At 66.6% G+C, this 112,908-nt stretch carries 106 protein-coding genes (1 of these 106 cut by a window edge); 20 read left to right on the top strand and 86 right to left on the bottom strand.

The features are described 5' to 3' along the window. Window positions 1-24: 24 nt before the first annotated feature. The 3 genes from METFAM1_RS0119990 to METFAM1_RS0119980 form a co-directional block, all read right to left on the bottom strand. Window positions 25-1,044, bottom strand: coding sequence for an alpha/beta fold hydrolase (locus METFAM1_RS0119990; RefSeq protein WP_232419845.1), 1,020 nt, complete (start codon window positions 1,042-1,044; stop codon window positions 25-27). Window positions 1,045-1,132: 88 nt separating this feature from the next. Beyond that, window positions 1,133-1,390, bottom strand: a complete 258-nt coding sequence (locus METFAM1_RS0119985) for a MoaD/ThiS family protein (protein WP_019917360.1) — start codon at window positions 1,388-1,390, stop codon at window positions 1,133-1,135. Then, a complete protein-coding gene (locus METFAM1_RS0119980) occupies window positions 1,387-2,526 on the bottom strand; it encodes a WD40/YVTN/BNR-like repeat-containing protein (RefSeq protein WP_019917359.1) in 1,140 nt (379 codons plus the stop codon). The genes METFAM1_RS0119985 and METFAM1_RS0119980 overlap by 4 nt, the downstream gene beginning before the upstream one ends. A gap of 167 nt (window positions 2,527-2,693) precedes the next feature. Between METFAM1_RS0119980 and METFAM1_RS0119975 the strand changes: the two genes are divergently transcribed. Beyond that, window positions 2,694-4,346, top strand: a complete 1,653-nt coding sequence (locus METFAM1_RS0119975) for a phospholipase D-like domain-containing protein (protein WP_019917358.1) — start codon at window positions 2,694-2,696, stop codon at window positions 4,344-4,346. A 13-nt stretch (window positions 4,347-4,359) separates the two neighbouring features. On the opposite strand, the gene METFAM1_RS0119970 is transcribed toward METFAM1_RS0119975, so the two are convergent. Then, window positions 4,360-5,202, bottom strand: coding sequence for a class I SAM-dependent methyltransferase (locus METFAM1_RS0119970; protein WP_019917357.1), 843 nt, complete (start codon window positions 5,200-5,202; stop codon window positions 4,360-4,362). A gap of 75 nt (window positions 5,203-5,277) precedes the next feature. Here METFAM1_RS0119970 and METFAM1_RS0119965 point away from each other — a divergent pair, with 75 nt between their 5' ends. Beyond that, the gene (locus tag METFAM1_RS0119965; protein ID WP_019917356.1) at window positions 5,278-5,709 is read left to right on the top strand and encodes a helix-turn-helix domain-containing protein; all 432 of its coding nucleotides are present in this window, start codon (window positions 5,278-5,280) and stop codon (window positions 5,707-5,709) included. Between the two features lie 2 nt (window positions 5,710-5,711). Here the strand turns inward: METFAM1_RS0119965 and METFAM1_RS0119960 are convergent, their stop codons facing one another. The 3 genes from METFAM1_RS0119960 to asd (METFAM1_RS0119950) form a co-directional block, all read right to left on the bottom strand. Beyond that, complete coding sequence (locus METFAM1_RS0119960) at window positions 5,712-6,449, bottom strand: RES family NAD+ phosphorylase (protein WP_019917355.1); 738 nt, start codon at window positions 6,447-6,449, stop codon at window positions 5,712-5,714. Further along, window positions 6,446-6,841 (bottom strand): MbcA/ParS/Xre antitoxin family protein, encoded by a 396-nt coding sequence (locus METFAM1_RS0119955; protein ID WP_019917354.1) that lies wholly within the window; start codon window positions 6,839-6,841, stop codon window positions 6,446-6,448. The genes METFAM1_RS0119960 and METFAM1_RS0119955 overlap by 4 nt, the downstream gene beginning before the upstream one ends. 109 nt (window positions 6,842-6,950) lie before the next feature. Then, the gene (asd, locus tag METFAM1_RS0119950) at window positions 6,951-7,814 is read right to left on the bottom strand and encodes an archaetidylserine decarboxylase (RefSeq protein WP_024300878.1); all 864 of its coding nucleotides are present in this window, start codon (window positions 7,812-7,814) and stop codon (window positions 6,951-6,953) included. 321 nt (window positions 7,815-8,135) lie between these two features. Here asd (METFAM1_RS0119950) and METFAM1_RS0119945 point away from each other — a divergent pair, with 321 nt between their 5' ends. Together METFAM1_RS0119945 and METFAM1_RS0119940 are read left to right on the top strand one after the other, a co-directional pair. Further along, window positions 8,136-8,792 carry a PEP-CTERM sorting domain-containing protein gene (locus METFAM1_RS0119945; protein ID WP_232419843.1) on the top strand — a complete coding sequence of 219 codons (657 nt, stop codon included), beginning with the start codon at window positions 8,136-8,138 and terminating at the stop codon, window positions 8,790-8,792. A gap of 230 nt (window positions 8,793-9,022) precedes the next feature. Then, entirely contained in the window at window positions 9,023-11,560 is a 2,538-nt protein-coding gene (locus METFAM1_RS0119940) for an excinuclease ABC subunit UvrA (protein ID WP_019917351.1), read from the top strand. Between the two features lie 22 nt (window positions 11,561-11,582). Here METFAM1_RS0119940 and METFAM1_RS0119935 read toward each other — a convergent pair whose 3' ends face one another. The 5 genes from METFAM1_RS0119935 to METFAM1_RS0119915 all read right to left on the bottom strand — a co-directional run bounded on the left by METFAM1_RS0119935 (window position 11,583) and on the right by METFAM1_RS0119915 (window position 18,337). Next, window positions 11,583-11,771 (bottom strand): YjfB family protein, encoded by a 189-nt coding sequence (locus tag METFAM1_RS0119935; protein ID WP_019917350.1) that lies wholly within the window; start codon window positions 11,769-11,771, stop codon window positions 11,583-11,585. 92 nt (window positions 11,772-11,863) lie between these two features. Beyond that, complete coding sequence (locus METFAM1_RS0119930; protein ID WP_019917348.1) at window positions 11,864-13,150, bottom strand: sulfate adenylyltransferase subunit 1; 1,287 nt, start codon at window positions 13,148-13,150, stop codon at window positions 11,864-11,866. A 38-nt stretch (window positions 13,151-13,188) separates the two neighbouring features. Further along, window positions 13,189-14,139 carry a sulfate adenylyltransferase subunit CysD gene (gene cysD, locus METFAM1_RS0119925; RefSeq protein ID WP_019917347.1) on the bottom strand — a complete coding sequence of 317 codons (951 nt, stop codon included), beginning with the start codon at window positions 14,137-14,139 and terminating at the stop codon, window positions 13,189-13,191. 10 nt (window positions 14,140-14,149) lie between these two features. Then, window positions 14,150-16,750 carry a YbcC family protein gene (locus METFAM1_RS0119920; protein ID WP_019917346.1) on the bottom strand — a complete coding sequence of 867 codons (2,601 nt, stop codon included), beginning with the start codon at window positions 16,748-16,750 and terminating at the stop codon, window positions 14,150-14,152. A gap of 18 nt (window positions 16,751-16,768) precedes the next feature. Next, the gene (locus METFAM1_RS0119915; RefSeq protein ID WP_019917345.1) at window positions 16,769-18,337 is read right to left on the bottom strand and encodes an NADH-quinone oxidoreductase subunit L; all 1,569 of its coding nucleotides are present in this window, start codon (window positions 18,335-18,337) and stop codon (window positions 16,769-16,771) included. 97 nt (window positions 18,338-18,434) lie between these two features. Between METFAM1_RS0119915 and METFAM1_RS0119910 the strand changes: the two genes are divergently transcribed. The 3 genes from METFAM1_RS0119910 (at window position 18,435) to METFAM1_RS0119900 (ending at window position 20,593) form a co-directional block, all read left to right on the top strand. After that, window positions 18,435-19,349 carry a LysR family transcriptional regulator gene (locus METFAM1_RS0119910; protein WP_019917343.1) on the top strand — a complete coding sequence of 305 codons (915 nt, stop codon included), beginning with the start codon at window positions 18,435-18,437 and terminating at the stop codon, window positions 19,347-19,349. 139 nt (window positions 19,350-19,488) lie between these two features. Further along, window positions 19,489-19,905 carry a hypothetical protein gene (locus tag METFAM1_RS0119905; RefSeq protein ID WP_019917342.1) on the top strand — a complete coding sequence of 139 codons (417 nt, stop codon included), beginning with the start codon at window positions 19,489-19,491 and terminating at the stop codon, window positions 19,903-19,905. Between the two features lie 10 nt (window positions 19,906-19,915). After that, on the top strand, window positions 19,916-20,593 hold the full coding sequence (locus METFAM1_RS0119900; protein ID WP_019917341.1) for a glycine zipper family protein: 678 nt from the start codon (window positions 19,916-19,918) through the stop codon (window positions 20,591-20,593). 86 nt (window positions 20,594-20,679) lie between these two features. On the opposite strand, the gene METFAM1_RS0119895 is transcribed toward METFAM1_RS0119900, so the two are convergent. From METFAM1_RS0119895 to flgK, 24 genes are all read right to left on the bottom strand, one after another. Next, complete coding sequence (locus METFAM1_RS0119895) at window positions 20,680-21,273, bottom strand: discoidin domain-containing protein (RefSeq protein ID WP_019917340.1); 594 nt, start codon at window positions 21,271-21,273, stop codon at window positions 20,680-20,682. Between the two features lie 134 nt (window positions 21,274-21,407). Then, window positions 21,408-21,932 (bottom strand): 2-C-methyl-D-erythritol 2,4-cyclodiphosphate synthase, encoded by a 525-nt coding sequence (gene ispF / locus METFAM1_RS0119890; RefSeq protein ID WP_019917339.1) that lies wholly within the window; start codon window positions 21,930-21,932, stop codon window positions 21,408-21,410. Then, a complete protein-coding gene (gene ispD, locus METFAM1_RS0119885) occupies window positions 21,929-22,624 on the bottom strand; it encodes a 2-C-methyl-D-erythritol 4-phosphate cytidylyltransferase (protein ID WP_019917338.1) in 696 nt (231 codons plus the stop codon). Before ispD ends, ispF begins: the two co-directional genes overlap by 4 nt. A 7-nt stretch (window positions 22,625-22,631) precedes the next feature. Beyond that, window positions 22,632-23,843: an O-succinylhomoserine sulfhydrylase gene (locus METFAM1_RS0119880; RefSeq protein ID WP_019917337.1), complete on the bottom strand. Its 1,212-nt coding sequence runs from the start codon at window positions 23,841-23,843 to the stop codon at window positions 22,632-22,634. Window positions 23,844-24,100: 257 nt separating this feature from the next. Then, window positions 24,101-25,630, bottom strand: a complete 1,530-nt coding sequence (gene purF, locus METFAM1_RS0119875; protein WP_019917336.1) for an amidophosphoribosyltransferase — start codon at window positions 25,628-25,630, stop codon at window positions 24,101-24,103. Between the two features lie 5 nt (window positions 25,631-25,635). Further along, window positions 25,636-26,130, bottom strand: a complete 495-nt coding sequence (locus tag METFAM1_RS0119870; protein ID WP_019917335.1) for a CvpA family protein — start codon at window positions 26,128-26,130, stop codon at window positions 25,636-25,638. Continuing rightward, the gene (locus METFAM1_RS21360) at window positions 26,127-26,822 is read right to left on the bottom strand and encodes an SPOR domain-containing protein (protein ID WP_019917334.1); all 696 of its coding nucleotides are present in this window, start codon (window positions 26,820-26,822) and stop codon (window positions 26,127-26,129) included. The genes METFAM1_RS0119870 and METFAM1_RS21360 overlap by 4 nt, the downstream gene beginning before the upstream one ends. A 26-nt stretch (window positions 26,823-26,848) precedes the next feature. Further along, the gene (gene folC / locus METFAM1_RS0119860) at window positions 26,849-28,168 is read right to left on the bottom strand and encodes a bifunctional tetrahydrofolate synthase/dihydrofolate synthase (protein WP_019917333.1); all 1,320 of its coding nucleotides are present in this window, start codon (window positions 28,166-28,168) and stop codon (window positions 26,849-26,851) included. Window positions 28,169-28,223: 55 nt separating this feature from the next. Further along, the gene (gene accD, locus METFAM1_RS0119855; RefSeq protein WP_019917332.1) at window positions 28,224-29,093 is read right to left on the bottom strand and encodes an acetyl-CoA carboxylase, carboxyltransferase subunit beta; all 870 of its coding nucleotides are present in this window, start codon (window positions 29,091-29,093) and stop codon (window positions 28,224-28,226) included. Further along, a complete protein-coding gene (trpA, locus tag METFAM1_RS0119850; RefSeq protein ID WP_019917331.1) occupies window positions 29,090-29,902 on the bottom strand; it encodes a tryptophan synthase subunit alpha in 813 nt (270 codons plus the stop codon). The genes accD and trpA overlap by 4 nt, the downstream gene beginning before the upstream one ends. A gap of 64 nt (window positions 29,903-29,966) precedes the next feature. Then, on the bottom strand, window positions 29,967-31,199 hold the full coding sequence (trpB, locus tag METFAM1_RS0119845) for a tryptophan synthase subunit beta (protein WP_019917330.1): 1,233 nt from the start codon (window positions 31,197-31,199) through the stop codon (window positions 29,967-29,969). Continuing rightward, window positions 31,174-31,788, bottom strand: coding sequence for a phosphoribosylanthranilate isomerase (locus tag METFAM1_RS0119840; RefSeq protein ID WP_019917326.1), 615 nt, complete (start codon window positions 31,786-31,788; stop codon window positions 31,174-31,176). The genes trpB and METFAM1_RS0119840 overlap by 26 nt, the downstream gene beginning before the upstream one ends. Window positions 31,789-31,826: 38 nt before the next feature. Then, complete coding sequence (gene truA, locus METFAM1_RS0119835) at window positions 31,827-32,621, bottom strand: tRNA pseudouridine(38-40) synthase TruA (protein ID WP_019917325.1); 795 nt, start codon at window positions 32,619-32,621, stop codon at window positions 31,827-31,829. A gap of 4 nt (window positions 32,622-32,625) precedes the next feature. Next, on the bottom strand, window positions 32,626-33,258 hold the full coding sequence (locus METFAM1_RS0119830) for a hypothetical protein (protein WP_019917324.1): 633 nt from the start codon (window positions 33,256-33,258) through the stop codon (window positions 32,626-32,628). A 181-nt stretch (window positions 33,259-33,439) separates the two neighbouring features. Beyond that, the gene (locus METFAM1_RS0119825) at window positions 33,440-36,325 is read right to left on the bottom strand and encodes a motility hub landmark protein FimV (RefSeq protein WP_019917323.1); all 2,886 of its coding nucleotides are present in this window, start codon (window positions 36,323-36,325) and stop codon (window positions 33,440-33,442) included. Window positions 36,326-36,465: 140 nt separating this feature from the next. Continuing rightward, window positions 36,466-37,581 (bottom strand): aspartate-semialdehyde dehydrogenase, encoded by a 1,116-nt coding sequence (gene asd / locus METFAM1_RS0119820; protein WP_019917322.1) that lies wholly within the window; start codon window positions 37,579-37,581, stop codon window positions 36,466-36,468. A gap of 21 nt (window positions 37,582-37,602) precedes the next feature. Then, window positions 37,603-38,676: a 3-isopropylmalate dehydrogenase gene (leuB, locus tag METFAM1_RS0119815; protein ID WP_019917321.1), complete on the bottom strand. Its 1,074-nt coding sequence runs from the start codon at window positions 38,674-38,676 to the stop codon at window positions 37,603-37,605. A gap of 18 nt (window positions 38,677-38,694) precedes the next feature. Continuing rightward, window positions 38,695-39,333 (bottom strand): 3-isopropylmalate dehydratase small subunit, encoded by a 639-nt coding sequence (leuD, locus tag METFAM1_RS0119810; RefSeq protein ID WP_019917320.1) that lies wholly within the window; start codon window positions 39,331-39,333, stop codon window positions 38,695-38,697. 20 nt (window positions 39,334-39,353) lie between these two features. Beyond that, window positions 39,354-39,476, bottom strand: a complete 123-nt coding sequence (locus METFAM1_RS0119805; protein WP_019917319.1) for an entericidin A/B family lipoprotein — start codon at window positions 39,474-39,476, stop codon at window positions 39,354-39,356. A 29-nt stretch (window positions 39,477-39,505) separates the two neighbouring features. After that, window positions 39,506-40,912: a 3-isopropylmalate dehydratase large subunit gene (gene leuC, locus METFAM1_RS0119800; protein WP_019917318.1), complete on the bottom strand. Its 1,407-nt coding sequence runs from the start codon at window positions 40,910-40,912 to the stop codon at window positions 39,506-39,508. A 70-nt stretch (window positions 40,913-40,982) separates the two neighbouring features. Then, on the bottom strand, window positions 40,983-42,140 hold the full coding sequence (locus METFAM1_RS0119795) for an MFS transporter (RefSeq protein WP_019917317.1): 1,158 nt from the start codon (window positions 42,138-42,140) through the stop codon (window positions 40,983-40,985). A gap of 42 nt (window positions 42,141-42,182) precedes the next feature. After that, window positions 42,183-42,638, bottom strand: coding sequence for a hypothetical protein (locus METFAM1_RS0119790; protein ID WP_019917316.1), 456 nt, complete (start codon window positions 42,636-42,638; stop codon window positions 42,183-42,185). A 2-nt stretch (window positions 42,639-42,640) separates the two neighbouring features. Continuing rightward, the gene (gene flgL / locus METFAM1_RS0119785; protein WP_019917314.1) at window positions 42,641-43,933 is read right to left on the bottom strand and encodes a flagellar hook-associated protein FlgL; all 1,293 of its coding nucleotides are present in this window, start codon (window positions 43,931-43,933) and stop codon (window positions 42,641-42,643) included. A gap of 11 nt (window positions 43,934-43,944) precedes the next feature. Further along, window positions 43,945-45,888: a flagellar hook-associated protein FlgK gene (gene flgK / locus METFAM1_RS0119780; protein ID WP_019917312.1), complete on the bottom strand. Its 1,944-nt coding sequence runs from the start codon at window positions 45,886-45,888 to the stop codon at window positions 43,945-43,947. Between the two features lie 133 nt (window positions 45,889-46,021). Between flgK and METFAM1_RS0119775 the strand changes: the two genes are divergently transcribed. Continuing rightward, on the top strand, window positions 46,022-46,471 hold the full coding sequence (locus tag METFAM1_RS0119775) for a hypothetical protein (RefSeq protein ID WP_019917311.1): 450 nt from the start codon (window positions 46,022-46,024) through the stop codon (window positions 46,469-46,471). A gap of 34 nt (window positions 46,472-46,505) precedes the next feature. On the opposite strand, the gene flgJ is transcribed toward METFAM1_RS0119775, so the two are convergent. From flgJ to flgB, 9 genes are all read right to left on the bottom strand, one after another. Further along, the gene (gene flgJ, locus METFAM1_RS0119770) at window positions 46,506-47,474 is read right to left on the bottom strand and encodes a flagellar assembly peptidoglycan hydrolase FlgJ (RefSeq protein ID WP_019917310.1); all 969 of its coding nucleotides are present in this window, start codon (window positions 47,472-47,474) and stop codon (window positions 46,506-46,508) included. Beyond that, window positions 47,474-48,571 (bottom strand): flagellar basal body P-ring protein FlgI, encoded by a 1,098-nt coding sequence (locus tag METFAM1_RS0119765; protein WP_019917309.1) that lies wholly within the window; start codon window positions 48,569-48,571, stop codon window positions 47,474-47,476. Before METFAM1_RS0119765 ends, flgJ begins: the two co-directional genes overlap by 1 nt. Before the next feature lie 88 nt (window positions 48,572-48,659). Continuing rightward, complete coding sequence (locus tag METFAM1_RS0119760; protein WP_020165448.1) at window positions 48,660-49,358, bottom strand: flagellar basal body L-ring protein FlgH; 699 nt, start codon at window positions 49,356-49,358, stop codon at window positions 48,660-48,662. A 20-nt stretch (window positions 49,359-49,378) separates the two neighbouring features. After that, window positions 49,379-50,161, bottom strand: a complete 783-nt coding sequence (flgG, locus tag METFAM1_RS0119755; protein ID WP_024300873.1) for a flagellar basal-body rod protein FlgG — start codon at window positions 50,159-50,161, stop codon at window positions 49,379-49,381. Between the two features lie 18 nt (window positions 50,162-50,179). Beyond that, window positions 50,180-50,920, bottom strand: coding sequence for a flagellar basal-body rod protein FlgF (flgF, locus tag METFAM1_RS0119750; protein ID WP_019917305.1), 741 nt, complete (start codon window positions 50,918-50,920; stop codon window positions 50,180-50,182). A gap of 145 nt (window positions 50,921-51,065) precedes the next feature. Beyond that, window positions 51,066-52,283, bottom strand: coding sequence for a flagellar hook protein FlgE (gene flgE, locus METFAM1_RS0119745; protein WP_019917304.1), 1,218 nt, complete (start codon window positions 52,281-52,283; stop codon window positions 51,066-51,068). 14 nt (window positions 52,284-52,297) lie between these two features. Then, window positions 52,298-52,975: a flagellar hook assembly protein FlgD gene (locus METFAM1_RS0119740; protein WP_019917302.1), complete on the bottom strand. Its 678-nt coding sequence runs from the start codon at window positions 52,973-52,975 to the stop codon at window positions 52,298-52,300. Window positions 52,976-52,985: 10 nt separating this feature from the next. Next, a complete protein-coding gene (flgC, locus tag METFAM1_RS0119735) occupies window positions 52,986-53,387 on the bottom strand; it encodes a flagellar basal body rod protein FlgC (RefSeq protein WP_019917301.1) in 402 nt (133 codons plus the stop codon). 24 nt (window positions 53,388-53,411) lie between these two features. Beyond that, complete coding sequence (flgB, locus tag METFAM1_RS0119730; protein WP_019917300.1) at window positions 53,412-53,819, bottom strand: flagellar basal body rod protein FlgB; 408 nt, start codon at window positions 53,817-53,819, stop codon at window positions 53,412-53,414. A 310-nt stretch (window positions 53,820-54,129) separates the two neighbouring features. On the opposite strand from flgB, the gene flgA reads away from it, so the two are divergent. From flgA to METFAM1_RS0119710, 4 genes are all read left to right on the top strand, one after another. After that, window positions 54,130-54,810 carry a flagellar basal body P-ring formation chaperone FlgA gene (flgA, locus tag METFAM1_RS0119725; RefSeq protein ID WP_019917299.1) on the top strand — a complete coding sequence of 227 codons (681 nt, stop codon included), beginning with the start codon at window positions 54,130-54,132 and terminating at the stop codon, window positions 54,808-54,810. 142 nt (window positions 54,811-54,952) lie between these two features. Then, the gene (gene flgM, locus METFAM1_RS0119720) at window positions 54,953-55,267 is read left to right on the top strand and encodes a flagellar biosynthesis anti-sigma factor FlgM (RefSeq protein WP_019917298.1); all 315 of its coding nucleotides are present in this window, start codon (window positions 54,953-54,955) and stop codon (window positions 55,265-55,267) included. Continuing rightward, window positions 55,267-55,761, top strand: coding sequence for a flagellar protein FlgN (locus tag METFAM1_RS0119715; RefSeq protein WP_019917297.1), 495 nt, complete (start codon window positions 55,267-55,269; stop codon window positions 55,759-55,761). The genes flgM and METFAM1_RS0119715 overlap by 1 nt, the downstream gene beginning before the upstream one ends. 117 nt (window positions 55,762-55,878) lie before the next feature. Next, window positions 55,879-56,433, top strand: a complete 555-nt coding sequence (locus METFAM1_RS0119710) for a Spy/CpxP family protein refolding chaperone (RefSeq protein WP_019917296.1) — start codon at window positions 55,879-55,881, stop codon at window positions 56,431-56,433. On the opposite strand, the gene METFAM1_RS0119705 is transcribed toward METFAM1_RS0119710, so the two are convergent. From METFAM1_RS0119705 to flhA, 6 genes are read right to left on the bottom strand one after another with little or no spacing between them, the layout of a single operon-like run. Further along, window positions 56,434-57,270, bottom strand: a complete 837-nt coding sequence (locus METFAM1_RS0119705; RefSeq protein WP_019917295.1) for a flagellar motor protein MotB — start codon at window positions 57,268-57,270, stop codon at window positions 56,434-56,436. Continuing rightward, complete coding sequence (locus METFAM1_RS0119700) at window positions 57,267-58,025, bottom strand: flagellar motor protein (RefSeq protein ID WP_019917294.1); 759 nt, start codon at window positions 58,023-58,025, stop codon at window positions 57,267-57,269. The genes METFAM1_RS0119705 and METFAM1_RS0119700 overlap by 4 nt, the downstream gene beginning before the upstream one ends. 11 nt (window positions 58,026-58,036) lie before the next feature. Further along, window positions 58,037-58,753 carry an RNA polymerase sigma factor FliA gene (locus METFAM1_RS0119695; RefSeq protein ID WP_019917293.1) on the bottom strand — a complete coding sequence of 239 codons (717 nt, stop codon included), beginning with the start codon at window positions 58,751-58,753 and terminating at the stop codon, window positions 58,037-58,039. A gap of 32 nt (window positions 58,754-58,785) precedes the next feature. Next, window positions 58,786-59,673, bottom strand: coding sequence for a MinD/ParA family ATP-binding protein (locus METFAM1_RS0119690; RefSeq protein WP_024300871.1), 888 nt, complete (start codon window positions 59,671-59,673; stop codon window positions 58,786-58,788). Beyond that, window positions 59,666-61,195 (bottom strand): flagellar biosynthesis GTPase FlhF, encoded by a 1,530-nt coding sequence (gene flhF / locus METFAM1_RS0119685; RefSeq protein WP_019917291.1) that lies wholly within the window; start codon window positions 61,193-61,195, stop codon window positions 59,666-59,668. The genes METFAM1_RS0119690 and flhF overlap by 8 nt, the downstream gene beginning before the upstream one ends. Then, on the bottom strand, window positions 61,192-63,300 hold the full coding sequence (gene flhA, locus METFAM1_RS0119680) for a flagellar biosynthesis protein FlhA (RefSeq protein WP_024300870.1): 2,109 nt from the start codon (window positions 63,298-63,300) through the stop codon (window positions 61,192-61,194). Before flhA ends, flhF begins: the two co-directional genes overlap by 4 nt. Window positions 63,301-63,478: 178 nt before the next feature. Here flhA and METFAM1_RS0119675 point away from each other — a divergent pair, with 178 nt between their 5' ends. Beyond that, complete coding sequence (locus METFAM1_RS0119675) at window positions 63,479-64,261, top strand: outer membrane lipoprotein (RefSeq protein ID WP_024300869.1); 783 nt, start codon at window positions 63,479-63,481, stop codon at window positions 64,259-64,261. Between the two features lie 93 nt (window positions 64,262-64,354). Here METFAM1_RS0119675 and METFAM1_RS0119670 read toward each other — a convergent pair whose 3' ends face one another. The 28 genes from METFAM1_RS0119670 to METFAM1_RS0119535 all read right to left on the bottom strand — a co-directional run bounded on the left by METFAM1_RS0119670 (window position 64,355) and on the right by METFAM1_RS0119535 (window position 99,284). Beyond that, entirely contained in the window at window positions 64,355-65,992 is a 1,638-nt protein-coding gene (locus tag METFAM1_RS0119670; protein ID WP_019917287.1) for a methyl-accepting chemotaxis protein, read from the bottom strand. Window positions 65,993-66,115: 123 nt separating this feature from the next. After that, window positions 66,116-67,252, bottom strand: a complete 1,137-nt coding sequence (flhB, locus tag METFAM1_RS0119665; RefSeq protein WP_019917286.1) for a flagellar biosynthesis protein FlhB — start codon at window positions 67,250-67,252, stop codon at window positions 66,116-66,118. Window positions 67,253-67,459: 207 nt separating this feature from the next. Beyond that, the gene (locus METFAM1_RS0119660) at window positions 67,460-67,789 is read right to left on the bottom strand and encodes a DUF3135 domain-containing protein (RefSeq protein ID WP_019917285.1); all 330 of its coding nucleotides are present in this window, start codon (window positions 67,787-67,789) and stop codon (window positions 67,460-67,462) included. Window positions 67,790-67,847: 58 nt separating this feature from the next. Further along, entirely contained in the window at window positions 67,848-68,198 is a 351-nt protein-coding gene (locus METFAM1_RS0119655) for a hypothetical protein (RefSeq protein WP_020165466.1), read from the bottom strand. A 187-nt stretch (window positions 68,199-68,385) separates the two neighbouring features. Next, the gene (locus METFAM1_RS0119650; protein WP_019917283.1) at window positions 68,386-70,257 is read right to left on the bottom strand and encodes a chemotaxis protein CheA; all 1,872 of its coding nucleotides are present in this window, start codon (window positions 70,255-70,257) and stop codon (window positions 68,386-68,388) included. Between the two features lie 138 nt (window positions 70,258-70,395). After that, window positions 70,396-71,223 (bottom strand): protein phosphatase CheZ, encoded by an 828-nt coding sequence (gene cheZ / locus METFAM1_RS0119645; RefSeq protein WP_019917282.1) that lies wholly within the window; start codon window positions 71,221-71,223, stop codon window positions 70,396-70,398. A gap of 22 nt (window positions 71,224-71,245) precedes the next feature. Then, a complete protein-coding gene (cheY, locus tag METFAM1_RS0119640) occupies window positions 71,246-71,644 on the bottom strand; it encodes a chemotaxis response regulator CheY (RefSeq protein ID WP_024300868.1) in 399 nt (132 codons plus the stop codon). Between the two features lie 14 nt (window positions 71,645-71,658). Then, window positions 71,659-72,603, bottom strand: coding sequence for a chemotaxis protein (locus tag METFAM1_RS0119635; RefSeq protein WP_020165469.1), 945 nt, complete (start codon window positions 72,601-72,603; stop codon window positions 71,659-71,661). A gap of 19 nt (window positions 72,604-72,622) precedes the next feature. Continuing rightward, window positions 72,623-73,594, bottom strand: coding sequence for a chemotaxis protein (locus METFAM1_RS0119630; RefSeq protein ID WP_019917279.1), 972 nt, complete (start codon window positions 73,592-73,594; stop codon window positions 72,623-72,625). 145 nt (window positions 73,595-73,739) lie between these two features. Continuing rightward, window positions 73,740-75,065 carry a methyl-accepting chemotaxis protein gene (locus METFAM1_RS21355; protein WP_024300867.1) on the bottom strand — a complete coding sequence of 442 codons (1,326 nt, stop codon included), beginning with the start codon at window positions 75,063-75,065 and terminating at the stop codon, window positions 73,740-73,742. 237 nt (window positions 75,066-75,302) lie between these two features. Further along, window positions 75,303-77,324, bottom strand: coding sequence for a methyl-accepting chemotaxis protein (locus METFAM1_RS0119620; RefSeq protein ID WP_024300866.1), 2,022 nt, complete (start codon window positions 77,322-77,324; stop codon window positions 75,303-75,305). Between the two features lie 230 nt (window positions 77,325-77,554). Continuing rightward, a complete protein-coding gene (locus METFAM1_RS0119615) occupies window positions 77,555-79,261 on the bottom strand; it encodes a methyl-accepting chemotaxis protein (protein WP_019917276.1) in 1,707 nt (568 codons plus the stop codon). 175 nt (window positions 79,262-79,436) lie between these two features. Continuing rightward, a complete protein-coding gene (locus METFAM1_RS0119610) occupies window positions 79,437-79,742 on the bottom strand; it encodes an STAS domain-containing protein (RefSeq protein WP_019917275.1) in 306 nt (101 codons plus the stop codon). Window positions 79,743-79,789: 47 nt separating this feature from the next. Further along, on the bottom strand, window positions 79,790-80,863 hold the full coding sequence (locus tag METFAM1_RS0119605) for a protein-glutamate methylesterase/protein-glutamine glutaminase (RefSeq protein ID WP_019917274.1): 1,074 nt from the start codon (window positions 80,861-80,863) through the stop codon (window positions 79,790-79,792). Between the two features lie 23 nt (window positions 80,864-80,886). Further along, a complete protein-coding gene (cheD, locus tag METFAM1_RS0119600) occupies window positions 80,887-81,516 on the bottom strand; it encodes a chemoreceptor glutamine deamidase CheD (protein ID WP_019917272.1) in 630 nt (209 codons plus the stop codon). Further along, window positions 81,491-82,375: a CheR family methyltransferase gene (locus METFAM1_RS0119595; RefSeq protein WP_051102819.1), complete on the bottom strand. Its 885-nt coding sequence runs from the start codon at window positions 82,373-82,375 to the stop codon at window positions 81,491-81,493. Before METFAM1_RS0119595 ends, cheD begins: the two co-directional genes overlap by 26 nt. 68 nt (window positions 82,376-82,443) lie before the next feature. Further along, window positions 82,444-85,287, bottom strand: coding sequence for a methyl-accepting chemotaxis protein (locus METFAM1_RS0119590; protein ID WP_019917270.1), 2,844 nt, complete (start codon window positions 85,285-85,287; stop codon window positions 82,444-82,446). A gap of 55 nt (window positions 85,288-85,342) precedes the next feature. Beyond that, complete coding sequence (locus tag METFAM1_RS0119585; RefSeq protein ID WP_019917269.1) at window positions 85,343-87,733, bottom strand: methyl-accepting chemotaxis protein; 2,391 nt, start codon at window positions 87,731-87,733, stop codon at window positions 85,343-85,345. 11 nt (window positions 87,734-87,744) lie between these two features. Next, window positions 87,745-88,254 (bottom strand): chemotaxis protein CheW, encoded by a 510-nt coding sequence (locus METFAM1_RS0119580; RefSeq protein WP_019917268.1) that lies wholly within the window; start codon window positions 88,252-88,254, stop codon window positions 87,745-87,747. A 159-nt stretch (window positions 88,255-88,413) separates the two neighbouring features. Then, window positions 88,414-90,627 (bottom strand): chemotaxis protein CheW, encoded by a 2,214-nt coding sequence (locus METFAM1_RS0119575; protein WP_019917267.1) that lies wholly within the window; start codon window positions 90,625-90,627, stop codon window positions 88,414-88,416. Window positions 90,628-90,658: 31 nt separating this feature from the next. Continuing rightward, entirely contained in the window at window positions 90,659-91,024 is a 366-nt protein-coding gene (locus METFAM1_RS0119570; protein WP_019917265.1) for a response regulator, read from the bottom strand. Between the two features lie 12 nt (window positions 91,025-91,036). Beyond that, window positions 91,037-92,206 (bottom strand): methyl-accepting chemotaxis protein, encoded by a 1,170-nt coding sequence (locus tag METFAM1_RS21350; RefSeq protein ID WP_269745039.1) that lies wholly within the window; start codon window positions 92,204-92,206, stop codon window positions 91,037-91,039. 70 nt (window positions 92,207-92,276) lie between these two features. Further along, a complete protein-coding gene (gene motB / locus METFAM1_RS0119560; RefSeq protein ID WP_019917263.1) occupies window positions 92,277-93,224 on the bottom strand; it encodes a flagellar motor protein MotB in 948 nt (315 codons plus the stop codon). Between the two features lie 50 nt (window positions 93,225-93,274). Beyond that, entirely contained in the window at window positions 93,275-94,132 is an 858-nt protein-coding gene (motA, locus tag METFAM1_RS0119555) for a flagellar motor stator protein MotA (RefSeq protein WP_019917262.1), read from the bottom strand. Between the two features lie 205 nt (window positions 94,133-94,337). Then, entirely contained in the window at window positions 94,338-94,877 is a 540-nt protein-coding gene (flhC, locus tag METFAM1_RS0119550; RefSeq protein ID WP_019917261.1) for a flagellar transcriptional regulator FlhC, read from the bottom strand. 17 nt (window positions 94,878-94,894) lie between these two features. After that, window positions 94,895-95,212: a flagellar transcriptional regulator FlhD gene (gene flhD, locus METFAM1_RS0119545; protein ID WP_019917260.1), complete on the bottom strand. Its 318-nt coding sequence runs from the start codon at window positions 95,210-95,212 to the stop codon at window positions 94,895-94,897. Between the two features lie 219 nt (window positions 95,213-95,431). Beyond that, the gene (locus tag METFAM1_RS0119540; protein ID WP_232416057.1) at window positions 95,432-97,177 is read right to left on the bottom strand and encodes a putative bifunctional diguanylate cyclase/phosphodiesterase; all 1,746 of its coding nucleotides are present in this window, start codon (window positions 97,175-97,177) and stop codon (window positions 95,432-95,434) included. Window positions 97,178-97,340: 163 nt separating this feature from the next. Further along, window positions 97,341-99,284 (bottom strand): diguanylate cyclase, encoded by a 1,944-nt coding sequence (locus METFAM1_RS0119535; protein ID WP_019917258.1) that lies wholly within the window; start codon window positions 99,282-99,284, stop codon window positions 97,341-97,343. A 204-nt stretch (window positions 99,285-99,488) separates the two neighbouring features. On the opposite strand from METFAM1_RS0119535, the gene METFAM1_RS0119530 reads away from it, so the two are divergent. Then, window positions 99,489-100,028: an NUDIX hydrolase gene (locus METFAM1_RS0119530; RefSeq protein WP_019917257.1), complete on the top strand. Its 540-nt coding sequence runs from the start codon at window positions 99,489-99,491 to the stop codon at window positions 100,026-100,028. Window positions 100,029-100,044: 16 nt separating this feature from the next. On the opposite strand, the gene METFAM1_RS0119525 is transcribed toward METFAM1_RS0119530, so the two are convergent. Continuing rightward, entirely contained in the window at window positions 100,045-102,531 is a 2,487-nt protein-coding gene (locus METFAM1_RS0119525; RefSeq protein ID WP_019917256.1) for a sensor histidine kinase, read from the bottom strand. Between the two features lie 92 nt (window positions 102,532-102,623). Here METFAM1_RS0119525 and METFAM1_RS0119520 point away from each other — a divergent pair, with 92 nt between their 5' ends. Next, window positions 102,624-103,322 carry a Rieske (2Fe-2S) protein gene (locus tag METFAM1_RS0119520; RefSeq protein ID WP_019917254.1) on the top strand — a complete coding sequence of 233 codons (699 nt, stop codon included), beginning with the start codon at window positions 102,624-102,626 and terminating at the stop codon, window positions 103,320-103,322. Between the two features lie 13 nt (window positions 103,323-103,335). On the opposite strand, the gene METFAM1_RS0119515 is transcribed toward METFAM1_RS0119520, so the two are convergent. After that, the gene (locus METFAM1_RS0119515) at window positions 103,336-103,959 is read right to left on the bottom strand and encodes a hypothetical protein (protein WP_019917253.1); all 624 of its coding nucleotides are present in this window, start codon (window positions 103,957-103,959) and stop codon (window positions 103,336-103,338) included. Between the two features lie 160 nt (window positions 103,960-104,119). Between METFAM1_RS0119515 and METFAM1_RS0119510 the strand changes: the two genes are divergently transcribed. Then, window positions 104,120-104,701 carry an HNH endonuclease gene (locus METFAM1_RS0119510; protein WP_020165490.1) on the top strand — a complete coding sequence of 194 codons (582 nt, stop codon included), beginning with the start codon at window positions 104,120-104,122 and terminating at the stop codon, window positions 104,699-104,701. Between the two features lie 4 nt (window positions 104,702-104,705). Here the strand turns inward: METFAM1_RS0119510 and METFAM1_RS0119505 are convergent, their stop codons facing one another. Further along, window positions 104,706-106,829, bottom strand: a complete 2,124-nt coding sequence (locus METFAM1_RS0119505; RefSeq protein WP_019917250.1) for an ATP-binding protein — start codon at window positions 106,827-106,829, stop codon at window positions 104,706-104,708. A gap of 326 nt (window positions 106,830-107,155) precedes the next feature. Here METFAM1_RS0119505 and METFAM1_RS0119500 point away from each other — a divergent pair, with 326 nt between their 5' ends. Further along, entirely contained in the window at window positions 107,156-107,728 is a 573-nt protein-coding gene (locus METFAM1_RS0119500; protein WP_232419841.1) for a Spy/CpxP family protein refolding chaperone, read from the top strand. A gap of 6 nt (window positions 107,729-107,734) precedes the next feature. On the opposite strand, the gene trpC is transcribed toward METFAM1_RS0119500, so the two are convergent. The 4 genes from trpC to METFAM1_RS0119480 all read right to left on the bottom strand — a co-directional run bounded on the left by trpC (window position 107,735) and on the right by METFAM1_RS0119480 (window position 111,128). After that, complete coding sequence (gene trpC, locus METFAM1_RS0119495) at window positions 107,735-108,571, bottom strand: indole-3-glycerol phosphate synthase TrpC (protein ID WP_019917248.1); 837 nt, start codon at window positions 108,569-108,571, stop codon at window positions 107,735-107,737. Between the two features lie 8 nt (window positions 108,572-108,579). After that, complete coding sequence (gene trpD, locus METFAM1_RS0119490) at window positions 108,580-109,611, bottom strand: anthranilate phosphoribosyltransferase (protein ID WP_019917247.1); 1,032 nt, start codon at window positions 109,609-109,611, stop codon at window positions 108,580-108,582. Further along, on the bottom strand, window positions 109,608-110,186 hold the full coding sequence (locus tag METFAM1_RS0119485; RefSeq protein ID WP_019917246.1) for an aminodeoxychorismate/anthranilate synthase component II: 579 nt from the start codon (window positions 110,184-110,186) through the stop codon (window positions 109,608-109,610). The genes trpD and METFAM1_RS0119485 overlap by 4 nt, the downstream gene beginning before the upstream one ends. 261 nt (window positions 110,187-110,447) lie before the next feature. Then, a complete protein-coding gene (locus tag METFAM1_RS0119480; protein ID WP_024300863.1) occupies window positions 110,448-111,128 on the bottom strand; it encodes a GntR family transcriptional regulator in 681 nt (226 codons plus the stop codon). Between the two features lie 197 nt (window positions 111,129-111,325). Between METFAM1_RS0119480 and dctP the strand changes: the two genes are divergently transcribed. The 3 genes in view from dctP to METFAM1_RS0119465 are tightly spaced (at most 27 nt apart) and all read left to right on the top strand, a layout consistent with a single transcriptional unit that may run on beyond the window. Then, complete coding sequence (gene dctP / locus METFAM1_RS0119475; RefSeq protein WP_019917244.1) at window positions 111,326-112,369, top strand: TRAP transporter substrate-binding protein DctP; 1,044 nt, start codon at window positions 111,326-111,328, stop codon at window positions 112,367-112,369. A 27-nt stretch (window positions 112,370-112,396) separates the two neighbouring features. Then, window positions 112,397-112,879, top strand: coding sequence for a TRAP transporter small permease (locus tag METFAM1_RS0119470; RefSeq protein ID WP_019917242.1), 483 nt, complete (start codon window positions 112,397-112,399; stop codon window positions 112,877-112,879). A 1-nt stretch (window position 112,880) separates the two neighbouring features. Further along, on the top strand, window positions 112,881-112,908 hold the 5' portion of the coding sequence (locus METFAM1_RS0119465) for a TRAP transporter large permease (protein WP_019917240.1). Its footprint extends 1,322 nt past the window's final position; the window shows 28 of its 1,350 coding nt (coding positions 1-28); the start codon lies at window positions 112,881-112,883; its stop codon lies off the right edge, out of view.

Raw genomic sequence — 112,908 nt, 5'->3', positions numbered from 1 at the left:
CTCCTGATGACATCGACCTCGGGGTCACTGTACGCCGGTGGCGCCGATCGCCTGATCGAATACCTTGCTGAACGCCTCGAAATTCTCGATGTGCGGCATATGGCCCAGACCCGGCAGCTCGAACAGCGCCGCGCCGGGAATCAGCGCCGCTGCCGCTCTGCCCAGCCGGTCGTAGCGCCCCAGTTCGTAGTCGACGCCGGGACGCATCCAGTTGCGACCCGGCCCGGTACGGTCGCGTGTGCCGATGATCAGACTGACCGGCACCGACAGATCCCCAAACTCTGTCACAACAGGCTGGGTGAAGATCATGTCGTAGGTCAACGCATTGACCCAGGCGACCTGATCTCGGTCAGGCCCCTGCGTCTGCCCGATCATGAAACGGGTGAGCGCCGCGTAGCGTGTGTTCCACTGACCGTCGTAATAGTTGTCGCGCTGGTACTTGGCGATGCTTTCGGCCGTCTGCTTGCGTTCGATGCCGTAAAAGAAATCGGTGTCCTTGTGCTCGACATACTTCAGGTAGTTCTCCAGCCCGATCGGATTCACCAGCACCAGGCGCTGCACCGCCTGCGGATACATCAGCGCGAAACGGCTGGCCAGCATGCCGCCCATCGAGTGCCCGACGACGATGGACCGCTCGATGCCGAGCGCGGCAAGCAGCGCGCGCGTGTGGCGGGCCAGCGCCGGAAACGAATACTGGTAATGGACCGGTTTGGACGACTTCCCGAACCCGATCTGGTCGGGAATGAGCACGCCATAGCCCAGCTTCTGCAGGTGACGCGCGGTAGACGCCCAGTAGTCGGCGTTGAAGTTCTTGCCGTGCAGCAGCGTGACTACCGGCTTTCCGGCCTCACCCGGAAGATGGATGTAGGCCATTTCCAGCGACTGCCCCTGCGACGACAGCGGGAAGAACTTCACGTCGAAGGCATAGGCATAGCCGCCGAGCCGCGCGTCGTAAGACAGCGTCGACACGTCGTCGGCGCGCGCCGGGGAAGAAAGCGGCAACAGCGCCGCGAACGCGAGGGCACACAATCTGGGCAGGAACACTGGATTCTCCGTATGAGCACACCCGGGTCGACGCGCGGTGGCCGCCGGGGTTCCGGAGCAGTGTAGGCGAGTCGCGTGACGCGAGCGTTCAGCCGCCGCTGAGCGCCTGCACGATGACCAGTTCCCCGGCGGCATCGGCTGCCTGCGCCAGATCGCGCACCTGCTGTCCGTCGACGAAGAAGCGGATGTGCCGGCGTATCCGCCCCTGTTCGTCGATCATGCGGAAGGCGATGCCCGGGTACTGCAGGTCGAGCGCGGCCACCACCTCGGCCAGCGTGGCACCCTCGGCTTCGGCATGCGCGCTTTCGGTGTAGGAACGCAGCGCGCTCGGTATCAGCACCTTCATGCGGCTGGCCGCTCAGCCACCTCGACGGCGTAGATGTCGGGCAGATAGCGCGCGATGCATTGCCAGTGCGCGCCCTCGTCGCTGCTCGCCCACAGTTCGCCGCTGGTGGTGCCGAAGTAAAGTCCGACCGAGGGCTGAGTGTCTGCCGTCATCGCCTGCCGCTTCACCGTCCACCAGGCCTGTTCCGCCGGCAGGCCGGCGTGCTGACGCTGCCATCGCTCACCGCCGTCGCGGGTGACGAAGACCGCGGGCCTGCCGCCCGGGCTGGTGCGCGGCCACACCGCGGTGCCATCCATCGGGAACACCCAGGCGGTGTCCGGATCGCGCGGGTGCACCACCATCGGGAAACCGATGTCGCCGACCTCCGCCGGCATGCCGCCACCGATGCGTCGCCAGCGCGTGGCGGGCCGGTCGAGCCGGTAGATGCCGCAGTGATTCTGCTGATAGAGCCGGTCGGGATTGGCCGGACACAGGCGGATGCAGTGCGGATCGTGAAAGGTGGGCTCCGCCACGTCGAAGCCCTCGACCACCTCCAGACCGTCGATCAGCGGCGCGAAGCTGCGTCCGGCATCGAAGGATTCATGCACACCGCCACCCGACATCGCCATATACATATGCGCCGGGTCGCGCGGGTCGATGATGATGGAGTGCAGCTTCGGACCGTCGGGCGTGCCGTCCTGCGCCGTGCCCATCCACTTCAGGTACTGCGCGTCGTCATTGATCGACGAACACGGCGCCCAATTCGCTCCGCCGTCCTCCGAGCGGAACAACCCCTGCGGACTGGTGCCGGCATACCAGACGCCCGGCTGACTGGCGTGTCCGGGCGTAAGCCAGAAGGTGTGATCCACGCTGCGCCCTGCCCCGCTTTCGGCCTTCGCGAAGGCCGGCGGCCGCGCCGCTTCGGTCCATGTGCGGCCGAAGTCGGTCGAGCGGAAGATGGTCGGGCCGAGATGCCCGGTCTTGGCCGCCGCCAGCAGCGTGCTGCCGTCACGCGGATCGAGCACCAGGTGGCTGATGATGTGGCCGAGAAAGTGCGGGCCATCGACCCGCCAAGTCGTGCGTTCGGCATCGCCGTGATAGAGCCAGGCGCCTTTGCGGGTGGCGACCAGCAGGGTGACCGCGGATGGGGATGACATGGGTTCTCCTCCTTGTCTCGTCAGGGGCCGGTGCGCAGACAGCGCTGCGCGCCGGGTCTGTCAGGTCGACGAAGCACGCACCGGCATTTCGACATCGCAGGTCGTCATCGTTGCAGCTTTCGCGCCCCGGTCGCAAGATGACGTCATCGCATCGCCCGGGAGTTCCCATGCGCGTACTGGTCACGAATGCCGACGACGACTTCCGGGTCAAGGCCTACGCCGGCACTAGCGGCGTGCTGCTGGCGATGGACGTCGACGCATCGCGACGCGCCGGCTTGCTAGGCTTTGCGATCGAGCAGAAGGAGGGCACGAAGAAGTGGCAGTGGCTGCTCAACAGCCTCACCTTCCCCGGCCGCGCGCACACGCTGGAGAAGTGGGCGGCGACGCCGAGCAATCTGGCGCCGATACAGAAATTCCGCTGGGCCGACTACAGCATCGCGCCCGGCACGCGCTGCCGCTACCGCGTACATCTCGTGTACGGCAGCGCTGAGCGGCCTGAGTTGGGCGAGTCACTGGAGCTGGCAGTCACCACCGACGACGGCAAGCCCAAGGGCCATGGCGTCGTGTTCAACCGGGCGGTCGCCGCCAGCCAGGCCTTCGGCCGCAAGTTTCCCGAGCTCGATGCGCTGCTGAGCCGTCCGGAGAACAAGGACCTGCCGATCGAGAAATGGCCGGCCGCGCCGCGCGACTGGCTGCAGAACGGCCTGCTCGACCGGCTGCTCGCCTTCATCGCCCGCGCCAAGGATGCTAGCTGGGCGCTGGACATCGCGATCTACGAATACGAACTGAAAGCGATCGCCAGCGCCGTGCGGGCGGCGCACCGGCGCGGCGTGCAGGTGCGCGTGCTCTATCACGGCAAGGCCGGCGACGAACAGACGGTGCAGAACGAGGCGGCGCTGAAATCGATTCCAAAGGCGAAGAAGCGGGCGCGCCTCACTTCGAAGATCTTTCACCACAAGTACATCGTGCTGAGCAAGCTCGGCCGCAGTGGCATCCGCACGCCACGCGCCGTGCTGTGCGGCAGCACCAACTTCACCGAGAACGGCGTGTACCGGCAGGCCAATGTCGTGCACACCGTCGACGACAAGGCGGTGGCTGCCGAATATCTGGCGCTGTTCGATCAGATCTGGGCCGCGCCCGGCGACGTCGCCGCCACCCGCGCCTGGATCAACGAACACAACCCGGTCGCACCGACCGGCCGCATCTGGGCCGGTTTCTCGCCGCGCTCCGGCGGCGGCGATCTTGCCGCCTTCGCCGAACTGATAAACGGCGCCAAACGCGACCTGCTGTTCGCCACCGCCTTTGCGCTGCCGGAACCGATACTCGACGCGCTGCTCGGCCAGGCCAACGACCAGGTGCTGCGCTACGGCATCCAGAACAGCGCCAGCCGCATCACCGGCTTCCACGCCGACCGCACGGCCGAATTCACGACGCCGGCGCTGCTCAGCGGCGGACTGGAAGGCTGGGTCAAGGAAGGCCTGCGCGGCCAGCGCGGCAACCTGCTGGTGCACCTGAAAGCCATCGTCACCGACTTCACCACCGACCAGCCAGTCATCCTCAGCGGCAGCCACAACCTCAGCGCCTCGGCCAGCAGCGGCAACGACGAGAACGTGCTCGTCATCCGCGGCGACACCGACCTCGCCGACCGCTACGGGCTGGAAGTGCTGCGCTTCTACGAGCACTACCGCTTCCGCTATTACGCGAAGCTGCTGAAGCTGAAGGAGGCGAAACCGCTGTCGCCGGACGACAGCTGGGCGGACGCCTACTACCGCAAGGGCAACCTGAAGATGTTGTCGCGGCTGCGCTTCTCCGGCCGCTGACACGCGAGCGCGCTCAGGCGCGGGCCGACACCATCCAGCACGCCGCCGTGAAGCGCACCGCCCCACCGGCCAAGTACGGCCGGAAAGCCTCATGCAGCACGTCGATCACGCGTGCACGGGTGTCTGCGTCGGTCTGCTGCAGCGCGACGCCCACCGGGCCGAGCAAGGTGAAGTAGCGTTCGAGTTCGCTGGCGGGCAGCGCGCAGTCGACGTCGAGCGGATGGATGTCGATGTCCTGCCAGCCGCTGTGCGCCAGCACCTCGCGAACGAACGTCCGGTCGGCGAAGGCGAACGGGCCCGGCGCGCCCGGGCGACGCGCCGGCAGGCCGGGCAGCAGCGGCGCGGCCGCGCGTTCGGCGGTGGTCATGAAGGCGTTCTCGTCGCTGCCGCGCCAGGCAATGGCGTGCAGCGCACCGCCGCTGCGCAGCGCCGCGCGCAGATGGGCAAACGCATCGACCGGGCGCTCGAAGAACATGACGCCGAAGCGCGACACGATAAGGTCGGCGGCGCCGGGCGCGAAGTCATGCCGGGCGGCGTCGGCGCAGACGAAGCGCGCAGCCGAAGCGCTGGCCAGCGCGCGAGCCTGGGCTGCAGCGATCATCGGCGCCGACACATCGACGCCGACACAGTGCGCTCCGCTGCCCAGTGCCTCGGCCAGCGCCAGCGTGGTGGCGCCGGTGCCGCAGCCGACGTCGATCACGCTGCGCGCGGAGCGCGTCCGTGCCACCTCGACCAGCCGTTCGGAAAAAGGCGCGAACAGCGCATCGAGCAGCGGCTGCGCCTGCACCCAACCGTCGGCGGCCGGACCGTTCCACAAGGCGATCTGCGCGTCGGCGCACGTATCTGAAGCATCCATCGTCGTCTCCCGTGACTTGCCCGCAACGTGCGGTGTGAGCACTATGCAAATTCAAGTCGACTTGAGGTCAAGCCCATGAGCGATCTGGATATCGCCGAAGTGGCGCAACGCGCCGGCGTCAGCGCGGCGACCCTGCGTTTCTACGAGGAAAAGGGGCTGATACGTTCGATCGGACGGCGCGGTCTGCGCCGCGTATTCGGCAACGACGTGCTGGAGCGGCTGGCGCTGATTTCGATCGGCCGCGCTGCCGGCTTCTCGCTGGACGAGATCGGCCGCATGTTCGCACCGGGCGGCACGCTGGACATCGACCGCCGCCTATTGGCCGAACGCGCCGACGAACTCGAACGCACGATACGCAGGCTGAGCGCGCTGCGCGACGGCCTCCGTCACGCCGCCGTCTGCCCTGCGCCGAGCCACCTGGAATGCCCGACCTTCCGCCGCATCCTGCGCGCAGCGGAATCGAAGTCGCTGGCGCGACGCCTTCCGTCGCCCCGCAAAACGGTCTGAACTCAACCCGCAGCGCGCCGCCCGAAGTCGGCCGCGTCGATGCCGAACCAAGCCACACCCGGCGTCTTCTCGACGACGATGCACTCGCCGTCGAGCCGGTAGGTCAGTTGCAGGTGGTGACGCGGACTGGACAGCACCGCCGGATTGAATACCGCAAAGTTCTCGCCCTCAGGCCGGCGCACCGACTGCACCACCAGGCCGGGATGACCTTCGCGGTGAATGCGCGCGCCGACCGACTGCGGGAAGCTGTAATCGAGCGGATGCAGCAGATCCGGCCAGTCGGCCGTGAGTGGACGGAAGTCGAGCAGCGCAGCGGCGCAGCCCACGACATAGACCTTGCGCTCGGCCGCCACCGATTCGCGTTCGAAACCGGCGTCAGCCAGCAGGCCGTTGCGCCAGTGCCAGGCGGACTCATAGACCGTGGTATCGACCGACTCCGAGCCGTACCACACGCCGTGGCGACCGTCGGAAAAGCGACTGGCCTGCCAGTTCTGGAAAGGCCAGGCGATGGCGTTGAACCACTCGGCGTCCTCGAACGGACGGTGCAGCACCGGAGTGGGCGAACGGTAGGGCGGCGGCTTGGCGTCGCTCTCCACTTTCTGCGCCAGCGCCCACTCGGCCGGATCGTCGGTGAGATCGTCGAACAGGTCCTGCGAACTGCGCAGCGACACGATGTTGCGGAACACGTCGCGCTGCACCTCGGCCAGCGCAAGGCGGGCGAACAGATCGCCGAGACTCACTGGCCGCGCGCCCGATCCAGGTAGGCGCGCACCATCAGCAACCCGGCAAAGCCCCATTCCTTCACCACCTCGACCGGGGTGAGATTGTCGAACGCACGGTTGCGCGTGCTCATCCAGCGGTAAGCGAGGTCGCGGTTCTGAGGAAACAGCAGGCGGAGGTTCTTGTGTATGCCCAGCAGGTGACCGACGCGCTCATACTGGTCGCGGCTGGTGCCGATCGGCTCGCCGCGCCGGTAGCGCGCCAGCGCCGCCCGGTTGCTGGCGGCGATGCCCAGCAGCGCGGCCTGGTCTTCGGTGCCGAGCTTCCAGTGGTCGAGCAGGGTCATGATCATGCGGGCCAGCGCGCCCCGGTCTTCCGAAGCGCTGATTCCCTTGTCTGCGACGGCGCCCATGGCAGGTATCCCCGGTGAAATCGAATCAGCTTGAAGCATAGCCCATTTGTTTCGATTCACACCTTATTTGTTTCCATGGAAACAAATGTAGTCTAACCCGCTGCGTCAGTCAGCGCGGCGACGCGTCAGCCATCGTCTCACCCATGCGCACCGTACGGCCCGGCAGCCAGTCGGCACGGGCGCGCAGCACGCCCTGAGGGAACAGCATGACGACGGTCGAGCCGAGCAGGAAACGTCCCATCTCCTCGCCCCGAGCGAGCCGGATGTCCTGATCGTCGTAATGCCACTCGCGCAGCTTGCCGGTGCGCGGCGGATTGATCAGCCCATGCCACACGGTCTGCATGCTGCCGACCACCATGGCGCCGACCAGTGTCAGCACGAAGGGGCCGAAGTCCGAATCGAACAGGCAGACCACGCGTTCATTGCGCGCGAACAGGCCGGGCACGCCCGCCACCGTCGCCGGGTTCACCGAATACAGGCTGCCCGGCACATGGATCATGCGCCGGAGCCGGCCCGCACAGGGCATGTGAATGCGGTGGTAGTCCTTGGGACTCAGGTAGATGGAGATCGCTTCGCCGCCGTCGAATCGATCGACCAGCGCCGCGTCGCCGCCCACCAGGGCACGCGCGCTGTAAGGGTGTCCCTTCACCTGCAGCAAGGTGTCGCCATCGAGCTTCACGCAGTCGATCACAGTGCCGTCGACCGGGCTGACGAAGGGCGAGTCGGCCAGCGGACGGGCACCTTCGCGCAGCGCACGGGTGAAGAAATCGTTGAAGCAGGCATAGTCCGCCGGGTCGGGTCGGGCCGCCTCGCTCATGTCCACGCCGTACTTGCGGATGAACCAGGGAATGATGCCGCGGGTCCAGGGTGCGCGCGAATTCGCCACGAATTCGGCGAAACGCGTCAGTGCCTGCTTGGGCATGCCGTGCTGGGCCAGCACGAAAAGGCGATCACGAAGATCAGGTGACGGCATTGTCGGGTCTCATGTGGGGGCGCCTCCCCGGGCGGATACGCAGGACGGATGGCGACACGGCCGCGAACTGCTCGACAGGAAAGCCCCGATTTTCTGGCCCCGCATATTAATTGAAGCATGGGCCACCGGCATGTGCCGCACCGACCGGTGCCCGAGCCGTCTGCCGGTCAGCCGGTCGCAGAACGGCATCGCCACCGCCGGTCGGACGCGCTATCGAAGCCCATGTCCCGATGCTAGGCTCATAACTTCATCCAACCCGACGCCCAGGCTGGCTCGCCGCAGCGTGCAGCCGCACGGGTGTCATTGAAAGAGGAGCGGAACATGAAGAGAGCCACTTCGGCATTGCTTTGCCTCGGCCTGATCGCCAGTCCCTGCGCATGGTCCGCCAGCGGACAGATCGACAGCTTCGGCGCCAGCCAGACCACGGTGCAGGCCGGCAGCACGGTGGATTTCTTCGTGTCCTTCAGCGTGAACACCTCGTCGCGTAACGACGGCGGGAATGATCCGGTCGAACCGACACCGGTCGAGGGGTACCAGGAATGGATGATGAACTGGTACTGGTACGAGGCTGAAACGGTGACGGCCGTCTATCTGCAGGCCGCCGGCCAGAACTTCAACGACTATCCCTCGGCAGCGCCCGGCAGCGGTTATTCCAACGGCTGGACCTTCTCGCTGCTGTTCCCGACTGCCGGCACCTTCGATATCGCCGTCGGCGGCGGCTGGAGCGCGACCAACTCGACCTCGTCGGGCAGCGAGATCGCATCCCGCACCTGCATGAGCGACGAAGGCGGCGGGCTGAGCTGCTCGTCGTGGCAGTACAGCTATCCGCAATACGACGACTTCTCGTCGACCGACGGTTCATTCGATGGCAAGTCGATCACCATCAACGTGACAGCGGTGCCCGAGCCGATGACGGCCGCACTCTGGCTGGCCGGCCTGGGATGCCTGCTGACCGCCAGCCGCCGCCGGCGCCCCTGAACCAGCCGGCCTCCTCGCCAGCTGGAGGCATCACACCGGAACACGCGAGGCGCCGGGCGCCGGAGCCTGCACGGGACGGCCGGTAACGGCACGCGCCCGGCACAGGGACGGGCACAATGCGACGACATGGCAACATCTTCGCGCAGGCGCAGTCTGCCTGCAGCAAGGTGTCGGCCGCCCTTGCGTACCCTGTGCAGGCCCCGTCTCCGTCCAGCTTCCATCGCACGCGCATGAGCAAGACCCAGCCCTCCAACCGACTCGCCGCCTCCGCCACCATCCGCGTCCGCGGTGCCCGTGAACACAATCTGAAAGACATCGACGTCGATCTGCCGCGCGATGCGCTGGTGGCGTTTTCCGGTGTATCCGGGTCCGGCAAGTCCTCGCTCGCCTTCGGCACGCTGTATGCCGAGGCGCAGCGGCGCTATCTGGAATCGGTGGCGCCGTATGCACGGCGGCTGATTGATCAGGCTGGCGTACCGGACGTCGACAGCATCGAAGGCCTGCCGCCGGCGGTGGCGCTGCAGCAGCAGCGCGGCACGCCGGGCGCGCGCTCGTCGGTAGGCAGCGTGACCACGCTGTCCAGCCTGCTGCGCCTGCTGTATTCGCGAGCCGGCCGCTATCCCGCGCGCCAGCCCATGCTGCAGGCCGAGGACTTCTCGCCCAACACGCCACAGGGCGCCTGCCCGAACTGCCACGGTCTGGGTCGCGTGTTCGAGGTGAGCGAAGAGACGCTGGTGCTCGACCCGTCGCTGACCATACGTGACGGCGCAGTCAGCGCGTGGCCGCCGGCCTGGCACGGTCAGAATCTGCGCGACATCCTGGTCAGCCTGGGCATCGACATCGACACGCCGTGGGCAAAGCTGCCGCGCAAGGTGCGGGACTGGATCCTGTTCACCGACGAACAGCCGGTGGTACCGGTCTATGCCGGCTTCACCCCGGAGGAAACGCGCGTCGCGCTGCGGCGGAAGATGGAGCCGAGCTATCAGGGCACCTTCACCAGCGCCCGCCGCTACGTGCTGCACACCTTCGCCAGCACGCAGAGCACGCTGATGCGCAAACGCGTGTCGCGCTACATGCGGGCCGCCGACTGCCCGATGTGCGCCGGCAAGCGGCTCAAGCCGGAAGCGCTGGCGGTCACCTTCGCCGGGCTGGACATCGGCGCGCTGTCGCGCCAGCCGCTATCCGAGGTGGTGCGCCTGCTCGCACCGGCCGTCGCCGGCGAGGCGGATGCCCGGCAGCCGGAGGAAAAGCGCCTCGCCGCACAGAGGCTGGCAGGCGAAGTGGTCGACCGCATCGAAGTGCTGCTGCGGCTGGGCCTGGGCTATCTGACGCTGGAACGCAGTACGCCCACGCTGTCGCCAGGTGAGCTGCAGCGGCTCAGGCTGGCCACCCAGTTGCGCTCGCAGCTTTTCGGCGTCGTCTATGTGCTGGACGAACCGTCCGCCGGTCTGCATCCGGCCGACGGCGAAGCGCTGTTCGACGCCCTGCTGCAGCTGAAGCAGGCGGGCAACAGCGTGTTCGTGGTCGAGCACGACCTCGACATGATCCGCCGCGCCGACTGGGTGGTCGATGTCGGCCCGGGCGCAGGCACCGAGGGCGGAGACATCGTCTACAGCGGCCCGCCCGCCGGTCTGACCGCGGTAAAGTCGTCGGCGACCGCGCGCTTCCTGAAGTCCGACCAGCCGCCGGCGCGCACACCGCGAACGCCATCATGCTGGCTGTCGCTGCACGACGTGAGCCGCAACAACCTGGACCGGCTGGACGCGCGCATCCCGCTCGGCGTGCTGTGTGCGGTGACCGGCCTGTCCGGCTCCGGCAAGTCCAGCCTGATCAGCCAGGCCCTGGTCGAACTGGTGGCGGAGCACCTGGGCCACGTGGTCGAGGCCGAGCCCGAGCACGACGACGGCGAGCAGCCGCCGGTCGACACCGCGCCGACCGAAGGCCGGCTGGGCGAAGGCGCGGACGCGATCCGCCGGCTGGTGCGCATCGACCAGAAGCCGATCGGCCGCACGCCGCGCTCCAACCTCGCCACCTACACCGGCCTGTTCGACGAGGTGCGCAAGCTGTTCGCACAGACACCCGCCGCCCGCAAGCGTGGCTTCGACGCCGGACGCTTCTCGTTCAACGTGGCCAGGGGTCGCTGCCCGACCTGCGAGGGCGAAGGCTTCGTCAGCGTCGAACTGCTGTTCATGCCCGGCGTGTACGCGCCCTGCGCCGACTGCCACGGCAGCCGCTACAACCCGGCCACGCTGGCCGTGACCTGGCAGGGCCGCACTATCGCCGAGGTGCTGGACCTCACCGTCGGCCAGGCCTGCGAGGTGTTTACCGGCGAGCCGCGCGTGCGCGCCCCGCTCACGCTGCTGAGCCGGCTCGGCCTGGGCTATCTGCGGCTGGGCCAGCCGGCGACCGAACTGTCGGGCGGCGAGGCGCAGCGCATCAAGCTCGCCACCGAACTGCAGCGCAGCGGACGAGGCGGCACGCTGTACGTACTGGACGAGCCGACCACCGGCCTGCATCCAGCCGACGTCGAACGTCTGCTCGCCCAGCTCGAAGTGCTGGTCGATGGCGGCAACAGCGTGGTGCTGGTCGAGCACGACATGCGACTGGTGGCGCGGGCTGACTGGGTGATCGACATGGGCCCGGGCGCTGGGGCCGAGGGTGGGCGCATCGTCGCCGAGGGGCGGCCGGCCGACGTGGCGCGAGCGAAAGGCAGCCGCACCTCGCCCTATCTGCGGCGGGCGCTGGAAGGCGGGCGCGGAAAAGAGTGAGAGGTCCGGTCGGACCTCTGCGTCAGGCGTAGGTGTCGATGATGTTCTGACTGGAGGGCGCCGGCTGCGGTGTCGGCAGCGCCTGCAGCAGCTGTGCGGCGTTCGACGCCTGGATGTCAAGCGCCTTTCGGAGCACCAGAGTGCCGGCAGCGTCGGCCACCTTCTGTTGCGACATCGAGGTGGCGGCGCTGGCGATTGCGGAAACGTCCATGTGATCTCTCCTGCGCCGACGACCGGCGCGCTGACAGTCTTAACGACGCGCAGCGCGCCGGCTTGAACGCGGACCGATCACTGCCGCTCGCATCACGCCGCGGCGTCAGCATCCGCCACGATCATGCCCGCGGCCACCGTGTTGTAGGTGCTGTCGTCGATGACGACGAAGGCGCCGGTCGAGCGGTTCAGCACATAGGGATCGGCGAACACCGGATGCGCCAGCTTGAAGCGCACGCGGGCGATGTCGTTCATCACGAGCCGTTCGGCGGGCATACGTTCCAGTGTGTTCACGTCCAGTCGGTGCTCGATGTCCACCAGCTTCGCCCTGACCTCGCGCGTCGTGTGGCGGATCAGATAGGTGCGGGCGCGGTCCATCGGCAGATCCGACAGCCAGCACAGGTCGGCGGTGATCTGGCGCAGCACCTGCGGCGGCTGTTCGGGCGCCACGATCATGTCGCCGCGCGACACGTCGATGTCGTCGTCGAGCAGCAGCGCGATCGACTGTTCGGCACCGGCCTGCACAAGCGCTTCGCCGCCGATCTCGATGGCCTTGACCCGCGTGCGCAGGCCGGAAGGCAGCACGCTCACCGCGTCACCGACCGCGACGCGGCCGGCCTCCACCCGACCCATGAAACCACGGTAGTCGTGCAGAGCGGGATTGGCCGCGTCCTGCGGCCGGCATACCCACTGCACCGGAAAGCGGAACGGGTGCGCGTGCGGAGCCGCCGCTGCCGGCGCGCTTTCCAGCATCTCCATCAACGTGGGTCCGTCGTACCAGTGCAGGTGTTCGCCACGGTCGACCACCATGTCGCCGCGCAGGGCGGACATCGGCACGAACTGCGCCTGCCCGATGCCGGCGCCGGCCGCGAAGGCGAGGAAGTCGTCGCGGATGCGCTCGAACACCGGCTGCGCGAAGTCGACCAGATCCATCTTGTTCACCGCCACCACCAACTGCGGAATGCCGAGCAGCGCTGCCAGCTGCGCATGGCGACGGGTCTGCGTCAGCACGCCGCAGCGGGCGTCGATCAGGATGATGGCCAGATCGGCGGTCGACGCCGCGGTGACCATGTTGCGCGTGTACTGCTCGTGCCCCGGCGCATCCGCGATGATGAACTTGCGCCGACCCGACGAGAAATAGCGGTAGGCGACATCGATGGTGATGCCCTGTTCGCGCTCGGCCTGCAGACCGTCGGTCAGCAGCGACAGGTCGATCGCTTCCATGCCGCGGCGTGCCGACGTGCGCTCGATCGCCTGCAGCGTGTCGGCGAGGATGGCCCGACTGTCGTGCAGCAGGCGGCCGATCAGCGTGCTCTTGCCGTCGTCCACGCTGCCGCAGGTCAGGAAGCGCAGCAGGCCCTTGTCTTCAGATGTACTCATATGCGGTCCTCGATGCCCGGTCGCCGCGCGACCAGTGCTCAGAAATAGCCTTCACGCTTGCGCTGTTCCATCGACGCATCGCCGGTCTGGTCGTCCAGTCGGGTCGCGCCCCGTTCGGTCAGGGCGGTACTCGCCGTCTCGATCACGATGCGCGCGACGGTGTCGGCATCCGACTCGACCGGCGCCGTGCAGGAAATGTCGCCGACGGTGCGGAAACGCACCCGCCGCACGACGATCTGCTCGCCCGGCCGCGGCGGGCTGGTCAGTTCGCCGCTGGCCAGCGGCACGTTCACCGGCACCGGCAGGCCGTTGCGCAGCACCACCTCGCGCTCGTGTGCGAAATAGATGGTCGGCAAGGCCAGCCGCTCGCGCTCGATGTACTGCCAGACGTCGAGTTCGGTCCAGTTCGAGATCGGGAAGGCGCGCACGTGTTCGCCCACGTGGGTGCGGGCGTTGTAGAGGTTCCACAGTTCCGGCCGCTGGTTCTTCGGGTCCCACTGCCCGAACTCGTCGCGGAAGCTCATGATGCGTTCCTTGGCGCGCGCCTTCTCCTCGTCGCGCCGCGCGCCGCCGATGCAGCCGTCGAAGCCGAACTCCTCGATCGCTTCGAGCAGCGTCACCGACTGGTGCCGGTTGCGTGATTCGTCGGCGTGCTTGAGTACGACCGAACCGCGGTGGATCGAATCCTCGACCGCGCGCACGATGAGCCGCTCGCCCAGTTCGGCGGCGCGACGGTCGCGGAACTCGATCACCTCGCGGTAGTTGTGGCCGGTGTCGATGTGCAGCAGCGGGAAGGGAAAGCGTCCGGGCCGGAAGGCCTTCTCGGCGATGCGCAGCAGGCAGACCGAATCCTTGCCGCCGGAGAACAGCAGCGCCGGGCGGGCGCACTGGCCCGCCACCTCGCGCATGATGTGGATGGCTTCCGCCTCCAGCCAGTCCAGATGCGACAGCCGGGTATCGTCGCGCAGCGTGGGCAGGGGTGCATTCATGAAAGGAACCTCACTGGACGGAAACGGCGGACGGTGCAGGCGCCCCGGACGCTGCGCCGATGGTGAAGGGCAGCGGCTGCCACTGACCGTCCGCGTAGCGCAGCATCCGGGCGCCGTCGAAACGCCACAGATGCAGCCAGCCGTTGTCGACCAGCTGGCGCACCACGGCGTGCTTGTCGAGCACGCGTTCGATGGCGCCCGCCGGCGCGTCGATCGCCACGGTCAGGCGCACCGGCTCGTGCACCCAGCGCTCGCCGTCGTGCAGCGACTGCCGCGACAGGCCGATGCGCAGATCGCCGCCATTGCCCTCGAACACGCCGATGCGCCCGCCGACCACGTTGTGCAGCAGCTTGTTGCCGCTGCCGAAGTGCGCGGGCGCGCAGGTCGAGGCGTGGTACTGCCAGTTGATCCAGTGCGTCACCAGCATCGGCGCGGTCATCAGCAGTTCGAGCAGGCTGCCGTCGGCATCGCGCGCGCTGTCGTAGTCGTGCAGGAAGGTGCGCCCCTTCAGTACCGCCGACTCGCTGCGCGCACGCGGCGCGATGATGAAGGCGGCGTTGCCGGCCAGGCCCCACTCCGGCCGCGTCTGCGCACCGTCGTTGGCACGGCGGCGCAGCTGTGACAGCAGCGCACCATGGCCGGCGCGCGGGTCCAGACCCAGGCCCGCGGCGCGTTCGCGTCTGACCTGGTCGCCCGCGTGCGCGAACACCGGTTCCAGACGCGCCCAGCGGGCGCGCGCCTCGGCCGGCAGCAGGTCGAGATCGAAACCTTCGATCTCGTCGGTCGTCGTGTTGTGCAGCCCGGCAACGAAAACCGTCACCGCGGGGATGTTGATGCCGCGCTGCGCCAGCGCCACACGCACGCCGGCGTCGTTGAGCAGCCGCGCCAGCGCGCGGGCATTCACCTCGCCGGTCTGTCCGCAGCAGGCACCACAGTCGAGCGCGGCCGCATGCGCGTTGTTGGCGCTCTGGCTGCCGTGACCGATCAGCAGCACCAGCGGCGCCAGTTCACGCTCCAGCCCCATCGCCCGCAGCACGCGCTCGGCCAGCGACACCCGCGCGTCGAGGTCCAGCCCGTCCAGGGTCGGGCGGCACAGTGCGCGATAGCGCGACGGCAGGCCGTCGAGATCGTCGCGCGCACGCGCCTCGCGCGACGGATGCAGCCAGCGCGCCAGCTTGCCGACGTAGCCGACACCGGCCGCCTCGACGAAGGAGAAGGCCGCGCCCGGCCAGCGGCTGGCCGAACGCCACGAACGCCGACCGGCGAACTGGCGCTGTCGTGCGGACGCCGCCTCGGCGTCGAGCGGGGTATCGGTGTTGCCATTGTCGATGCGGTCGGTCACCTCGATCGCCGGGGCCAGCAGGCCGGGCAGCTGCGGACGGCGGGCGCCGGTGGCGAAGGGCGTGTAAGCGATGGGCAGGCCGAAGAAGCCGGCAAAGCCGAGCGTGCGCATGGCCGGCCAGACCGCCTCCAGTGCCCGGCGCATCGGTTCGCTGCGCACGTCGATGCAGAAGGCCGCCTGCACTTCCGGCCGCATCGCCGGTGCGTCGAGTACCTGCGGGCTGCTGGCGCTGGCCAGTCGCAGCGCAAGATCCCGCTGGTAGGCGGCATCGAGCGCCGACTGCCAGATCTCGTCGATGCGCAGCATGTCCTCGGCGCGGGCGAGCGTCGCCGGCGCCTCGGACCAGGCCGCCTGTACCGCGGCAAAGGAGCGCTCCGCCGTCCGGTCGCAGCGGCCTTCGAGCAGCAGCGCACCCCAGGCCAGCCGGATGGCCAGCAGATCGCGCAGATGCGGGTCCTGCTCGCCGCGCTGCGCGGCTTCCCAGCCGAGGTAGGCGCACCACGACGCCCAGCCATTCACCGTCAGCAGCACCGCTTCGAGGTAATCGGCCCACGCCTGCTCCGGCAGGCCCAGACGCTGCAGCACCCAGCGCTCGGCCTCGGCGCGGTCGGCCGGCAGCGCGTGCAGCCGCCGGCTCAGGTCGGGCAGACCCATCAGCACGCCGATGCCGTGGTCGTGGCTCAACGTGTCGCGCCAGAAGGCGTACAGCCCGCCGCCGCGCTCCGGCTGCCAGTCGGCCTGATGTTCGTCGAAGTAGGCGGCACAGGTCTGGCTGACCTGATGGGTGATGGCCTGACGCCACGACAGTCGCTGGTGGCGCGCCGGGTCGTCGTCGAGCACATCGATCAGCAGCGGCAGCCGGGGCAGTTCGGGTGCCCGATCGAGGGCGGCAACGCAGGCGACAGGGTCCAGACCGTCCGTCGTACCCGGCGGCAGCGACGCCAGCGCGGCGGTCAGATCGGCCGCCGTGATGCGACCGCTGTGCCAGGCCTCGCGCAGGTAGTCGCGCGCCGGGAACACCGGTATCCCGGCCAGCACCGCCATCCGTGCGGCGACGGTGCGCACGCCTTGGCCGATGCGCGACCAGTGCGGATTGACGGCGATCGCCCGGTCCAGCGGCCAGGCAGGCGCGATCGCCGCGCAGGCGGCGGAACAGGCAGCATCGATACGGCGCTGCAACAGGTCGTCGTGCGGTGCTTCGGCCGGCGCGACGATGAGGTCGCTGGACGGCTGTGCGCGGATGGCGTCAGAGGGCGTGATCTGCATCATCTTCTCCAGGCGATCGAATCAGGACTGCGCGGGGGCGAGGTCGGCGTCGCCGGTGCGGCCGGAGGCGACCGGCGGAATCCAGCGGGCCGGCCACAGCTTCAGCGCGAGGCGGGTGTAGAACTCATCGACGTAGAAACCGGCGTAGCTCAGGCGTCGCCACGAGGACAACCACTGCGGCCGGGTCTGCAGCACCACCATCCAGCCGTACAGCAGCGTCATGCCGGCCAGCGTGACGAGGCCGGCGACCTCGTCGGGCCGGTCGTTGAGGCCGAGCGGCAGGCGGTGCGCGACACCGGCGGCCAGCGTCAGCCCGAGCACGGCAACGAGGCCGACGACGCCCTGCCAGAGCGCGCCGGACGTGCGCGCTGCGGCGAGCGGCAGCCACAGCAGCGGCGCCCAGGCCAGAGCCAGCATCAGCGTCCACCACTGCGGCCAGTGCGCGCCCACCAGCGATGCCGTTGCCAGCACAGCGGCCGCAGTCAGCAGCGGTGCCAGCAGCAGGCTGGGCAGCGCCGCGCGCTGCTCGCCCAGCATCATGCGCAGCCGCGTATCGCGCACGACACCGGAGGCAGCGAGGAAGGCGTGCGCCTTGTAGAGCGAGTGGCCGATCAGGTGCAGCGCGGCGAACATGTAGAGGCCGAGACCGCACTCGAGCACCATGAAACCCATCTGCGCCACCGTGGACCAGGCCAGCCTCACCTTGATGCTCACCCGCGTCAGCATGACCATGCCGGCCAGCAGCGCGGTGGCCAGACCGGCGATCACCAGCAGCCAGCGCGCGGCCGGCACTGCGTCGAGCAGCGGCGAGAAGCGGATCAGCACGACGCCGCCCAGATTGACGACGCCGGCGTGCAGCAGGGCCGACACCGGGGTCGGCGCCTCCATCACCTGGATGATCCAGCCGTGTGCAGGCAGCAGAGCGGTGCGCAGGATGACCGCGATGGCGACGCACAGCGCGCTCGCCTGCAGCGCCGGAGACGCGCCGTGCGCGTCCAGATGGCGCCACAGCTCCGACAGCGAACCGCTGCCGACCTCGTTCCAGGCCAGCGCCGCGCCGGCGATCAGCAGGACATCGGCGAGGCGGTCTGCGAGATTCTTCTTGTGCGCCGCCAGCAGCGCGAACGGGCGGTCACCGTAGAAGCACAGCAGTCGCTGCAGCGCGATGCCGACCAGGGCCCAGGCAGCGATCAGCAGAACCCAGTGGTCGGCGATCAGCATCAGATGCACTGCCACCAGCACGCCCGACAGCGCCGCCACGTAGCGGCGCTGCCCTGCTTCGCCCTGCAGGTAGCGAGACGAGAACACGCCGATGACGGTACCCACCGCCTGCACCAGAATGGCCATCGCCGCGGTGAAGGGGCCGAGCGCAATCCAGCCGTCGAGGCGCGGACCGGGCAGGTCGGCTGCCAGCCACAGCAGCAGCGGCGTGGTGAGCGCTAGCAGCAGCGCGAGCACGGACAGCTGCGTGAAGCGGCGCCACAACTGCGCGTCGTCGTGACCGCGCAGCCGGCTCAGCAAGATCGGCAGCGACATCAGCAGGGCGGGCAGCAGAGCGACTGCCCCCGACTTCAGACTGTATGGATCCATTCCACATCTCCTCGATAGCACTGGCATCGATGATGTGGCGCAGCAACCGTTCTGTAAAATACAATGAAAAGAATATTTCGTTCTTTTTTAGAGAACCATGAATCTCGAACAGCTCAACTTCCATCACCTGCTCTACTTCTGGCGCGTCGCCCGGACCGGCCACCTGACGCGCGCGGCACAGGAACTGCACGTGTCGCAGTCGGCACTGTCGGCGCAGATCCGGCAGCTCGAAGAGCGCCTCGGCGAGCCGCTTTTCGAGCGCAGCGGACGCAGTCTGATACTGACCCACACCGGGCAGATGGTGACGTCCTACGCCGAGGACATCTTCGGATTGGGGCAGGAAATGCTGGGCCGGCTGCAGGGCCGCGCCGACGGGATGATCCGGCTCCGGGTGGGCAGCGTCGCCACGCTGTCACGCAATTACCAGGAGAACTGGATACGACCGCTGCTGACCGATCCGACGGTCGTGCTGACACTGGAGTCCGGCCAGATCGACGGACTGGTCGACCGGCTGATCACGCATCAGCTCGACGTCGTACTGGCCAACGAGGCGGTCGCCGCCGACGCGAACCGCCCGCTCCGCTGCCGCTTTCTTGGCAGCCAGGAAATCTGTCTGGTCGGCCCGGCCGCCCGCGGCCAGACCAAGGCGATGCGCCTGCCGGAGGATCTCGATGGCGTCGACGTCGCACTGCCCGGCCCGCGCCACGCGCTGCGCGCCCAGTTCGACGCGCTGTGCATGTCGGCCGGCGTCCGGCCCCGCCTGCGCGCCGAGGTCGACGACATGGCCATGCTGCGCCTGATCGCCCGCGACAGCGGCTGGCTCACCGTGCTGCCCGAGGTGGTGGTGCAGGACGAACTGCGTACCGGCGCCCTGGTGATGCTGGGCCGCTCGGCCGAACTGCGCGAGCACTTCTACGCCATCACGACCGCCCACCGTCACCGCATCGAGCGACTCGAAAGCCTGCTGGCGGGGTCCAGTCCGTCGCCCGAGCGACCGGCAGGCGGCAGATGACGCGAGGCGCGCGGCCATCCATTACCATCCTGTTGCAACTGCAACACGCCGCAACGGCTGTCGCAAAGACGATTGACACGCCGGCGCGATGATCCGCAATGCACCGTAACGTCTCGCGGTGCCGGAAAGGTGATTGATCATGAATTCGCAGAGGGCGGCTACCGCCGCACTGGCGCTCGGACTGCTCGCGACCAGCAACGCATGGGCGGACCGCGGCCACCACCACGGCCATCGTCACGGACGCTCCCACGTCGACATCGGCATCGGCTTCGTCTTCGGGTCGGGCCATTACCGTCCGTGGTACGGGCCATCCCCCTTCTATTACCCCCCACCCTACTACTACGGGCCTGCCTACTATCCGCCGGTGGTGATCGAGCGCGCACCGCCGGTATACGTCGAACGCGATCCGCAGCCGGTCGCACCGGCGCCGTCGATGTCGCCGCCCCCACCGCCGCCGAGCACCTGGTACTACTGCGCTTCGGCCGACGGCTACTACCCCTACGTCACGGCGTGCCCGGAAGGCTGGCAGAGCGTCGCGGCACAGCCGCCGCGATGAGGCACGAGCGATGACCCCTTTCCACAGGACTGCATTCGCCGCGCTGACGCTGGCGCTGCTGGCCGGCTGCGCAACCACGCCCAGCGGCCCGAGCGTGATGGCGCTGCCGGGCAGTGGCAAGAGCTTCGACCAGTTCCGTCACGACGATGCACTGTGTCGTGAATACGCGCGCGAACAGACCGGCGGCACCGATGCCAACGAAGCCGCCCGCGACGCGGGCGTGCGCAGCGCAGCCGTCGGTACCGCGGTCGGCGCCGCTGCCGGTGCGCTCATCGGAGGCCGTGAAGGTGCCGGCGTCGGCGCCGGTACCGGACTGCTGATGGGCGGCGCCATCGGCAGCGAGACAGCACAGAGTTCCGCCCGCGGCACGCAGCGCAGCTACGACCAGGCCTACATCCAGTGCATGTACGCGAAGGGGCAGCGCGTGCCGACCGATGCCCGCTTCACCGACCGCAGCACGGCCAGCCCGGCACCCGCTCCGGCGCTGCCCGGACGGGCGCACGCGCCCTATCCGCCGCCGCCGCCGGGGCATCAGCCACCCGCTGCATCGACACCGCCCGCCGCCGCGCAGTCCGGGCGCGGCAACTGGTACTACTGCCCGTCGGCACGCGAGTACTACCCCTATGTCAGAACCTGCCGGGAAGGATGGCAGGTGGTGGAGGCCAGTCCGCCGGCGCCGGCTCGCTGAGGGGGTTCAGGCGGCAGGACGCCAGGTGCCCGCGACAAAGAAAAAGGCCGGCTGAAAGCCGGCCTTTTCACTGCGCGCGGAGGAACTCAGCGACGGCGTGCGGCAAGACCAACCAGCGCCAGACCCGCCAGCATCAGTGCATAGGCTTCCGGCTCGGGCACGACGGCCACGCCGCTGAAGCTCATTTCCGACACCGAGTAGGCACTGTCGCCGCCCATCGCGTAGATGCGCGCGTAGCGGGCAGCCACCGACGGGAAGTCGATGGTGGCCTGGTATTCGGCGTTGCCGGCAACGCTGGAAATGATTTCGCTGCCGAAATTGGATTGGCCTTCGAAAGCGAGATTGGTGAACAGCGTGTTCCAGTTCAGGCCGTCGGTCGACACCTGCACCTGGTAGAAGTCATTGTGATCGACGCCGAGCAGCACGTCGGTCAGCGTGTAGAGCTGGCCGAAATCGAGCGTGAAAGTGGCGCCGGATGCGCCTTCCTGACCCGACCAGGATACGGCGGCAACGGTGTAGAGCGTCAGTTCGGGCGCCACGTAACCATCGGCGAGGATGGACAGGTCGACGCCGTCGATCGAGTAGCTACCGGTGGCAGAGGCGTTGGTCGGGGTGATCGGGGCGGCGGCCCAGGCGGACGATGCGGCCAGCAGGGAGGCGGCGACAAGCAGGGACTTCATCGGGGTGTCCTTATCGGTGAATTGCGTCCGCCACCTTAAAGCAAGACATGCACCAAGCGAACAAGCCGTTGATTCAAATCGGGTTCACCACACATACGGCCGCCTGATGTCAAAACCGCCGACATCGGTGGCGCTCAGCCCATGGCGGGTTCGGGCGGCCGCACCAGCATCGCCACCGCCTGGGCTGCGATGCCTTCGCCGCGACCGGTGTAGCCCAGCTTTTCCGAGGTCTTGCCCTTCACGTTCACCGCATGCGGTGGAATGCCGCAGTCGGCCGCGATATTGGCCACCATCTGCGCAGCGTGCGGCGTGATCTTCGGGCGCTCGCAGATGACGGTGGCGTCGATGTTGCCGATCAGCCAGCCGGTGCCCTGCACCTTCTTCACCGCCTCGCGCAGCAGCACCCGACTGTCGGCGCCGGCGTAGGCGGCATCGGTGTCCGGAAACAGGCGGCCGATGTCGCCCAGACCAGCGGCACCGAGCAGCGCGTCGGTGATGGCGTGCAGCAGCACGTCGGCGTCGGAGTGACCGAGCAGGCCCTTTTCGTGCGGAATGTCGACGCCGCCGATGATGCACCGGCGGCCCTCGACCAGCTTGTGCACGTCGAAGCCCTGGCCGATGCGGAAAGGCAGCGGCGATGCGCCGAGCAGCGGATTCATGCGACGTTCCCCCGTGTCTGCAGGATCAGTTCGGCCAGCTTGATGTCTTCCGGCCAGGTCACTTTCAGATTGGCCGCGCCAGCGGCAACCAGACGCGGCTTGAGGCCGACGGCTTCGATGGCCGACGCTTCGTCGGTCACGTCGGTGCAGCGGTCGAGCGCGTCGTGCAACGTGGCGAGGCGGAACATCTGCGGCGTCTGCGCCTGCCACATGGCGTCGCGCGGCACCGTCGCCTCGACGCGGTCAGTGGCGTCGGCACGCTTCAGCGTGTCGGCCACCTTCTGCGCCAGCAGGCCGCCGACCGGGTCGTCGGCCAGCGTGTCAATCAGCGTATCGAGCATGTCGGCGGACAGACAGGGGCGCGCCGCGTCATGCACCAGCACCCAGTCGTCCGGCCGCGCCCAGCCGGCGATTTCCCACAGGCCGTTGCGCACCGACACGGCGCGGCTCGGCCCGCCGCAATGCACCGGCATCAGCTTGGGACCGAGCGCCGACCAGTCGAAGCCCTGCCAGTAAAGATCCTCCGGCGCCAGCACGACCACCACGCGGTCGATGCGCGGATGAGCGCACAGCGTGGCCAGCGCGTGACGGATCAGCGGCTGGCCGGCCAGCGGCAGATACTGCTTCGGCATCTGCGCGCCGAAGCGGCTGCCGCTGCCGGCGGCCGGGACCAGGGCGATGTGGCGCGGCATGGCGAAATCAGGCCTGCAACCAGCGTGTGAGATCGCGCTTCATGTCTTCGACCGACTCCAGCCCGATGGCCAGCCGGATCAGGCTGTCGCGGATGCCCGAGGCGTCGCGCGCTTCCTGCGAAATGCGGCCGTGCGTGGTCGTCGCCGGGTGGGTGATGGTGGTCTTGGTGTCGCCGAGGTTGGCGGTGATGGACAGCATGCGGGTAGCGTCGATCAGCTTCCACGCCTCTTCGCGGCCGCCCTTCACTTCGAAAGCCACCACCGCACCGCCGGTCTTCTGCTGGCGCATCGCGATCTCATGCTGCGGGTGCGACGGCAGGCCCGGATAGAACACGCGTGCCACCCAGGGCTGCGCCTCCAGCCAGCGCGCCAGTTCGAGCGCGTTGGCCGACTGCGCCTGCATCCGGATGGACAGCGTTTCCAGCCCCTTCAGGATGACCCAGGCGTTGAACGGCGACAGCGTCGGGCCGGCGGTGCGCAGGAAACGCAGCACCTCGTCCATCTCCGCCTTGCGCCCGCACACCGCGCCGCCGAGCACGCGGCCCTGGCCATCGAGGTATTTGGTCGCCGAGTGGATGACGATGTCGGCACCCAGTTCGATCGGCTTCTGCAGCGCCGGCGAACAGAAACAGTTGTCGACCGCCAGCAGCGCACCGGCCGCGTGCGCAACCTCGGCCACCGCAGCGATGTCGATCACTTCGGTCAGCGGGTTGGATGGCGTCTCGATGAAGAACAGTTTCGTGTTCGGCTGCACCGCGGCGCGGTAGGCCGCGATATTCGTCGCCTCGACCAGTGTGGTGCTGACGCCGAACTTCTCGAAATAGGTCGCGAACAGCTGCTGGGTCGACCCGAAGATGCCACGCGAGGCGATGATGTGGTCGCCGCTTTTAAGCAGCGCCATCAGCGTCGACAGGATGGCCGACATGCCCGAACTGGTGGCGATGCAGGCTTCGGCGCCTTCCAGCGCGGCCAGGCGGTCCTGGAACATCGTGACCGTCGGGTTGGTGAAGCGGGCGTAGACATTGCCCGGCGCATTGCCGGAAAAGCGGGCGGCGGCCTCGGCCGCCGTGTCGAACACGAAGCTCGAGGTCAGGAACAGGGCTTCGCCGTGTTCGCCGAACTGGCTGCGCTCGATGCCGGCGCGCACGGCGACGGTTTCGGGGTCGTACTGCGCCGGATCGAAGGGCGCGCGGTCTGTGCTGCTCATGATGTGCTCCATCCGGCCTCGCGGCCGGTCATGCGGAAGTTCGAGAACAAAGCGCGAGGCGGGAAAGGCATACGCAAAAACAAAAAACCCGTTCCGCCTCGGAGGCAAAACGGGTTTCCGCAGATACGTTCGTTTCGCCGCTTTAGCCGTATTTGTCCGGGGCCGCCCTCTTTCGACGACGGCCCCGCGCGCCCGCAAGCTGGATTCAAATCGGCGCGTAGTCGGGACATTAGCGCCCGGCCGCTGCAGACGTCAAGCGCCTGCAGCCATCAGGCGTTCTCTTCGGATGCCACCAGGTTCAGGTCGAGCTGGCCGCCGTCCTCGTCCGTCTGCTTGGGCGCGCCCTTGCGCTGGTTCTCGACACCGTCGAGATAGGCCGCGGTGACGTCGCCGGTGATGTAGCAGCCGTCGAAGCAGGAGGTTTCGAACTGGTCGATCGACGGGTTGCAGGCGGTGATCGAGGCCTTGAGCATGTCCAGCGTCTGGTAGATCAGTTCGTCGGCGCCGATGGCTTCACGGATTTCGTCGTCGGTGCGGTTCGAGGCGATCAGTTCATCGCGGGTCGGCATGTCGATGCCGTAGACGTTGGCGAACCGCACCGGGGGCGCCGCAGACGCGAAGTACACCTTGCGTGCGCCGGCTTCGCGCGCCATCAGCACGATTTCCTGGCTGGTGGTGCCGCGCACGATGGAGTCATCGACCAGCAGCACGTTCTTGCCTTTGAATTCCTGGGTGATCGCGTTGAGCTTCTGGCGCACCGACTTACGACGCACCGCCTGCCCCGGCATGATGAAGGTGCGGCCGATATAGCGGTTCTTCACGAAACCTTCGCGGTAGGGCACGTTCAGCACGCGCGCCAGTTCCATCGCCGACGGGCGGCTGGAGTCGGGAATCGGGATGACTGCGTCGATCTGCAGGTCGGCGTGATCACGCTGGATCTTCTGCGCCAGGAACTCACCCATCTTGACCCGCGACTCGTATACCGACACGCCGTCCATCAGCGAATCGGGGCGGGCCAGATAGACGTACTCGAACAGACAGGGCGCGTAGTTCGGGCGCTCGGCGCACTGTTGCGTCTTGATCGTGCCTTCCGGCGAAATGAGCACCGCCTCGCCCGGCGCGATGTCGCGCAGCAGCTTGAAGCCCAGCGTGTCGAGGGCGACGCTTTCCGAGGCCACCAGCCACTCCGTGCCGTTGGCAGTTTCATGGTTGCCGATCACCAGCGGACGGATGCCGTAGGGGTCGCGGAAAGCCAGCAGGCCGAAACCGGCAATCATCGCCACAACGGCGTAGGCACCGCGGCAGCGGCGGTGCACGCCGGCCACGGCGCGGAAGATGGTTTCGTGGTCGAAGGTCGGGCGCTCACGCAGCGCCTGCATCATCTCGTGCGCCAGCACATTGAGCAGCACTTCGGAATCGCTGGTGGTGTTGATGTGCCGCAGGTCGGTGCGGAACATGTCCAGCTTGAGCTCTTCCGAATTGGTCAGGTTGCCGTTGTGCGCCAGCATGATGCCGAACGGCGAATTCACGTAAAAGGGCTGCGCCTCGGCCGCGTTGTAGGCGGAGCCGGCGGTCGGGTAGCGCACATGGGCGATGCCCCAGTTGCCCTGCAGATTGCGCATGTTGCGCGTGCGGAACGCGTCGCGCACCAGGCCCGAGCCCTTGTGCATGTGGAACTTTGGCCCCTGCGCGGTGGCGATGCCCGCCGCGTCCTGGCCTCGGTGCTGCAGCACGAGCAGACCGTCGTACAGCAGCTGGTTAACGGGAGAGGTGGCAACGACGCCGAGTATTCCGCACATGATGGTCAGGCCTTAAAACGAATCTTTTTCGCCACGGATTCCGGCAGCCAGGGCTTCAACGCGATGGCCGCCGTCTCGAGCGGTGGCGTCAGCGCAGCCGACTTCCACCACGGCTGCTCCGGTGCCGGGGTGTAGGCCGCGCCGACGACGAGGAGCATCAGTATAAGTCCCGCGCGCGCCAGCCCGAACAACCCGCCCAGCACACGGTCCGGAATGTCCAGACCGGTGGCATGGATGAGCGAGCGCATGAGCCAGCGCAGCACGCCGCACAGCAGCAGTACAGCAATGAAGGTGAGGGCGAAACCGGCCACTGCAAGCAGGCCGGGGTCGGAAATGAGGCCGGTCAGCCACTGGGCGACGTCGCCGCCGAACTGACGGGCGGCGATGAAGGCGAGCACCCAGGCCGCCAGCGCGATCACTTCGCTTACCAGTCCGCGCATCAGCCCGATCGCCGTGGAGAAGACCACGATGCCGATCAGGCCGTAATCCAGAATCGTCATGAACGCGGCGCGATCATCGACCGCATGCCGGCCGCTTCGAGCTTGCGCTGCGCCGCCTCGGCAGCGGTGCGACTGGAGAAGGGACCGACCTTGACGCGGGTACGCGTCTGGCCGTCGGCCAGTTTCACGTCTTCGGTAAAACTGGCGAAGCCCAGTTCCTTGGCACGCGAGCGCAGCTTGGCCACATTGGCGGCGTCACTGAACACACCGAGCTGCAGCGCGAAGGACGTGCTCTGGCCGTCAAGCAAGGCGGCCGCGCGGGCGGCTTCGGTCGGCGTCGGTTCGGGCTTCGCCGCCGGTTTGACCGGCTCCGGCTTCGCTTCCGGTTTGGGCGCGGGCTTCGCGGGTTCGGCCGGCGGCGGCTTCGGCGCTTCGGGCTTCACCAACGGCGCCGGTTTGGGCGCCTCGTTCCGGCTGGCAGGCAGCGGCTCGGAATCGGGCGGTGCCGGCGGCGGGGCCGGTTCGGCCGAATCGGCATCGGGCTGTGCATCGCGCGCCGGCGACGCCAGCGGTGGTGCAGCGTCGCGCGGCGGAATGCGGACCGCGATGTCCTGCGCCGGCGGGCGCGGCTCGTGGTCCATCACGATGGGCAGCACGATGGCTGCGGTCAGCGCCAGCGCGATCGCGCCAAGAAGACGGCGGCGCGCACGCTTGCGAAGATCGGTCTGCAGATCTGAATCGGTGGAAGCCACTTCGGGGCGAGTCCTGCGGGTGGGGATCAGCCCTTGGCGGGCGGTGTGGCGGCGTCCGGCAGCGGCGGCCGCGGCGACTGCGCGTACTCGCGCATCACTTCGGCCACGGTCAGGAAGGATCCGAAAACCACGATTCTATCATCGCCCCCCACGCGCTCCCGGGTCGCCTGCCAGGCCTCGACCGGCGACGCAAAGCAAGCGACCGAGCCGGCGATGCCGCGTTCCGTGATCATCGCGGCGATGTCCGAGGCCGGCGTACCGCGCGGGCCGCCCAGATCGCACAGCATCCAGTGGTCGATGCGCCCCTTCAGGCGGTCGAGCACACCTCCGATGTCCTTGTCGCGCAACATGCCGAGAACCGCCCAGGTTTCCGGATAGAAGCCCATGCTCGAGAGGTTCTCGTTCAGCACCGACGCGGCGTGCGGGTTGTGCGCAACGTCGAAGATGACCGCCGGCCGTCCGGGCATGACCTGGAAGCGACCGGGCAGTTCGACGGTCGCCAGGCCGAGGCGGATGTCGCCGACGGTGACCGGCAGCCGGTCCGACATCGAATCGAGCGCAGTGATGACGGCAGACGCGTTCAGCAACTGGTTGGCACCGCGCAGCGCCGGATAGCCCAGACCGCCGCGCTTGACCAGGCGGTCGGGGTCGCGTCGCCAGTAGCCCCATTGCTGACGATCACCGCCAAAACCGAAGTCACGGCCGGAAATCTTCAGCACGGCGCCGATGGATTCGGCGTAGTCGATCACGGTCTGCGGCGGCACCGGGTCGCCGACGATGGCCGGGCGACCGGCGCGGAAGATGCCCGCCTTTTCGCGGCCGATCAGTTCGCGCGTATCGCCGAGGTATTCCATGTGATCCAGGTCGACGCTGGTGACGATGGCACAGTCGGCGTCGAAGGCATTCACCGCGTCCAGTCGGCCGCCGAGGCCGACTTCCATCACGATGACGTCGAGATTGGCGCGCTCGAACACCTGCCAGGCGCCCAGCGTGCCGAACTCGAAATAGGTCAGCGCGATGTCGCCACGCGCCTGCTCGACTTCAGCAAAGCCCTGGCACAGCGCTTCGTCACTGGCCGGCTCGCCGTTGATGCGCACGCGCTCGTTGTAGGCGAGCAGGTGCGGCGAGGTATAGGTGCCGACGCGGTAACCAGCGCAACGCAGGATGCGCTCCAGCATGGCGCAGGTAGAACCTTTGCCGTTGGTGCCGCCGACGATGAACACCGGCACCGTCTGCACCACGCCGAGCGCCTTCTTGACGCTGAGCACGCGATCCAGTCCGAGCTGGATCACCTTCGGGTGCAGGCTTTCGAGATGCTGCAGCCACTCGGGCAGGGTCGAATACATGAATGGGCTGGGCAGGCCGAAATCTGGGCGGACGCGGATATTAGGCGAAGCCGGCTCAGCTCGCCAGCGCCGGCATGCGCTGCAGCGCAGCCAGCAGCCCGGCGATGCGGTCCGGCATCTCGCGACGGTCGACGATCATGTCGACGGCGCCCTTCTCCAGCAGAAACTCGGCGCGCTGGAAACCTTCCGGCAGCTTCTCGCGCACCGTCTGCTCGATCACGCGCGGACCGGCGAAGCCGATCAGCGCGCCCGGCTCGGCGATCACCACGTCGCCCATGAAGGCGAAGCTGGCGGACACACCGCCCATGGTCGGATCGGTCAGCACGGAAATGAAAGGCAGGCGGTTCTGCGACAGTTGGGTCAGCGCGGCCGTGGTCTTGGCCATCTGCATCAGCGAGAACAGGCCTTCCTGCATCCGCGCGCCGCCGCTGGCTGCGATGCAGATGAAGGGCAGACGCTGCTCGACCGCCAGCCGCACGCCGCGCACGAAGCGCTCGCCGACGACTGAACCCATCGAGCCGCCGAGGAATTCAAATTCGAAACACGCCACGACCACCGGTACCGTCTTGATCGCGCCCTGCATGACGACCAGCGCGTCACCTTCACCGGTGTCGTCGGCCGCAGCATTGAGGCGGTCGGCGTAGCGCTTGCTGTCGCGGAACTTGAGCGGATCGACCGGCATGACTTCGTTGCCGATCTCGAACCGTCCTTCACGATCGAGCAGGCCGTCGAGGCGCGCCCGCGCGCGCATGCGCGAGTGGTGATTGCACTTCGGGCAGACGTTCTGGTTGGCCGCCAGGTCGGCGGTGTAGAGCACTGCCTCACAGGCCGGGCATTTCGACCACAGGCCCTCCGGCACCGACTTGCGGCCGGCCGCCTCGCTGCGGTTGATCTTCGGGGGAAGAAGTTTCTGCAACCAGCTCATGCCGTGACCTCCTGGCTGTCCATCGCCTGACGGATGCTGCCGACCAGCGCCTTGACGCGCGGCAGCACCTGGTCCGCCGGGCTGCCTTCGATTTCTTCGATGATGCGACTGCCGATGACGACACCGTCGGCCACGGCGGACAGGGCCTTCGCCGACGCACCGTCACGGATGCCGAAGCCGACGCCAACCGGCATGCCGACCGACTTGCGGATGGCCGGGATGCGCTTCGCCACCTCGCTCACGTCGATATGGCCGGCGCCGGTCACGCCCTTCAGCGACACGTAATAGATGTAGCCGCTGCCGATCTCGCCGACCGCCTGGATGCGCTTCTCGGTCGAGGTCGGCGCAACCAGGAAGATCACGTCCAGACCCAGCGCACGTATCTTGGCGGCAAAGTCATGCGATTCCTCCGGCGGATAGTCGACCACCAGCACGCCGTCGGCACCTGCTTTCGCAGCCGCCTCGGCAAAGGCATCCACACCCATCGCCTCGATCGGGTTCGCATAACCCATCAGCACCACCGGTGTGCGCGTGTCGGTGGTGCGGAACTCCGCCACCGCCGCGATCACGTTGCGCAGCGACACCTTCTTGAGCAGTGCGCGCTCGGAAGAGCGCTGGATGGTCGGGCCGTCGGCCATCGGGTCGGAAAACGGCACGCCGAGCTCGATGATGTCGGCGCCGGCATCGACCAGCGTGTGCATCAGCGGCACGGTCAGAGAAAGATCGGGATCACCCGCGGTGATGAAGGGAATCAGCGCCTTGCGGCCGGCCGATTCGAGTGAGGACAGGGTGGAAGCGATTCGGGACATGTATTGAAACCGCCGGCCGGACCGCTTGCGCGCCCCGACCGGCAACAGGTTGATCGGGAACGCGTCAGAACTTGATGCCGGATTTCTCGGCCACGGTGTGCATGTCCTTGTCGCCGCGACCGGACAGGTTCACCAGGATGGCTGCGTCCTTCGGCATCGTGGCCGCCAGCTTCATCGCGTAGGCGATCGCGTGCGACGACTCCAGCGCCGGAATGATGCCTTCGGTGCGGCACATGCGGTGGAAGGCTTCAAGTGCCTCGTCGTCGTTGATCGTCACGTACTCGGCGCGGCTGGTGTCCTTCAGCCATGCGTGCTCGGGGCCCACACCGGGGTAATCCAGACCGGCCGACACCGAGTGCGTTTCGATGATCTGGCCGTTCTCGTCCTGCAGCAGATAGGTACGGTTGCCGTGCAGCACGCCCGGACGACCGGCGGTGAGCGAGGCCGAGTGCTGGCCGCTGGCCAGACCGTGGCCGCCCGCCTCGACGCCGATCAGGCGCACGTCCGGGTAGGGAATGTAGGGATAGAAGATGCCCATCGCGTTGGAGCCGCCGCCGACGCAGGCGACCACGGCGTCCGGCTGACGCTGGATCATTTCCGGCATCTGCCACAGGCACTCTTCGCCGATGATCTTCTGGAAGTCGCGCACCATCATCGGGTAGGGATGCGGACCGGCGACCGTGCCGATGATGTAGAAGGTGTTGGCGACATTGGTGACCCAGTCGCGCATCGCCTCGTTCAGCGCGTCCTTCAGCGTCTTCGAGCCGCATTCAACCGGCACCACGGTGGCACCCAGCAGCTTCATGCGATACACGTTGGCGGCCTGACGCTTCACGTCCTCGCTGCCCATGTAGACAACGCACTCCATGCCCAGGCGGGCGGCGATGGTCGCGGTGGCAACGCCGTGCTGACCGGCGCCGGTTTCGGCGATCACGCGCGGCTTGCCCATGTGCTTGGCCACCATGGCCTGGCCGATCACGTTGTTGATCTTGTGCGCGCCGGTGTGGTTCAGGTCTTCGCGCTTGAGGTAGATCTGCGCGCCGCCGCAGTGGTCGGACAGGCGTCGGGCGTGATAGACCGGGCTCGGGCGTCCGACGTAGTGCTTCAGTTCGTATTCGTACTCGGCGCGGAAGGCCGGATCGTCCTTCAGCTTGTCGTACTCGACACGCAGTTCGTCGAGCGCGGCGATCAGGGTTTCGGCGACGAACACGCCACCGTAAGGACCGAAATGACCCAGAGCGTCCGGATAGTTGTAGGCCGAGGCAGATACCTCAGCCGGCAGATCTTGCTTCCCCATGCTCCACTCCTGATATGAACGCCGCCACTCTGGCGACGTCCTTGATGCCCTTGGCCGATTCCACGCCACTGCTCACATCGACCGCTGCCGGCCGGATGTTGCGGACCGCCTCGGCCACGTTGTCCGGATCGAGACCACCGGACAGGATGAGCGGCATCGGCAGCGACGGCGGGATAAGACTCCAGTCGAAGCGCTTTCCCGAACCACCCCATGCTTCCGACCAGGCGTCGAGCAGCAATGCCCGCGCGCCGCGGAAACGGTCTGCGCATTCTAGCAAATCCGTTTCCGGCCTCACCCGGACCGCTTTGATCCAGGGCAGGCCGAAGCGTTCGCAGTATTCGGCACTTTCGTCACCATGGAATTGCAGCAGATCGAGTGCGGCCTCACGGGCCGCCCGCTCGACCGCGGCCGCGTCCTCATTGACGAACAGGCCGACGCGAGTGACGAAGGGCGGCACCCGGCGCGCCAGTGCGGCCGCCCGCGCGACCGTCACCGCACGCGGGCTCGGCGGGTAGAGCACGAAGCCGACGGCGTCCACGCCGAGTGCCAGCGCACCGTCCAGATCGGCTTCGCGGGTGAAACCGCACACCTTGATGCGAGTCCTGCGCACGTTGATTTCCCGTTGATTCAGTCAGACGGGCCGACCGGCGGCAGGCGGAAGAGGCCCTCTGCCGGCAGACCCCAGTGCGCATCGTAGCCGACACCGACCAGATAGAGGCCGGCGGCGGCAAAGGTTGGCGCGGCCAGCCGGCGGTCGCGCTGCGCCAGCAGCGAGGCCATCCAGTCCGGTTCGCGCCGGGCACAGCCGATCTCCACCAGCGCACCGACGATGTTGCGCACCATGTGGTGAAGGAAGGCATTGGCGCTCAGATCGAAGGTGATCCAGTCACCGCGGCGCCGGATATCGAGTGCCGTCATCGTGCGCACCGGGCTCTTCGCCTGGCACTCGGACGAGCGGAAGGCGGAGAAGTCGTGTTCGCCGACCAGCACGGCAGCGGCCTCAGCCATGCGCGCCGCGTCGAGCGGGCGGTGGAACCAGCCGGCCAGCGAGGCGGCGATCGCCGGCCGCACCGGGTTGTTGTAGAGGCAGTAACGGTAGCTGCGTGCATGCGCTGAAAAGCGCGCGTTGAAATCGTCGGCCACCGGCTGCGCCCAGCGCACGGCGACGCCCTTCGGCAGCAGCGCATTGCAGCCGCGCACCCAGGCCGTGTCCGGCCGCTCGACGGCGGCATCGAAATGCACGACCTGGGCCGTCGCGTGCACGCCGGTGTCGGTGCGGCCGGAGGCCTGCACGCGCACCGGGTGGGCGGCGATGGCACCGAGTGCTGCCTCCAGCGCGTCCTGCACGGTCGGCCCGACCGGCTGCGACTGCCAGCCGCGAAAGCCGGCGCCGTCGTACTCGACCCCGAGTGCAATCCTCATCGGTTCACCCCAGCTTCACCCAGGTGACACAGGCAGCGAGCGCCAGCGCAATGGCCAGCGCGTCGGCAGCACGCAGCGGCGCGCAGGGCTCGACTGGCAGTGGCGCCAGTTCGGCCTCCGGCGGACGCAGCCAGCTGCGCCAGGCGCCACGTGCCGGCGGCTGTTCCAGGTCGCGCAGCACCAGTTGCAGGCGCAGCGCGAAGGTGTCTGGCCCCGGGCGTTCACACGACAGCGGATGCAGCAGCCGGTGCATCGCACCGGCCAGTTGCGGCAGCGTCATGCGGTCGAGCAGCACGGCCACGCAGGCGGCCATCGCCGCGAGATGCAGTGCGGCATGCGCAGCGGCGCGAAGACCTTCGATGGTCGGCCCGGCGGTGAAGTCGTCGATCAGCAAACGTCCGGGCGTGCCCAGCGAAAAGGTGATGGCAATGGCGAGGAACAGCCAGCGCAGGCGACGAAGCAAGTGCAGCGCACGGCGCGGCGCGAGCAGGCTTGCCGCCAGCAGGCTGCACGCCACCCAGATCCCGTGACGGGGAGATGCGGCACCCTGCCCGGCCAGCAGCCACACCAGCCAGATGGCGAGCAGCGTGGCACCGTGCAGCGACAGGAATTTCGCCGCCGGAACGCGCAGCGGCATCGGGGGCCTTTGCATGGACACCGTCGATGAAGAGAGGGCGCCGAGCATACCGCGCCCGGCGGCGGCTGCGCATCCGCGTCAGCGGCGCCGCATGCGCATCAAACGAAAAAGCCGGCACGAGGCCGGCTTTCCGTGGCGAAAGGCCGGCGGAACGCAGGGCGTCCCGGCCCGGCCGTCCGGGTCAGGCGAGGCGGCCGAGCATGTCGTTGGCCTGCGCCTGCTGTTCGGCCGTGCCTTCGCGCACGACCTCCTGCAGCAATTCACGCGCACCTTCCTTGTCACCCATCTCTTCGTAGGCGCGCGCCAGTTCGAGCTTGGTTTCGGCTTCCTCGGCCGCGGTCTGCGGCGGCTCCTCGCCGCCCAGCATGTCTTCCGGATTGATCACCGTCGACACTGCCGACGGCGGCAGTTCGTCGGCCGGCGGCGCGGCTTCGGCCAGGGCCTTGCCGACATCGCCCACGACGTCGGTCGCGAGCGTCGAAGGATCGGCGCCGAGGTCGAGATTGATGTCCGACAGATCGATCACCGGCTCGGCAGCCTGAGCCGGAACCGGCGCATCGGCCGCGTCGAAATTGAAATCGATCAGGTTGCCGATGTCGGTGCGCTCGAGATCGACCACCGCTGCGGCGTCCTCACCTCCTTCTGCCGCCGGCTCACTGGGCAGCGACAGGTCGAGATCGAAGGCGGGTGCGTCCTGCTGGGCCAGCGTCTCGGCGGTTTCGGCGACGTTCTTCTCCAGCACCAGCGTGCTCACGTCCTCGCCTTCCGGCTTGTCGGCCGTGAAGTCGAGACCGAGATCGAAGTCCAGCGACGATTCGCCTTCGGATTCCTCGCCCGGCTTGGTCAGCGTGGTCGCCACGCCGACGGTCGGCAGCTGCGGTGCAGCCTCCGCTGGCGGCACGTCGAGATCGAAGTCGAGACCGGCATCGGCCGGCGAAGCCGGCACATCGACATCGAGATCGGTGAGCACCGGCGGCGCATCCAGCGCCACGGTTGCCAGATTTTCGTCCGGGGCATCGCCGGAAACCAGCTGGCCGATGTCGCCCGGCAGCGTCCAGGTGTCGCGCATCTTGTCGGCACCGGCGACGACCACCGTGGCGGCCATGGCCGCCTGTGCGTCGCTGTCCGGCGCGGCTTCCGGTGAACCGCCATACAGCGGATTCGTCGGATCGACCGCACGACCCATCTGCGCGGCTTTTTCCCAGTCGGCGCCCTTGCCGCCGGTCTGCGCGTACAGCTCGGTCGCCAGCGTTTCGAACTGCTTAACCGACTTGCGCTGCGCGTAGATCTCGAGCAGCTTCAGATGAATGGCGTGCCGGCTTGGCTCGCTCTTCAATGCTTCGAGCAGGATTTCCTCGGCCTGGGCGTCGCGGCCATAAGCCATGTACACGTCCGCCTCTGCCACCGGATCAACACCCTCGTCGGCGTCGATCGACGACAGCGAGGACTGGCTGAAATCGGTCTGGATCGAACTGGCACTGGTATCGACGCTCTGGCCACCACCGGTTGCACCGATGATGGAGGTCGACACCGGCACCGCTTCCATGCCGGCCGTGGTCGACGGCGGCGCCACATCGGGCGCGGGCGCCTTGGCCTTGTACTTGCGGTAGCCGAGATAGCCGAGCAGCAGCACGAGGATGCCAGCGAGGCCGGCGAGCGTACCCGGATCGGACAGCAAGCCCGGTTCCTCGATCGCCGCTTCCGGTTCTTCGTCGGTCGCCGCCGGCGGTGCGGCCGGCGCTTCCTTCGGCGCCTCGGCAGCGGGGGCCGGGGTCGGAGCAGGCTCGGCCTTCGGCGCCTCGGCAGCGGGCTTCTCGTCCGCCAGCGCGATCAGGTCGGGAACCGGCTTGTCCCCCGCCTTCTCAGCGGGCGCTTCCGGCTTCTTGCTGTCGGCGCCGGCAATCAGGTCGGGCACCGGCTTCTCTTCGGCCTTGGGTGCCGGCGCAGGAGCGGGTGCCGGCGCAGGCGCAGGCACTGCTGCAGGCGGCGTCGCCGCCTTCTGCTGCGCTTCGGCCATCGGCGTGCTCTTCAGCTCCACCATCTTCTGCAATTCACGAACGTTGCGCTCGAGGTCGGCCAGACGGCTGTTGGCGTCCTTCAGCGCACGATCCTTGGCGATCACTTCCTCTTCGAGAGCACTGATCTTGCCGGTGTCGGCAGCGGACTTCGACACTCGCACCTGATCGGAGGCGGCAGCGGCGGCCGGTGCCTTGTCTTCGACCCGCGCCTCGATCTTGCCGCCGGAACTGCGGCCACCGGCATCGGCGGCCGACGACGGGGTCGCGACGCTGCCGGCCAGGCGGGCGCGGTAGGCGGCGAAATCTGCGGTCTGGGCAGCGACGATGCTGCGCGCCTCCTGCGGCGACACGGCTTCGGCGGCCGACTGATCGGGAATGCTGAGGATGCGGCCAGCGCGCAGGCGGTTCATGTTGCCGCCGTCGAATGCGTCCGGATTGGCGCGCACCAGCGCAACCAGCATCTGGTCGAGACTAACGCCGGACGGCGCATTTTCGGTGGCGATACGGCGCAGTGTGTCGCCGCGGCGCACTTCATACGTGCCATCGGCCGCCTGTGCGCGGGTCGGTGCAACGGCCGGCGCAGCAGCAACGGTCCTCGAAGCGCTGCTGCCGGGTACGGCCACCGGTTCGACCGGTGCCGGGCGCGGCATGTCGGCTGGATCGAGCAGGAAGGTGTACTCGCGGACGAGTCGACCGGAGGCCCAGTTCAACTCGATCAGCATGTCGAGATAGGGTTCGTTGACCACGCGGTCGCTGGTCACCACCAGCACCGGGCGGCCGCCACGCTTGTCAACAGCGATCCTGACACCGGCGAGGCTGGACGCGAACTCGACGCCGGCCTGCTTGAAGGCGCTCGGCGAGGCGAGTTTGGCGGACATCGAGGAAAGTTCGTCTGCGTTGGCGGCGAGTTCGACTTCGGCGCGCAGCGGCTGGCCGATTGCAGACTGGACGGTGAGTTTGCCGAGACCGGCTGCCCCGACGGACAGCGGCAACGCCGACAGCAGCGCGGTCAGCAGGCGGATCGAATGTTTTTTATCGCTATGACGCACCGCGTTTTCCTCGCGCGCTAAAACCCAAATCTCAAAATAACATCATGGTCTTAGCCCTGCAAGCTAAACAGTCGCTTTATGTTGCGAAACTGTCTGTTACGACACGCTGCTTGCGGTGAAGCAGCGTGCCGGGTGCTACATCAGGCTTCGACCAGGATACGCAGCATGCGGCGCAGCGGTTCTGCCGCCCCCCACAGCAGCTGGTCGCCGCAGGTGAAGGCACCGAGATAGTCCGACCCCATGTTGAGCTTGCGTACGCGACCGACCGGAATGGTCAGCGAACCGCTGACCGCTGCCGGCGTCAGGTCACGCATGCTGTCCTCGCGATGATTGGGCACGAACTTCACCCAGGCGTTGGCTTCGCGGATCATGCTTTCGATCTCGTCCAACGGCACATCGCGCTTCAACTTGATGGTCAGCGCCTGCGAATGGCAGCGCATCGCGCCAACACGGACACAGATGCCATCGATCGGCGTGAGCTCGGCGCCGCTGCGGCCGAGGATCTTGTTGGTTTCGGCCTGGCCCTTCCACTCTTCCTTGCTCTGGCCGCTGTCCAGTTCCTTGTCGATGTAGGGGATCAGCGAGCCGGCCAGCGGCACACCGAAGTTCGCCTTCGGGAAATCGGCGCTGCGCAGGCTGTCGGTGACAGCGCGGTCGATGTCGAGAATGGCCGAGGCGTTGTCCTTCAGCATCGGTGCCGCCACGTTGTGCAAGGTGCCCATCTGGCTCAGCAGTTCGCGCATGTTCTGCGCACCGGCGCCCGACGCCGCCTGATAGGTCATGGCGCTCATCCACTCGACCAGACCGGCCGAGAACAGCGCGCCGACACCCATCAGCATCAGGCTGACCGTGCAGTTGCCGCCGATGTAGTCCTTCACGCCGCGCGCCAGACCGTCCTTGATCACGCCCATATTTACCGGGTCGAGAATGATGATGGCGTCGTCCTTCATGCGCAGCGCCGAGGCGGCGTCGATCCAGTAGCCCTTCCAGCCGGCGGCGCGCAGCTTCGGATACACCTCGTTGGTGTAGTCGCCGCCCTGGCAGGTGATGATGGCGTCCATCTTCGCCAGCTGGGCGACGTCGGTCGCATCCAGCAGCGGCACGCTGCCCTGGCCCACGTCCGGGCCGGCGGCGCCGACGCTGGACGTCGTGAAGAACACCGGTTCGACCAGTGCGAAATCGTTTTCCTCGCGCATGCGCTGCATGAGCACCGAGCCCACCATGCCGCGCCAACCCACCATACCGAGCTTCAACATGTCCGTTTCCTTGTCCGTCCGTTACAGGGCCGCGAGTACCGCGTCGCCCATCTGCTTCGTTCCGACCCGGGTCGTGCCCGGTTCGAAGATGTCGCCAGTGCGGTAGCCCTGGGCCAGCACCTTGCGTACCGCATTCTCGATGCGCACGGCCGCGGCTTCGTCGCCGAAGCTGTAGCGCAGCATCATCGCCGCCGACAGGATGGTGGCCAGCGGATTGGCCACGCCCTGGCCGGCGATGTCCGGCGCCGAACCGTGACTGGGCTCATACAGGCCCTTGTTGTTGGCGTCCAGCGAGGCCGACGGCAGCATGCCGATCGAGCCGGTGAGCATCGAGGCCTCGTCCGACAGGATGTCGCCGAACATGTTGCCGGTCACCACCACGTCGAACTGCTTGGGCGCCTTCACCAGCTGCATCGCGGCGTTGTCGACCAGCATGTGGCTCAGTTCGACGTCCGGATAGTCCTTGGCCATGTCCGAAATGACTTCGCGCCACAGCTGGGTGCACTCGAGCACGTTCATCTTGTCGACCGAACAGAGCTTCTTGCCACGCTTGCGTGCCGCCTGGAAGGCGACCCGGCCGATGCGGCGGATCTCCTCTTCAGCGTAGATCATGGTGTTCCAGCCCACGCGCTGTTCGCCCCATGGGGTATCACGCACTTCGATGCCGCGCGGCTGGCCGAAGTAGATGTCACCGGTCAGTTCGCGCACGATCAGGATGTCCAGGCCGGACACGATTTCCGGCTTCAGCGACGAGGCGTTGGCCAGTTCCGGGTACAGGATGGCCGGGCGCAGATTGGCGAACACACCCAGTTCGGCGCGGATGCGCAGCAGACCGCGTTCCGGGCGCTGTTCGCGCGGCAGCGTGTCCCACTTCGGACCGCCGACAGCGCCGAGCAGGATGGCGTCGGCTTCGCGCGCCAGCTTCGAGGTCGCGTCCGGATAGGGGTCGCCGGTGGCGTCCACTGCGCCGCCGCCGAGCAGCGCGTGCTCGAATTCGATCTTCAGGCCGTCGGTACGCAGCGCTTCCAGCACGCGCAGTGCTTCGGCAGTGATTTCAGGGCCGATGCCGTCGCCGGCGAGAACACAGACTTTCACGGATTGCTCCAGTAGGAATCAGGCAAACAGCCAGGGCTGTTCGATGCGGCGACGCGCTTCGAACTCGCGGATCTTGTCGGCCTGGCGCAGGGTCAGGCCGATGTCGTCGAAACCGTTGATCAGGCAGTACTTGCGGAAGGCATCGACGTCGAACTTGATTGCGTGGCCGTCCGGGCGCACCACCACCTGCTTGTCGAGGTCGATGTGCAGGCGGTAGCCCGGCGTGCCTGCGCACTGCAGGAACAGCTGCTCGACTTCCTTCTCCGGCAGACGGATCGGCAGCAGGCCGTTCTTGAAGCAGTTGCTGTAGAAGATGTCGGCGAAGGTGGTGCCGATGATGGCGCGGAAACCGTAGTCCTCGATCGCCCACGGCGCGTGCTCGCGCGACGAGCCACAGCCGAAGTTTTCGCGCACCAGCAACACGCTGGCGCCCTTGTAACGCGGCTGGTTCAGCACGAAGTCCGGATTCAGCGGACGCTTCGAGTGGTCCTGACCCGGCTGGCCGACATCGAGATAGCGCCATTCGTCGAACAGCGTGGGGCCGAAGCCCGAACGCTTGATCGACTTCAGGTACTGCTTCGGAATGATGGCGTCGGTGTCGACGTTGGCGCGGTCCAGCGGCGCGACCAGGCCGTCGAGGATGGTGAATGCTTTCATGACTGTCCTTGGTTCGCCGCTTACTTTGCGGACTTCTCGATGGCCTCGCCACCCTTCTTGATGTCCTTGCCGATGCCTTCGACGGTGTTGCAGCCGGCCAGCATCAGGGTCATCGCGCTCAGGATCACGGCAATCAGCTTCATGTTCTGCTTTTCCTCGATCAGACAGTCATTCAGACAATTTCACGCACATCGGCGAAGCGGCCGGCGATCGCCGCCGCCGCCGCCATCTGCGGGCTGACCAGATGGGTGCGCCCGCCCGCACCCTGCCGCCCTTCGAAATTGCGGTTCGAGGTCGAGGCGCAGCGCTCGCCCGGCTCCAGCCGGTCGGCGTTCATCGCCAGGCACATCGAACAGCCAGGCTCGCGCCATTCAAAGCCGGCGGCCTTGAACACCTTGTCCAGCCCCTCGGCTTCGGCTTGCGCCTTGACCAGACCGGAACCCGGCACCACCAGCGCCAGCTTCACGTTGTCGGCGACGCGACGACCCTCGATCACGCGCGCCGCGGCGCGCAGATCCTCGATGCGCGAATTGGTACAGGAGCCGATGAACACCTTGTCGATGCGGATCTGGTCGATCGGCGTGCGCGGCGTCAGGCCCATGTACTGCAGCGCACGGGCCACGCCTTCGCGTTTGACCGGATCGGCGAAATCTTCCGGCGCCGGCACCTGGCCACGCACGTCGGTCACCATTTCCGGCGAGGTGCCCCAGGTCACCTGCGGCAGTATCTTGCGGGCATCGATATCGACCACGCGGTCGAACTGCGCGCCGTCGTCAGACTTCAGCGTGCGCCAGTACTCGACCGCACGGTCCCACTGATCGCCGCGCGGCGAGAACGGCCGTCCGCGCAGGTAGTCGATCGTGGTGTCATCGACCGCCACCATGCCGGCGCGGGCGCCGCCCTCGATCGCCATATTGCACAGGGTCATGCGGCCTTCCATCGACAGGCCGCGGATGGCCGAGCCACCGAACTCGATCGCGTAGCCGGTGCCGCCGGCAGTGCCGATGACGCCGATGAAGTACAGCGCGATGTCCTTGGCGCTGACGCCCTTGCCCAGCTCGCCTTCGACGCGGATGAGCATGGACTTCGACTTCTTCTGCAGCAGGCACTGCGTCGCCATCACGTGCTCGACTTCGGAGGTGCCGATGCCGTGCGCAAGACAGCCGAAAGCGCCGTGGGTCGAGGTGTGCGAGTCGCCGCAGACGACGGTCATGCCGGGCAGCGTGGCGCCGTTCTCCGGGCCGATCACATGCACGATGCCCTGGCGCTTGTCGCGGAAGGGGAAATAGGCCAAGGCGCCGAAGGCGCGGATGTTGTCGTCCAGCGTTTCGACCTGGGCACGCGAGGTCGGGTCGGCAATGCCCTGCTCCGAGCGGTCGGTCGGCACATTGTGGTCGGCCGTCGCGACGATGGAATCGACGCGCCAGGGCTTGCGATTGGCCAGTCGCAGACCTTCGAAGGCCTGCGGGCTGGTGACTTCATGCACCAGGTGACGGTCGATGTAGAGCAGTGCGGTACCGTCATCTTCGGTATGCACCACATGACTGGACCACAGCTTGTCGTAAAGCGTTTGCGCCATTGCAACGATTCCGGCTGATCAGCGAAACCGGGGATTATAACCTTGCGGCGCAGCATCCAGCCGGCAGCGATCAGCCGCTCCTGACCACTTCACCCGGCGGCCACATGCGCGCCAGCAGCAGACATCCGGCCAGCGCGAACACCGAACTGAGCACGAAGGCCCAGCCGCCGCCGAGCGGCGCCCACATCCAGCCGCTGATCAGCCCGCCAACCATGCCGCCGGCACCGAAGGACACGCTGCCGTAGAGCGCCTGCGCCCGACCCTGCTGGCGGGCGTCGAACCACTGGTTCAGCGCCGCCACCGAGCTGGCGTGGAAAGCGCCGAAAGTCAGGCCGTGCAGCAACTGGGCCGCCAGCAGCCAGGGAAGAGAATCGACCAGCCAACCTATCATCGCGAAGCGCAGCACGGCAGCGGCCAGTGCCGCCAGCAGCATGGCGCGCAGCGTGAAGCGGCGCATCAGCGAAGGCATCCACAGGAAGACGGCGATCTCCGCCAGCACGCCGAGCGTCCACAAGGCGCCGATCAGGCTCTTGCTGTAACCGTGCTCGTCGAGATGGATGGAATAGAAGACGTATAGCGCACCGTGCGCACAGCTCATGAAGAACGCGGCACCGAACAGCCCGGCCACCGGACGGCGGCGCAGGATGTCGCGCAGCCCTTCGGTGGCGCGCGGACGGTCGGCGTGTTCCGGCGCCTCCGGCAAGCTGAAGGCGAACAGGCAGATGCCGCCCAGTATCAGGCTGCAGGCCCACAGCACAGCGCGCAGTCCGGTGCGGTCCAGCATCTCGCCCAGCGCCAGTACGGTGATGACGAAGCCGATCGAGCCCCAGACGCGGATGGCGCCATAACGCGCCACCTTCGATCTCAGATGCTCCAGCGTAAGCGCCTCGACCAGCGGCAGCGATGCGCTCCAGAAGAAGGACATCAGCGCCATCGCGACGAACACGCCAACGAACTGTTCGGTACTGAAGAAGATCAGGAAGCCGGCCAGGCTGGCCGCGCCGGCACCACGGATGATGGGTGTGCGCGCGCCGATGCGGTCCGCCAGCCAACCCCACATGCCAGGTGCGACGATGCGCATCACCTGCATCAGCGACATGACGATGGCGATGTCGGCGGCGGAAAAGCCGATCGAGGACAGGTAGAGCCCGAAATACGGAGAGAAGGCGCCGACGAAGGCGAAATAGAAGAGGTAGTAGGCGGACAGTCGCCAGTAGGGGAGCGGCATCGGGCGAAGTGTACCGCAGCCGGCAGCGCGGCCGGCGGCGATTCAGCGCGTGCCGTGGCGCAGCTGTATCACCCCTTCGCCGACGCGCTGCGCGACCAGTTCGGACTGTATGCCCTCGCTGTAACTGACGATGTCGTAGCCGGCGTAGCCGCCAGCGCGCGCCAGCTGCTCGGCACGCCGGCGGAACACCATGCGCGCCTCGCCCTCGCCGCCCGGCCGCGTGCGCATCTTCTTCATGCCGAGGTAGTAGGTGTCCTCGGACAGCTGCGCCTCTTCGATGGTCCAGTTCGGTGCCATCGGATCGAGCACGATGTAGGCGAGATAGGCGGCACCGGCAAAGTAAATGAGCTTTTCCGGCGTCGTCGTGTAGCCCGGCGTCAAGCGCAGCTTGGTGTCCGGAATGACGGAACTGCTCGCGCTCGGCAGTGTGCGGTCGAGCGACGAACAGGCCGCCGCCAGCGTGGCGGCGATCAATGCTGCGGACAGGCGCGCCGTCATGATCAGGCTCCGATGAAGTTGAACAGCGACAGGCCGGACACCTTCAGGAAGGATTGCTGAGCCGCCTGCAGATAAGCCTGCTGCTGCGTGAGCTTGCTCAGCGCCTCGGTGTAGTTCAGGTCGCGCAGGGTCGACAGCGAGGACTCGAACTGCAGATTCACCTCTTCGCCCAGCGAATCGAGCGCCGCCAGCTCGGAGCTGCGAGCGCCGATACGCGCGCGCGTGGTCAGCAGATTGTCGGTTGACTGATCGATGTTCGAGATCGCCGAGCCGATCGCGTTGCTCACCTTGGCCAGCGCGTTCGCGTCGCCGGAGGCCGGCTGTTCGAGCGCGAGAATCACGTCGCCGATGGTTTCGAACACGCTCTGCGACGTGCTGATCTGCAGCGCCACGCGGTCGCCGTCGGCGGGGGCGCCGGTCATCGAGAAACGGGCGCCGAAATTGAAGGGCGGCTCGGAACCGCCGTTCGAACGCAAGTTGATCACGTCGCCCGGCAGGAAGGTCCGCGGCAGCGGAGCGCCGCCCGGCGCGGCACCGGTGAGCAGAGAATTGCCGCTCGCATTGTCGATGATGTCATAGGTGGTCGTGCCGCCGGACACCGCGAACACGACTTCGAAGTCACCCGAGTTGGCCGGATCGTTCCACGCGCTCATGTCGGTGACGCTGCCCGCATCGAGCACGGCCGTACCGCGGTTCGCCGGATCCGGCGTCAGCGAGAAATTGCCGTTGCCCGAGGGCACGCGCATGAACACATTGGCGCCGGAATCGCTGATCGCGAGGCGCCGGTTGCTGCCGACCTGCGCCTCACGCTGGCCGTCGTCACCGGCGTAGCTCACACCGGCCTCGACGCTACCCGAGAAGGGCTGGGTCGTGCTCTTGTAGCCGCTGAACAGGTAATCGCCGAAGGCGTCGCGCGAGTTCGCGATACCCATCATTTCGGAGAACATCGCGCGGATGTCGGTGGCAATCGCCTTGCGGTCGGAATCGGCCAGCGTCGCGCTGCGCGACTGGATCAGGCGCTCGCGGATGGTCGCCAGGATGTCGCCGGCGGTGGCGATCTGCGATTCGGCGAAACCGAGTGCGCTGCTGGCGTCGCGACGGTTGATCGCGAACTGGTCGTTCATCGACTTCGATTGCTCGACTTCGAGCGCCCGCGCGGACGCCACCGGATCGTCGGAGGGCGCCAGCACGCGGCGGCCGGTGGACAACTGCTGCTGCAACCTGAACAGGTCGCCGCTCTGACGCACGAGGCCGGAGGTACCGGTTTCGTAGATGGTGTTGGTTGAAACGCGCATTACAACTCTCCTCAGCCGCCCAGTTGCAGCACGGTGTCAAACAGCCGACTGGCGATCTCAATCATTTTGCCGGACGCCTGGTATGCCTGTTGATAACGGAGCAGATTGGCCGCCTCTTCATCCAGATTGACGCCCGACAGCGACTGCTGCGACTCGGTGACACGCGACAGCAGCACGTCCTGTGCCTTCTGGTTCACCTGGATTTCGCGTGCCTGCGAACCGATCTCGGCAACCATCTGCGCGTAGGCCCCCTGGAAGCCGGTGGTACCGCCGGCCAGCGTGTCCGCGTCCTGCAGCGCGGCCAGCGCCAGCAGGTTGCGGTTGTCGCCCTGACCGCTGGCATTGGCCTGTATGGTAAAGGTGTCACCGTCACGGGGAATCCCCGACAGCTGGAAGGTGAAGCCGCCTTGACCGGAAAAGGTGAAGCTTGCGCCGGCGGAATCGGTGGCCGGGTTGTAGGCGATGGTGCCGCCCGGCCCACCGGTCACGTTGAACACATTGGTCGCGGCGTCGAAGGTCAGCGTGATCGGACCGCCCAGCGGCAGCCCTGTGGTCGAGGTGACGGTACCGGCACTGATTGCGCCAGTGCCGGCGTTGCTCAGACTGGCCGCGGTGCTGATCGGCATCGCCACCGCCAGCATGCGCGGGTCCGACAGCAGCGTGCGGATATCCGAGGCGCCATTGCGCGTCGGCTGGATCAGGAAGCTGTCGCCGGCGGCCAGCGTGGTAGCACCCGAATCCAGCGTGAAGCCCTGCGGGCTGCCGGCAGGCGGCAGACCGCCCAGCGTCGCCGCGGTCCAGCTCACGTTGTCGGACAGGCGGGTGAGCGTGTAGTTGGCGCCGTCGTAGCGCAGACGGTAGTCGCTGGTGGTCAGTTCAGACGAATCGTTGATCGTCACGTTGACCTGTGCTGCCGCGACCGTGTCGTTGGTGCTTGCCGGCAGCGCGCTGCCGGACAGGGTGTTGAAGAAGGCCGTGCCCAGCGCACCGTTCAGGTCCTGGCCGAGCAGGTGCTGCGCGTTGAACTGCTCCGCCATGCCGATGGCGACGCGACCGAGCGCGTTCTGCGCCTCGTCCAGCGTTTCGCGGCGGAAGGCCAGCAGGCCACCGAGCTTGCCGCCGCTGAGCGAGGACTCCTGCATGCGCAGCACGGTGCCGCCGGGGGCCGTGTAGGTGACTTCGGTACGGCTGGCGTCCTCGACCGACGGTCCGGCAGTCAGCTGGAAGGCGCTGCCGCCGACGACCACCGGCTGGCCGTTGCCGATGAAAAGATTGATCGAGCCATCGCTCTGCTGCAACTGGGTCACACGCACCAGGTCATTCAGCTGGCTGATCAGCCGCTCGCGCATGTCGAGCATGTCGTTGGCCAGACGGGTCGGCCCGGTGCTCGCCTCGGCCACGGCAATCTGGTTGTTGTAGCGGGCGATCTGCGTGGCGAGCTGGTTGATTTCCTCGACCGTGCCCGAGATCTCGCCATTGAGACCTGTGCGAACCTCGTCCAGTCGCAGATCGAGCGCATTGAAGCGTGCGGTCATGGCCTGTGCGGCCGAAATGACCGACTGACGGGCGGCGAGCGAGGTGGGCGAGGCAGTCACGCTCTGCAGCGCGTCGAAGAAGCCGGACATCGCCGGCGACATGCCCGCGTCAGCGTCGGCAAGCAGGTTGTCGAGGGCGCCGATCTGGTCGGCGTAGGCGTTGTACTCGGCGCTCTGCGTACGCGCCTCCATCACCTGGGCCGTCAGGAACTGGCTGTAGATGCGGCGCACGGTTTCGATCCTGGCGCCTTGGCCGAAAAAGCCGGCGCCGGTCTGCTGCGGATCGTTGGTGCCGAAGATGACTTCCTGCCGGGTGTACCCGGTGGTCGCCGCATTCGAAATATTGTGACCGGTCGTGACCAGTGCGGCCTGCGCCGCATTCAGTCCGGAGATGCCGATGCTGTAGAGCTGCGTTCCCATGATGTGCCGTCTCGTCAGAGTGCTTGGGACACATCAAAGCAAGAGCTTTGCCAGCTCCGTTTTATGGGCGTCACACTGGGCTGGAACAATGTCGGGGATGGTCACTCCCGCTCATCGCATATCGGCCACGGACGTGGCTTTCAAGACATCGGCCGGACGCGTCGAGGTGGTCCGGCGGGCACACCGGCTGACACCGCTCGAACGCGCGGTGCTGATAGTCGCCGACGGGCGGCAGGATTTTGCCGGCCTGCTTGCCGCTCTCGGCCGGGCGGCCAGCGGCGACACGGATGCGGCGGCCGCGTTGACCAGGCTGATCGAACTCGGACTGCTCGACATCGAGCGCCCGGCGCCGGTCGCCTCCACCGGGCGGAAGTCGCTGGCGCTGGCCCGCCTCTACCTGATCGAAAGTGTGGAGCGCGCCTTGCGCGGACAGACCGACGCGCTGAAGCCGCTATTGCGCGACGCCACCGACGAGGCGGGCGTGCGCCGTGCGTTGCTGGCCTGCGAGAAGGCGCTTCTGGACGCCGGTGCGGCCCGTCAGGCCAGCCTGATCCGAGCGCGCTGTCTGGAGCTGCTGCCGTGAGCGGCGGGCCGGCGCTGCCGCCCTGCCCGCTGGCTCAGCCCGACAAGGCGGCGCGCAGTAACGGGCCCTTGATGATGCGTTCGAGCTTGTCGGCGTAAGCCGGGTCGGTGGCGTAACCCGCCTGCTGCAGGCCGCGGGCGAAACTGCCGGCGTCCTGAGCGCCGAGCACGCGAGCGTAGCGCGGCTGGTTCTGCAACAGACGGGCGTAGTCGGCGAAGCTCTCTTCGTAGGAGCCGTAACTGCGGAAGGCATCCGTCTGTTTGGTCCAGCGGCCGTCGATGAACTCGCTGGCCGAAACGGTGACGGTCTGCCCTTGCCAGCTGCTGCCGGCCTTGATGTTGAAAAGGTTGTGACTGGGCGTACCGTCGGCCGACGTCAGTTCAGCCCGGCCCCAGCCGGTTTCGAGCGCGGCCTGGGCAACCAGGAACTGCGCCGGAATGCCGGTTGCGCGACTGGCCGACAGCGCGGCCGGCCACACCCGCTCGACGAAGGCGCGTGCGTGCTCCGGCACATCGCGCGTCCTGACCGGCGCAAGTTCGGCCAATGCCGCTTCGAGATCTGCGGCAGCGGCTGCCTCGCCCGGCAGCAGACTCTGCCGCAAGGCGGCAGAGCTTGCCGCCGCCGGCATCCGCGGCAGACCCTGGAACAGCCCGGCGTCGGACAGCGGCTTCAGTTCCGGTGTCACCGAGGTATCGGCGCTGTTCGCATTCGCTGACAGCTGGCGCTCGAGCACCCGGGCCAGGCCGGTGCCGCCGCCTTCGGTCATGACCTGGGCCCACTGCTGGTCCAGCATGTCCTGGTACATCTTGCTTTCCTGCCCGCCGAACAGCTCGTCGCCGTGCGACGCCTCGCGCATCGATTTGATCACCACCTGCAGGAACATCGCCTCGAACTGCTTGGCCGCGGCCTTCAGCGCCTCCGGCGAGTTGTCGCGCGCCGCGCGGCGCAGCACGTCGAGGCCGCGCACGTCGGCGGCCAGCGTGTTGAGCGCGGCGTTCTCCATCAGATCACTTCCAGTTCGGCGCGCAGCGCGCCGGCCGCCTTCATCGCCTGCAGGATGATGATGAGGTCCTGCGGATTGGCGCCCAGCGCGTTCAGCGCACGGACGACCTCTGACAGGTTGGCGCCCTTCTTCACGTTGATCAGCGCGCTGCCTTCCTGCTGGATGTCTATCTGGTTGCGTTCGGCCACCACGGTCTGCCCGCCGGACAGCGGTGCGGGCTGGCTGATCACCGGCTCCGAACTGACCGTGACCGACAGGTTGCCGTGCGCGACCGCACAGCTGTCCAGCGTGACCGCCTGATTCATCACCACCGAACCGGTGCGCGAATTGACGATCACCTTGGCGGCCTGTTGCGCCGGCGTGACGTCGAGGTTTTCGATGCGGCTCATGAAGGCGACGCGCTGGTTCGGGTCGAGCGGCGCACGCACCTGGATGCGCCGGGCGTCGACCGCCACCGCGGTGCCGGGACCGGCACTGCCGTTGATCGCGTCGACCATGCGCTGCGTGGTGCCGAAATCGGTGGTGTGGGTTTCGAGGTTGATGAAATCGCCCTCACCAACGGCCGTCGGCACCGCACGCTCGACCGTGGCGCCACCGGCGATGCGGCCCACCGAGAGGTGATTGATGGTGACCGACGACCCACCGGCCGAGGCGCCAGCGCCGCCGACCACCACATTGCCCTGGGCCATGCCGTAGATCTGGCCGTCCGCCCCCTTGAGCGGCGTCATCACGAGGGTGCCGCCACGCAGGCTCTTGGCGTTACCCATCGACGACACGGTCACGTCCATCGCCTGACCGGGCCGCGCAAAGGGCGGCAGGCTGGCAGTCACCATCACCGCGGCGACGTTCTTCAGCTGCAGGTTCTGCCCGGGCGGCAGGGTCACCCCCATATTACCGAGCATGTTGATCACGCTCTGCACGGTGAATGGCGTCTGCGTCGTCTGGTCACCGGAGCCATCGAGGCCGACCACCAGGCCGTAGCCGACCAGCTGGTTATTGCGCACACCTGACAGCGACGCCAGGTCCTTGATGCGCTCGGCACTGACCGGCAGCGCGGCCAGCCATGCAAGCAGGAAGAATGTGATGAAGCGCTTCATTTCGGTTCGCCTTCCGGGCGGCAGTACAGTGCCTTTTATACGCCGGCGACCGGGAACCCGATGGCCGGAAAAGAGGGCTGATTCCTCATCACAGCGGCAGGAAGCTCAGGAAGAAGCGGCCCAGCCAGCCCATCACCTGCGCCTCGTCGATATAGCCGGTGGCGCGGTACTCGATGCGCGCATCGGCCACCTGGGTGGACTGCACCGTGTTCGCCGCGGTCACCTGGGTCGGATTCACGACGCCGGAGAAGCGGATGTACTCGTCGCCCTGGTTGATCGCGACCTTCTTCTCACCGGACACCAGCAGATTGCCGTTCGGCAGCACCTCGATCACGGTGACGGTGATGGTGCCAGTGAAGTTGTTGTCGGCCGAGGACGCGCCCTTGCCGGCGAACACGTTCTCGCTGTTCGCCTGCACGCCGATGCCCTGTGCGCCCTTGAGCGGCACGCCGGCGATGCGCGGCACGCTGACCTCGATGTCCTGCGAGCGATCAGCCGAGCTCGACGACTTCTTCGCCGCCTGCGTGCGCTCGCTCAGGTTGATCACCAGCGTGTCGCCGACCATGCGCGCGCGACGGTCCTCGAACAGCGGTCGCACGGCGCCCGGCTGAAAGATCGCGCCAGCGTTGGTCTGATACTGCGGACGCGGTTCCGGACGCACCGACATCGGCTGATGCACCGCGGTCGGCGGCGTCGTCGTGACGCAGCCGGCAAGCATTGCCGCCACGACCAGCACCACGGCAAAACCTGCGCAGCGGGCGGCAAGGTGAAGGCGTTGGGCATTCATGGTGGTCTCCGCCGGATCTCTTACAGCTGGGTCAGTCGGGCCAGCATCTGGTCCGACGTCTGGATGGCGCGCGAGTTGATTTCGTAGGCGCGCTGGGTCTGGATCATGTTCACCAGTTCCTCGACCACGTTCACGTTCGACGTTTCGACGAAGCCCTGATTGAGCAGGCCGGCGCCATTGGTGCCCGGGGTGTTCGGCGTCGGCACGCCGCTGGAGGCGGTTTCGACGAACAGGTTTTCGCCGACGCTCTGCAGGCCACCGGTATTCACGAAGGTCGCCAGTTGCAGCTGGCCGATCTGGGTCGGCGCGTTCTGACCGGCCTGCAGCACGCTCACCACGCCATCACGGCCGATGGTGACCGACACTGCATCAGCCGGAATGGTGATCTGCGGCTGCACCGGGAAGCCGCTTGAGGTAACCATGACGCCCTGCGCGTCCTTCTGGAAAGCGCCGTCACGGGTATAGGACAGCGTGCCGTCCGGCATCTGGATCTGGAAGAAGCCTTCGCCCTGGATGGCCACGTCGAGCGTACCGCCGGTCTGCTGGATATTGCCTTGCGTATGGATCCGTTCGGTCGCCACCGGACGCACGCCGGTACCGATCTGCAGGCCCGACGGAATGGTGTTCTGTTGCGTGTTCAGCGCGCCCGGCTGACGCATGGTCTGGTACAGCAGATCCTCGAACACGGCGCGGGCACGCTTGAAACCGTTGGTACTGACGTTCGCGAGGTTGTTGGTGATGACATCGAGCTGAGTCTGATGTGCATCCATGCCGGTGCGGGCAATCCACAGCGAGCGAATCATGGTCGGTTACTCCGGTTGTCAGTTGTTGCCCAGAACCTGCGAGGCAGCCTGGTCGTTGCGTTCGGCGGTCTGCAGCATCTTGGTCTGCATCTCGAACTGGCGGGACAGCGAAATCATTGCCACCACCTGATCGACCACATTCACATTGCTGCCTTCGAGGTAGCCGCCGACGACACGCACGTTCTGTGCCTGCGGCTGCAGTCCGGGTGCAGTCGAGCGGAACAAGCCGTCGTCGCCGCGCTTGAGTGTGTTCTCGGGCGGATCGACCAGCTTCAGACGGCCGATCGGGTTGACCTGGTTCACGCCGCCGGTGCGCTGCACGGCAGACAGCGTGCCGTCGGCCCCCAGCGTCACCTCGGTGTCCGGCGGCACGGTGATCGGACCGGTCTCGCCCTGCAGAGGAATACCCTCATGGTTCTGCAGGATGCCGGTCGGGCTGACCTGGAAGTGGCCGTTGCGCGTGTAGGCCTCGGTGCCGTCAGGCATGGCCAGCGTGAACCAGCCCTTGCCCTGTATCGCCATGTCGTATGAGCGCCCGGTCTGCTGCAGCGCGCCCGGCGTGTAGTCGTTCTTCACGCTGGCGTCGATGACGAATGCGCGCGACGCGAACGCCTCGGTCTGCACCTGCACGGCACGCAGACGGTGCTCCTCCGCGCGATAGCCGGTGGTCGATGCATTGGCGAGATTGTGGGCGACCGAAGCCTGGCGCTCCATCGTCCACTTCGCGCCGGTCATCGCGGTATAGATCACGCGGTCCATGGCAGTTCTCTATCCATTTGTGATGACTCCAAGCTCCAGGCAAATCGCACGAAGCAAGCGCCGCGCCGCCCGCAGGGCCGCCCCAAGGGCGAGCGCAGCCCCCTCGGGGGGCAGCGAACGACGTGAGCGTGGGGGCAATTTCAACTCAGCGCAGGTTCACCAGCGTCTGCATGATCTGATCCTGCGTCTTGATCGATTGCGCGTTCGCCTGATAGGCGCGCTGCTGCGTGATCATGTTAACCAGCTCGGCGGTGAGGTCGACGTTGGAGTCCTCGACCGCGCCCGGCTGCAGACCGCCGCGATTGCCCGTGCCGGGCTCACCGACGGCCGGCGGACCGGAGAAGGAGGTTTCCGCCCAGGCGTTGCTGCCCAGCTGCACCATGCCATCCGGATTCTGGAACGAGGCGAGCACGACCTGACCCAGCGTGCGCGACTGGCCATTGGTATAGCGCCCCTGGATGATGCCTTCCGGCGACACGCTGAGGCCGGACAGCCGACCCGAGGTATAGCCATCCTGCGCAACAGCATTCACGCTGAACGTGGTGCCGTACTGGGTCGAGTTGCCGAGGTTGAGATCGAAGGTCAGCGGCGTGGTGGCGCCGGTGGTGATGGCGAAGGACTGCGCCACCGTGGACGGGCCGACCAGACCACCGTTCGAATTAAAGGTCAGGGTGGTCGCTGCCGTCGGCGCGCCACCGTCCAGCGTCGTATGGAGATCCCACTGGTTCGGCGTGGCCGACTTGACGAAGTACATCGACATCACATGCGGATTGCCGAGCGAGTCGTAGGTGGTCATCGACGTGGAATACGAGAAGCTCGACGTGTCTGCGGTCGAGAACGGCGCCGTGACCGGCGGCGACAGTCGCGAGTCGAGGTTGACCGCGAGGTCGGCCGCCGTGGTCGACGTCGGTTCGGCACCTGACAGCGCAGTGTCGATGCGCAGATCGATCGGTGCAGTCACCACGATGTTGTCGTTGGCGTCGGTGCCGTAACCGGTGAGCCGGTAACCGGAGCCATTGACGATGTAGCCCTGCTTATCGACCGAGAACTGACCGTTGCGCGTGTAGAGCACGTCGCCGTTGTCGCTCATCCGGAAGAAGCCCTCACCGTTGATGGCGATGTCCAGCGGATTGCTGGTGACGGTGATGTTGCCCTGCGCGAACTGCTGGGCAACGCCATTCACCCGAGCGCCGATACCGATCTGGGCCGAACCGCCGCCGCCCAGCGTGGTCGCGTAGATGTCGGCAAATTGTGCCTGCGACTGCTTGAAACCCACGGTGGTCGAGTTCGCGACGTTGTTGCTGATCGCGTCGAGCGCCTTGGAGGCGATGTTCAGTCCGGAAAGTCCTTGCTGGAAGGCCATGATTCAACTCCCGATCAGTAGATCTGCTTGATGTCGTTCATCGTGACCAGCCCCTGCTGGCCCACATTCAGGCGGGTGACACCGCCGGTGCGCTCGACGCTGCCGACCACCGCGAGTTCGAGCGGCGTGCTGGTCAGCGTCTTGCCCCCCTGCACCGCTTTCACGGAGAAGGAGTACGAACCATCCTGAGCAACTGCCGTGCCAGAGTTGTCCTTGCCGTCCCAGACGAATTGCGTGATGCCGGCCTCCTGATCGCCCAACGCCATCTCGCGGACGATCACGCCATTCGCACCCTTGATGGTGACGACGACATCGTCGGCCGGAGTGGTCAGCTCGACCCCCCCCATCGACTGCCCCTCGACCAGCTTCAGGTCCGAACCTTCGATCAGCACCGCGTGGCCGACCAGCGCCGTCGCCTGCAGGTGCTGCGCATCGCTGGTGCTCTCCATCATCTTTTCCAGCGTGCTGTTGAGCTTGGTGATGCCATCGACGGTGCTGATCTGCGCCAGCTGCGAGGTGACCTGCGCGTTGTCCATCGGGCTGAGCGGATCCTGCATTCTGAGCTGCGTGGTGAGCAGCATCAGGAAGCGGTTCTGCGCCGCATCGAGTTCTGACGTTGCCTGCTTCTGCGTCGTGTTCAGTGAGCTGTAGAGGTCGGCGGCAGAATTGCCATTGACGGGATTGGTAGCCATGGCGTTGTCCTTACTGTCCGATGGTGAGGGTCTTGAGCATCAGCTGCTTCGCGGTATTCATCATTTCCGCGTTGGTCTGATACGAGCGGGAGGCGGAAATCATGTTGACCATCTCCTCCACGACATTGACGTTGGGCATCTGCACGTAGCCGTCGGCGTTGGCAGCCGGGTTGGTCGGGTCGTAGGTGCTGCGCAGCGGCGCCGCGCTCTCGACGATCTGCGTCACGCGCACACCGCTGGCTTCGCCGCCGTCGGCGATCGGCTTCATTTCGAACACCACCTGCTTGGCGCGGTAGGGCTGGCCGTTGGCCGTGGTCACGGAGTCGGCGTTGGCGAGATTGCTCGACGTCGTGTTCAGTCGCACCGACTGCGCAGTCAGTGCCGAACCGGCGATACCGAACACGTTGAACATGTTTCCTGCCATGGTTCAGCCTCCTTACTGGCCCTGGATCGCCTGCTGCATCGTGCGCAGGCGACCGCTGATGAAGGTGAGCAGCGCTTCGTACTGCACCGAGTTCTCGGCGAATGCCGCGCGCTCGACGTCCATATCTACCGTGTTGCCATCGACGCTGGACTGCGTTTCGGTGCGGTACTTCATCGACTGATCAAGTGCGCCGCTGCCCTTGGCTTCGATGTGCGAGCTGGAAGTACGCGCCAGTTCCACCGGCCCACCGAGCTTGCCGCCCAGCGCGCTTTCGAGCGCACTCCGGAACTCGATATCGCGTGCCTTGTAGTGCGGCGTATCGGCGTTGGCGATGTTCGACGCCAGCTGCTGCTGGCGCGCGGCGCGCACGCCGAGGGCGGCTTGATGCAGGTTGAGATGTCGGTCGAGAGGTGTCGGCATGATGTGCAGTCCATTGCAGCTATCGTGCCAATGACTTTAAGCGCCGAGGTGCTGCCGGAAACGGCAAAAAAGGACTGTTCGCACCCCGCCTTTCCTCGTCTTCTGCCGCCTCGAAGCGGCAAGGTTTGCCGCGCAAAACCGAACAACCCGCCTTCAAACCCTTGCCGGAAAAGGATTTTCCCTGCGGCAACGGGCGCACGGCTCGCTCCGGGCACCGCGCAGCGGAACAGAACTGTGCTTCACCCGCTATTTCCGGCATCGACCTTGCAAGCGGCGTGATCGAATGCATCCATCGCCAGGAGATCCGTCCATGTTCCGCCGTCCTCTTCTCATGCTGCTGCTTGCCCTGTGCTCCAGCGCGCAGGCACAGACCTCACCGGAGGCGCTGCGCGCTACCGTCAGCCAGTACCTGACCGCGCAGGCGGCAAGCATGCCGGGCAAGGCTGTGGTCGAAGTCGGCCAGCCGGACGCGCGGATCGCGTTGGCAGCCTGCACGGCGCACGAGCCCTTCCTGCCGCCGGGCGCCCGACCCTGGGGTCGCGTCAGCGTCGGCGTACGCTGCCTCGCCGGCGCCAACTGGACCGTCTACATTCCGTCGCGCGTTCGCATCGAAGGTGACTATCTCGTCGCAGCGCGCGCGCTGGGCCGTGGCCAGGTGGTGGCCGACGGCGATTACGCCTTCATGCGCGGCGACCTCACCGAACTGCCGCCGAACATGATTACCGATCCTCAGCAGGCCGTCGGGCAGTCGGTGAATGTCGCCATCGGTGCCGGCCAGCCGCTGCGCGCCGACTGGCTGCGCGCACCGGTCGCCGTGCAACAGGGGCAGATCGTGAAACTGTTCGCACGCGGCAACGGCTTCTCGGTCAGTCACGATGGCCGTGCGCTGGCCACCGCGCAGTCAGGCCAGACAGTGCAGATCCGCACCGGCAGCGGTCAGGTGGTGAGCGGCGTAGCACGTCCGGGCGGTCTCGTCGAAGTGATCTATTAGGGTCTGTTCGACGGCCAGCCGCGTCGGTGCTTGATATAGTGCGCATCAGGCATCGGTGTAAGACGGCTCCCTACAAAAAGTTCTAAAGTTTTGTCGTGTCGTCGTCGTAATACCGATCGAACGTCTTCTGAAAGGGTTCATCGTGAAAATCGACGGAACTGGAAAGCCGCTTGGTCCGACTTCAACTTCGACCACGCGCAACTCGTCGGGCAACACCCCGACCAATTCGACTTCGGCCACGCCTTCCGCGGGTGCCCAGGTCGATGTTTCGAGCACCTCCTCGCGTCTGCGCGAGCTCGAATCGACCATTGCCAATGTGCCGGTGGTCGACAGCGCTCGCGTCGATGAAATCAAGCAGGCCATTGCCGACGGTCGCTTCAAGGTCAACGCCGATCGCGTGGCCGACAGCCTGATCGAAAGCGTGCGCCAGATGCTGAATACGCGCCCGGCGACCTGATGACCCAGAACGAACTGGCCGCGCAGATTTCCGCGCGACTGTCCGTACTGATGACCGAGGAGGTCGCGTCCTTGCGCGCGGCCATCGGCCATCTCGATGCCGAGCGCCGCGCGCTCGAATCCGGTGATGTCGATACCCTGCCCGTGCTTGCCGCACGCAAGTCGGAGGTCTACGGCCGCCTCGCGCAGTTGGGCGATGCGCGCACGGCGCTGCTTGCGCGTGCCGGCGTGAAGCCGGCGAAGGCCGACATTGACGCACTGTTCGCCAGCGGACCGGAATGGACCGCCTGCCGCAAACCCTTTGCCGACCTGCTCGAACTGGCTCGCGAAGCACACGACGCAAATCTGGCGAACGGGTTGATGATCCGCGCGCAGATGAAGTCCAGCCAGCAGGCGCTTGCCGTGCTGATGTCGGCCGCCGAGCAGGCATCGACCTACGGGCCGGACGGTCAGGCGATGGCACGCACCAGCCGTCGCTCTTTCGGCAGCGCCTGAGCACGGCGGGGCGCAACACCCGCTTACACCCGCACGACATGGCTTGACCCGGCGACACAGCGTGTTTGCCGGTGGCTGTCATCGTGGCTGCCTGTTCCACAGCCCAGGCCACATGCCATGCCCGTTTCCCGCACCCTCCCGCTGCTCAGCCTCGTGCTGCTGCTGATGACCGCCTGCGCCTCCGCACCGGACCGCGACGTCGACCGCTCACGACGCGGCCCCCCGGCTGAGGCACGCAGCGGCGGCAGTGCCGGTGTCGTCGACGATCTGCAGACGCAACTGGCCGAGGTGGAGCAGAGCTTGTCGCTGACTCCTCTTCAGCAGCCTCTGTGGGAGCGTTACCGCGAGACGATAGGCGCGCTGATGGCAGACCAGCTGCGGCTGGACCCGCGCCCCGTCACACGCGTCGACGCAGTGAGGCAGATAGGTCGCAAGGTCGATGTGGTTCGCAACCGGCTGGTCGCGATGGAAGACATCGCCGAGGCGGCGGAACTGCTGTACGGCACGCTCGACCCCAACCAGCGGCGCGTCGCCGACCGGCTGCTGCCGGGCACGGTGCCGGCGCTTTACTCCGGTTTGCCCGGCCGCGGGGCAGAGGACGGGTCTGCGCGCGACCGCCATGGCGAGCGCGGCGGCCCACCTTCCGGCGGACGCCGCGAGCGGGCGCAATGATCAGAGCCTGGGGAAGCTGGAGCCGAGGCTGCCCTCGGGCACCTCGACCGGCGCATTCGCCGGCGCGCCATTGAGCGCCGCGCGGTCGGTCGAGTACGTTTCGATGCGGATGGATACGCGACGATTCTTCGCTCGCCCCTCTTCGCTGTCGTTGCCGGCAATCGGCCGCTGATCGGCAAGTCCTGCCGCGGTGAGCCTTGCCGGAATGATGCCCTGCTCCTCGAACACCTGGGTCACCGCCGCCGCGCGCAATGCCGACAGCGACCAGTTCGACATGCCACGCCCGGTGGCCAGCACGTTGTCCGTGTGTCCTTCGATCACCAGCGGAAAATCGCTGTAGAGCAGCACGCCGGCCACCGCCGCGATGATGTCGCGCGCCGCGGGTTCCAGCGTCGCGTCGCCACGGCCGAACAGGAAGGTCGCGTCGAGATCGACGGTGATGCCGAGCGCACCGTCGGTGACCGTGGCCTGACCGTCGCGCGTCAGCGCCGACAGCGCCTGCGTCAGCTCGGTCATCGTGCGCTGCGCACGTTCGCGCCTTTCTTTTTCTTTCGCGGCGGCACGCGCCTGGCGGACCTGATCGAGCTCAATCTGCAGCGCACTGCGCGGCGGCGCCACCGCAGGCAGCTCGATCAGCTGGACGCCGTCGCGGGCGGAGAAGGCGCTGGTCAGCGAGGCGCTGAGCACGCGGTACTTGCTCTCGCTGACCTGGGAAATCGCGTACATCACGACAAAGAAGGCGAACAGCAAGGTGACCAGATCGGCGTAGGACACCAGCCAGCGGTCGTGATTCTCATCCGACTCCGGCACGTAGCGACGCTTGCGCGGCGCGCTCACTCCGGCACCTGAGCAACGTAGCCGAGCAGCCTGCCCTCGATGATGCGCGGGTTGTCGCCGTTGGCGATGCCGACCAGACCATCGACGAAGATTTCGCGCACCGCGATGAGCTGCGACACGTGGGTCTGCAGCTTGCGACCGATAGGCAGGAAAATCAGATTGGCCGCACCGACGCCGTAGATGGTGGCGACGAAGGCGGTGGCGATGCCGGCGCCGAGCCGGGTCGGATCACCGAGGTTCTCCATCACGTGGATCAGTCCCAGCACCGCGCCCATGATGCCTATGGTTGGCGAATAGCCGGCGGCCGAATCCCACACGCGCGCCGCCTGGCGCAGCGTGTTCTCGTAGGTGGTGATCTCGACCTCCATCACCTCGCGCAGGCGGGTCGCGTCAGCACCATCGACCAGCAATTGCACGCCCTTGCGGAAGAACGGATCGCTTTCGTTGCCGACCTGCTTCTCCAGCGCCAGGATGCCCTCGCGCCGCGACAACTGGGCCCAGGCGACCAACCGGCGGATCATGTCGTCCGGCACCTGCGACGGCGCGACGAAGGCCCAGCGCCCCATGCGCATGCCGCGCATGAAGATGGGAAAACGGGTCTGCAGCATGGTCGCGCCCAGCGTGCCACCGAGCACGATGACGAAGGCGGCCGGCTGGAAAAGCGACGACAGGCTGCCGCCCTCGAGCACCTGCCCGAGCATGATGGCAGCCAGACCGAGCAGCAGGCCGGCGATGCTGATGCGATCGACGCGCACGCGTACTCCGCTTAGCCGCGCGCCGCGATGCGGCTGCGCAGTCGGGCGATGGCCTGGCTGTGCAGCTGGCAGACGCGCGATTCGGATACGCCGAGAATCTCGCCGATCTCGCGCAGGTTCAGGTCTTCTTCGTAATAGAGGCCCATCACCGTCTTTTCGCGGTCCGGCAGATCGCCGATGGCGCGCACGAGCACGTCGCGCATATTCTTGTCGAGCAGTCGTTCGAGCGGATCGAGATCTTCCGTACCGACGCTGTGGCGGTCGAGGTAATCATCGTCGTCGCCGTCGGTGAAGTCCTCGAAATAGACCAGCTGATAGCCGCGCGCTTCCTGCAGCATCTTCTGGTACTCGGGCAGCGGCATGCCGAGCGATTCGGCCAGTTCGCCTTCGGTCGGCTGACGGCCCTTCTGCTGCTCCAGCGTGTGGATGGCGGTTTCGATGCGGCGCATGTCGCGGCGCAGGCTGCGCGGCAGCCAGTCGTTCTCGCGCAGGCCGTCGAGCATGGCGCCGCGGATGCGCTGCACGGCATAAGTTTCGAACTGCGCGCCCAGCCCTTCCTCGTAGCGGCTCATCGCGTCGAGCAGGCCCAGCATGCCGTTCTGGATGATGTCCTCGACCTGCACGCTGGCCGGCAACTTGGCCATCAGGTGGTAGGCAATGCGCTTGACCAGCGGCGCGTAGTGCTTGGCAAGCTGATCACGGTCCAGTGTTCCGGATGCGGTGTACATGTTTCTTCCTCTGCTGCGGGTCGCTTGTGCAGTCAGGCCACTTGGGCCGGGAATCCGTCTGCACGCCCTCCCCGGTCGCTGCGGTCACCCGCGAGCGCGTCGTCCAGGGCCGACAACATACCGGCTTTCTCCGCCTCGCGGGTCACGAAAAGCTTTTCGGCAAGATCGCGCCCGATCTTGAGGGCATCGTCACCCGCGGTGGCGAAAACCGGGCGCTGGTAGCCGCTCGGCAGGCAGCCCAGCCAGTGCAGCGCACTGCCCAGGTGTTCGCTCACCACGCCATTCAGGCTGGCAAAGGCCTGGCGAGCGTCGGCCACCGAGCGCGCGCGGCTGACGCCGACATGCACCGGGCGGGCCGCGCTGCCCGTCACCGGCGCATTGCCGGCGAGGTGACGCTTGATCAGCGCGTAGGCGGCGGTGATGCTGACGCCGGAGGCGGCGGTGATCACTGCCAGCCGGTCGGCACGACGGGCCAGCGCCGACAGCTGACCGTCGTCGAGCGCGCAGTCGATCACCAGCAGTTCGGTATCGCGGGTCAGTTCGACCAGCGCTTCGTCCAGCGCCTCGGTCTGCAGGCGGTTCAGCTGTTTCGACGCGGCGGCCAGACGGGCTGCCGGCACCACGGCCACGCCGTGTTGCGAGGCGATGCGCACCGAGGCGAGCGCAACGTCGCGGTTGATCGCCTGCAACAGGTCGATGCGCGAGGTCAGGCCGAGCCGCGCGGTCGCCGAGCCGGCGCCCTGGTGTTCGTCGATCAGTGTCACGCGCAGGCCGCTGCGGGCCGCCTCGATGGCGGTGGCGACCGCGATCGAGGTACTGCCGACGCCGTCCATCGCGCCGGCGAAGGCGACGCGCTGCGTCGGGTAACGGCGGAACATGGCGCGCAGGCCGGCTGCCTGGTCGTGCATGAAATCAGCCACGGCTCACCTCGCTGCGCAGGTCGCGACGCGAGGCAGCCATCAACAGGCCGGCGTCCTGGGGCGAGAGGTGTTGCGACGATTCTTCGCCGGCGGCACGCAGGGCGCGGTGCATCAAGTAGGCGCGATTCGGCAGGTGCAGATCTTCCGGCACGCGCTGGCCGTTGGCGACGTAGTAAAGAGGCAGTTCGTGGCGCATCAGCACGTCGAGCACCGGCCCCAGCGTCACCGATTCGTCGACCTTGCTGATGATGGCGCCAGCCAGATCGGCGCCGCCATTCGGCGACGAGTAGGCGCGCACCACGTCATCCAGCGCGTCGGCGCGGGCGACCGAATTCAGCAGCAGCAGGCGGCGTACGTCACCGCTCGACGACAGCATGGCGATCTGCTCGGCGACGGCGCGGTCGCGCTGGCTCATGCCGACGGTGTCGATCAGCACCATGTGCTTGTCGCGCAGTTCGACCAGCATGCGGCGCAGGTCGGAGGCGTCGCGCACCGCGTGCACCGGCACGCCGAGGATGCGGCCGTAGATGCGCAGCTGTTCGTGGGCGCCGATCCGGTAGCCGTCGGTGGTGAGCAGCGCCACCTTGTCGGCGCCGTGGCGCACCACGCAGCGGGCGGCGAGCTTGGCGGTGGTGGTGGTCTTGCCGACGCCAGTCGGGCCGACCAGCGCATAGACACCGCCGCGATCGATGATGTCGGCGTCGGAGTTCAGCGTGATCAGGTCGCGGCCGATCAATGTGCGCAGTTCATTTCGCGCAGCAGCCAGCGAGTCGGAGGTGCTGAGCTGGTCGAGCAGCCGATAGGTGGTCACCGCGCTGAAGCCGGATTCGAGCATTTCGGCGGCCAGCGTCGTCTTGATCGGCGAGCTGCGCGACATTTCGCCCCAGGCGAAACCGGCCAGCTGCTGTTCGAGCATGCGGCGGATGCTGCCCAGTTCCTCGCGCAGTGCGGCGTCGAGCTGCGGCGCCGGCTCGGACGCTTGCGCGGTGTGACGCGGTGCGGTCTCGACAGCCGGTGCGGCACGACGCTGCGGCACTTCAGCGTGCGCTTCGAGGTGCTCGTTGGCCGGCGCCTGCTGACGGCCGCGTGCCAGATCGCGCAATTCGCTCGGTGTCGCCGGACGCGGCTTGTACGGCTGCCAGGGCTTCGGCGCCCGCACTTCCTGCGCCGGCGCCGGCGCCGGTGCGACCTTGCGCGCAGCCAGGCTGCTCGACAGCGTCACCTCGAAATCCTCGTCACCGTAGGGCCGGGACGAGGTCTGAAACGCCGACTGCGCTTCGGCGCGCGCGGCGGGCTGCGCGGCGGCACGCGCCACCGGTGCCGCCGGCGCCGGTACTGGCGCTGCGGCCGGCTTCTTCGTCGGTGCAGTCATGGCCTCCAGCGCATTCGCCGGCAGCGCGAGTATTTCCACGCCGCCCTCGACCGGTCGGTTCGACAGCACGATGGCGTCGGGGCCGAGGTCTTCCTTGATGCGGCGCAGGGCGTCGCGAGCGGAGGCAGCGAGATATTTGCGAGGCGTCATGATTTGACTCCGATGACAGAGGTCACCTTGATGGTGCGTGTTTCAGGAACTTCGGAATTGGCGAGCACTTTCAGGCTGGGCACCGCCCGGCGCAGGAAGCGCGACAGCAGCCAGCGCAGCGGCGCCGGCACCAGCAGCACGGCCGGCAGACCCATTTCTTCCTGGTTCTGCGCGGTACGCGCCACTTCATTCATCAGCGTGTCGGCCAGGCCCGGTTCGATCACCGAACCGTCGCCGCCGCCACCGAGCGCCTGACCGATCAGGCGCTCCAGACCCGGGTCGAGCACCATGACCTGGACGTCGTTATTGCCCGGGAACAGCTGCTGCACGATGGCGCGGCCCAGCGCCACGCGGACGCGCGAGGTCAGCTCCAGCGGGTCCTGCGTGCGCGGCGCGTACTCGGCCAGCGTTTCGACGATGGAGCGCATGTCGCGGATCGCCACGCCCTCTTCGAGCAGGCTCTGCAGCACGCGCTGCACCACCGCCAGCGGCAGCGCCTTCGGCACCAGATCCTCGACCAGTTTGGGCTGATCGCGGGCGACGTGTTCCAGCAGCGCCTGCGCTTCCTGACGGCCGAACAGTTCGGCGGCGTGGGTCAGGATGAGGTGGTTCAGGTGGGTGGCGATCACGGTGGCCGCATCGACCACGGTGTAGCCAAGCGCGTGCGCCTGTTCGCGCAGGCCCTGTTCGATCCACACGGCCGGCAGGCCGAACGCCGGATCGCGTGCTTCGCGGCCCGGCAGCGCGCCGGCGACGCGGCCCGGATTGATCGCCATCAGGCTGCCCGGATAGGCCTCGCCGCTGCCGACATCGACGCCCTTGAGCGTGATGCGGTAGCCGTTGGGCTTCAGTTCGAGGTTGTCGCGGATGTGCACCGGCGCGGTCAGGAAGCCGATCTCCGCCGCGAACTTCTTGCGCAGGCCGCGGATGCGCTTGAGCAGCTCGCCGTCCTGGCCGCGATCGACCAGCGGAATGAGGCGGTAGCCGACTTCGAGACCCAGCGTGTCGACCGGGACGACATCGGTCCATGCCGCTTCCTGCTGTTCGGGCGGCGTGACCGACTGCGCCGCCGCCTGTTCGGCCGCTTTCTTCTCCGCCGCTTCCTTCACCTTGGGCGATGCCGCCTTCTGCATGCCGCGCCAGGCAAGGTATCCGAGGCCGGCGGCGATCAGCAGGAAAACAAAGTTGGGCATGCCGGGGATCATGCCCATCAGGCCCATGATGCCGGCCGAGATGCCCAGTACGCGCGGATCGCCGAACAGCTGACCGATCACCTGACCGCCCACGTCGCCGTCGTTACCGACGCGCGACACCACCAGACCGGCGGCGATCGAAATGACCAGCGCCGGGATCTGCGCGACCAGGCCGTCGCCGATGGTGAGCATCACGTAGGCCTTGGCTGCGCCGCCGGCAGTCATGTCGTGCTCCATCACACCGATCAGCATGCCGCCCACCATATTGATGAGCAGGATGAGGATGCCGGCGATCGCGTCGCCACGCACGAACTTGGACGCACCGTCCATCGAACCGTAGAAATCCGCCTCGTCGGCGATTTCCTTACGGCGACGGCGCGCTTCGTCCTCACCGATCAGACCGGCGTTCAGGTCGGCGTCGATCGCCATCTGCTTGCCGGGCATCGCGTCCAGCGTGAAGCGGGCGCCCACCTCGGCGATCCGGCCGGCGCCTTTTGTAACGACGACGAAGTTGATGACGGTCAGGATGATGAAAACGATGATGCCGACCGCGTAGTTGCCGCCGACCAGGAAGTGGCCGAAGGCTTCGATCACCTTGCCGGCCGCATCCGGGCCGGTGTGGCCTTCGAGCAGAACGACCCGGGTGGACGCCACGTTCAGCGACAGGCGCAGCAGCGTGGTCACCAGCAGGACCGACGGAAATACCGAGAAATCGAGCGCCTTTGTCGTATAGAGCGCCACCAGCATCACCATCACCGACATCGCGATGTTGAACGTGAAAAACACGTCCAGCACGAAGGTGGGCAACGGCAGCACCATCATCGACAGGATGAGGACGATGAGCAGCGGCGCAGCCATCTGGGCGATGTTCGGGGAACCGATGACCTGACGGAACGAGAGGGACGTAGCCATGGCGACATTTCATCGCAGGTGACGTCCATCAAACCGGAGAAAGAAGAGGGGTTTTCCCCGGCTATTGGGTCGACTGGATTGTTACGCAGCGCAAAACGCCCTTACAAACAGGGGGCGCTCCTGTTCACGTCGGCGTGCGTTACTTGCACTGTCGCACCCCAGTCCCAGGAGACTACAGATGAACGCCCCGGCCCGTGCCGCTTCAGCCAGTTCGCTTCACCCCGCTCTGTGGGTGGCCGCTGTCTCGGTCACCGCCTTCAGCGCAGTCGGCATCGCCAAAATGTCCGGCTTCTTCGAGCCGGCCACGCCTGCACCGGTCATCGCGGCCGCCGCACAGACGGGCACGACGCCGGCTCCGGCGACCCAAGCAGTCGTTGCCGCCCCCGAACCGGCTCAGCCGACCGCCGTCGCTGACAGACCCGCTGAAAAGCGCAGCGAGAAGCCGGTCGTCAAGGCTGTGGCAGCGAAGAAGGTGCATGTCGCCGACGCTGGCGAAACAGGTGCGGTGAAGGTCGCGGACCGGACCTACGACTCGGGCATCGATGTCATTCCGGCGCAGCCGCGCACCGCCTACGAACAGACGCTGCCGCGCAGCGAAGCCGATTACCGCGCTCCGGCGCCGGTTTGCGCCGACTGCGGTCTGGTCGAATCGGTACGCGAGGTAAAGGCGGCGGCCGACCCCAGCGGTCTGGGTGCTGCCGCTGGCGGCGTGGTGGGCGGTCTGCTCGGCAATCAGGTCGGCAAGGGCAGCGGGCGCACGATCGCGACGCTGATCGGCATTGCCGGCGGCGCCTATGCCGGCCACCAGGTCGAAAAGACGCAGCGCACGACCTCACGCTGGGAAGTGGGTGTGCGCATGGAAAACGGCGAGTACCGCACGGTCACGCTGGACGCGGAACCGGTCTGGCGCACCGGCGACAAGGTCAGGCTGCAGGGCAACCGGCTCGTGATGGCCGACTGAACACAGGTTTCCTCCTTCCTCTCTCTGAGGACCCCTTTCGGGCACCCGCGTGGTGCCCGTTTTTTTTGCCTGTTCGCCCGCCTGCTGTCCGGCTCAGGCCGCTGTGCGGAAGCGACTCACCTCGCCCTGCAGCTGTTCGGAGAGGCTGGCCAGCTCGCTCGCCGAAGTCGCGACCGACGCCGCAGCACTGGCGTTCTCCTCGACCACCTGCACGATCTGCTCGACGCGCCGCGCCAGATCCTGGCTGGCTACGGCCTGCTCCTGCAATCCGCCGGACACCTCGCCTATCGTGCCGGCGACCTGTCGGGCGTGCGCATCGATGTCCAGCACCTTGGCCCGTCCCTGCTCGGCCGTCGCCAGACCCGCATGTACCCGCTGAACCGTGCTCTGCATGGTGCTCGACACCTCGGTCGCACCGCTCTGGATACGCGTCACCATATCGGTGATCTCAGTGGCCGAGCGCGCCGACTGTTCAGCCAGTTTGCGCACCTCGTCGGCAACCACCGCGAACCCCCGCCCCATCTCGCCGGCGCGCGCGGCCTCGATCGCCGCATTCAGCGCCAGCAGATTGGTCTGATCGGCGACGTCACGGATCACATGGACGATGCGCGTGATGTGCGCGACTTCACTGCCCAGTTCGAGCGCGCGCTGCGCGCTGCTCTCGATGCCCTCGGTCACTTCGCGCATCTGCCCCACCATGCGGCCGATGTCGCCGGCACCGTCCGCGGCGTGCTCGCCGGCCACTTGCGAGGCGTCGCGTGCTTCGTTGCTCAGCTCGCTGACGTGGGTAATCGAGGTCGACAGCTCCTCCAGCGAGGCGGCCATCGCGGCCGCCAGTTCCGCCTGCGAATCCGAGGCGAGCCGCACCTGCTGGGTGGCGCCGGACAGGTGGGCGGCCGAGTCGCCCAGCTTGCCGGTGGCTTCGCCTATCGTGCGCACCATGCCACGCAGCGACTGCTGCATCGACTGGACCGCGCGCAATACCTGCGCCGGCTCGCTTTCGCCCTCCGGTCGCAGATCGGTGGTCAGATCGCCGTCGGCGATCCGCCGGACAGCGGACAAGGTATGGCCGAGCTGGCTGGAGATGCTGCGGGTGATGATGAGCGACACGACGACTGCCGCCACGATGAACAGGACGCCGGCGATGAGCACGGCGCGCGTCAGTGCCTCGGCCGAGTCCTCGAGCGCCGCGATGGCGCCGTCGTTGCGGCTGCGCACCCGCTCGCGCAGCGCCATCGACGCCTCGTTCAACGCCGTCGCCGCCGGGCCATGCGTCGAGTGCAGCAGTTCGTTCGCCTCCGTGTTGCGATTGACCAGCCCCAGGGCCAAGACCTCCTGCGAAATGCCGCGGAAGGCCTGCAAGCGCTGTTCGAGCTGGGCAAACAAAGCCCGCTCGGCCTCCTCGCTGCCGGGCAAGGCGACCAGTGCGCCGAGGCGCTTGACCGCCTCGTCGGCCTTGCCGACGTAGTCCTCCAGCTTGACGCGTACCTTCTGGATCGCGGCGTCCTCGGTTTCGATGATGGCGCTGCGCGAGTAGACGCGCACCCGCTGCACCGCGTCGTTCAGATCGGCGATCGCATCGACCTTGGGCTGGGTCAGCGCGCGGATCTCGTGAGCGCTGGCACTCATGCGCACCGACTGGATTTCGACGAAAACGGCCACCGCAACGAAGATCAGTGCGATCAGGCCAAAGCCGAGAGCAAGACGGGTGGAGATTCTCAGGTTCTTCATGAAGCGTCCCTCAGGAGCGGATTGTGTGCAGAAAACTCAATGAGTTAACGGCTGGCGCACACAGCGCTTGAGGCAGGAATCACTCATCCGACATACGGCCGATCAGGGATTTCGTATGGCACGTCAGTCGCTGCCAGGATCCATGTCATCCGGCACCGGCAGGTCGCCGGGCATCTTCGGAATGTCGCCGCCACGGGAAAAAGCGTCGTTGAGCTGATAGACATAGGCCAGCACCTCGGCCACCGCGCGGAACAGCCGGGCCGGCACTTCCTGCTCCAGTTCGCAGTGCTTGTGCAGCGCGCGCGCCAGCGGCGGCGCCTCGACCAGCGGCACACCGTGCTCGCTGGCGACGGTCCGGATGCGCAGCGCCATCTCGCCCGCCCCTTTGGCCACAACCCGCGGCGCACCGCCGCGTGCCGCGTCGTAGCGCAGTGCAACCGAGTAGTGGGTCGGGTTGGTCACCACCACGTCGGCCTTCGGCACGTTGGCCATCATCCGGCTGCGCGCCATTTCGCGCTGTTGCTGGCGGATGCGCCCCTTCACGTGCGGATCGCCCTCCTGCTCCTTGAATTCCTGGCGCGCCTCCTCCTTGGTCATCTTCAGTTCGGAGTGGTAGTGCCAGAGCTGGAAGGGCACATCGATGGCGACGATGAGCGCCATGCCGGCGACCAGCAGCAGGGTTGCCGTCATGATGAGGTCGCCGGTGGCGCCGAGCGCGACGTCGACCGGCGCGCCGAACAGCGCGAACAGCTTCTCGTGGTCGCGCATGACCACCCAGGCCGCGACGCTGCCCACCAGCGTCGCCTTGCCGATGCTCTTGCCCAGCTCGACCGCCGCCGTGGACGAGAACATGCGCTTCAGACCGGCTGCCGGATTCAGTTTCGAGAACTTCGGTTCGAGTGCCTTCGGCGCGAAGTTCCAGCCCGCCATGAGAAAGGGCGACACGAAGGCAGCCAGCATCAGCGCGATGAACAGCGGCGCCAGCATCAGCAGGGCATCTGTGGAGCGCTCGATCAGCAGCGCGAACATCGCCGCCGGATCGAAGATGGCGCGCCGGTCTATGGTCAGGCCGTCGCGCAGCAGATTGGCGCTGCGCGGCCACATCCAGCCGGCGAGCGCAGACATGCCGGCGACGCCGGTGATGGTGACGAGAAAGGTCGCCAGTTCGCGCGAATTGGGCACCTGCCCTTCTTCGCGCGCCTTTTCCAGTCGTCGCTGTGACGCTGGTTCTGTCTTTTCGAGATCGCTTTCTTCTGCCACGTGCGCAGACCCGGTTCGGCAATGCGCAGGATGATGCGCCGCGGAGACCGGAGGCAATCGGCGGAACAGCGGCCGAAGATCACCCCATCTGCGACCTCGGGCGGGTCAGGCGCAGGAGCTTGGTGCGAGAGGTGGGCGGTGGGGCATGGCAGCCCGGAAACTGCCGCGCCAGCCCTGCCGTGCGCGCTGCGCCCGCTGGCGGCGGACTCAGGCCGAGCCGCGCAATCCCTGGCGCAGCGACGTCTGCAGCGCCGATGTTTCGCGATGCAGCGCCATCAGGCGCTCGGACAGCGCGAGCAGGTAGTCCTCCATCATGCGCGACAGCTCGCGCACCGACTGGTTGGGTGAGCCCGCCATCGCCCGGCTGGCATCGATGCGTACCTGCAGGTCGCGCAGAACCGCCTGCTTGTCCGGGGGGCAGGTATTGATGAATTGTTCGATCACGCGCCGTCGCTCCGCGAAATAGGTCTGGGGATCTGAATGGGCCAGCTCCTTCCAGACGTCAAAATCGAAGTCCTGCTCAGGATTTTTCGACACTCGGTGTCCTCGCCTGCATCAATCGTGCTTCGGCGATTGGAACAGACAGTGGTCGATTTCAGCGCGGCAGGGTTTCACGCGCCGCGACAAGGCGCGCTGCCTGCTCGACGCCCTGGTAGGCAAGCTGACCCGACAGGTCCGGGCACAGCGCGTCGGTATTGACCATGTCGAGCGTGGTCTGCACCCAGGCGCGCACTTCCTGCGCGCGCATGAAGAGGCCCCGCGCGTCGGCTTCGGCCGCCTCGCCGGCGAGATTCATCGCGGTCACCATCGCCTCGTTGCCGAGCGTCTCGATCGCATCCATCAATCGCATGATCTCGGCGTGATGGGCCTGGATGCTGGCCGCAGGCAGCATCGCGGCAGCGGGAAACGGGGACGAAATCGGCTGGATCAGGGTAGCTTCGGCCATGGTTTGACTCCCTCGGTAGCGATCGGCGAAGTGCCGGGTATGCTTTCTTATCGACCCTCGAACTGAACTCTTTAGGGGCAGAGAGATTGCGAGGCAGGCAGCCCTGAGACCCAGGCCAGCAAAGGAAAAGAGCCCGCCCGGACTTGGCCCGGGCGGGCTCTCTGAAACAGCGTTGAAACAGGGGGCGTCAGGCGGCGCGGGCGACGTGACCGATCAGGCTGGAACGCGATACGCCGCGCGTGTCGCCCATCGAGCCCAGCAGTTCCTTCATGTCGAGAATCAACACGATCTGACCATTCGACAGCGTGGTCACACCGGCCACGCCCTTCGGACGGAAGTCGTCCAGGCTCTTGATCACCGCGTCCTCGCGACCGGCGAAGTTGTCGATCGCCAGGATGAAGGACGACTCGGCAGACTGCATCAGCACGCCATACTGCGGATGATTCTTCTGCGGCCAGCCGAGCAGGCGGGCCAGCGGCAGCACCGGCATCACTTCGCCGCGCACCACCATGGTGGCGCGACCGCCGACTTCCTGGATGTCCTCGTGCTGGATCGGCAGGATTTCGCGCACCATCGACAGCGGCACCGCGAAGTGCTGTTCGGCCAGGCGCACCAGCAGCACCGGCAGTATCGCCAGCGTCAGCGGCAGCGAGATGACGAAGGTGGTGCCCTTGCCCTGCACCGAGCGGATTTCGATCGAGCCGTTCAGCTTCTGGATATTGGTCTTCACCACGTCCATGCCGACACCGCGGCCCGACACGTCGGACACCGTGGCGGCCGTCGAGAAGCCGGGCAGGAACACCAGGTTCAGGCTCGAACGCTCGTCCAGCGTGTTCGCTTCCTCATCGGTGATGAGACCCTTCTCCAGCGCCTTGGCACGCAGGCGCTCGGCGTTCATGCCGCGGCCGTCGTCGGCCACCATGATGACGATGTGATCGCCCTCCTGGCGCGCTTCGAGGCGCACGACCGACTTGCCCGGCTTGCCCTGGGCCATGCGCTCGTCCGGCGTCTCGACGCCGTGATCGACCGCGTTGCGGATCAGGTGGATGATCGGATCGGACAGATCCTCGATCATCGTCTTGTCGATTTCGGTTTCCTCGCCGACCAGCGCCAGCTCGACGTCCTTGCCGAGGTTGCGGGCGAGGTCGCGGGCGATGCGCGGGTACTTCTGGAACAGGCGGCCGATCGGCTGCATGCGGGTCTTCATCACCGCGTTCTGCAGGTCGGACACCAGCAGGTCGAGCTGGCTCACCGCTGCGTCGAGCGCATGCAGCGTATCGCTGTCGTTCTTGCCGGCCAGGATGTCTGCGCGCAGCGAGGTCAGGCGGTTCTTGGTCAGGCCGATCTCGCCGGACAGGTTCAGCACCTGGTCCAGACGCGAGGTATCGACGCGGATCGAATTGTCGCGGCCCTTCTCGGCGTCGCGGCGACCGCTCGGGGCGGGTGCGCCCGGACGATCGCCGGCGCGGCGGCCGAAGGCGGCATTGACCACGGCAGCCACTTCGCCGTCGTTGGCCGAACGCGCGGCGGCCGGTTCGGGCACCGCTTGCGGAGCGGACGGCACGACGCCGGTCACCGCCTGGTGCAGCGACACCCAGTCGGGCTCGGCACCGACCGGCGCCGGCGCGGCCGGGGCGACCGGCTTCGCCACCGGGGCGGCCGCCTTGGCCGGTTCGGCTGTCAGTTCGCCAGCCAGCGCGGCGCGCAGGCGGGACATCACGCCGGGGTCGGCCGCCGTCGGCTGCATGCCGCGCTCGAGCGCGCCGAACATGTCGCGCACAATGCCGGTGGCGTCGAGAATGACGTCCATCAGCACCGGCGTCACGTTCATTTCGCCGTTGCGCAGCTTGTCGAAAAGATTTTCGGTCAGGTGACAGAGGGCGACCAGTTCGGCGGCGTTCAGGAAGCCGGCACCGCCCTTGATGGTGTGGAAACCGCGGAAGATCTCGTTCAGCAGACCGCGGTCGCCCGGGGTCTTCTCGAGATCGACCAGCTTGTTGTCCACGCCGGACAGCAGGTCGGTTGCCTCGACCAGAAAGTCCTGCAGCAGATCTTCCATTCCCTGAAAGTCACTCATCTTTCGCTCCTGTGGCGACCGGATCGTCGATCCGTCCGCCCAACTGCACCTGTTGTCACGGTCCGGCAGAAACGGCGTTCTGCCTCACCGACCTTGTTGTGCGTCCATCCTTCGCCAGTCTCAGAAGCCGAGGCTTTCGAGCAGGTCGTCGACCTGTTCCTGGCTGGTCACCACGTCGCTGCGGCCTTCCGAATTGATGACTGGTCCGTTGAGCAGGCCTTCCGGCGTTGCCGCCCGCTTCTCGGCCGGCATGGCTTCGATCAGCACCTGCAGCAGGCCGCTCTCCAGCTCTTGCGACATTTCTACGATTTTCTTGATGACCTGACCGGTCAGATCCTGAAAATCCTGCGCCATCATGATTTCGTTCAACTGGGCGCGCGTGTCGCGGGCGAAGCCCGGCACATCGCCGAGGAAACCGCGGGTTTCGTTCGCCAGCGCCTTGAACTCATCCACCGACAGCTCGTTGCGGTACAGCTTTTCCCAGCGGTCGTGCAGCGCACTGGAGCGCTTCTCGACGTCGTCCTGCAGCGGGATCGCCACGTCGGTCGCGTTGAGCACGCGACTCGCCGCGTTTTCGGTCATCTGGGCGACGTAGTTCAGGCGGCTGCGGGCATCCGGCATCTGCTGCGCCACGTCTTCCAGCGCGTGGTCATAGCCGAGCTGGCGCAGCGTGTCGTGCAACTGGCGGGCGAGATGTCCGACCTTGTTGAACACGTTTTCGCAGCTGTGTTCGAGTTCATGCGACTCATCGACAGCGTGCGAGGTGGTGTATTCGGTCGCTACGGTGTCGAACAGCGCCTCCAGGTCGGCGGAATCGCCGCCGACGCTGTTTACCGCCTCGGGTACGACTTCGAGACGCACCTTCTGCGGCGTCTCGCTGGCAATGCTGTCGAACAAGGCCTGCAGATCGTCGGAATCGCCAGTTTCGTCAAGCTTCAGCTTCTTCACGGTTTCCTCTCCCGATGCAGGCTCAAGCGGCCTTCTGGTTCATCTTCTCGAAAATCTTGTTCAGCTTTTCGCTCAGCGTGCCGGCGGTGAAGGGCTTCACGATGTAGCCCGAAGCACCGGCCTGGGCAGCCTCGATGATGTTTTCCTTCTTCGCCTCGGCCGTGATCATGAGCACCGGCAGCGCCTTCAGCGCAGCATCCGCGCGGATGGCGCGCAGCAGCTCGATGCCGGTCATGTTCGGCATGTTCCAGTCGGTCACCACGAAGTCGAATTCGCTGGCCTTGAGTTTCTGCAGCGCAATCACGCCGTCCTCGGCCTCATCGACATTGGTGAACCCGAGTTCCTTCAGCAGGTTGCGCACGATGCGGCGCATGGTCGAGAAGTCATCGACAACGAGAAATTTCATCTTGGGATCAGACATGGGGCCTACCTCTCTCAGGCTTTATGTGTTGCCAGCAGCGGACGCAGCGTGTCGGCCAGCACTTCGGCATCGAACTTCGCCACGTATGCGTCCACCCCGACGCTCTTGCCCATCGCACGGTTGGCTTCCGACGACAGCGACGAGTGCATGACTACCGGTATGTCGGCAAAACGAGGGTCATTCTTGATATTGCGGGTCAGCACATAGCCATCCATCTCGGGCATTTCGGCGTCGACCAGGATGAGGTCGATCTCGTCGGTCAGCGGAGCGCCGGTGGCCGACGAATGCGCGGCCATGCCCTGCAGCCGGGACCAGGCCTCGGCGCCATTGGTGGCGTGCTTGTGTTTGATGCTCAGCCGATCCAGCACTTCGGCGATCTTCTTGCGGGCGACCGCCGAGTCATCGACGAAGAACACGTTCGGCTCGTAGTTGCCGCCCAGCGGCGGTATGTCGGTGATGGCGGCCTCTCCGAAGGTGCCGGCCATGATGCTTTCGACGTCCAGGATGGACACCAGGCGGCCGTCGTCCAGTTCGGTGATGGCGGTGATGTAGAGCTGCTCGCTGGTCACCACCGATTCGGGCGCACGCACGCGGTCCCAGTCGACGCGGATGATGCGATCGACCTCGTGCACCAGGAAGCCCAGCGTACGCTTGCTGTACTCGGTCACCATCATGGCGCCGCCCATGCCCTCGGGTGCGCCGTCCAGATTCATGATGCGCGCCAGCGACAGCACCGGGATCACGTTGCCGCGCAGCGAAATGAGGCCTTCGACGCCGCCCGGCATATTGGGAGTCGGCGTTACGGTCGGGGTACGGCTGACTTCACGCACCTTGAACACGTTGATGCCGAACAGCTCGTGCGTGCCGAGCGAGAACAGCAGGATTTCCATCTTGTTCGACCCCGCCAGCTTGGTGCGGGCGTCGACTTGTTCGAGCAGGTTCTGATCGGTTCTGTCCATCGTCTGTCTCCAGTCTCGTTCAGGCGGCGGCACGGTCGCCACCGTTGCCGCGGCGGATCAGGCGGCTGATCGTTTCCGCCAGACGCTGCGCCTCGAACTTCGATACGTATTCGTCGACACCGACCGAGCGGCCCAGCTGCTGGTTGGAACCGGAGGACAGCGAGGAATGCATCACCACCGGGATACCGGCGAAGCGCGGATCGGCCTTGATGTGCTTGGTCAGGATGTAGCCGTCCATTTCCGGCATTTCGACGTCGGTCAAGATCATGCTCACCAGATCGCCGACCTTGCGGCCGCTGGCATCGGCGTAGGAGGCGATCTTCTTCAGTTCGGTCCACATCTGGGCGCCGTTGATCGCGCTGACGTAGCGCACACCCATCAGGTCCAGCGTGCGGGTGATCTGGTTGCGGGCGACCGGGGAATCGTCGCAGAAGAAGACGGTGGCGCCTTCGATGCCCAGCGGCTCGATGTCCTTGAACGCCAGGTCGTTGTCGATGTCCGCTGTCTCGGACAGGATCTTCTCGACGTCCAGCATCATCACCAGACGGCCGTCGGCCAGTTCGGTGACGGCGGTGACCAGGCCACCGAGATTCGCGGTCAGCATGGCCGGCGGCACACGCATCTGCGACCAGTCCAGGCGCAGGATGGTATCGACCGACTCGACCAGGAAACCTTGGGTGTGACCGTTGTATTCGGTCACGATCATCACGTCGCGCGGCGTTTCGCTGGGGAACTGGGCGAATTTGGCCAGATCGACCACCGGCACCAGCGCACCGCGCAGGCTCACCATGCCTTCAACCGCGGGCGGCATTTCAGGCGCCGCGGTCACCCCCGGCGTACGCATGACCTCGCGCACCTTGAACACATTGATGCCGAAGGTTTCGCGCTTGCCCGTTCGCGTATCGACGCCGAGCGAGAACATCAGGATTTCGAGCTTGTTGGTACCCGCGAGCTTGGTGCGGGCATCGATATTCTTGAGCAACTCTGACATGTCGGCCTCGTCTGTCTGGTCAGTGGCACGAAAAAAGCGGGGGTGATGCTGGGTTTACGGCAGGGGTCGGAAAGTCTTGAACGCAAGGTGACGATGCGGTGACGGGCACGCCGACGGTCAATCCCAGTCGGCGCGCAGCCCTGCTTCACCCCTCGACGACCGACGAGAACTTGCTGACCGCCTGTACGACCTCACGCGCACCATTGCTGATGCGTTTGATCGCCTGTCCGGCGTTACCCGCCAGTTCGACGCCGCTGCCGGCTTTCACCAGGCTGGATTCCATGCTCTGTATGGCGCCGCGCGTACCGTCCTGAATGCGCTGCACCATGTCGCCGATTTCCTTGGTGGACAGGCTGGTCCGCTCGGCCAGCTTGCGCACCTCGTCAGCCACCACGGCAAAGCCGCGGCCCTGCTCGCCGGCTCGCGCCGCCTCGATGGCGGCGTTCAGCGCCAGCAGATTGGTCTGGTCGGCGATCTCGCGGATGGTCTTGACGATGCTGGTGATCTGGTCGGACTGTTTGCCCAGTTCCCCCACCCGGTCCGACGTGAGCTGGACCGTTTCAGCGATGGCGCGCATTTCCGACGACGCCCGTTCGATGATGGCCGCACCTTCGGTGGCGATGGCGTCGGTTTCGCTGGACACGCGCCAGGCGACGCGTGCGCTTTCCTGCTCCGCCAGTTGCTGCACTTTCTTCTCGGTGATGTCGGTCGCGAACTTGACCACCTTGTACAGCTTGCCGGCCGGGTCGAACACCGGGTTGTAGCTCGCCTCCAGCCAGACCACCCGGCCGTCGCGCGCCAGGCGCTTGAAGTCGCCGGCGACGAACTCGCCGCTGGCCAGGCGCTGCCAGAATGCCGCATACCCGGGCGCGGCGACCTCCTCGGCTTCACAGAAGATGCGGTGATGACGCCCGACGACTTCGTCTTTCGAGTAGCCGACCGTCTTCAGGAAGTTCGGGTTGGCGTCGAGTATCGTGCCGTCCGGCGTAAAGGAAATGACCGCCATCGAGCGGTTGATCGCGTTGAGCAAGGCGGTGGCTTCGCTCTCGGCCCGCACCTTGTCGGTAATGTCGCTGGCCACCTTGACCACCTTCACGACCCGGCCGTCTGCACCCAGCACGGGGTTGTAGCTGGCCTCCAGCCAGACTTCGCGACCATCGCGGGCGACCCGCGGAAAGCGGCCGGACACGAAATCGCCTCGCGCCAGACGGGCCCACATGTCGGTGTAGGCGGTCGATGAAGCATAGGAAGGCTGACAGAAGCTCCGGTGGTGCATGCCCGGAAGTTCGGACGCGGCATACCCCATCACGCGGGAAAAGTTGGCATTCGCACCAATCACCTTGCCGTCCGGTTCGAACTCGATGATGGCCATCGAGCGGTCGATGGCATCGATCAGGGCCTTCGCTGCCGCCGCCCGGATTTCACACTCACCGAGACGCACTTCGAGTTGCCTGCTCCTGTTTCCGAACATGTCCGTTTCTCCTCTGTCGTCTCCAGCATGCTGGACGTGCGAAGTTGCCCGGGATGGCCGGGCGCGGTCGGCTCAGTGCCGTGATCGCAAGGGAATAACGCCTGCCGGATCCATTACTTTAGTTATATCCACACATCGGCCAGGGAAATTCCCCGGTCCTTGCCGAGGCGCGCTGCAGAAGGAAAAAAGGCCCGCGCCGGCAAGCCGGCGCGGACCTTTTCCTGTGCTCCGCTGCGCTCAGATGCGGAAACGGGCGCCCGCCTCTTCCAGCCCCATGGCGAGGGCGCGCAGGTGCTGCGCCTCGCTGGCCATGGCATTGATGGCCGAGCTGTTCTCTTCGCTCATCTGCGCGATCTGTTCGACCGACCGGGCGACGTCGTGGCTGGCAATGGTCTGCTCGCTGACCGATTCCGCAATGCCGCTTATGCCCTGCGAGGTCGACGCGGCGGCGTCGGCCGCACGCCCCAGCGCGCCAACCACCTCGGTCAGCTGGTTGCGCGAGTTGTCGATGGCCTGCACGCCGCGGCGCACCACGCTCTCGACGCTGCCAGCGCGGGCATCGAGCGCGCGCGTCACTTCGTCGATCTGCTGCGCAGACACCGCCGACTTCTCGGCCAGCTTGCGCACCTCGTCGGCGACGACCGCGAAACCGCGGCCCTGCTCGCCGGCGCGGGCGGCTTCGATGGCCGCGTTCAGCGCCAGCAGATTGGTCTGCTCCGCAATGTCCTTGACCTGACGGGTCATGTCGCCAATGGCACGGGTGCTTTCGATGAAGGCGCCGGCCGCCTGCGAAATCTCGCCCACCACGTGGCCGACCGCATCCAGTTCATGGCTCACCGCATCGATCGCATGGTGGCCTTGGGCCGCTTCCTCGCGGCTGGACTCAGCGTGCCGACGCATTTCTGCCGCACTGTCGGATACGCTGTTGATCGACACCGACAGTTCCTCGATCGTGGCCGCCATGGCCGACGCCGACTGGCTCTGCCCGGCCGAGGCCTCGCTGATCTGTTGCGTGGCGCTGGCCAGCGCCATCGTGACCTGGCTGACCTCCCCGGCCGACGATTTCACGCGGGCGATCAGTGCGGACAGGCTGTCGGCCATGCTGTTGAAGCTGTTGGCGATGTCGCCGAATTCGTCCTGGCTGGCGACGCGGATACGCGCCGTCAGATCGCCCTCGGCCAGACGACGGCCGCCATCTATCGTGTGGCCGATCGCGTCCTTCAGCGACGCATACAGGCCGAGCGCCAGATACACGGACAGCAGCAGGCTGGCGGCGAGCAGCACGCAGGTCAGCGTCAGATCGACCATCAGTTGCTCCGAATGCGCATTGATGCCGAGGTCAGCGGTGTCGAGCAGTACGGTCATGGTGCCGACCGACGCCTCGACCGGCACCGAAGCGCGGGCAAACACCTCTGCCGGCGGGAGATCAAAGCGCTGCGCTTTCAGCGAGGCGTTCAGCAACTCGGCGGTCGAGGCGAAGGCGGTGCGCAGCTTGTCGATCTCGGCGGCAACGCGCGGTGCATGCTCGGGCGCGAAGCTGCGCACACGTTCGTTCACCTGATCCATCGAGGCGACGCGGCGGGCGGCCAGCTGCAGCAGCGCGCCCAGTTCGATCGCCTCGTCCGGCGTGACCGTGCCGCGCGCGCTGATCGACGCGGCGCGGCCGCGCAGCCTGGCCAGATTTTCAATGGTGAAGGGCGCGACGTTCACCGCGGCCTCGACCAGAGTGAAGGTATCGGGATAGGGGTCGAAGCTCATGCCCGACCGATCGGATACCGAGCGGAAGTCGTTCAGCAGCGTGTCTATCATCGTCGAATGGCGGGCGAAGTTGGCCGCGCCGGTCGAAGCGCTCATCTGCTGTCTCACCGCTGCCCACTCTCCGGACAGACGGTCGATCTGCGCCTGCTGTACGAGCAGTTCCGGATGGGCGGCGTTCAGCGCCTTCAGCGTGTCGAGGCCACGCGCGACCTCGGCCGCCTTGGCCTCGACCTTCGCCGCCTGCGAGGCGTCGCCGTTGAGCATGGCGGATGACATGCCGCGATGCTGCTGAACTGCAGTCATCGTGCCGAGCAGCGCACGCAGATACTCGGCGCCGATGTGCTCGCGTTCCATCATGCGCAGACTGTCTAGCCGGGACATCGCAACGGTGGTGGCAAGCGTCACGAGCATGGCGAGCAGTATGCCCATCACGAGCATCATCTTCGGAGCGAACCGCAGGCGCGACATCAGGGCGCGGGCGGGATAAAGCAGGGCGTTCATGGTCTCTCCTCGGGCGGCTGGGGCACGCGGCACTGCGTGCATTAGCCAGATACGGTGTCGAGGCGGGCTCCCCGGGGTCGATACCCCTTCACGACCCGCCTGACAGAGTTACGGCAGACTGCATCCAGGGTTGAGCGAACTTTCTGCAACGCAGCATTTATTTGATATGCATCAAGCACAACGGGGCACCCGCAGGCGCCCCGTTGTCCTTAGCTCGCGCCGCCGGCAGTTCAGGCGGCGTAGCCGATGCGGAAGCCGCCCCACTGCCGGCCGCCGACGTAGATCGGTGCCGAAATGTCGTGCACCACCTCGCCGGTGTCGCGGCGATAGGTCTGGATCAGGAAAGGCTGGCTGTGCGCACCACAGCGACGACCGACCGGGTCGTCGAAGATGCGCTTGGTGCGGTTGCCGGCGATGTCCTTCTTCTCGTCGCCGGTCAGCGGCTGCGAGAAACGCTTGTTGTGTGTCGGGAAATAGCCCTTGCGGTCGACCGCACCGGCGTAGATCAGGCCGGTGTGCCGGTCGAGCAGAGGCTCCTGGATCGCCGGGAAGAGGCGATCGGTCAGGGCGTCGAACTTGGTGCTGTACTTGGTCGGCTTGGTACCGGCGATCGGCTGGTAGTTCTCGTCGAACAGGTCTTCCATCCGGATTTCGCCGCGCTTGACCGCCGCCTCCAGGCAGGCGCCGATGCGCTGCGCCGCGTCGGCGACGATCTCCGGCATGCGGGCGTGGGCAGCAACCGCCTGCTCGCCGTAGCTGCCAAGGCGGAACACCTGCGACAACTCGGCCAGATTGCTTGATAGCACGTCCAGTCGTGACGCCTCGGCAGCGGTCGAACTGGAGACCTCGCGATTCGATTCCGCCATCGCGAAAATGCGCTGCACGTGCTGCTCGACCTGTTCACCCAGCGCCCGGTTCTGACGCATGGCTTCGACCGTGCCGCCCACGCGTTCCAGCGTCGCGTCGGCACATTCGCGGATGCTTTCCAGCGTGGCCACCGCCTCGCTGGTCAGGTCGGCGCCGGTGCGCGCCTCGACCGCGCTGGCGCGGATGACCGAGGCGGCGTCGGCGGTTTCGCGCTGCACGGCGGAAATCATCGAATGGATCTGCCCGGTGGACGCGGCCGTCCGCTCGGCCAGCTTGCGCACCTCGTCGGCCACCACGGCGAAGCCGCGGCCCTGTTCGCCGGCGCGCGCCGCCTCGATCGCCGCATTCAGGGCCAGCAGATTGGTCTGGTCGGCGATCTCGCGGATCACCTGCACGACCGAGCCGATCTCCTCCGAGCGCTTGCCCAGATGTTCGATCTGGCGCGCACTTTCGGACACGCTGCCGGCGACGCGGGCCATCTCCTCGGCGACGCGACTGACCACTTGCGCCCCCTTCTGCGACAGCTCGCGCGATCGGGTGGCATCGTCCACGGTGCCGGCGGCCGCTTCGGTCGCCGTCTCCATGCTCATCTTCATGTTGCCGACGTCGCCGCTGGCGGCCTGCGAGGCCGCACACTGCTGCTCGGCTGAGCCGGCGACACGCTCTGCCCCCTTGCCGAGGCCGCTGCAGGTGTCCTGCAGCCGCTTCGAGGTGAACAGCATCTTGGCCATCGCTGCACTGAACTCGGTGACCAGGCGGTTATAGCTTTCCGCCAGTCGAGGCAGTGCGCCGCCGCCGCGTACGTCCAGTCGATAGGTGAGATCGCCTGACATGCGGGCGCGTTCGAGGCCGGCAACCATGGATTCGAGCGGACGCTCGAACAACAGGACGGCCGTTGTGCGTGCAATGAAAGCCCCCGTCGCGGCCAGGGCCGCGGCAATCAGTGCGCCGCTCAGGGTGAAGGCCGATGCGCTGTAAGCGTAAAGGCCGAGGTGGGTGATCAGCAGTGCGGAAAAAAGGCCCAGCCAGGGCAAAATGCTGCGCGTCGCTGCGCGCTTGCTTGTTGTCATCGTTCCTCTCCTGTCCGGTAAGGATCTTCCCGTGTCGCGCAAGCACCATCGCCCGCGCGGCATGTTCGGATCCTGGGCATCGTGTGCCTGTCCGTGGTGAAGAGAGTTACGACCTGAAGCGTCCGAACTTGAGACGCTTGCCGTGGCAGCGCCTCGCGGGGTCCGACAGGGAACCTCAGGTGACTGTAAACAGCTTCTGGAAGTTGGCGACCTCGATGACCTGGCGCACCGGCACACTGCAGTTCACGAGCCGCACGACGCAATGGGCGGCGCGCGCCTTGTCGCGCAGCATCAGCAGCATGCCCAGCGCCGAGCTGTCGAGGTAGGTCACCGCTCCGAGGTCGATTTCCAGCGTGTCGATGGCGTCGCCGGCCATCATGCGCTCGGTGGTTTCACGGAATGCGCGATGCGAAGAGAAGTCGAAGCGGCCACCCAACGAGATGCGGGCGAGTCGGTCGATGACCGAGGTACGGATTTCCATGCTGGATCTTTATCAGTGAGTGGATGACTGAACGACGCGTCGACGGCTCATGCGTGAGCGGCGACCCGGCGTCCTCCCTGCAGTGCGGCAATGATGCGCTCGGCCACCTGGTTCAGTGGCGCCACCTCGCAGCAGGCGCCGATCTGAGCGGCCTCGCGCGGCATGCCATATACGACGCAGCTTTCCTGGTCCTGCCCTATGGTCCATGCGCCGGCGCGGCGCATGGCCAGCATGCCCTGGGCGCCGTCCTTGCCCATGCCGGTCAGCAAGGCGGCGACCGCGCTGCCACGCGCGTGCTGGGCGGCCGAATTGAACAGCACGTCCACCGCCGGCCGGTGACGGTTGTAAGGCGGCGTCTGCAGCAGTTCGCAGACATAGCCGGTGCCGCTGCGGCGGATTTCCAGATGCGAATGCCCAGGCGCCAGATAGGCATGACCGGGCAGGATGCGCTCGCCCTGCTCCGCCTCCTTGACGCGGACACGGGCCAGCGAATCGAGGCGGCGGGCGAAGCTCGCGGTGAACATTTCAGGCATGTGCTGCACCATCACGATGCCGGGCATATTGGCCGGCAGTCGGCACAACACTTCCTTGATCGCTTCGGTGCCGCCGGTCGACGCGCCGATGCAGACGATGCGGTCGCCCCAGGCCGACGTGACGGCGGGCGCCGGTCGCGCGACGGCGGCGGGCGCAGGCTCGGCCGGTGCGGCGCGCAGCACCTTCAGCCGTGCGCCATGCGCGGCGCGGATCTTCTCGTGTATCTCCTGCGCGTAGCTGACCGGCAGCCCGGCCAGCGATCCACGCGGCTTCGCCACGTAATCGACCGCGCCCAGTTCGAGTGCCTGCAGCGTGGTTTCCGACCCCTGTGCGGTCTGGCTCGAAATCATGATGACCGGCATCGGGCGCAGCCGCATCACCTTGTCGAGAAATTCGAGGCCGTTCATGTTCGGCATTTCGACGTCGAGCGTCAGCACGTCGGGCGAGGTTTCCTTCACCTTCTGCCGGGCCACCGCAGCATCCGGCGCCGTGGCGACCACTTCCATGTCCGGCGCCTGATTGATGATCTCGGTCAGCACCGCCCGCATCACCGCGGAATCGTCGACCACCAGAACCCTGATCTTCATTCCATGCTCCTCCGTGCCCCCGATCAGGAGAACAGTTCGATGTCGCCCGATGCGTCGTCGCGGGCGAGTCTTTCCTGGTACTCGCGTTCGCGGCGCGCCAGCGTATCGTTGTTCACGCGGGCAAGTTTCTTCATCAGCACACGCCCGGCGTGCGGGAAGAAATAGATCTTCCGGGCATGACTGTCCAGCAGGTCCTGCGCCAGCACCGGAATGCCCTCGTTGGCCAGATAGTCGAGCACGAAACTGGCATTGCGCTCGCCGACATTGGCATTGGCCAGCGTCGCCATCACGCGCCCGCCGCCGAATACCTTGGCCTGCAGCGCCGAGCGACGTGCCCCGGCCTTGATCAGTTCGTTCACCAGCAGTTCCATCGCGTAGGCACCGTAGCGTGCTGAACGGCTCATGACACCGCTGCCGGCGTCCGGCAGCATGAAGTGGTTCATGCCGCCGATGCCGCGCTCGGGATCGCGTATGCAGGCGGCGACGCAGGAGCCGAGCACCGTCACCAGCAGCATGTCGCGCGTGGTGACGAAGAACTCACCCGGCAGGATCTTGACCGCCTCGCGCGAGAAGTTGCGGTCAAAATAGCGCTGTGCCGCCTGATGCTCGATCAGGCCCGGGCCGTGATTATCGACCGCCGTCAGCACGCGCATAAACCGTCCTTCCCAGATTGCGGAACAGGTCGACCGCGTGCGAGAAGCTCTCCGAGTGGCCGGCAAACAGCAGCCCGTCCGGTCGCAGCAACGGCACATAGCGCTTGAGGATGCCGTACTGCGTGGGCTTGTCGAAATAGATCATGACATTGCGGCAGAAGATGGCTTCCAGCGGCCCGCGCACCGGCCAGTTCGGTTCGAGCAGATTCACGCGGGTGAAGCGGATCAGTCTCTGCAGTTCGGGGCGCACCCTCACTTCACCCGAACGGCTGCCGGTGCCACGCAGGAAGTACTTGCGCACCAGTTCCGGCGACAGCTTTTCGATGCGCTCTTCGCCATAGACGCCCGCCTGGCCCTGCGCCAGTACCTGGGTGTCGATGTCGGAGGCGATGATTTCGACCGGCGGCGTCATGCTGCCGTACAGCTCGCAACAGGTGATGGCGATCGAGTACGGCTCCTCGCCGGTCGACGCGGCGCTGCACCAGATGCGCGCGTTGGGCTTGCCGAGCTTGGTCAGGTGCTGCTTCAGCAGATCGAAGTGATGTGCTTCGCGGAAGAAGGACGTCAGGTTGGTCGTCAGCGAATTGACGAAGGTTTCCCATTCGGTGCGGTCGTTGCGCTCCAGCCGGCGGATGTAGTCGGCGAAGGTTGCGTCGCCGGTGGCGCGCAGCCGGCGTGCCAGCCGGCTGTACACCATGTCGAACTTGATCGGCGACAGCGAGATGCCCGCGTACTGATGGATCATCTTCGCGATGCGGTCGAAGTCCTCGCGCGTGAAGCTGAACTCGCGCGTGCTGCCGGTCAGTGTCTTCACCTCCGACAGCTGGCGCGTGATCTGCGCCGCGTTGTGCGTGGTGATGCTTGCCTTGCTGCCTGTGTTCACGATGCGGATTCCATTTGGAAGGACGATTCAGTCACTGCCTGCGTTCAGAACTCTTCCCATTCCTCTTCGGCGAAGGCGGGTTGCGCCGTCGGCGCGATGCGCTTGACCTTGCCCAGCGCACCGCCACGCGAACGCGGCAGCACCGGTTCGCTGTTCGCCGCCTCGCGCGATACCGCGGCCGGCGTGTCGAACGACGACGCCACACGACCGCCCTCGTCCAGCTTGAACTGCCCCACCGCACGCATCAGCGACCGCGCCTGCTCTTCCAGGCTCTCCGCCGCCGCCGCCGCCTGCTCCACCAGCGCCGCGTTCTGCTGCGTCACCCCGTCCATCTGGCTCACCGCCTGCGTCACCTGCGCAATACCACTCGACTGTTCCTGGCTTGCCGACGCAATGTCCGTCACCAGCCCCGTCACCTGACGGAAGCTGTCGACCACCTGCTCCATCGTCGCACCCGCCTCGGCCACCAGCTTGGCGCCACCGTCGACACGCTCCACCGAGTCGGCGATCAGGCCCTTGATTTCCTTCGCCGCCTGCGCGCTGCGCTGCGCAAGATTGCGTACCTCGCTCGCCACCACCGCGAAGCCCCGGCCCTGCTCGCCCGCGCGCGCCGCTTCCACTGCCGCGTTCAGCGCAAGGATGTTGGTCTGGAACGCGATCGAGTCGATCACCCCGATGATGTCCGCGATCTTCCGGCTCGAGTCCTGAATGTCCGACATCGTCAGCACCACCCGCTTCACCGTCTCCGCACCGCGCATCACCGCTTCGTTGCTCTGGTGACCCAGCTGGTTCGCCTTCTGCGCGCTTTCCGCGTTCTGCTTCACCGTCGCATTGAGCTCTTCCATCGAACTGGCCGTCTCTTCCAGCGAGCTCGCCTGCTCTTCGGTGCGCGAACTCAGGTCCGCATTGCCGGCCGTAATCTCCCGCGCAGCGGTGTTGATCGCTTCCGTCGATTCCTTGATCCGGCCGACCACCTCCCGCAGCTTGTCCACCGTCGTGTTCGTGTCGTCCTTCAGTTGCGCGAAGGTTCCGGCGTACTCGCGCTCGATCCTGCGATTCAGGTCACCACCGGCCATCGCGTTGAGCACCTTGGCCACATCGCTCAAGCCATCGGAAACCTGCTGTACCAGGCCGTTCAGACCTTCGGCCAGCTGACGGAAGAAGCCCTGCTTGCCGTCCACCGTCAGGCGTTGTGAGAAGTCGCCATTGCCGGCGCTGCGCACCAGATCGGTCACTTCCTTCTCGATGGCGGCCTCGTCGGTGCGGTCCAGCCATTCGCCGACCGAACCCAGTCGCTGACCGGCCGCATTGGTGATCGGGCTGGTGGTGAGCTGGTACAGGCGACCGCCGATGACAATCTCGCTTTTGACCGTGCTGGACAGCGAGGCCAGGCGGCGACGCGCCGCTTCAGGATCGTCGTAGAACACGGTGATGTCGCTGCCGACGAAGCGCTCGGCCGAGAACTGCGGCACCTTCCGGCGGATTTCCGCCTCGGTGCGGCGCAGCGTGTCGATCAGCGTCTTGTTTGCATAGAGCACCTTGCCGTCCGGATCGGCGATGCGCACATTGGTGGTGACCGAATCGAGCGCTTCGCGGATGCGCAGATTCTCGTCTGCCACACGACGTTCCTCGGCCATGTCGGCACCGAGCTTGATCTTCATCGTCTTCATCGCGTCGAGGATGGCCACCATCTCGTCGCGGCGCGTGGTCTCCACCTCGACGTCGAGCCGGCCCTCCGCCATGCGGCGGACGATGGCCTTCACGTCGGCGATCGGCCGCAGTATCGAGCGCAGCAGCAGCCAGGCGCCGACCGCTGCGATCAGCACGCCCACGGCGAGCAGCGCTGCCATGACGGCGAATGCCGACGACGATTCGCTGCGCACGTGCTCGATTTCGGAACCCGCAACGCGGATCTGCAGATCGACCAGCTCGCTGATCTTGCCGGAGATCGGATCGATCACCGGATACAGGTCTTGCACCGTGTAGGCGGTCAGCGCCGCCATGTCCTTGTTCGCCATGATGGCGGCCAGACGTTCGATCGACGCGTCGGCGGTCTTCATCAGCGGCACGGCCTGCTCGACCAGCGTCTTCTCCTCCGCCGTCATCTGGCTGGCGCGATAGCTGTCCCAGTTCTTGCCGATCGCGTCACGCGCCTGATCGAGGTTCTTGCTGCCGGCAGCGAAATCGATGTTGCCGTTGCGCACCTTGTGCGCGGTATCGACGATGTTCACCGCATACATGTCGGCGACCACCTTGAGCTGCTGGGTCGGCACCACGCGCTCGTTGTAGACCACCTTCAGGATGGATTCGCTGGTCTGCATCGCCTGCATGCCGGTGGCGGCGATGCCCGCCATCGTCAGTCCGAGGATGCCGACGATGGCAAACATGCGCGCCCGGATGCTCAGGGCGGCAACAAAGCGCGTCGGCGAGAAACCGCTGCGGACCACCACCCCGTCGCGGATCGCCAGTCCTCTGGCCTGACCTTCGCGGAAGGCGCGGTAGGCGCTCTCGGCGGCGGCGATTTGCTCGCGCGAGGCGCGCGTGCGCACCGAGATGTAGCCGGTCACCACGCCGTTCTCCAGCAGCGGCGTTGCATTGGCGAGCACCCAGTAGTGATCGCCGTTCTTGCAGCGGTTCTTGACCAGCCCGGTCCACGGGCGCTCTGCCTTCAGGCAGCGCCACATGTCGTCGAAGGCTTCGCGCGGCATGTCCGGGTGGCGCACGACGTTGTGCGGCTGGCCGACCAGTTCGGCCTCGTCGAAGCCACTCACCTCGACGAAATCACGGTTTGCGAAGGTGATGCGGCCCTGCAGATCGGTGCGCGACACGAGGTTGTGCCGCTCGGTCAGTTCGACCTCACGCCCGGTCACCGGCGAGTTGATGCGCATGACGTACTCTCCTGCCTCCCTGCTGATCGATGTTTCGCGTGGCGTCGCCGCGCGCTCAGAACTCTTCCCATTCCTCTTCGGCGAAGGCGGGTTGCGCCGTTGGCGCGATGCGCTTGACCTTGCCCAGCGCCCCACCGCGCGAACGCGGCAGCACCGGTTCGCTGTTCGCCGCCTCGCGCACTGCATCGAACGATGACGCCACACGACCGCCCTCGTCCAGCTTGAACTGGCCCACCGCGCGCATCAGCGACCGCGCCTGCTCTTCCAGGCTCTCCGCTGCCGCCGCCGCCTGTTCCACCAGCGCCGCGTTCTGCTGCGTCACACCGTCCATCTGGCTGACCGCCTGCGTCACCTGCGCGATCCCTGACGACTGTTCCTGGCTCGCCGACGCAATGTCCGTCACCAGACCCGTCACCTGACGGAAGCTGTCGACCACCTGTTCCATCGTCGCGCCCGCCTCCGCCACCAGCTTGGCGCCACCGTCGACACGCTCCACCGAATCGGCGATCAGGCCCTTGATTTCCTTCGCCGCCTGCGCGCTGCGCTGCGCAAGATTGCGTACCTCGCTCGCCACCACCGCGAAGCCCCGGCCCTGCTCGCCCGCGCGCGCCGCTTCCACTGCCGCGTTCAGCGCAAGGATGTTGGTCTGGAACGCGATCGAGTCGATCACCCCGATGATGTCCGCGATCTTCCGGCTCGAGTCCTGAATGTCCGACATCGTCAGCACCACCCGCTTCACCGTCTCCGCACCGCGCATCACCGCTTCGTTGCTCTGGTGACCCAGCTGGTTCGCCTTCTGCGCGCTTTCCGCGTTCTGCTTCACCGTCGCATTGAGCTCTTCCATCGAACTGGCCGTCTCTTCCAGCGAGCTCGCCTGCTCTTCGGTGCGCGAACTCAGGTCCGCATTGCCGGCCGCAATCTCCCGCGCCGCCGTGTTGATCGACTCGGTCGATTCCTTGATCCGGCCCACCACCTCGCGCAGCTTGTCGACCGTCGTGTTCGTGTCGTCCTTCAGCTGACCAAACAGGCCGCTGTAGTTGCGATCGATGCGCCGCGTCAGATCGCCGCCCGACACGCCGCTCAGTACCGTCGCGACGTCTGACAGGCTGACCGATACCTGTTCGACCAGGCCGTTAAGCCCCTCGGCCAGCTGGCGGAAGAAACCCTGCTTGTCGTCCACCGACAGTCGCTGCGTGAAATCGCCCTGCCCGGCGGCCACGACCACGTCGGTCACCTGCTGCTCGATGGCGACTTCTTCCGTGCGGTCTATCCATTCACCCACGGTGCCGATGCGCTCGCCGGACTCGCCGACAATCGGTGTCGACACGAGATCGAACACGTGACGACCGATCACCAGTTCGGCCTCGTAGCCGCCGCCCGCCGTCGTTCTCGATTTGCGCACGAACTCCGGGTTCGTACAGATGGCCGTGATGTTGCAGCCGATGAACTTGTCGAGCGAGAAGCCCGGAATATGACGACGCAGCTCGTCGGCGATGCGTGTCACCGTTGCGTGCATCGCGCGGTTGGCGTAGAGCACCTTGCCGTCGTTGTCGGCGATGCGGACGTTGGTGGTGACGAAATCGAGCGCGGTGCGCGCGCGCAGATTCTCCTCGGCAACAACCCGTTCGCGCTCCACACGTGCCTGCAGATCGGTACGCATGCGCTCCAGCGCCGACATCAGCTGGCCCACTTCATCCTGCGTGCCGGCATCGATGCGACGGTCGAGCACACCGGAGGCGATCTCGCTGGCATGGTTGCCGGCGATACGCAGGCGGCCGGCGATACTGCGACCGAGCCGCACGCCGATGACACCGATCACCGCAGCGATCAGCAGCGCGATCAGCGCCACGCGGAGCGCCTCTTTCAGCACCAGCGCATTCACCTCATCGACATAGATGCCGGAACCGACGATCCAGCCCCAGGGCTCGAACTGGCGAACATAGGACACCTTGTCCACCGGCTTGTCGGCGCCCGGTCGCGGCCACTGGTAATCGACGAAGCCGGCGCCACTCGCCTTGGCCACGGCGACGAATTCGACGAACAGCGCCTTGCCGTTCGGGTCCTTCGAACCGCTCAGATCCTTGCCATCGAGCTCGGGCTTGGTCGGGTGCATGACCATGCGCGGACCGAAGTCATTGATCCAGAAATAGTCCTCGCCGTTGTAGCGCATCGTGCGCAGCGTGCTCATCGCCTGCTTGCGCGCTTCGTCGTCCGTCAGTTCGCCCGACTGCGCGCGCTTGTGGAAGGCATCGACGACGCCCCAGGCCGACTCGACCGCAAAGCGCGCGGCGTTCTTGCGGTCCTCGATCATGGTGCTGCGCATGCCGGCCAGCAGTACCGCGGCCAGCAGCAGAATGCCGGCCAGGCTGGCGGCAACGATGACCATCAGGCGCTGCTGGACGGTCAGGCCGCGCGCGGCGGCGGGGGATGCGGAGTGGGAATCCATGTGTGCCACCTTCAGTGAACCTGATCGTCGACCAACGCCATGTCGGCCGACAGCATGAGCTTTTCGATATCGACGACGATGAGCATCCGTTCGTCGATGGAGCCAAGGCCGTGGATGTAGCGGGTGTCGAGGCTGGATGAGAATTCCGGCGCCGGCAGGATCTTCGAGGACTCGAGCGCCAGCACGTCGGACACCGAATCGACCACCATGCCGACGACGCGCCCGCCGACGTTGAGGATGATGGTGACGGTGAACGGGGTGTATTCGACGACGCCGACACCGAACTTGATGCGCAGGTCGACGATGGGAACGATGGTGCCGCGCAGATTGATCACGCCCTTGATGAAGGGCGGTGCGTGCGCGATGCTGGTGACCGCGTCGTAGCCGCGGATCTCCTGCACCTTGAGGATATCGATTGCGTACTCTTCCTCACCCAGCGTGAAGGTGAGGTACTCCTGGGCGTAACTTCCATCCGCGCCGTCGTCCGGCCGGTGCGACACTGCCTGCGCCGCCTGCATCATCGTGAGCTCCCTCGCTGCGATTACGGAAGTTGTAACGGCATGCAAGGCGGGCGCCTTGAGACTGGGAAGCACCTAATTTTGCGTGTGCACACGGCGCGAGACGGACGGCGACGGCCCCGCCCGACCAGCGGCCGGCGGGGTCATTGAGGACGTTGCGGATCAGGCGGCGACGGCGAGGCGTCCGCGCGCCGATTCGACCAGCGACGGCACGTCGAGAATGAGCCCGACGTGGCCGTCGCCCATGATGGTGGCGCCGGAGATGCCGACCACCTTGCGGTAGTTGGCCTCCAGACTCTTGATCACCACTTGGTGCTGACCGACCAGTTCGTCAACGAACAGCGCGATCTTGTCACCATCGGCTTCGAGCACGACGAGGATGCCGCGTTCGAGATCGGTGGTGCCGCCGGCAAGGCCGAGCGCATCCCGCAGCGTCAGGATGTTCAGGTACTCGTTGCGCACCTGCACCAGCCGCGGCTCGCCGCCGACGCTCTTGATCATCGCCGCGGTCGGCTGCAGCGATTCGACCACGTAGTTCAGCGGCACGATATAGGTGTCAGCGCCGACCGCGACCGACATGCCGTCGAGGATGGCCAGCGTCAACGGCAGGCGCACCGTCATGCGGGTGCCGATGCCGGTCATCGATTCGATGTCCACGCGGCCGCCCATCGCGGTGATGTTCTTCTTCACGACGTCCATGCCGACGCCGCGGCCGGACACCTCGGTCACCTGGTCGGCGGTCGAGAAGCCGGCTTCGAAGATGAGTCCCCACACCTCCTGGTCGCTCATGTTGTCGCTGACCGGCAGGCCGCGCTCGCGTGCCTTCGACAGGATGCGCTCGCGGTTCAGACCGGCACCGTCGTCACCGACCTCGATGACGATGTTGCCGCTCTGGTGCGAAGCCTTCAGCGTGATCGTGCCCTCGCGCGGCTTGCCGCGCGCGGCGCGCACGTCCGGCGTTTCGATGCCGTGATCCAGGCTGTTGCGCACCAGATGGGTGAGCGGATCGGCGATGCGCTCGATCAGGCCTTTGTCCAGTTCGGTCGATTCGCCGGCGAGCACCAGACGCACCTGCTTGCCCAGTTTCTGCGACAGGTCGCGCACCACGCGCGGAAAGCGCGAGAACACGGTGGACATCGGCATCATGCGGATGGACATGACCGATTCCTGCAGGTCGCGCGTATTGCGTTCGAGTTGCTGCACGCCATTCATCAGCCGTTCGAACTCGACCGGATCGAGCTTCGATGCAGCCGACGCGAGCATGGCCTGCGTGATCACCAGTTCGCCGACCAGATTGATGATCTGGTCCACCTTGTCGACGCCGACGCGGATGGAGGTGTCGCCGCCCGTAGCCTTGGAGGTCCGCGTCGCCGCTGCAGGCTTTGCTGGCTCGGACGCACTGTCGGCAGCCGGTGCGCCCGGCTTTGCCACCGGATGCGCCGGCATCGGCAGCACCGCCGCGGACTCGGCCGGCAGCGGTTCGAACAGTCCGAAACTGTCGTCCGCCGCAACCGTTGCAGGCGCTGCCGTGGTCGGCACACCGGGTGCGGCGTCGAAGAAGCCGAAGCTGTCGTCCTGTGCGTCCTCGGCAACAGGTGCCGGCGGATCGAAGAAGCCGTAACTGCCGTCATCGGCGTCGCCTGTCGTGGCCGGCGTCGCAACGAACAGCCCCCACGCGTCATCGACAGCGGCAGCCTGTGCGGATGCCGGTTCGCCCTCGGCGTAGCTGCCGGGGCTGGCGATGAACTCGACGATGTCGCGCACTGCGGCGGCGTCGACACGGCCATCCAACAGACACTGCCAACGACCGGCGGCATCGATCGACACGTCCACGACGCGACTGCCGAGCGCTTCGAGCTCGGCACTCATGTTCTCCATCACGCCAGCCGCATCGGCGCAGCTCTGCGGCAGCATGAAACTGAAACGGAAACTGGACGGCAGCGCCGTCACCGACAGCGGCTGCGGGTCTTCGTCGGCGACCGATACCGGATCGGTATACAGGCGCTTGATCGACGCGCACACCTCGTCAACGCGCGCCATGTCGGCCGCGCCCTCGCCACGATGTGCCGCCACCAGGTCGCGCAGCAAATCGCCCGCTTCGAGCGAGGCGTCGACCATGGCCGCGGTCATGACGACCTCGTGCTTGCGCACGCGGTCGAGCAGGGTTTCGAGTTCGTGCGTGACCTGGGCAAGGTCGTGGAAGCCGAAAGTGCCCGCACTGCCCTTGATCGAATGGGCGGCGCGGAAGATCGCGTTCATTTCCTCGTCATCGATGCTCTGCAGATCGATGTCGAGCAGCATCTGCTCCATGTTCGCCAGATGTTCCGCCGCTTCCTCGAAGAACACCTGGTAGAACTGGCTCATGTCCACCGTCATGGACTGTCTCCCCGCGCCAGGTAAGGGTGGATCAGCCGATGACCTTCTTCACCACCTCGACCAGCTTCTGCGGGTCGAAGGGCTTGACCAGCCAGCCGGTCGCACCGGCGGCACGCCCCTGCGCCTTCATCGCGTCGGACGATTCGGTGGTCAGCATCAGGATGGGCGTGGCCTTGTACTGCGCCATGCTGCGCAGGTTGCGGATCAGCGTCAGGCCGTCCATGCGTGGCATGTTCTGGTCGGTCAGCACAAGGTTGACCGACTTGGCCTTGGCCTTGTCCAGACCGTCCTGACCGTCGACAGCCTCGATCACCTCGTATCCCGAGCTCTTCAGCGTGAATGCCACCATCTGACGGATCGACGCGGAATCGTCGATCGCAAGCACGGTCTTTGCCATGGTACTTCTCCTTCAGAACAGTTCTATTTCGCCTTCTTGGTAGGCCTTCTGGGCCACCGGATTCGTGCTGTCTACAACCGCCAGATGCGCCAGTGCGTCATCGACACGCTGTGCAAGTTCGGGTGATGCGTGGCCCAGCGCCGCCGCACGCGACAGTTCGCGCACGCTGGCGCACACGCCGTCGATGGCATCGATGCGCTTCTGCACGTGGCCGATCAGCTGCGCGGTCATGTCCTGGAACTGCAACGAGGTCACGGCGTGCGCCACTGCCTGATCGACACGTTCGACCGAGGCGCCCAGATCGACGATGGACCGCTGGCGGCGCTGGTGCAGCATTTCGAGGCCGCGCACGACGGTTTCGACCCGCGTCTTCGACTCCAGCGCGAAGGTCATGTCCTGGGCAGCCATATGAGCCAGCGCCGACTCGGTCATCTTCACGTTGGCCTGCACGCGGTCGACCAGGGTGACGATCTGCTGGCTGAAGTCGCTGGTGCGCGCCGACAGGTCGCGCACCTCGTCGGCCACCACCGCAAAGCCGCGGCCGGCCTCGCCAGCGCGCGCCGCCTCGATCGCCGCATTCAGTGCGAGCAGATTGGTCTGCTTGGAAATGCCGCCGATCTCGCCGAGCAGGGCGCGCACGCCCTCGGTTTCGCGGGCGATGCCCTCGGTCAGCTCGACCAGCTCCATGCCCAGCTTGCTGTTGTGGACCACGCTATCGACGACGCGCTGCATGGTGCCGGAGGTTTCGTCGACGAAGCTCGCGAAGTCGAACTGTTCGCTGCCGTCACCGCCGGTCAGCGCCATTGCAGTCTCGCGCTGGCTCGTGGTTTCGCCGTGCATGTTGTGGAAGCTCTGGGTGAGGCCGCCGATCGCTTCGTGCAGCAGCTGCTGCACGCGTGTCAGTTCCTCGTTTATCCGGATGCACTGGTCATGAACCGAGTCGGAACCGCCCACCACACGCTGATGCGCAGCATCGGGCTCGGCCCTGACGCTGTGCGCCTCGTCCGGCGTCTCCACTGCCGTACGACCGGACAGCAGCACCGTCAGCGTCCACAGCAGCGCGGCAGCGGCAACGGCAGCCAGCACGGGCAGCATGGACTGCGGCGCCAGCAGGGCGGCGGTGCCGGCACACAATGCGGATCCAGTCCAGGCGGCAAGAAGGGCGATCGGTTTTATTTTCATGGCATCGGGCATCGAGTGGCAACGATACGGACTGACTTCGAGCTTTACGGCAGCGCCGCGCGGAACTTGATCAAGGTGGCGTGACCGCGCCGGCTGCACCGGCCACGTCCTCGACGTTGACCGAACGTCCGTCCGACAGCATCGCCTGTTCGGTATCGCGGTTCAGCACGATGATGCTGATGCGACGGTTGATCGGGTTGAACGGGTCATCCTTGTCGAACGGAATGATGGAGCTCATGCCGACCACCCGCAGCACCTTGTCCGGGTCCATGCCGCCAGCGATCAGTTCGCGCCGCGACGCATTGGCGCGATTGGACGACAGCTCCCAGTTCGAGAATCCGCCGACACCGCCGGCAAAGGGCTTGGCGTCGGTATGCCCGGACAGGAAGATGCGGTTGTCCACCTGATTCAGGATGAGGCCGATCTCGCGCAGGATGACCTGGGTGTAGGGCTGCAAGCGGTCGCTGGCCGAGGCGAACATCGGCCGGTTCTGCTCGTCGACGATCTGGATGCGCAGGCCTTCCGACGTCACGTCCAGCATCAGCTGGTTACGGAAGGGCCGCAGGTCGGGATTCGCTTCGATGCGCGCCTCGATCTGGCTCTTCAGCTCGATCAGCTTGACGCGCTCCTGGCGCTGCTGCTCGCGCTTCATCTCTTCCGCCTTCTGGTCCTCGCTGCTGGCGCTGAGGTTGATGGAGCGCTGCTTGGTCTCGACCGCACCGTACTTCACCTGACCGGCCTGTCGCGTCAGATCGCGCCCGCCGCCCTGGATGACGCTCGAACTGTCGCCCGATCCGGAGCCGCCCTGCTGCGCCACCTTCAGCGGATTCTCGAAGTACTCGGCAATGCCCTCCAGGTCGCCCTGCGCGGTCGAACCGAGCAGCCACATCAGCAGGAAGAAGGCCATCATCGCGGTCACGAAGTCGGCGTAGGCGATCTTCCAGGCGCCACCGTGCGCACCGCCGCCGCCCTTCTTGATCTTCTTGACGATGATTGGCTGCTGGGTATCGTCGGACATGGTTCAACCGATGGTGTATGAGGAGGTCAGGAGATGAGCGTTGCGCCCGCTCACTTGCCCTTACGGCTCTTCACTTCGTCTTCCAGCTCCTTGAAGCTGGGGCGGTCCGGCGAGTACAGCACCTTGCGGCCGAACTCGATTGCCACCTGCGGCGCGTAGCCATTCATGCTGGCCAGCAGCACGACCTTCATGCATTCGTAGATCTTGCCGCCCTCTTCCATCTTCTGTTCGAGCTGGGAGGCGATCGGCGCGACGAAACCGTAGGAGAGCAGGATGCCGAGGAAGGTGCCGACCAGCGCGCCGCCGATCATCTTGCCCAGCACGGCCGGCGGCTGGCCGACCGAGCCCATCACGTTCACCACCCCCATCACTGCAACGACGATACCGAAGGCCGGCACGCCGTCGGCCATCTTCGACACGCAATGCACGGCGACATGCTGTTCCGAGTGATGGGTTTCGATTTCGGCGTCCATCAGGTCGGCGATCTCGAAGGCGTTCAGGTTGCCGCCCACCATCATGCGCAGGTAGTCGGTCAGGAAGTCCACCGCGTGGTGGTCGGCCAGGAAGTTGGGGTATTTGGAGAAAATCGGGCTGGATTCGGGATTCTCGACGTCGGCTTCGATCGACATCAGCCCTTCCTTGCGCACCTTGGCCAGGATTTCGTAGAGCATGGCCAGCACGTCCACGTAGAAGGCCTTGTTGTAGGACGAGCCCTTGAATACCGACGGCAGCGCGGCCACCGTCGCCTTGATCGCAGCCATGCCGTTGCCGGCCACGAAGCCACCGATCATCAGACCGAAGATGGCGACGTATTCGGCGGGCACCCACAGCGCGGCCAGACTGCCGTGCAGTGCGTAGGTGCCGACCGAAGCGGCAAGGATGATCACGTAGCCGATGATCAGAAACATGGAATTTCCCTGTGTATGACGGATGTTCGGGGCATCAATCACTGCGTGCCTGTTGGTCTAACGGCACCACCTCAGGAAACTTGACCAAGTCTGCTGCGCAGGTGGACAGCACCCGACGCACAAAAAAATGCCGCTGCGGGTTGCCCCGCAGCGGCGAGCTCCTTGCTCGCGCAAGGAGGAGGTCAGACAGGAGAGAGAAAACGGATCAGGCGGCGATCAGCGCCTCGCGGGCACGGCGCGTCTTGCCGGCGCGTGCGGGAATGTTGCACAGGCCGCAGACATAGCTGGCCTTCGGGTCGTAGGCGTGCGCCACGAAGTGGCCGCCGCAGCAGGTGCACTTCGTGTGCTGCAGCAGCTTGGCGTCGAAGAAGCGCACCAGCGTCCAGGCGCGGGTGAGACTCAGCACTTCTTCCATGTCGTGCGTCTGCACGTGTTCCTGGTAGAGCTTGAACGCCTTGACGATGCAGTCGAGCTGGTTGAGACCGGTGTTCTGCTTGAAGAAACTGAAGAAGGACATGAACAGCGAAGCGTGAATGTTCGGCTGCCAGGTCATGAACCAGTCGGTCGAGAAAGGCAGCATGCCCTTCGGCGGCGACACGCCCTTCACTTCCTTGTACAGCTTGAGCAGGCGCTCACGCGACAGATGGGTTTCGGCTTCCAGCAGCTGCAGGCGGGCGCCCAGCTGGATCAGGTTTACCGCCAGCGCGATTTCGCGACCTTCGGAAACGATGCTCTTGTTTTTCATGACCTTGACTCCCTGGCTCAGGACACGGCTTCGACCGGCTGCGCGCAGGCCAGGATGGTCGCGTGCAGGTGGGAGGTCGATGCGTCACGACCGTGGCTGGACAACAGGCCGAGCAGGACGCGGTCGTCGAAGCGCAGGCGGCACAGCATCATGTTGGCGCTGGCCATCTTCAGGACCTGTGCCGGGGAGAGCGACTCGATCATGCCGGCGACTTCCTCGCTGACACCGAGGCGGAACATCGCTGCATCACGGTCCTCGCGGATCATCTGCTGAGCGAGCATCAGATAGGCAAGATTCAGTTCGCGAATCTCGTTGAGCAAGCCGGTCGTCTTCATGCCTCGATCCCTCCTTGGAGCAGGTGCAGAGTGCGCCTGTGTGTGGGATGCATTCTGCCGAGAGGGGCGCCGATGCCCAATCAGGGGCTGGCGAAACTTGCTGTACGAAGGGACGCACGGAATCCTGTAAGAAAAATTCTTACATTTCGGGCGTGTACGGGGAGGGACCACCCTGAAAATCGGGCGGACAAGGCAGGTAACGGCAGCGCCGGGCAAAACTTAAATCAAAAGTGAGCCGTCCAGGATGCGGGCGCAGAGCACGTCGGCGTCCACCGGTCGCGAGAAGAAATAGCCCTGGAAGCGGTCGCACTGCTCGCGCATCAGGAAGCCCAGCTGTTCCGGTGTTTCCACGCCTTCGGCCACCGTGGTCAGGCGCAAGCTGCGGGCCAGCGCGATGATGACGCGGATGATGGCGGCGTCGTCTTCATCCTCGTTGATGTCGCGGACAAAGGACTTGTCGATCTTGACGATGTCGATCGGGAAGCGCTTCAGGTAGGACAGCGACGAGTAACCGGTGCCGAAGTCGTCCATCGAGATGCGCACACCCATGTTCTTCAGCGCCTTCAGCATGCCTATCGTCGTTTCGGCGTCCTTCATCAGCACCGATTCGGTGATTTCCAGCACCAGCTTGTCCGGCGGAAAACCGGTGTCCTCCAGCGTCGTGCGCACAGTTTCCAGCAGTCGCGGCTGGGCGAACTGCACGGCCGACACATTGACCGACATCGACAGGTCGGTCATGCCCTGCTCGTGCCACAGCCTGCCCTGACTGCAGGCTTCGCGCATGACCCAGGCGCCGATCTCGACGATGAGTCCGGATTCGTCGGCCAGCGGAATGAAGCGGTCCGGCGACACGACGCCGCGCTGCGGATGCTTCCAGCGCAGCAGCGCCTCGACGCCGGACGGGCGGCCGGTCAGGCCATTCAGGATGGGCTGGTAGTTCAGGAACAGTTCGCCGCGCTGCACCGCGTGCCGCAGGTGCGTCTCCAGCACCAGCTTTTCGGCCGAGCTGGCGCTCATTTCGCGCGCGTAGAAACTCATGCCGTTGCCGCCGGAGCGCTTCGCGCTGGCCATCGCCGCTTCGGCATTCATGATCAGGGACTGCGCGTCGTCGCCGTCGTCCGGCGTCATCGCCACGCCGACCGAAGCGGTGAGGAAGAGCTCCAGACCGTCCTTGATGATCGGGGTGGAAAAGGCGTCCATCAGCCGCTGTGCAAGTGCTGATGCCAGCGCACGCGTGGTGCAGGCCGGCGCGAACACGCAGAAGCGGTCGCCGCTGAGGCGGGCGATCATCGCGCCGTCGCCGGCGCGCTCGATCAGCCGGCGCACCGCTTCGCGCAGCACCGCGTTGCCCGCCTCGTAACCGAAGCTGGTGTTGATGCGCAGGAAGCGGTCGATATCGACCACCATCAGCGTGGCGTGGCTGGCTTCGACGCTGCGGCGGGCGGTGTCGAGCCAGTCGTCGATCTGCGCGCGCAGCAGGGTCTGGTTGGGCAGTGCCGACAGCGTGTCGAAGAAGGCCAGCGCATGGATGCGCGCGTCCGCCGTCTGCACCGCGCGCCGCGTCTCGACGCCGCGCAGTTCGCGTTCGATCACCGGCACCAGGCGGGCGATATTGCCCTTCTGGACGTAGTCGGCGACGCCGTTGCGCATGGCCGAGAAGGCCATGTGGTCGGAAATCTTGCCGGAGTAGATGATGAAGGGAATGTCGCGCCCGCTGCGGCGCACGACTTCGAGCGCGGACGCCGAATCGAAGCCAGGCATGGCGTGGTCGGAAATGACCAGATCCCACTCGCGCTCTTCCAGCGCGCGGGCGAGATCGCCGGCGCTGTCCACGCGCTCGGAATACGTGTCGAGCCCGCGCGCGCTCAGTTGAGCGTTCAGCAGGAAGACGTCGTCTTCATTGTCCTCGACCATCAATACCTTGATGGTTCTGAACCCTCCCATCTTGTCAGAGTGACGGTCCATCCACTTCATTCCGGGTCGTGAGCACGATCAACGGGATCAATGGACGGCAGGATCTGCCGAAACTTGAGCGACGACTTTTGCCGGATGCGGGCAAAAGTCTCTCTTTACCCTTTCGGTTGAGGGGGGATTAGGACCTGATCACCGCCTATTCCGCCGTTTGAATCTAGCCCGCCGCATGTGCCCTGTTGCGCCCGGCATTCTTGGCGGCGACCAGTGCCTGGTCGGCGAAGGTGAGCAGCGCGTCGGCGTCCGGCATGGCCGGCAGGCGCTCGGCCACGCCGATGCTGATCGAGCTGGTCAGGCGCAGGCGACCGGCCTGCACCGGCGCCGCGGCAACGCCGGCGCACACGCGATGCGCGCATGCCATGGCCTGTTCGAGGTCGGTATCCGGACAGATGATCAGGAACTCGTCACCACCGGTGCGGCACACCACGTCCTGTGCGCGCATGCATTCGCGGATCGCGCGGGCGGTCTGTTCCAGCACCTGATCGGCGACATCGCGACCGTAGGTTTCGTTGATCTGACGGAAGTGATCGATGTCGATCAGCAGGCAGGACAGCGGCCGCTCGCTGCGTTGCGCGATCGCCCACTCCTGAGCGATGCGGCTCATCGCGTAACGGCGGTTCGGGAATCCGGTGAGCGCATCGGTCAGCGCAACCTCCTGCAGGCGGCGGTTGCTCACGCCCAGTTCGGCCGCGTAGCGGCGGATTTCCTCGCGCTCGCTCTCCAGTTCGCGCTGCATGCGCACCAGACGCTGACCTGCACGCAGCCGTGCTTCGAGCACGCGCGGCCGCAACGGCTTGACCATGTAGTCATCGACACCCGACTCGAAGGCCTCGATCAAGCGCTGATCCTCTTCGTGACTGGTGAGCAGGATGATGTAGATGTTGCGGCCCATGCGGGTCTGACGCAGCGTGCGCGTCAGTTCGAGGCCGTTCATCTGTGGCATCACCCAGTCGACCACCATGATGTGCGGCTGGAACTCGAGCGCCAGATCCATGCCGCGTACGCCGTCCTCGGCCACCGCGACCTGATAGCCGCCGCGCACCAGCAAGGTCTGCAGCGTCAGCCGGGTGGCCGCGTCGTCCTCGACCACCAGCACGCGCAAACCGTCGCTGCCCGGCGCGTCGTTGGCCGCCAGCTGGGCAGCCGGCGCCGGCGCGACGGCCAGGACGGGTGGCGGCGCCGGCACCAGCGTGTCGGCCAGGCCGTCCAGACTGGGCAAGGCATAGGCATCGACCGGCAGCATCTGCGACCAGTCCTTCCAGTCGAGGGCGACTTCCTCGCACAGCGCGGACACCTGCTCCGGCACCCACTCCATGCGCGCCGCCAGCGCGCGCGCGGCGTCCAGGCTCTGCGCCCGGCTGGCTTCGTCGGCCATGCAGGCGCTTTCGATGGCGCGGGCCAGACCCAGTGCCATCGTCAGTCCGTATTCGCGCGACCCCGGATCGACCGGCGTGCTCAGCGCCGACTCGTGGCCCAGCACCGCGGCGACGAAGAAGCGCGGCATGCCCCAGTCGAGCAGCATCGCCGCACTCAGCTCGACGTGCGTCATCGCGAACGCCTGGCGCTCCTGTTCGAGCAGGCAGGCCGGGTCGCCGCGCGCTTCGTCGAGCACGCGGGAATACTGCACCGGGAACACGCTGGCCAGACCGAGGGCGCCGACACCCGACAGCAGACCGACGCTGAAGCTCTCTTCGACGCCGGCGCTGCGCAGTCGCATGACGATCTTCTGCATCGCGATGGCGCGGATGACCGAACCGGTCCAGAAGCGCGTGTACGGGAAGCTGCGGCAAAGACCTTCGCCATTGCTCGAAATGAGCGAGAAGCCGAGCGCCAGATTGCGCACGGCCGCCATGCCGAGCACCGCCAGCGCATCGCGCAGCGCCACCACCGGGCGCGAGCCCTGTGGCAGCGTGCCGTTGGCGGCACGTACCAGACGACCGACCAGCGCCGGGTCGCCCTGGATCAGCCGGGCCAGTTCGGCCAGCGAGGCATCGCCGCGCTGGCTCATGCGGGCGATCGACAAGGCGATGCCCTTGGGCGACGGCAACTCGCCCGCGGCCTTAATTTCCTGGAAGCGGCGTGTATCGATCAGGTCATTCATTCGTGAATCCGGGCTGTGCAGCAACCGTTTCAACGAGGCGACGCGCGCGTGACCGCCCCGAATCAATCGGCATTGGCTTTCCTTACGGCCGGGGAGTCTCCCGACTTGAGGGCAGCAGCAAAAATCCGGCCACCCCACGCGCATCGGCCGAGGGCGGCGCTACACTCGTGGCCTGCTCAGCAACACGGTTTTGCCACCCGACACATGAAGTACTGCGCCCATTGCGGCAGTGAGGTCGAACTGCGCGTTCCGGCCGGCGACAACCGCCCGCGCCACGTCTGCCCGGCCTGCGGCAGCATTCACTATCAGAACCCGCGCATGGTGGTCGGCACGCTGCCGGTGTGGGAAGACAAGGTGATGCTGTGCCGGCGCGCGATCGAGCCGCGCCACGGCTACTGGACGCTGCCGGCCGGCTTCATGGAGAACGGCGAGAGCGCCGCCGAGGGCGCAATGCGCGAGACGCGCGAAGAGGCCTGCGCGCGGGTCGAACTGCTGGCGCCCTACACGATGGTGAGCGTGCCCTTCATCGACCAGATCCACCTGTTGTTCCGCGCCCGGCTGCTCGACCTCGATTTCGCGCCGGGCACCGAATCACTGGAGGTGAAGCTGTTCGACGAGGCGGACATCCCGTGGGACGAACTGGCCTTCCGCAGCGTGTCGCTCACTTTGCGCACCTTTTTCGACGAACGCCGGCAGGGCAGCTTCGGCGTCCATCACTTCACGCTGCCCGCAGCCGCGGGCTGAGCGCGCCTGCGCCGGCTCAGGCCTCGACCGCTTCGGCGGCGGCGCCGAAGCTGAAGCTGAAGGTCGCCCCCTGCCCCGGCACGCCCTCGGCCGCGACGCGGCCGCCGTGCAGCCGGATGATTCGTTGCACGATGGCCAGACCGATGCCGCTGCCGTCGTATTCGCGATTGTTGTGCAGGCGCTGGAAGGGCGCGAACAGCCGCCCGACGTAGGCCATGTCGAAACCGGCGCCGTTGTCGCGCACGAAATAGGCGGTCTGTTCGCCCAGCCGGGACTGCCCGATCTCGATGCGCGGCTGTGGCTGCAGTCGGGTGAACTTCCACGCGTTGCGCAGCAGGTTTTCCAGCACGATGCGGGCGAGGCCGGGATCGGCGTCCACCCACAGGCCTTCCGGAATCACCCACTGCACCTGTCGCGACGGCGCCTCGGCGTCGAGCTCGCGCGCGATATCGCGGGCGACGTCCGACAGATTGGTCAGCGTGCGGCGCACCTCGGCGCGCGACACGCGCGACAGTTCGAGCAGGTCGTCGATCAGTTCGCCCATACGCTGGCTGTTGCGACGGATGCGCGCGAGGTATTCGCGCCCCTGCTCGTCCAGCAGATCGCCGTAGTCCTCGACCAGCAACCGCGAGAAGCCGTCGAGCGCACGCAGCGGTGCGCGCAGGTCGTGCGACACCGAATAGCTGAAGGCCTCCAGTTCCTTGACCGCCGCTTCCAGCGCCGCGGTGCGCGCGCCGACACGTCGTTCCAGTTCGTCGTTCTGCGACTGCACGCTCTGCACGTGCTCGGCCTGTATGCGCGCGGCCTCGCGCTGCGCGGTCACGTCGCGGCGCACCGACACCAGACCATTGAAATTCCCGTCGTCGTCGACCAGCGGAATGATGCTCACGTCGTACACACGCGGGTCGTTGCCGGCGAGGTCGACGACCTGTTCCTCGAAGTGCGGCTTGCAGGTGCGGGCGACCTCCTGCGCGATGGCGTGGTTGTGCAGCAGCACCTCGGACAGCGAGGGCAGATGCGCCGCCAGTTCCTCGCTGGTCGCCCCCAGCCAGGCCGTCTTCTTCAGGCAACGCGTGTCGAGCAGCGCGCGGTTGGCCAGGCGCCAGCGCAAATGCCTGTCCTTCAGCACGATGAGGTCGGGCAGCGCATCGACCAGCGCGCGCAGACGGAATTCCTCTTCGCGCAGCGCTTCGCGCGCCTGCATTTCGGCCGTGATGTCGCGGCTCACGCCGCGATAGCCCGAGAAGGCGCCGGAGGCATCGAACACCGGTTCGCCGGACGAGGCGAGGTAGCGCCAGCGCGAACCGTCGCGGCGGCGCGACAGGAAGTCGCGAAAAGCCTCGTGCCGCTCCAGCGTCTGCCGCAGCAGACCCCAGGGCTGGGTCAGCGCCTCTTCGCCGGGAATTTCCCACGGCGCGCAGCCGTCCAGTTCGGTGTCGCCGAAGTGCGCGTCGGTCAGTTCGTCCGGCAGCCGGTGGTAGCGCAGTTCGGCGTCCAGTTCCCAGTGCCAGTCGGCCGACAGCAGGGTCAGCGCGCGGAAATGCGATTCGCGTTCGCGCAGCGCGCGTCGCGCCGCCTGCTTCTCCGACATCGCGGCGCCGATGAACAGCGCGGTGGCGGCGGTCAGCATGATCAGGCCGTGCAGCACCAGCAGCTGCACCTGCATCGGGTGCGGACTGAACGGCGACGTGCCGTTGGCGGTGCCGGCCAGCGCCATCATCGAAGTGATCAGGAAGGCAGTCCAGCCGACGCGTGGCGGAAAGCGCAGCGCCACCCACACCACCAGCGGCAGCGCGACGTACAGCTGCAGCATCGGGTCCGGCAGCAGCGCGACGCCGGCGAAGGTGACGCTGAGCAGGGCCATCAGCGCACCGACGACCAGTATCTGCTCAGGCAGGCGGCGCTTGAGCTGTTGCAGCGGCCGGCGCGCGCCCCAGGCCAGCAGCGGCAGCACGGTGACGATGGCGCCGAGCGCGTCACCGAGCCAGGCGGTGGAACCGATCTCCAGCCAGCGCTCGGGCGGCAGACCATGCTGCAGCACGCTGCCGGTCAGTGTCGCCAGGGCACTGGGCACCGCCATCAGATAGATCACGGCCATCAGCTTGAGTGCGCCATCGGTGCGTTCGAGCAGATCGGTCGGTCTTGCGGTCAGGCGCCGCAGCAGCGCTGCACCGGCCCACGGCGCAAGGACCTGGCCGGCGGAGAACAGCGCGATCATCGCTGCGCCCTGGCGCGCCAGCACCGCCGACGCAAACACGCCGACGACCACGCCCGGCAGCCAGCGCGTGCCGCCCTGCAGCAGCGCAAACAGGGCGAGCCCCATCGGCGCCCACATCGGCATCTGACCCGACGCAACATCGCGCAGCCGGAAGCTGAGTGCAGCGAGCAGACAGTAGGCGACGGCGATCAGCAGATTGACCACAAACCCGTGGCCGGGCGCGCGGGCGCGCCCGACCGACGGATCGGCCGGCTCCGACGGCGACGGCAGCGACTGCGGCGGCATGCTCAATTCTGTCTCCGGCCGGCTTGACTACCGCGGCGGCACTTTCTAGTTTTCAACGACTGCCGCACGAATGTTTCCTGTGGAGCGTGATGATGGAAAGACGCAGCTTTATCACCGCGTGCAGCGCCGCCTGCGGACTGGCCGGACTGAACCTGCCCGCGCGCGCCGCCGTGGCGCGGGAATACCCGCGCAGCGTGCTGACCGACGGCGAAGGTCGGCCGCTGAAGGCGTCCTCGCTCAAGCCGGGTATCAATTATGTATTCCAGTGGCCGTATCCGGCCACGCCCTGTTTCCTGCTGGATCTGGGCAGGAAGGTCGACGGCGCGACGAAGCTGCGTACCGCCGACGGGCGACAGTACGACTGGCCCGGCGGCGTCGGCCGGGCCCAGTCCATCGTCGCCTACTCGGCCATATGCTCGCACAAGCTCACGCATCCGACACGGGACATCAGTTTCATCTCCTACCGTGACGAAGCGACTGCACACAGCCGTCGCGCGCGGGTGATCCACTGCTGTTCCGAGCACAGCCAGTTCGATCCGGCCGCCGGCGCACGCGTACTCGAAGGCCCAGCGCCGCAGCCACTGGCCGGCATCGTGCTCGAATACGCGGCAGAACGCGACGAACTGGTGGCCGTCGCCACGCTGGGCGCCGACGTGTTCGACCGCTTCTTCCAGAGCTTCGGCTTCCGGCTGGCGCTGGATCACGGTGGCGACCGCGCGATGAAACCGGTCGGCGCGACCACGCGGGTGGTCGCGATGGACAGCTTCTGCCGTCAGCAGGTGCGCTGCTGACGGTGTCGAGGGTTCAACCGGGTAGCGGTGGCTCGGCATCATCGGAAGGGGCGGCATCTCCCGCTTCCAGCTCGAGTTCGACGGTAAACCCGTGCGCCGGAAGCGACGTCGGTATTACGGCCCGCCCGGCCGCTGCCTTGAAGGCGGCCAGCACCGCCGCGTCGACCTCGTCACGGCCGCTGCTGCGCGCCAGGTCGACGCCGACCACCCGCCGCGCCAGTACGTGCAACTGCACCGACATCGACGCGGCGCGCCCCTCCGTCGACCATCCGTCGGTGACGACCACCCGCGCCAGCGCATAGCGCAAGGCCCGCAGCGCGTCCTCGCCCGGCGCCGGCAGCGCTGGCTCGGCGACGGTCTGCGGCGTCGGCGCAACGGCGACAGCGCTTCCCGTCGCCGGGACCCGCGCCGGGCGCGGCTCGCCCGCGACCACGCCCTGCCCCGCGGTGGCGCTGCCCTGCGCCGGCAAGGCGCTCGGGCCGACAGGCTTCAGTGCCAGCCGGAGCGCGCCGTGGCTGAGCTGCGGTGCCGCCGACGGCAGCGGCCAGAAAATCAGCAGGTGCAGCAGGGCCGACAGCGCCAGTGCGCAGCCCAGCGGACGATGCGTCGCAAGCGATTGACGCGGTTGCAAATTCATCTTCCTTTGCTAAAGTGTCCGAGCACCTTGCGCGGCAACGTTTCCCGCGTCGCCGGGCGGATGCGTGACGACACACGTTTCACTTCGACTGACCGATTTCAGACCGAGGACGCGTAAGACGATCATGCTGGAGCAGCCACCCCGGAGCATAGTTTACGAAGTGCGGCGCCCGTCGCACCCGTGGATACTGACCCTCGACGCCAACGGCGTTCCGCACCGCTGGGTCAGCTGGCAGCATGCCGTGTTCTATCACTCCAAGGATCTGGTGGCCTGGGTGGCCGGCAGCCACGAATTCGAAATCCGCGGCGGCATCAATCGCGTCACTGGCGAACAGTCCTTCATCCGCACCAACAGCATCATCGCGATCAAGGGACGCAGCCACGCGCACAAGCTGCAGACGGCCGTGCCGCCGCTGAACAACCGCGAACTGTTCCACCGCGACCGCTCGATCTGCGGCTACTGCGGCGGCGAGTTCTCATACCAGAAGCTGACGCGCGACCACATCGTGCCGGTGTCGCAGGGTGGGCGCGACCTGTGGATGAATGTGGTGACCTGCTGCCGGCCCTGCAACCAGCGCAAGAGCGGCCGCACACCGGAACAGGCGCGCATGCAGCTGATGTACGCGCCCTACGTGCCAAACAAGGCCGAATACCTGATTCTCAGCAACCGCAACATCCTGGCCGACCAGATGGATTTCCTCGCCCAGCACGTGAACGCCAACAGCCGCTGGAAAGCGGCCTGACCGTTCACAGCGGAACGGCGGCCCCCGACGGACGACGGGTGGTGCGCGGCAACAGCAGCTGGAATACGGTGCCCTGACCGACCGCGCTCTTGCAGGACAGCGAGCCGCCGAGTGAGCGTGCCAGCGCCAGCGCATGCGCCGGCGTCGCCTGCTTGGCGCCGCTGCCGTCCGGCGCGAACAGCGCCGCCACCCGCCCGGCGTCCATGCCGCGGCCGAAATCGCGTACCCGGACCTCGACGAACAGCGAGCCATTGAGGTTGAGGCCCTCTGCCGTGCTGACCGCGATGCGACCGGAGGTGCCGACCTGTTCGGCACTGATCGCCAGCAGCGCGTGCAGCAGCTCGCGCAGCACGCCGAGCGGCATGTGCAGCGGTGGCAGCGCCGCGTCGAGATGCAGCTCGGTCGAAATCGAGCGGGCCCGCAGCACGCGCTCCTCGACCTCGGCCACCGTCTGTTCCATCAGCTGATTCAGGTCGATGCGCTGGGCGTCGGCCGACACGTCGGGCGGACGGCCCTCGAACTGACGCAGCACGGTGTCGATGCGATCGATCTGGTCGCCGAACACCGTCAGTTCGGAATCGACCATCGCGTCGGCGCCCATCTTCAGGCGCATCGACTTGATCTGATGCCGCATCAGGCCGAGCGGCGTATGCAGGTCGCCGCGCAACTGGCGCGCATGTACGGCGTACTGCTCGACCATGCCCTGTCGCAGTTCGCCCAGTTCGCGCAGACGCAGCTGCTGCTGATGAAGGGCGCGAGCGGCGCCCTCGGCCAGCGCGTGCAGTTCGTCGCTTCGGCGCATCAGCGCGGGCGTGAGGCTGGCCGGGAAGTGGTAGAGCGCGAGCGCCTCGACCCCCGCTTCGCTGCGCAGCGGCTGGATCAGGCCGGTCTGCCCGGGCGACACCCGCAGCAGGCGCTGCAGGCTGACCGGCAATGCAGCGGCTTCACGCGCGTCGCTGCACAGCCAGGCCGCGCCCGACGAAAGCTGGCGCCAGACGCCCTCCAGCCCCGGCTGCGCGAGATCGACGTGCGGTGCGTTTTCGCCCCGCTCCGCGATAGGCATGAAGGCGCCGCCGCCCTGCCCGGCTCGCAGTATCTGCGGCGCCGGCAGGTCGAGCAGCAACGCCGACGCCAGCTTCAGCGACGTCCACAGCGACGCCTCGTCGCCGCGCGCATACACCTGGCTGAACAGTCCGGCGCGTGCGAAGCCGGTCAGCGCGGCGCTGTCGTCCGGCTGCGCGTCGGCGATCGCGATGGCGAAGGTCGGACGATAGGGCGCCCCCGCGGGAAGCAGCGTGTCGGCAGCGTCCACCTCGACCTGCCGGCAGCGTTCAAACGCGCGGCTGTGCGCCTCCTGCAATGCGCTGTCGAGCGCATCGGCCGACAGCCCGGTCAGGCGCTGTGCGAGTGCCCGTTGCTGCGTCGTATCGGCGGCACCGCCCCCCGCCAGTTCTTCGGCGGCGCGCGCCAGGCGCAGATGTTCCGGCGCATCAATGAAGAGCGCGCCGTCGGCATGGGAAAAGCGCAGCGCATCCGCCAGTCCGGCCGCCCATTCGGCGGACAGCAGCGCGGCGCCGACCTCGCCATGATGTTCGCCGCCATAGGCGGTTTCGAGCGCGGCCAGTTCGTGTTCGGTCGGGCTGTGGGCGTGCCGCTCGCCGCCGCCGGGCGCCACCGCCAGCAGCGGCAGCGCAACGTCGAGCAGCAGGCCGGCGATGAAGCTCTCGTCGGGATCGCAGCGACTGCCCGCAGCGGCCAGTGCGCGGGCGATTTCGGCAGTCAGTATGGAGTGCGCCCAGAAGGCGCGATGCCCCGCAAGATCGACACCGCTGCGCTGGACGCGCGCGCGCGCATCGAGCAGCGCCACCTGTATCAGCGCGTTTCCGCAGGCATCGATCACCGCGTCGATGCGCCGACCCGCGCCGCCGTCGCCGGCCGGCGTGGCGATCAGCGCCGACGCGCGCAGCAGGCGCAAGACCCAGACCGGATCGTGGCGGAGCAGCGCGTTCAGGGACGGAAGCCCGGCCGGCAGCGCACGCAGTCCGAGTGCCACGTCCGCGAGAAGCGGCAGCGAAGGCAGACCGGACAGCATGGCACAGTCGATCGCGCGGGCGGCGGGGGCTGTCATGCGGACTGGACGATGTTATTGGACACCGGGCCCTGGGGCCCGGCGCTGACCTCTTTGGTTTATCGGCCGTTCTTGAGACGGTATCTGCGATTGATCATACCGCAGCAAATCGACGCAAACCCGCGCCAATACTGGGATGCGGCGTGAGTCACGGCGTCGTTGCAGAGCAACGTCGCCCATTTCGCCCGCAACTCGAACGCCGGTGCCGGAATCGCCATCGGGGCGTCAACCTTTACAAATGGTTACGCCACTCGAAATCGGGGTTCACAGCAGCGGCACAAGCTGGCTTCGCTGCCGGAGCGTTCCGGCCCATGGAGATACCGAACATGAAAACCCCTGAAAAATCATCTGTCCGCGGCCGCTGGTTTGCCGGTCTTGCCACCGCCGGTGCGCTGGCCGGACTGGTTGCCGTCAATCTGCCGGCGCAGGCTCACCCGGGTGCCGAGGGCGGCGCTCATCCGGTCAAGCACGGCGAACGTCACCACGGCCCGGAAGCGATGGGCCAGCGCATGGAACAGATGGTGGAGCGCGTGTTCACGAAGGTCGGCGCCAGCGAGGAACAGAAGGCGCGCGCCCGTGACATCGTCAAGGCGTCCGGCGAGGAAATGAAGAAGCTGCACGCCGGTCGTACCGACGACCGTCAGCAGATGCTGGCGCTGCTGTCGGCCGACACGATAGACCGCGGCCAGATCGAGCAGCAGCGTGCCGCCCGCCACGCTCAGATGGACGAAGCGTCGAAGGTAATGACGCGCACGATGGCCGATCTGGCCGAAGTGCTGACGCCGGCACAACGCAAGGAGGCGGCCAAGTCGCTGGCCGGCATGGGTGGCCGCCACGGCCACCACGGCAAGCACCGCCACGGCGACGGCCCGCGCGCGCCGGAGGCGACGCGCGGCTGAGTCCGCTCAGGCGATGTCGAACAGGCGCGCCAGCTCGGCCCCCGGGTCGGCGGCGCGCATGAAGGCTTCGCCTACCAGGAAGGCATGCACGTCGCGGGCCCGCATGGCCGCGACGTGTTCCTTTGCGAGGATGCCGCTTTCGGTGATGACCACGCGGTCGGCCGGAATGCGCTCGAGCTGCGACAGCGTGAAGTCGAGCGATACCTCGAAGGTACGCAGGCTGCGGTTATTGATGCCCATCAGCGGCGTATCGAGCTGCAGCGCGAGGTCCAGTTCGCCGGCGTCGTGGCTTTCCACCAGCACCGCCATGCCCAGTTCCGTCGCCAGCGACTCGAGTGCGCGCATGTCGGCGACCGCGCGGGCCTGCTGCGCCGCGTCGGCTTCGCCCGAGGGCGGCAGGAAGGCGGCGACGATCAGCAGGATGCAGTCCGCGCCCATCGCCCGCGCCTCGACCACCTGATACGGGTCGATGATGAAATCCTTGCGCAGCACCGGCAGGCTGCAGGCGGCGCGCGCCTCGACCAGATAGTCCGGACTGCCCTGGAAATACTGGCGGTCGGTCAGCACCGACAGGCAGGCCGCGCCCCCGGCCTCGTACGAGCGGGCGATGTCGGCCGGCCGGAAGTCGGCGCGCAGCACGCCCTTGGACGGGCTGGCCTTCTTCACTTCGGCAATCACCGCCGGCTTCTTCGCCGCCACGCGCGTCTTCAGCGCAGCGACGAAGTCGCGCGTCGGCGCCTGAGCGTCGGCCCGCGCGCGCAGCGCGGCCATCGTTTCCGCGGCAAGACCGGCGGCAATTTCCTCGCGCTTGGTGGCGAGGATTTTCTGCAGGATGTCTGACATCGGCGGCCTCAGTTCGCGAACGAGCGCGACAGCTCGACCAGCTTGTCGAGACGCTGCCGCGCCGCGCCGGATTCGATGGCTTCGCGCGCCCGTTCGACGCCGTCGCGCAGGCTGTCCGCCACGCCGGACACGTAGAGGCTGGCGCCGGCATTGAGCAGCACGATGTCGCGCGCCGGCGGAAGCGTGCCGTCGAGTGCAGCCAGCAGCATGTCGCGCGAAGCCTGCACGTCGGCTACGCGCAGTGTGTCCAGCGCGTGCACCGCCAGCCCGAAGTCGGACGGATGTACGGTGTATTCCTTCACCTCGCCGTCGCGCAGTTCGCCGACGAAGGTGTCGCCGCTGATCGACAGTTCGTCCAGCCCGTCGCGGCCATGCACCACCATCACGTTGCGCGAGCCCAGTTCCTTCAGCACGCGCGCCAGGATACCGACCAGGTCGGCGTGGAACACACCCATCACCTGGTTGGCCGCCCCGGCGGGATTGGTCAGCGGGCCGAGGATGTTGAACACGGTGCGCACGCCCAGTTCGCGCCGTACCGGCGCCGCGTGCTTCATCGCGCTGTGGTGATTGGGCGCGAACATGAAACCGACGCCCACCTGTTCGATGCAGGTCGAAACCTGGGCCGGCGTCAGGTTCAGATTGACGCCCAGCGCTTCCAGCACGTCGGCCGAACCGCTCTGCGACGAACTGGCGCGCCCGCCGTGCTTGGCCACGCGCGCCCCGGCCGCCGCGGCGACGAACATCGACGCGGTGGAAATATTGAAGGTGTGCGCACCGTCGCCGCCGGTTCCACAGGTGTCGACCAGGGTCTGCGTGTTGTCCACCGGCACCTTCATCGACAGATCGCGCATCACCATCGCCGCGGCGGCGATCTCGCCCACCGTTTCCTTCTTCACCCGCAGGCCGATCAGGATGGCGGCGATCAACGTCGGCGACACCTCGCCGGTCATGATCTGGCGCATCAGCGCGGTCATTTCGTCGCGGAAGATTTCGCGGTGCTCGATCACGCGTTCGAGCGCCTGTTTCGGGGTGAACGTCATGCGCCGGCCCTCCACTCGTCGAGGAAGTTCTTCAGCATCTGGTGACCGTGCTCGGTCAGGATGGATTCCGGATGGAACTGCACGCCTTCGATCGCCAGCGTCTTGTGCCGCATGCCCATGATTTCGCCGTCGTCGGTCCAGGCGGTCACTTCCAGACAGTCCGGCAGCGTGTCGCGCGACACCGCGAGCGAGTGGTAACGGATGGCGGTGAAGGGGTTGGGCAGACCGCGGAACATGCCCTTGTCGAGGTGGTGGATGGCCGCCGTCTTGCCGTGCATCACCACCTTGGCGTGCACCACGTCGCCGCCGAAGGCCGCACCGATGCTCTGGTGGCCGAGGCAGACGCCGAGGATGGGGTACTTGCCGGCGAAGGCCTTGATCAGCGGCACCGACACGCCCGCCTCGTTCGGCGAACAGGGGCCGGGCGACACCACGATGTGGTCCGGCTTCAGTGCGTCTATCTGTTCCAGCGTGATCTCGTCGTTGCGGAACACGCGCACGTCCTCACCGAGCTCGCCGAAGTACTGGACGAGGTTGTAGGTGAAGGAGTCGTAATTGTCGATCATCAACAGCATGGTGGCTTCTTCCGATGGCCGTGTTTCGGAGCATTCTCAACCTTCGCGGCATCCGGCGCACGCACAGACACGGCCTGCGACAACGGGCGGATGGTGAAGGGAGGGCTTGGGCGCACGCAGAGCGTGCCGGGAGGGCGGTTCAGGCGGCAGGCTTGCGCCAGCGCAGGCCGGAATACGGGGCGGGAATGATGATCGTCGGGCGCATGCCGCGGATTATGGCGTGCGGCGTGGCCTTGTACAAGGCGGTGCCGCAGCTTCGCGTCAGGCCCCGACCGCGCTCAGCTGCCTGACCGACGCCACCAGGTCGGTGAAGCGCTCGCCCTGCACCTGGATGTGGCCGCGGATGCGGTCCGCCGCAAGATCACCCTCGCCAGCGACGATGGCATCCACGATGGACTGGTGCTCCGAATACGAGACTTTCATCCGGTTGCGCACCCGTAGCTGCAGCCGGCGGTAGGGACGCAGCCGGCGGTGCAGGCTGATCGCCTGTTCGGCGAGGAAGCCGTTGTGGCTCGCCATATATATCTGGCGATGGAACAGTTCGTTGAGCCAGTAATAGGCATCCGGATTGTCGGCGTCGCGCGCCGCTTCGCAGGCCTGATGCGCCGCACGGAGCGACGCGATCTCGTCCTCGGTGATGCGCCGCGCCGCCAGGCGGGCGCACATCGCTTCGAGTTCGGCCATCACGTCGAACATTTCGCACAGCCGGTGCGGCTCGATCTCGGCCACCACCGCACCCCGCCTCGGGCGCGTGTCCACCAGCCCAGCGGACGCCAGCTGGATCAGCGCCTCGCGTATCGGCGTGCGCGATACGCCGAACTCGGCCGCCAGCTCCTGTTCGTCCAGCCGGGCACCGGGGCGCAGCGCGCCGGTGACGATCTGTTCCTCGATCTTTTCGCACAGCTGTTCGGACAGGCGCAGTGGCGCCGGGGCGTGATCCATGTCGGGCTCCTTGCTCATTACAAAAAAGTATAGACAAAGCTTGACTATGAATACACTGAATCCTATCGTGTATACACGTTTGACACTTCTACATACATGAAATGATCTGACGTATCCGCCGCATCTCAGCCCCCACCGAATAAAACAAGGGGGTGCGGCACCACCACCATGCATCCAATCGACTGGAGGAGACTTGCATGAAATCCCAGCGCCGTTCCGTCCTGCGCGGCTTTGTCGCGACCACCCTTTCCGCATCCCTGCTGGCCATCGGCCTGGGCGCCGCCCAACCGACGTTTGCCCAGACCACCCTGAAGCTTTCGCACCAGTTCCCTGCCGCCACCACACCCGACGGTGACTTCCGCGACCGCCTCGCCAAGCAGTTTGCCGCCGAAGTCGAGAAGCGCACCCAGGGTCAGGTCAAGATCACCGTCTATCCCGGCAATTCGCTGATGAAGACCAACACCCAGTTCGGCGCGCTGCGCAAGGGCGTGCTGGACATGTCGGTCCTTCCGCTGGCCTATGGCGGCGGCGAGGTGCCGGAAGTGAACCTGACGCTGATGCCGGGCCTGATCACCTCTTACGAGCAGGGCCTGCGCTGGCGCACCTCGCCGATCGGGCAGCAGCTTGAGAAGCACCTCGAAGAGAAGGGTCTCAAGATCCTGACCTGGGTGTGGCAGGCCGGCGGCATCGCCTCGTCGACCGAGAAGCCGCTGGTGGCGCCTGACGACGTGAAGGGTGTCAAGTTCCGCGGTGGCAGCAAGGAAATGGACGTGATGCTGAAGGGCGCGGGTGCCGCCATCACCAACGTGCCGTCGAACGAAATCTACAGCGGCATGCAATCCAAGGTCCTCGACGCCGCCCTGACCTCCTCCACCTCGCACATCAGCTTCCGCCTGTACGAAACGTCGAAGTCCTTCACCACCGGTCGTGATCACAGCTTCTGGTACATGTTCGAGCCGCTGCTCATTTCGATGAACACCTTCAACAAGCTCACGCCGGAACAGCAGAAGGTGCTGGTCGAGGTCGGCCTGAGCCTGGAGAAGTTCGCGATGGAAGAGGCGAAGAAGGACGACGAGCGCGCCGCCGAAGTGTTCGCCAAGGCCGGCATCAAGGTGGTGGACATGGACGAGGCCGCGTTCAACCAGTGGCGCGCACTCGCCCAGAAGACCGCGTGGAAGGACTTCGCCGAGAAAGTGAAGGACGGCAAGACCTGGATGGACATGGCCACTTCGGTCAAGTAACGCGACCGGCCTGGGGAGGGTTCCATCATGTTCTCGCTGATTGCCGGCGCGCTGCGCCGGTTCAACCGGCTTGCCGCCTATCTGTCGGGCGCCGTCATCATCGTGGCGGCCGGCATCCTGGTATGGCAGGTCGCGGTGCGCTACTGGCTCAAGTGGCCCACCGACTGGGAAATCGAGCTGTGCGTCATGCTGCTCATCATTTCCACTTTCATGAGTGCGGCCCACACCCAGGCCGAACGCGGCCACGTGGCGATCGACCTGCTCGACACCATGCTGCCGGCCGGCATCAACCGGCTGCGGCAGAAGCTGGCCGACGTACTCACCTTCGCTTTCTGCGGCTTCGTCGCCTTCAACGCCTGGGAGTTCTTCCACGAGGCCTGGGTCGACGGCAAGACCAGCCCCTCGCTGTGGGGCCCGAAGCTGTGGATTCCGTATCTGTTCGTCGCGCTCGGCATGACCACGCTGACACTCGAACTGGCGCTGCAGACGCTGCGCCGCAAGGAGGCCTGACATGGACATGCTCACGCTGTCTCTTCTGT

The sequence above is a fragment of the Methyloversatilis discipulorum genome (genome assembly GCF_000527135.1).
Taxonomy (GTDB): Bacteria; Pseudomonadota; Gammaproteobacteria; order Burkholderiales; family Rhodocyclaceae; genus Methyloversatilis; species Methyloversatilis discipulorum.
The sequence above is the reverse complement of the archived record's forward strand: the minus strand, read 5'-3'. Positions and strand labels throughout refer to the sequence as shown.

What these genes read in the sequence shown, in the direction of transcription:
- METFAM1_RS0119985 (WP_019917360.1), bottom strand. Translation starts at nt 1,390, where the DNA reads ATGAAGGTGCTGATACCGAGCGCGCTGCGTTCCTACACCGAAAGCGCG.
- METFAM1_RS0119980 (WP_019917359.1), bottom strand. Translation starts at nt 2,526, where the DNA reads ATGTCATCCCCATCCGCGGTCACCCTGCTGGTCGCCACCCGCAAAGGC.
- METFAM1_RS0119975 (WP_019917358.1), top strand. Translation starts at nt 2,694, where the DNA reads ATGCGCGTACTGGTCACGAATGCCGACGACGACTTCCGGGTCAAGGCC.
- METFAM1_RS0119970 (WP_019917357.1), bottom strand. Translation starts at nt 5,202, where the DNA reads ATGGATGCTTCAGATACGTGCGCCGACGCGCAGATCGCCTTGTGGAAC.
- METFAM1_RS0119965 (WP_019917356.1), top strand. Translation starts at nt 5,278, where the DNA reads ATGAGCGATCTGGATATCGCCGAAGTGGCGCAACGCGCCGGCGTCAGC.
- METFAM1_RS0119955 (WP_019917354.1), bottom strand. Translation starts at nt 6,841, where the DNA reads ATGGGCGCCGTCGCAGACAAGGGAATCAGCGCTTCGGAAGACCGGGGC.
- asd (WP_024300878.1), bottom strand. Translation starts at nt 7,814, where the DNA reads ATGCCGTCACCTGATCTTCGTGATCGCCTTTTCGTGCTGGCCCAGCAC.
- METFAM1_RS0119945 (WP_232419843.1), top strand. Translation starts at nt 8,136, where the DNA reads ATGAAGAGAGCCACTTCGGCATTGCTTTGCCTCGGCCTGATCGCCAGT.
- METFAM1_RS0119940 (WP_019917351.1), top strand. Translation starts at nt 9,023, where the DNA reads ATGAGCAAGACCCAGCCCTCCAACCGACTCGCCGCCTCCGCCACCATC.
- METFAM1_RS0119935 (WP_019917350.1), bottom strand. Translation starts at nt 11,771, where the DNA reads ATGGACGTTTCCGCAATCGCCAGCGCCGCCACCTCGATGTCGCAACAG.
- METFAM1_RS0119930 (WP_019917348.1), bottom strand. Translation starts at nt 13,150, where the DNA reads ATGAGTACATCTGAAGACAAGGGCCTGCTGCGCTTCCTGACCTGCGGC.
- cysD (WP_019917347.1), bottom strand. Translation starts at nt 14,139, where the DNA reads ATGAATGCACCCCTGCCCACGCTGCGCGACGATACCCGGCTGTCGCAT.
- METFAM1_RS0119920 (WP_019917346.1), bottom strand. Translation starts at nt 16,750, where the DNA reads ATGATGCAGATCACGCCCTCTGACGCCATCCGCGCACAGCCGTCCAGC.
- METFAM1_RS0119915 (WP_019917345.1), bottom strand. Translation starts at nt 18,337, where the DNA reads ATGGATCCATACAGTCTGAAGTCGGGGGCAGTCGCTCTGCTGCCCGCC.
- METFAM1_RS0119910 (WP_019917343.1), top strand. Translation starts at nt 18,435, where the DNA reads ATGAATCTCGAACAGCTCAACTTCCATCACCTGCTCTACTTCTGGCGC.
- METFAM1_RS0119905 (WP_019917342.1), top strand. Translation starts at nt 19,489, where the DNA reads ATGAATTCGCAGAGGGCGGCTACCGCCGCACTGGCGCTCGGACTGCTC.
- METFAM1_RS0119900 (WP_019917341.1), top strand. Translation starts at nt 19,916, where the DNA reads ATGACCCCTTTCCACAGGACTGCATTCGCCGCGCTGACGCTGGCGCTG.
- METFAM1_RS0119895 (WP_019917340.1), bottom strand. Translation starts at nt 21,273, where the DNA reads ATGAAGTCCCTGCTTGTCGCCGCCTCCCTGCTGGCCGCATCGTCCGCC.
- ispF (WP_019917339.1), bottom strand. Translation starts at nt 21,932, where the DNA reads ATGAATCCGCTGCTCGGCGCATCGCCGCTGCCTTTCCGCATCGGCCAG.
- ispD (WP_019917338.1), bottom strand. Translation starts at nt 22,624, where the DNA reads ATGCCGCGCCACATCGCCCTGGTCCCGGCCGCCGGCAGCGGCAGCCGC.
- METFAM1_RS0119880 (WP_019917337.1), bottom strand. Translation starts at nt 23,843, where the DNA reads ATGGAGCACATCATGAGCAGCACAGACCGCGCGCCCTTCGATCCGGCG.
- purF (WP_019917336.1), bottom strand. Translation starts at nt 25,630, where the DNA reads ATGTGCGGAATACTCGGCGTCGTTGCCACCTCTCCCGTTAACCAGCTG.
- METFAM1_RS0119870 (WP_019917335.1), bottom strand. Translation starts at nt 26,130, where the DNA reads ATGACGATTCTGGATTACGGCCTGATCGGCATCGTGGTCTTCTCCACG.
- folC (WP_019917333.1), bottom strand. Translation starts at nt 28,168, where the DNA reads ATGTATTCGACCCTGCCCGAGTGGCTGCAGCATCTCGAAAGCCTGCAC.
- accD (WP_019917332.1), bottom strand. Translation starts at nt 29,093, where the DNA reads ATGAGCTGGTTGCAGAAACTTCTTCCCCCGAAGATCAACCGCAGCGAG.
- trpA (WP_019917331.1), bottom strand. Translation starts at nt 29,902, where the DNA reads ATGTCCCGAATCGCTTCCACCCTGTCCTCACTCGAATCGGCCGGCCGC.
- trpB (WP_019917330.1), bottom strand. Translation starts at nt 31,199, where the DNA reads ATGGGGAAGCAAGATCTGCCGGCTGAGGTATCTGCCTCGGCCTACAAC.
- truA (WP_019917325.1), bottom strand. Translation starts at nt 32,621, where the DNA reads ATGAGGATTGCACTCGGGGTCGAGTACGACGGCGCCGGCTTTCGCGGC.
- METFAM1_RS0119830 (WP_019917324.1), bottom strand. Translation starts at nt 33,258, where the DNA reads ATGCCGCTGCGCGTTCCGGCGGCGAAATTCCTGTCGCTGCACGGTGCC.
- asd (WP_019917322.1), bottom strand. Translation starts at nt 37,581, where the DNA reads ATGTTGAAGCTCGGTATGGTGGGTTGGCGCGGCATGGTGGGCTCGGTG.
- leuD (WP_019917320.1), bottom strand. Translation starts at nt 39,333, where the DNA reads ATGAAAGCATTCACCATCCTCGACGGCCTGGTCGCGCCGCTGGACCGC.
- METFAM1_RS0119805 (WP_019917319.1), bottom strand. Translation starts at nt 39,476, where the DNA reads ATGAAGCTGATTGCCGTGATCCTGAGCGCGATGACCCTGATGCTGGCC.
- leuC (WP_019917318.1), bottom strand. Translation starts at nt 40,912, where the DNA reads ATGGCGCAAACGCTTTACGACAAGCTGTGGTCCAGTCATGTGGTGCAT.
- METFAM1_RS0119795 (WP_019917317.1), bottom strand. Translation starts at nt 42,140, where the DNA reads ATGCCGCTCCCCTACTGGCGACTGTCCGCCTACTACCTCTTCTATTTC.
- METFAM1_RS0119790 (WP_019917316.1), bottom strand. Translation starts at nt 42,638, where the DNA reads ATGACGGCGCGCCTGTCCGCAGCATTGATCGCCGCCACGCTGGCGGCG.
- flgL (WP_019917314.1), bottom strand. Translation starts at nt 43,933, where the DNA reads ATGCGCGTTTCAACCAACACCATCTACGAAACCGGTACCTCCGGCCTC.
- flgK (WP_019917312.1), bottom strand. Translation starts at nt 45,888, where the DNA reads ATGGGAACGCAGCTCTACAGCATCGGCATCTCCGGACTGAATGCGGCG.
- flgJ (WP_019917310.1), bottom strand. Translation starts at nt 47,474, where the DNA reads ATGGAGAACGCCGCGCTCAACACGCTGGCCGCCGACGTGCGCGGCCTC.
- METFAM1_RS0119765 (WP_019917309.1), bottom strand. Translation starts at nt 48,571, where the DNA reads ATGAAGCGCTTCATCACATTCTTCCTGCTTGCATGGCTGGCCGCGCTG.
- METFAM1_RS0119760 (WP_020165448.1), bottom strand. Translation starts at nt 49,358, where the DNA reads ATGAATGCCCAACGCCTTCACCTTGCCGCCCGCTGCGCAGGTTTTGCC.
- flgG (WP_024300873.1), bottom strand. Translation starts at nt 50,161, where the DNA reads ATGATTCGCTCGCTGTGGATTGCCCGCACCGGCATGGATGCACATCAG.
- flgF (WP_019917305.1), bottom strand. Translation starts at nt 50,920, where the DNA reads ATGGACCGCGTGATCTATACCGCGATGACCGGCGCGAAGTGGACGATG.
- flgE (WP_019917304.1), bottom strand. Translation starts at nt 52,283, where the DNA reads ATGGCCTTCCAGCAAGGACTTTCCGGACTGAACATCGCCTCCAAGGCG.
- METFAM1_RS0119740 (WP_019917302.1), bottom strand. Translation starts at nt 52,975, where the DNA reads ATGGCTACCAATCCCGTCAATGGCAATTCTGCCGCCGACCTCTACAGC.
- flgC (WP_019917301.1), bottom strand. Translation starts at nt 53,387, where the DNA reads ATGTTCAACGTGTTCGGTATCGCCGGTTCGGCACTGACTGCGCAGTCG.
- flgB (WP_019917300.1), bottom strand. Translation starts at nt 53,819, where the DNA reads ATGCCGACACCTCTCGACCGACATCTCAACCTGCATCAAGCCGCCCTC.
- flgA (WP_019917299.1), top strand. Translation starts at nt 54,130, where the DNA reads ATGTTCCGCCGTCCTCTTCTCATGCTGCTGCTTGCCCTGTGCTCCAGC.
- METFAM1_RS0119715 (WP_019917297.1), top strand. Translation starts at nt 55,267, where the DNA reads ATGACCCAGAACGAACTGGCCGCGCAGATTTCCGCGCGACTGTCCGTA.
- METFAM1_RS0119710 (WP_019917296.1), top strand. Translation starts at nt 55,879, where the DNA reads ATGCCCGTTTCCCGCACCCTCCCGCTGCTCAGCCTCGTGCTGCTGCTG.
- METFAM1_RS0119695 (WP_019917293.1), bottom strand. Translation starts at nt 58,753, where the DNA reads ATGTACACCGCATCCGGAACACTGGACCGTGATCAGCTTGCCAAGCAC.
- flhF (WP_019917291.1), bottom strand. Translation starts at nt 61,195, where the DNA reads ATGACGCCTCGCAAATATCTCGCTGCCTCCGCTCGCGACGCCCTGCGC.
- flhA (WP_024300870.1), bottom strand. Translation starts at nt 63,300, where the DNA reads ATGGCTACGTCCCTCTCGTTCCGTCAGGTCATCGGTTCCCCGAACATC.
- METFAM1_RS0119675 (WP_024300869.1), top strand. Translation starts at nt 63,479, where the DNA reads ATGAACGCCCCGGCCCGTGCCGCTTCAGCCAGTTCGCTTCACCCCGCT.
- METFAM1_RS0119670 (WP_019917287.1), bottom strand. Translation starts at nt 65,992, where the DNA reads ATGAAGAACCTGAGAATCTCCACCCGTCTTGCTCTCGGCTTTGGCCTG.
- METFAM1_RS0119655 (WP_020165466.1), bottom strand. Translation starts at nt 68,198, where the DNA reads ATGGCCGAAGCTACCCTGATCCAGCCGATTTCGTCCCCGTTTCCCGCT.
- METFAM1_RS0119650 (WP_019917283.1), bottom strand. Translation starts at nt 70,257, where the DNA reads ATGGAAGATCTGCTGCAGGACTTTCTGGTCGAGGCAACCGACCTGCTG.
- cheY (WP_024300868.1), bottom strand. Translation starts at nt 71,644, where the DNA reads ATGTCTGATCCCAAGATGAAATTTCTCGTTGTCGATGACTTCTCGACC.
- METFAM1_RS0119635 (WP_020165469.1), bottom strand. Translation starts at nt 72,603, where the DNA reads ATGGACAGAACCGATCAGAACCTGCTCGAACAAGTCGACGCCCGCACC.
- METFAM1_RS0119630 (WP_019917279.1), bottom strand. Translation starts at nt 73,594, where the DNA reads ATGTCAGAGTTGCTCAAGAATATCGATGCCCGCACCAAGCTCGCGGGT.
- METFAM1_RS21355 (WP_024300867.1), bottom strand. Translation starts at nt 75,065, where the DNA reads ATGTTCGGAAACAGGAGCAGGCAACTCGAAGTGCGTCTCGGTGAGTGT.
- METFAM1_RS0119620 (WP_024300866.1), bottom strand. Translation starts at nt 77,324, where the DNA reads ATGAACGCCCTGCTTTATCCCGCCCGCGCCCTGATGTCGCGCCTGCGG.
- METFAM1_RS0119615 (WP_019917276.1), bottom strand. Translation starts at nt 79,261, where the DNA reads ATGACAACAAGCAAGCGCGCAGCGACGCGCAGCATTTTGCCCTGGCTG.
- METFAM1_RS0119610 (WP_019917275.1), bottom strand. Translation starts at nt 79,742, where the DNA reads ATGGAAATCCGTACCTCGGTCATCGACCGACTCGCCCGCATCTCGTTG.
- METFAM1_RS0119605 (WP_019917274.1), bottom strand. Translation starts at nt 80,863, where the DNA reads ATGAAGATCAGGGTTCTGGTGGTCGACGATTCCGCGGTGATGCGGGCG.
- cheD (WP_019917272.1), bottom strand. Translation starts at nt 81,516, where the DNA reads ATGCGCGTGCTGACGGCGGTCGATAATCACGGCCCGGGCCTGATCGAG.
- METFAM1_RS0119590 (WP_019917270.1), bottom strand. Translation starts at nt 85,287, where the DNA reads ATGCGCATCAACTCGCCGGTGACCGGGCGTGAGGTCGAACTGACCGAG.
- METFAM1_RS0119585 (WP_019917269.1), bottom strand. Translation starts at nt 87,733, where the DNA reads ATGGATTCCCACTCCGCATCCCCCGCCGCCGCGCGCGGCCTGACCGTC.
- METFAM1_RS0119580 (WP_019917268.1), bottom strand. Translation starts at nt 88,254, where the DNA reads ATGATGCAGGCGGCGCAGGCAGTGTCGCACCGGCCGGACGACGGCGCG.
- METFAM1_RS0119575 (WP_019917267.1), bottom strand. Translation starts at nt 90,627, where the DNA reads ATGACGGTGGACATGAGCCAGTTCTACCAGGTGTTCTTCGAGGAAGCG.
- METFAM1_RS0119570 (WP_019917265.1), bottom strand. Translation starts at nt 91,024, where the DNA reads ATGGCAAAGACCGTGCTTGCGATCGACGATTCCGCGTCGATCCGTCAG.
- METFAM1_RS21350 (WP_269745039.1), bottom strand. Translation starts at nt 92,206, where the DNA reads ATGAAAATAAAACCGATCGCCCTTCTTGCCGCCTGGACTGGATCCGCA.
- motB (WP_019917263.1), bottom strand. Translation starts at nt 93,224, where the DNA reads ATGTCCGACGATACCCAGCAGCCAATCATCGTCAAGAAGATCAAGAAG.
- motA (WP_019917262.1), bottom strand. Translation starts at nt 94,132, where the DNA reads ATGTTTCTGATCATCGGCTACGTGATCATCCTTGCCGCTTCGGTCGGC.
- flhC (WP_019917261.1), bottom strand. Translation starts at nt 94,877, where the DNA reads ATGAAAAACAAGAGCATCGTTTCCGAAGGTCGCGAAATCGCGCTGGCG.
- flhD (WP_019917260.1), bottom strand. Translation starts at nt 95,212, where the DNA reads ATGAAGACGACCGGCTTGCTCAACGAGATTCGCGAACTGAATCTTGCC.
- METFAM1_RS0119540 (WP_232416057.1), bottom strand. Translation starts at nt 97,177, where the DNA reads ATGGACCGTCACTCTGACAAGATGGGAGGGTTCAGAACCATCAAGGTA.
- METFAM1_RS0119535 (WP_019917258.1), bottom strand. Translation starts at nt 99,284, where the DNA reads ATGAATGACCTGATCGATACACGCCGCTTCCAGGAAATTAAGGCCGCG.
- METFAM1_RS0119530 (WP_019917257.1), top strand. Translation starts at nt 99,489, where the DNA reads ATGAAGTACTGCGCCCATTGCGGCAGTGAGGTCGAACTGCGCGTTCCG.
- METFAM1_RS0119525 (WP_019917256.1), bottom strand. Translation starts at nt 102,531, where the DNA reads ATGCCGCCGCAGTCGCTGCCGTCGCCGTCGGAGCCGGCCGATCCGTCG.
- METFAM1_RS0119520 (WP_019917254.1), top strand. Translation starts at nt 102,624, where the DNA reads ATGGAAAGACGCAGCTTTATCACCGCGTGCAGCGCCGCCTGCGGACTG.
- METFAM1_RS0119515 (WP_019917253.1), bottom strand. Translation starts at nt 103,959, where the DNA reads ATGAATTTGCAACCGCGTCAATCGCTTGCGACGCATCGTCCGCTGGGC.
- METFAM1_RS0119505 (WP_019917250.1), bottom strand. Translation starts at nt 106,829, where the DNA reads ATGACAGCCCCCGCCGCCCGCGCGATCGACTGTGCCATGCTGTCCGGT.
- METFAM1_RS0119500 (WP_232419841.1), top strand. Translation starts at nt 107,156, where the DNA reads ATGAAAACCCCTGAAAAATCATCTGTCCGCGGCCGCTGGTTTGCCGGT.
- trpC (WP_019917248.1), bottom strand. Translation starts at nt 108,571, where the DNA reads ATGTCAGACATCCTGCAGAAAATCCTCGCCACCAAGCGCGAGGAAATT.
- trpD (WP_019917247.1), bottom strand. Translation starts at nt 109,611, where the DNA reads ATGACGTTCACCCCGAAACAGGCGCTCGAACGCGTGATCGAGCACCGC.
- METFAM1_RS0119485 (WP_019917246.1), bottom strand. Translation starts at nt 110,186, where the DNA reads ATGCTGTTGATGATCGACAATTACGACTCCTTCACCTACAACCTCGTC.
- METFAM1_RS0119480 (WP_024300863.1), bottom strand. Translation starts at nt 111,128, where the DNA reads ATGGATCACGCCCCGGCGCCACTGCGCCTGTCCGAACAGCTGTGCGAA.
- dctP (WP_019917244.1), top strand. Translation starts at nt 111,326, where the DNA reads ATGAAATCCCAGCGCCGTTCCGTCCTGCGCGGCTTTGTCGCGACCACC.
- METFAM1_RS0119470 (WP_019917242.1), top strand. Translation starts at nt 112,397, where the DNA reads ATGTTCTCGCTGATTGCCGGCGCGCTGCGCCGGTTCAACCGGCTTGCC.